The organism is Fictibacillus aquaticus (assembly GCF_002245695.1).
In the GTDB taxonomy this organism is placed as follows: domain Bacteria; phylum Bacillota; class Bacilli; order Bacillales; family Fictibacillaceae; genus Fictibacillus; species Fictibacillus aquaticus.
On record NZ_NOII01000003.1, the window covers coordinates 1 to 115,343 of the forward strand.

Genomic DNA, 115,343 nt, shown 5'->3' on the forward strand with positions numbered 1-115,343 from the left:
AAAGAACTTTTTCGTGCGTCGCTCGTTTTGGCGACTTTATTAGGTTAACATTTTTGAAACTCGATGTCAACACTTTTTATTTTGATGCGACGCTTGCTGACTCGGTGTCTCGAAGCGACAAGAAATAATATACCATGTATATTTCAAGAGCACAACCCTTTTTATAAAAAAACTACTAAATACTTTAATTACTGTTTATTAACCAGAAAGAGCCTTACAAAAAGGGTTTAGCTTTCTCCTTATTACTGCAGAATAAGAGGCTATCTTTCCGCTATTTTTTTAATCTTAAACAGCAGACTATCTATAACATTATTAGAATGGTTATATCCTTCTTCACTCGCATAGCCTTTTTGTGTCCATGTCAATTTAGTCAGGTTACGATTTAATTCACTTAATTCATATGTAACGACTGAATAATTATCAGGCTTATCTTCAACACCAGAAAAGCTGCTCCAATACGTATATCTGATCTTTTCTTCTATAAGATTAGTAAGAACTGTACCCTTATCTTGATATTCCTTTCCTTCATATTCTCCTTCGAATAGAATATCGCTGCCTTCTTTCCAATCCGTTGTAATTTCAGTTCCAAAAAGGTACTCCTTGATCTTCTCAGGTTCGGTCAGTGCTTCCCACACCTTTAATGCTGCTGCGTTAATATCAATAGATCGTGAAACAATCAGGTCACTTCTCATCTTATTATTCCCTCCTCAATGTAGGTTTTCAGTATTTATTTCTTTCATTCTCTTCTATTATCCTTTTAGTTGATTCGTTCTTACTTGTAGAATCGCAGAAAAATCATGAAAACAACATATACAGATATAAGAAAAGCTGCCCCGATAGACCATATATGATCTATTGAAGCAGCTTCTATTTGATATTTATTCTTCAGTTGAACCTTCATCATCAGCTTCAATTTCAGCTGTTGCTTCGTTCTCTGCCACATCTTCAGCAGATTCTAGCGGTTCTACTGCTGGTTCTTCTTCATCTTTTTCTACAACAGCAACCGTTGCGACCTGGCTGCCTTCGTTTACGTTCATAAGCTTCACGCCCTGCGTGTTTCGCCCTGTCTGTGAAATGCTGGCGATATCCATACGGATAATGATGCCATTGGATGTGATGATCATCAAATCAAGCTCAGGCACTACTGTCTTTAATGAGACAACCGCACCATTCTTTTCTGTGATGTTACACGTCTTGATCCCTTTACCGCCGCGTGTCTGCAGACGATAATCCGCCATCGGTGTACGTTTTCCGTACCCCTTCTTCGTGACAATCAAGATATCGTGTGACTCGTCGAGCACTTCCATGCCGACAACGACGTCATCCTCACCTAATGTTACAGCTTTTACGCCAGCCGCAGAACGTCCCATCGAACGGACATCCGTCTCATGGTATCGGATCGCCATACCTTTGCTTGTTCCTACGATGATTTCCTTCGTTCCGTCTGTCAGCCTTACACCCATCAGCTCGTCTTCTTCACGAAGCGTGATAGCGAACAGGCCGCCTTTGCGGATGTTTGAGAACGCAGACAGCGGAGATCGTTTTGTGATTCCGAGTCTCGTCATAAAGTTCAGGAAGATTGTATCATCGTTCAAATCTTCAACTGGGATAACAGCCGAGATTGTCTCACCTTGCTCGATCTGCAGCAGGTTGATGATCGGGATTCCTTTCGCTGTACGTCCGTATTCTGGAATCTCGTATCCTTTCAGACGGTACACCTTTCCTTTGTTCGTGAAGAAAAGGATGTAATTGTGAGAATTCGTTGTGAACAGATGCTCGACGAAATCATCTTCACCTGTTCCCATGCCTTGAATTCCTTTACCGCCTCGTTTTTGAGAACGGTATGTGGAGATAGGCAGGCGCTTGATGTAGCCTTTGTTCGTCAATGTGATGACGATGTTCGTACGCGGAATCAAATCTTCGTCTTCGATAGAGTTGAAACCGACTGAGATAACTGTACGGCGTTCATCTGCGAATTTTTCCTTGATCTCGCCAAGTTCTGTGCGGATGATTTCAAGAATTTTTTCTTCATCAGCCAAAATCGCTTTGAGTTCAGCGATAAGAGCAACAAGTTCGTTGTATTCGTTCTCGATCTTGTCGCGCTCAAGTCCTGTAAGACGCTGCAGGCGCATTTCGAGAATCGCTTGAGACTGCTCGTAGCTCAGTTCGAATTTTTCCATCAATCCATCACGTGCGATGTCTGTTGTGCGTGATGCACGGATGAGGCTGATAACTTCATCCAGATGGTCTAGTGCAATACGCAATCCTTCGAGGATATGCGCGCGTGCCTCAGCTTTTCTTAGATCAAATTCTGTACGGCGGCGGATGATGACTTGCTGATGCTTCAAGTAATGATAAAGCATCTCTTTAATATTCAGTACTTTCGGCTGGCCGTCGACAAGAGCGAGCATGTTAATACCGAAGCTTGTCTGAAGAGCAGTCTGTTTATATAAATTGTTTAAAATAACGTTAGCGTTGGCGTCACGGCGGACTTCCATCACAATGCGCATACCATTGCGGTCTGATTCGTCGCGAAGATCAGTGATACCGTCGATTTTCTTGTCGCGCACAAGCTCAGCGATTTTCTCGATCAAACGCGCTTTGTTTACCTGATACGGAAGTTCTGTCACTAGGATCACAGATTTTCCGTTCGCCATTTCTTCGATCTCCGCTTTTGCACGGATAATGATGGAGCCGCGGCCAGTTGTATAGGCTTTGCGGATTCCTTCACGGCCAAGAATTTCACCGGCTGTCGGGAAGTCAGGTCCAGGAATGTATTCCATGAGTTCAGGAACGGTAATATCAGGGTTGTGGCTGAGCGCCAGCAGTCCGTCAATTGTTTCGCCAAGATGATGAGGCGGAATATTTGTTGCCATCCCTACAGCGATACCTGCCGCACCGTTTACGAGCAGGTTAGGGAACCTTGCTGGCAGCACGACCGGTTCTCTTTCAGAGCCGTCATAGTTATCTTTGTAAGAGATGGTGTCCTTATTGATGTCGCGGACGATCTCCATCGCGATCTTGGACATACGCGCTTCTGTATAACGCATCGCTGCAGCAGCGTCGCCGTCAACAGATCCGAAGTTTCCGTGTCCGTCGATCAGCATGTGGCGATAGTTGAAGTCCTGTGCCATACGAACCATCGTGTCGTAAACAGCAGAGTCACCGTGCGGATGGTACTTACCGATAACTTCACCGACGATACGTGCTGATTTCTTGTACGCCTTGTCCGCTGTCATGCCTAAGTCGTTCATCGCATAAAGAATCCTGCGGTGAACGGGCTTCAGTCCGTCGCGCACATCAGGAAGCGCGCGGCTGACGATAACGCTCATCGCGTAGTCCATGAAGGATGTCTTCATTTCTGCGCTGATATTAATTTCTTTAACCCGTGAACGTTCCATTTCACTCATAGGTCTATAACCTCCATACCCTCTTATAAACAGCTTAAGTGCCGCCGCGCCATTATAATCGCGGTCGAATAATCACCGCGTGAATGGGGATGGGGCACTTGCTGCAAATTTTTTATAAACGAAAACTCTGCGATCGTTTTCGGTAATTAAATGTCTAGGTTCTTAACGTATTGTGCGTTTTCTTGAATGAAATCACGGCGCGGTTCTACTTTATCGCCCATGAGAACATCAAATGTTTCATCCGCTTCCATTGCATCCTTCATCTCAACCTGAAGCAATGTTCTTGTTTCAGGATCCATAGTCGTTTCCCATAGCTGAGAAGGATTCATCTCTCCAAGACCCTTATAGCGCTGCAGCTGAGGCTTCGGATTCTGCGGAAGCTCCCCAAGCATTCTTTCGAGCTCTTTGTCATTGTAAGCGTAGTCGACATGCTTGCCGCTCTGCACTTTATAAAGAGGCGGCTGAGCGATGTAAATATAGCCATGCTCAATGATCGGTCTCATGTAACGGTAGAAGAACGTGAGTAGCAGCGTACGGATATGCGCTCCATCGACGTCGGCATCTGTCATGATGATGATCTTATGATAACGGGCTTTAGAAATATCGAAATCTTCTCCAATCCCTGTACCAAGTGCCGTGATGATGGCACGTACCTCGTTATTGGAAAGAATCTTGTCCAAACGCGCTTTTTCTACGTTGATGATCTTACCGCGCAGCGGCAGGATCGCTTGGAAGTGACGGTCACGGCCTTGTTTCGCCGATCCGCCGGCAGAGTCACCCTCAACCACGTAAAGCTCTGAAATGCTCGCATCTTTCGAAGAGCAGTCCGCCAGCTTTCCTGGAAGAGATGAAACTTCAAGGGCACTTTTACGGCGTGTCAGCTCACGAGCCTTCTTCGCCGCGATACGTGCACGGAGAGCCATGCTTCCTTTATCAACAATCTTTCTCGCCACAACCGGATTTTCGAGCATAAAGCTCGTAAACGTTTCAGCAAAAATAGATTCCGTAATCGTACGGGCTTCGGAGTTTCCAAGCTTCGTTTTCGTCTGTCCTTCAAACTGCGGATCCGGGTGCTTGATGGAAATAATGGCTGTAAGACCTTCACGCACATCATCACCTGTCAGATTCGTGTCGTTGTCTTTGAACAGATTGTTTTTACGGCCATAATCGTTGATCACACGCGTCAAGGCTGTCTTAAAGCCTGATTCGTGCGTGCCGCCTTCATGTGTGTTGATATTATTAGCGAACGAGTAAATGTTGCTCGTATAGCTGTCATTGTACTGAAGGGCGATCTCGATGGAGATGCCGTCCTTTTCACCCTCTACGAAAATAGGCTCTTCATGGATCGGCTCGCGTGAACGGTTGATATGCTCAACGTACGATTTGATCCCGCCTTCATAGTGGTACTCCTTCTCAACCCGCTCCTCGCCGCGAAGGTCTCTTGCAATGATTTTGAGGCCGCGGTTCAAGTACGCGAGCTCACGGATACGGTTGGAAAGCGTAGGGAAGTCATATTCAACTGTTTCAGTAAAAATTTCAGTGTCCGGCACGAAATGCGTCTTCGTTCCCGTCTTTTCCGTTTCGCCGATCACTTCAAGATCCGCCGCAGGCACACCGCGGTGGAACTGCTGATAGTGAATTTTCCCTTCACGTGATACGGTCACTTCTAACATAGAAGATAACGCGTTAACAACTGACGCACCAACACCGTGCAGACCGCCGGAAACCTTGTATCCGCCGCCGCCGAATTTACCTCCGGCGTGGAGGACGGTCATGATGACCTCTAGAGCCGGGCGCCCCATCTTCTCGTGCATCCCGACAGGAATTCCGCGTCCGTTGTCTTCTACAGTGATGCTGTTATCTTTTTCAACTGTGATCGAGATCGTATCGCAGTATCCAGCGAGCGCTTCATCGATGGAGTTATCGACAATCTCCCAAACAAGGTGGTGCAAGCCCTTCACGTTCGTAGAGCCGATGTACATCCCTGGACGTTTTCGTACAGCTTCCAGGCCTTCTAATACCTGTATATTACTTTCATCATACTGCTGTTCTAACTGCTGTTCAGTCGTCATTTTTCCTTCACCTTCATTCCGGTTTAAAAACATTTCTTTATTTTAAAGACCAGCTTTGTCCTAAAAAACCTTTATCCTCCGCTCTTTTTTTCAATGTCGCGGCCGACAGAGGAGAAAGATAGATTTGCCTGTCTGTGATTACCACTGACTTTGGCTGAGCATCGCACAGGCTGGTCAGGCTTTTCTTTTCCTGCTGCAGAGAGAGGAACCCTTTAGCAAGGGCAGATGCGGTAAACGATGCATAATCCATAATTGCGAGAATCTCTTTTGATGGAATCACTTCATCTTCTCCTAAATGAATGAGCACGTTTTGCCTCCTTAATCCAGCCGTTTAATTTCTCCTTGATGCACTTCGAATGACGCTGCTTTTTCAAGTGTCTCATGATGGATTCCTTCAACGCTTGTCGTCGTAACGAACGTTTGCACCTTATCCTGAATCGAGTTCAGCAAGTGAGACTGGCGGTAATCGTCCAGCTCTGAGAGGACATCGTCGAGAAGGAGTACAGGGTACTCACCCACCTCAGAGTAAATAAGTTCAATTTCAGCCAGTTTCAGCGATAAGGCAGTCGTGCGCTGCTGTCCTTGAGAGCCGTAAGTCTGCACGTCTTTTCCGTTCACCTCAAAAAGCAGATCATCCCGGTGCGGACCGAACATGGAAGTCCCCCGGTCAATCTCTCTGTCTTTTATTTTATCAAATTTTCTCATGAATGCTTCTATCATTTTCGTCAAATCTTCGGTCTCGCATACGTCCACAGCGGGTTTATAGAGAATTTTCAAGTCCTCTTTTCCTCGCGATATCCCCTTATGCAGAGGCTCTGCCCATTTTTGCAGCCGATCCATATAAGCGAACCGCTTCAATGTGATCCTTGCTGCTTTTTCGATCATCTGCTCAGTCAGTATATCAAGCATGACCATCTGCTCCGGCTTCTGCCTTCGCTGCATGTCTCGCAGCAGGGAGTTTCGCTGTGCAAGAATTTTCTGGTACTGCGACAAGTCATGCAGATAAACAGCGTTCACCTGGCCAATTTCCATGTCGATGAACCGGCGTCTCACCTGCGGACTTCCTTTTACGAGATTAAGATCTTCTGGCGCAAACATGACCACGTTGAAATTGCCGACATAATCTGTCAGGCGCTGCTGTTCTATGCGGTTCACTCTCGCTTTTTTCCCTTTTTGCGAAATAACGAGACTCAGATCAGTTGTTCTGTTCTTTTTTTGAATGCTACCTTCTATTTTAGCATACTCTTCGTCCCACATAATTAATTCTTTATCACGCGGTGTCCTGTGCGATTTGGCGAACGCCAGAACGTAGATGGACTCCATCACATTTGTCTTGCCCTGGGCGTTCTCTCCAAGAAACACGTTCACCTTGTTTTCGAATGAAAGGGAAAGAGAACGGTAATTACGGTATTGTTTTATCGTTAAGTCCTCAATATGCAAAGGGCTTTCCCCCTGTTACCTGCTTACAGTAAATTTGCCTAGCTTCGGAACGGCAACTGTATCGCCTACATACAGCTTTCTCCCTCTGCGTGTTTCGTGTTCTCCATTTACGAAAACCTCGTGTTCAGCTAAATACCATTTTACCATTCCCCCCGATTCAATCGCATCGGTGATTTTCAAAAGCTGCTGCAGCGTGATGTATTCAGTCTTAATCGGCACATTCGGCATGCTTAATTCCTCCTTTTGTATTCTATCAGCAGTATATCCAAACCTTCTGTATGTTAAGAAAAACCCGTAGTTATCTATCAAAAAGATTGTTGCTTTGAAAGGGCTAGTTTTGTAAAAAGTGAAGTTATCGCTGAGTTGTAAGTTAATCTTCAACGCCTATTCTATGTCAAAATGGTTCGGCTGATTTTACAATCACTTAATCATCTTTGAATACTTCATAGCTACAGTTGATTGTAGTGTAAGGCGCCGACTCCTGCGGGACGAGCGGTCAGGTGAGACCCTTTAAGGCGCAAAGCGGCAAAGGGGCTCACCGCCCGCCCCGCGGAAAGCGTGCGCCTGAAACGCAGATCAACCTCTACTCTGAATTCTATAAAAGTTAGTCTTTAAAAAAGAAAAACCGCCGGAAAACCGGCAGTCTATTAATATGTGCGCACTGGCAGGATCAATTGTTTAATGGACTGCTCACCCATCGGCTTCAACAGGAACGGGCGCATCGCTCCAGTAAACAGCACCTTCACTTCAGCACAATCCATCGCTTTTAGCGCTTCCATCATATATTTCGCGTTGAAAGAAATTTTCAGCTCTTCGCCTTCCATTTCCTCGGCAATGACGTGTTCGAACACCTTTCCGATCTCAGGCGAGTTCGATGATACCTCAACTGTCTGATTCCCGATCGTCGCAAACTTAACGACATTGTTTCTTCCCTCTCTCGCAAGCAAAGACGCACGGTCGATCGCTTGAAGGAAATCCTTCGTTTTAATGACGATCTCTGTTTTTGAATCGGACGGAATCAGCTTAGAAGTGTCCGGATAGTTGCCGTCAAGCAGTCTTGAGAAAAATAGAATGTTTTTTGCTTTAAACAGGACTTGATTGCTCGTTACAACGATCTGCAAGTTCTCATCGTTGTCATCAATGATTTTAGAAAGCTCGTTCAAGCTCTTTCCTGGTATAACCACGTTTGAAAAAGAAATCTCTTCTGATCCCGTTTCAACCGGAATTTGGCGTTCAGCCAGTCTGTGGCTATCTGTTGCAGTACAGGTCAACAGTCCATCTTCAAGTCTCATGTTCACCCCAGTTAATATAGGGCGTGTTTCTGAGGTGGACACCGCAAAGACAGTTTGGCGGATGACGGTTTTGAACAGATCACCCTGCATTTCGAAAACATGATTTTCTTCGACCTGCGGAAGACGCGGATATTCTTCTGGATCGAGACCAAGAAGGCTGAACTCGGAAGATCCAGAGCGCAGCGTGGTTTCGAAACGTTCTCCTATTTCAATCTCTACTGTGTCGTTCGGCAGTTTTTTCACGATTTCAGAAAAGTATCGAGCTGGAAGCACAACACTTCCTTCATTGTCGATCTCGATATGTACTGTTTCGTTCTCTTCAACTGGAATAAGGCGTTCGATGGAGATATCTGAATCGCTTCCTGTAAGCGTCATGCCGTCTGAATCCACTGACATTTTAATACCTGTAAGAATCGGGATTGTTGTTCTTGAAGAAACTGCCTTCATAACATCTTGAACACCTTGAATGAGCTGGTCCAGATTTATCTTAACTTTCATGCGTAAAAACCTCCCTGATATCATAATTAATTTTTTTAAAAAATCGTCGTAGTAGTAATAGGCGCTGTGAATTTGTGGATAAGTCTATTTTAAAAGCAATTACAGCCTATCCACATGTGGACAGACTGTGTATAAGCAATAAGCAGTTATGCACATTATAAACAGCTAAATTCTAATGAGATTTTAGCTGATCATGTATTTCTTGTACTTTTTTCTGCAGCTGATAGTCGGAAATGAGCAAGTTGGAGATTTTTTCATGAGCATGAAGGACCGTTGTATGATCTCTTCCGCCAAATTCCTCTCCAATTTTCGGCAAAGAGTTATCAGTCAGCTCTCTTGCCAGATACATAGCGATCTGACGCGGGAATGCGACGGACTTAGTTCTCTTTTTAGCCGTGAAATCCTCAAGCTTCACATTGTAATGCTTGCCGACTGCTTCCTGTATATGATGAATCGTCAGCATTCGCGGCTTTGCAGAAGGAATGATGTCTTTCAAAGCTTCTGCTGCCAGATCCGCGTTCATGTCCTGGTTGATAAGCGAAGAATACGCCACAACTCGGATAAGCGCACCTTCAAGCTCACGGATGTTCGTGTCGATCTGGTTCGCGATATACAGCATCACTTCATTCGGAATATCAAGACCTTCCGCTTTCGCCTTCTTACGCAGAATGGCAATCCGAGTTTCTAGATCAGGCGGCGTGATGTCAGTGATCAAGCCCCATTCGAAGCGGGAACGCAGACGGTCTTCAAGAGTCGGAATCTCCTTTGGCGGACGGTCACTCGAAATGACGATCTGCTTACTTTCTTCGTGAAGTGCGTTAAATGTATGGAAAAATTCTTCCTGAGTTTGTTCTTTTCCAGCAAGGAACTGAATATCATCAATCAAAAGCACGTCCACGCTGCGAAATTTGTTGCGGAATTCAACGGTTTTGTTGTCCCGGATCGAGTTGATGAACTCATTCGTGAACTTTTCGGATGAAAGATAAACAACCTTCGCGCTCGGGTTGTGGTCGACAACGTAATGGCCGATCGCATGCATCAAGTGAGTCTTTCCGAGTCCGACTCCCCCATAAATAAACAGCGGATTGTACGCTTTTGCCGGAGCTTCTGCTACTGCAAGCGACGCGGCATGAGCAAAACGGTTCCCGGATCCAATGACAAAACGGTCAAATGTATATTTCGGGTTAAGCATGCTCTGTGAAACCTCTTCATGAGGCTCAGGTGTATTTTTTGGAGCTTTTTTTAATGCCAGCTCCAGCGTTAAATCTTCCTCGATCTGGTTCTGAGGAATGATGAATTTAACATCCAGTGCAGCACCGGTAACGTCCTTCAATGTTTCCGAAATCAAATTCGAATAACGGGATTCAAGCCAGTCACGCGCAAAATCATTCGGTGCGGTAACGACCAGCGTATCATTTTGAAGGGCATGTGCTGTTGTTGACTTCAGCCAAGTCTCAAAGCTCGGTTTGCTGACCTTTTTTTCTATGGCAGCGAGCGCCTTGGACCACAAGTCACTGATATTTTCCACTACTTGTCCCTCCCCTATATTCCAAGCACCTTTTTCAGCGGAGTTCACGTCGTATAACACTTGTACAACGGCCTGCATATGCATGAATAAAAATAAAATCCACAGCCTGTGTGAATGAATCAGTTAATATAGTAGAATACCGGTATTTCACAAGTTATTAAGTTCTTGTGGACAAGCATATTAACAGTGATTTAAAACTGTCCACAACCTTATCCACACGCTGTGGATAAAAGGTGATTCCGGATTCGTTATCAACGAGTTAAAACACAACAAGCATAACAAAAAAACATAATGGTGGCAATGGGTTTTTTACGCTTATCCACAACCTCCATACCTTGTGCAAAACACTTGTCCACAACACTAGATTTTGTGTAAAAGTTGTCGACTTAGCGTGTGGATAATGAAAAACGTGTCGAAAAAATATCCACAGGCGAAAAATGACGTTCAAAAAACAAACTGGGGATAAGCTCTGTGCAAAGAGAAAAAGAGGACTTCATCAGCCTGGATAAAATGTTTCTAAAAAAGCAGAGGAAAAACTAAAAGAGGCCTTGATGTGGAAGAAGAACGAACAGAACTTTGCATTTCTTCATGCAAAGTTCCGCTGGCGGAACTTTGATTGTCTTGAGGGATCCACCTTACGCTGAAGTTGAAGCTACTGGAGATAAAAGAATGTCTTCTTTTGACCAGCAGCATCGTTCATATCTTTTAATGACTCTTTAACACATTCGCTTAAATCATCTTGAATCCATCATTGATAAAGTTGATCGCAGTGAAAGGCGCCGACTCCTGCGGGACGAGCGGGAAGGTGAGACACTCAATGACGCGTAGCGGCGAGTGGCTCACCGCCCGCCCCGCGGAAAGCGTGCGCCTGAAACGCAGATCAACTACTTCTCTGAATTCTTAAGGTTGCAGTTGTAAAAAAAAGAGGAACTAAAAAGGGGTCCTTGACAAAACAGGGGTACTGTCTTTATACTTATTTAGACTGTCTTTTAGAGATTTATCCTCAGGGAGGTGTTCTATAAATGAAACCAACATTTCAACCTAACAACCGTAAGCGTAAGAAGGTTCATGGTTTCCGCGCGCGCATGGCTACAAAGAACGGACGTAAAGTTCTAGCTCGCCGCCGTCAAAAAGGAAGAAAAGTTTTATCTGCATAGGCCGCTGATCTCAGTGGTCTTTTTTGCTTTTTAAAAAGATTCCGGCCAAACAGCAGAAAAACGCTGCCAGTGTAACGGTCTGGCGGGTCTTACAAAAAAGCTTGGCATATGCCAAGTTTTACTTTTTTGTATTTTACCCATAATGAAGAGGATGGTAATTCCTTTAAAATAAAGCCGTTGCAAGCAATGGAGTGTTCAATTAATGAAAAAGCAGCAGCGAATTAAGAAAAATGACGAATTTCAGGAAGTCTTTAAAAAAGGAAAATCAACGGCGAACCGCCAATTTGTTATATATGTGCTGAAAAGAGAAGGGCAGAGCGAATTTCGTGTAGGCTTGTCTGTCAGCAAGAAAGTTGGAAACGCCGTCACCCGCAACCGTATTAAGCGGATGATCAAGGAAATGCTTTTGAAACATAAGGATCAGATCCATCAGGGTGCTGATTATGTGATTATCGCCCGGATGCCGGCAGCTGACATGGACTTTCATGAAATTGAAAAGAGCCTGCAGCATGTTATGGGAAGGGCAAGAGTTATCAGACAGTCAAAGGAGAGGAGAAAATGAAAACAGTGATGATCGGATTCATCCGGTTTTATCAGCGTTTCATTTCTCCGTTAACTCCGCCAACATGCCGATTTTACCCGACTTGTTCTCATTACGGACTTGAAGCTTACCGGCGTTTTGGCGCGGTCAAGGGAACTTGGCTGACGTTTCGCCGTATACTTAAGTGCCATCCGTTCCATCCGGGCGGAGTGGACCCTGTCCCGGAGAAGAAGAAACATAGCAACTGATAAGAGATAGGCTTAAGGAGGATAATGGTGTGCGCAAGAAGTTAATTGCTCTATTTGTCATGCTTGCGGCTATTGCCGTCATGACAGGCTGCAGTCCGTCGACTGCTGCAATCGATGAAAACAGTACCGGCTTTTGGAACGAATATTTCGTATATCCGCTATCTTGGCTCATTACAGAAGTAGCTGAGATTACAGGCAATAACTATGGTTTGTCCATCGTGCTTGTCACGATCATGATCCGTCTAGTCCTTCTTCCGCTGATGATTCAGCAGACGAAGAGCTCCAAGGCGATGCAGGCGATTCAGCCTGAACTTAAAGAGCTGCGTGCGAAATACAGCTCAAAAGATGCACAGACTCAACAAAAGCTTCAGCAGGAAACAATGGCACTTTTCCAGAAGAATAAAGTGAACCCGGCTGCCGGCTGTCTGCCGCTTCTTATTCAGATGCCGATCTTGCTCGCGTTTTACAGCGCGATCATGCGTACGAAGGAAATCGCGAACCATAATTTCCTTTGGTTCGACCTTGGTGCTCCGGATCCATTCTACATCCTTCCGCTAGTCGCAGGTTTGACGACATTCCTGCAGCAGAAGATCATGATGGGCGGAATGGAAGACCCGCAGCCGCAGATGAAGATGCTTCTTTACATCATGCCGGTAATGATCGTCGTATTCGCGATCAACTTCCCAGCAGCACTTTCCCTTTATTGGGTAGTGGGTAACATCTTTATGATCGTTCAGACATATTTCATTACAACCCCGGTGAAAAAGAATGAAAAAACGGTGGATGGGGGAACGAAAAAGTGAAGAAGGTACAGGTAACAGGTAAAACGGTAGAAGAAGCAGTTGCAGCAGCACTGACAGAACTTCAGGCTTCTCAAGATCAAGTGGAAATCAACGTTTTGGAGGATTCCAAAAAAGGGTTTCTTGGTTTCGGAGGCAGGCCTGCCTTAGTTGAAGTGATGGTAAAAGCTGATCCTGTTCAAACCGCGTATGACTATCTGCAAGATGTCACCGCCAAAATGGGCGTGCCCGTTACCATCACCAAAAGTGTCAGTGGAGACGACGTGATTTTTGATATGAACGGCGAAAAGATCGCCATTTTAATCGGAAAACGCGGACAAACACTGAACTCTTTACAATTTCTCGTCAACCTCGTTGCCAACCAGGGCACGGAAAAATTCGTCCGCATCATCCTTGATGCTGAGAATTACCGTGCAAGGCGCAAGGAATCACTTCAACGCTTAGCTGCGCACTCAGCGCAAAAGGTAATGGCGACAAAAAGAAGTGTTGCGCTCGAACCGATGCCAGCCAATGAAAGAAAAGTCATTCATATGGCACTGAAAAACGAAAGGATCGTGGAAACCACCTCTGAAGGAACCGAACCGTTCCGAAAAGTGGTTATACGTCCTTCTAAAACAAGATGATTTTAAAACCCCGGACACTCGCGTCCGGGGTTTTTTTGTGCCAGTGCGAGCACCTCGGAAGCAGGCATGCAAATAAATTTTCAAATTCGCAAATAAGGAACCGAGATTTGCAAACAAATTTTCGGATTTGCAAACAAACCCTGCAGATTCGCAAACAAACCCCATTTACCAGCCGCGCAAACTGCACAGGAGTATTAAATGGGGCTCATTATGTGCCGATTGAGCACGTTAATCCATTGCAACGGGGTATTTACTTGAGTTAAACTAGAGGGTATTGTGGACATTTCTGTCTGTTGGGCGGAAACCCTCACTTTTTACGATAAGAGCCTGTGAATAAAGGCTATACTAATAAATAAGAAAAAGAACGCATGTTGAATGAAGAGAGGTGACAAACATGCATTATGATACGATAGCAGCGATTTCTACGCCGCTTGGGGAAGGTGCGATCGCCATCGTCCGGCTTAGCGGGGATGAGGCGGTCAATATCGCCGATAAACTGTTTCGCGGGAAAACACCGCTTCATGAAGCGCAGTCCCACACCATACATTATGGAAAGCTGATCGATCCAAAAACGGGAGAAGCAGTGGAGGAAGTGATGACGAGCGTGCTGCTCGCGCCAAGAACCTTTACACGTGAAGACGTTGTAGAGATCAACTGCCACGGCGGCTTGGTTTCCGTTAACCGCGTATTGCAGCTCGTGCTCAGAGAAGGAGCGAGGCTTGCTGAACCTGGTGAGTTCACGAAAAGGGCATTTTTGAACGGAAGGATCGACCTTTCGCAAGCGGAAGCGGTTATCGACTTGATCCGAGCGAAAACGGATCGAGCGATGAACGTCGCATTGAACCAGATGGAAGGCAGACTGTCACGTTTGATCACAGAACTGCGCCAGACGCTTCTTGAAACGATCGCGCATGTGGAAGTGAACATCGATTATCCGGAATATGATGCAGAAGAGATGACACATCAGCTGCTGAACGAAAAGCTCGGTTTTGTACGAGGCGAAATCGAAAAAATTCTGCAGACCGCCTCACAGGGGAAAATCTTGCGTGAAGGCCTGTCAACAGCTATCATCGGCCGTCCGAACGTTGGAAAATCGTCCTTGCTGAATGCGCTCGTTCATGAAAATAAAGCGATCGTTACCGACATCGCTGGCACAACGCGTGATGTGATCGAGGAATACGTTAATGTCAGGGGAGTGCCGCTGCGTCTTGTAGACACAGCAGGTATCCGAGAGACTGAGGATATCGTTGAAAAGATTGGTGTAGAAAAATCACGCAAGGTACTGCGCGAAGCTGACTTGATTCTGCTCGTCCTGAACGCGAACGAGACGCTTTCATTAGAAGATGAAAATCTGTTCAAGGCCGCTGCAGATATGGACAAGATCGTCATCGTGAACAAGACCGACCTTGAGCCGAACATTGATATGGCTAGAGTAGCAGAGCTTGCGGGCAAATCACCGGTTGTCGCGACATCGCTTTTAAAAGAAGAAGGGGTGGATGAGCTTGAAAAATCCATCGCTGAATTGTTCTTTGAAGCGGGTATCGAGGGACAGGATTTAACATATGTGTCCAACACACGCCACATTGCATTGCTGCATCAGGCGATTCATCATATAGAAGAAGCACTCGGCGGCATCGAGATGTCACTGCCGATTGATATGGTACAGATTGATATAACGAGAGCATGGGAACTGCTAGGAGAGATTATTGGAGACGCGGTGTCTGAAAGTCTGATCGACCAGCTCTTTTCACAATTCTGTTTAGGAAAATAAAGAAAAAGGAGGTAAGCAAAATGGGATATAAAGCCGAAACATTCGATGTTATCGTCGTCGGGGCCGGCCATGCGGGTGTAGAAGCCGCACTGGCTGCGGCAAGGATGGGAGCGAAAACACTCTGTATGACATTGAACCTTGACGCGATTGCTTATATGCCGTGTAACCCGTCTGTTGGCGGTCCGGCAAAAGGGATTGTTGTCCGCGAGCTCGACGCGCTAGGCGGAGAGATGGCGCGAAACATCGATAAAACGCATATCCAAATGAGGATGCTGAACACTGGAAAAGGTCCTGCTGTCCGCGCGCTGCGTGCGCAGGCTGACAAGTATTTGTATCAGCACGAAATGAAAAAAACGATGGAAAACACCGAAAACCTTACCGTCCGCCAAGGGATGGTCGAGCGTCTGATCGTGGAGGACAATGTTTGTAAGGGAGTTATCACACAGACAGGTGCCGAATATGAAGCGAAGGCTGTCGTGCTTACGACTGGTACGTATCTTCGCGGAAAAATCATTATCGGGGACTTAGCGTACGAGAGCGGGCCGAACAATATGGCACCGTCCGTTAACTTGTCGTACCATCTTCAAGAGCTAGGCTTCAACATGGTGCGGTTCAAGACAGGAACGCCGCCGCGTGTTAACTCGAAAACAATCGATTATTCAAAAACAGAAATTCAGCCAGGTGACGATGTTCCGCGTGCGTTCAGCTACGAAACGACTGAATTCATCACAGATCAGCTTCCTTGCTGGCTGACTTACACAGGGGAAGAAACACACGCCCTCATTAATGGAAACCTGCATCGTTCGCCGATGTATTCTGGTATGATCGAAGGTACCGGACCCCGGTATTGTCCTTCTATTGAGGACAAAATCGTCCGCTTTAACGATAAGCCGCGCCACCAGATCTTCTTGGAGCCTGAGGGGCGCAACACCGAGGAAGTTTATGTACAAGGTCTTTCAACAAGTCTTCCGGAAGATATCCAGCTTAAGATTCTTGCAACCATCCCGGGCTTAGAAAAAGCTGAAATGATGCGTGCTGGCTATGCGATCGAATATGATTCAATCGTGCCTACACAATTGTGGCCGTCATTAGAAACAAAAACAGTTTCTGGTCTGTTCACAGCTGGACAGCTGAACGGAACGAGCGGATATGAAGAAGCGGCTGGCCAGGGGCTGATGGCAGGCATCAACGCGGCGAGAAAAGCGCAGGAAAAAGACCCGCTGATCCTTGACCGTTCTGAAGCATACATCGGCGTACTGATCGATGACCTCGTGACAAAAGGGACGAACGAGCCATACCGTCTTCTAACTTCACGCGCGGAATACAGACTGCTTCTCCGTCATGATAACGCGGATCTTAGACTTACTGAAAAAGGTCATGACATCGGCTTGATCTCTGATGAGCGTTTTGCACGTTTCTTAGCGAAAAAAGAAGCGATCGCTCTCGAAAAAGAACGCCTTGAGCATGTTTCCGTAAAACCGACGGAAGAAACATTGAGCATTCTTGCAGAAGAAAGCAGTTCGGCGATCAAAGAGCCGATGAGTGCGGCTTCACTTTTAAGAAGACCGGAAATCACATACCCTGTTATCGCACGCCTTGCTCCTGCAGCTGAACCGCTTGAGGAAAGCATCGCGGAGCAGGTTGAGATTCAGATCAAATATGCTGGTTATATCGATAAACAGCTGGCCCAGGTAGACCGCATGATGAAGATGGAAAACAAAAAGCTGCCTGAAGACCTTGATTACTTTGCGATCAACGGGCTGGCAACAGAAGCGAAACAGAAGCTTCACGAAGTACGTCCGCTGTCAGTCGGTCAAGCTTCGCGAGTTTCTGGCGTAAACCCTGCGGACATTTCGATCCTGCTCGTTTATCTTGAACAAGGAAAACTGGCTAAGCTTGCAAGATAATAGGGGGGACGTATGAACACAGCATTATTTAAAGAAAAACTAGCTGAAAGAGGAATCGGGCTGTCTGACCGCCAGATGGAGCAGTTTCAGATCTATTATGAAACGCTCGTCGAATGGAACGAAAAGATGAACCTGACGGCGATTACAGATAAAGAAGAAGTATATTTGAAACACTTTTTCGACTCGATTTCTGCGGCATTTTATTTTGATTTTACGAAGCCGCTGTCGATCTGCGATGTAGGAGCAGGGGCAGGATTTCCTTCTATCCCTATCAAAATCTGCTTTCCGCACCTAAAGCTGTCGATTGTGGATTCGCTGAACAAAAGAATCTCATTCTTGGAGCATCTGGCTTCCGAGCTGGAGCTCGAAGACAGTCATTTTTATCATGACCGTGCCGAAACGTTTGGCCAAAAAGCGGAGATACGCGAAAGCTTCGACCTCGTGACAGCACGTGCTGTAGCCCGTCTCTCTGTTCTAAGTGAGCTATGCCTGCCGCTTGCACGAAAAGGTGGACACTTTCTGGCTATGAAAGGCTCTGCGCTGCCAGAGGAATTGAAAAACGGTGAAAAAGCGCTGAAGACTCTTGGCGGAAAAGTAGAGGACCTTCATGCCTTTACACTCCCGCTTGAAGAGAGCGAACGGTATATCGTAACGATCAAAAAAGAGAGCACTACACCGAAAAAGTATCCAAGAAAACCGGGAACACCGAACAAGTCGCCGCTAGAGTAATTTTTTCAGGCGTGTTTCACGTGAAACATGCCGTTACATAGGAACCGTCAAACCGGTTTTGTAAAGATTTTCTAGGCTGGCAGGAGTTAAGCCAGACAGCAGCGAAATAGTAATGCAGATCACATAAGGTGGTGTATTCGCATGAAGCATTCTTTTTCTAGGTTATTCGGCATCGGCGAAAAGAACCAGCAGCAGACTCTGGAGACGCCTGAGAAAAACGACAATGAAGAAGTTTTGCAGATTCCAGTCAGAAGCATTGTCCCAAACCGTTTTCAGCCAAGAACGGTTTTTATAGATGAACGAATAGAAGAATTGTCTCAGACGATCAGCGCTCATGGTATGATCCAGCCGATCGTTGTCCGTCCGATCGGTGGAGACCGCTATGAACTGATCGCAGGGGAGCGGCGCTGGAGAGCGTCACAAAAGCTCGGATGGGAAACCGTTCCTGCCATCGTTAAGGATATGGATGATTCTCAGACGGCATCTGTCGCACTGATTGAAAATCTTCAGCGTGAGGAGCTGACGGCGATCGAGGAAGCGATGGCTTATGCCCGCCTTCTGGAAATCCACGGACTCACGCAGGAAGGACTCGCTCAGCAGCTTGGCAAAGGGCAGTCAACGATCGCCAACAAGCTGCGCCTATTAAAGCTGCCGCAGACAATTCAGGACGCTTTGCTTGCAAAAGCAATTTCTGAGCGCCATGCGAGAGCACTGATCATCCTCAAGGATCCGGCAAAGCAGGAGCAGGTTTTAGCGGAAATTCTGGAGAAGAATTTGAACGTTAAGCAGACAGAAGAGCGTATCAAGAAGATGATCGAAGGCGAACTTGAGGCGAAAAAGCCTGTCGCCCGCCGAAAATCATTCAGCAAAGACATGCGTCTGGCTATCAATACGGTCAGACAGTCTGTCGATATGGTGCTGCAGAGCGGACTTTCGATCAATACCGAAGAAGAAGAGCACGAAGACTTTTATCAGTTCACGATAAAAATACCGAAGAAGTAAGCAGACGCCGTCCGTTCTCACGGGCGGTTTTTTGTTCTTTTTTAGACAGTGCTTGAGCGGTTTTATTACGTTTAATGAAACATGACGGGCATTATTCTTTCTTTCTTTTTGAGGGTGTGAAATTCTTTTATTTTTTCATCATTTTAAGTAAGTTATTTTTTTCTCTTTCTGATAGAATAGAGGTAATAGTTTGAAGAAAAGAGGTAGGTGACATCATGGCGAGAATCATAGCGATCGCGAACCAGAAGGGCGGGGTCGGAAAGACAACAACTTCTGTCAATCTGGGTGCATGCCTTGCTTATTTCGGGAAAAAAGTGCTCCTTGTAGACATTGATCCGCAAGGTAACGCAACGAGCGGAGTAGGCGTTGAAAAAGGCGACATCGATCAGTGCATTTACAATATTTTAGTAGAAGATGCTGACATCAATGAAGTAATTGTGGAAACCCTTGTTGAAGGGCTGCATATTCTCCCTTCCACGATCCAGCTCGCTGGAGCAGAAATTGAACTCGTCCCGACGATTTCCCGTGAAGTCAGGCTTAAGAGAGCACTCGACAGCGTCAGCCATCGATATGATTACATCATAATTGATTGTCCTCCTTCTCTCGGCCTGTTGACCATCAATTCATTGACGGCTGCGCACTCAGTGCTTATCCCAGTGCAGTGCGAGTACTATGCGCTTGAAGGGCTGAGCCAGCTTCTCAACACGGTAAGGCTTGTTCAGAAGCATCTGAACACAGAACTGATGATAGACGGCGTACTTCTTACAATGCTCGATGCCCGTACGAACCTTGGCATCCAAGTCATTGAAGAAGTGAAAAAGTATTTTCAGGATAAGGTGTACAAATCGATTATCCCGAGAAATATCCGCCTGTCGGAAGCACCGAGCCACGGCAAGCCTATTATCATTTACGATCCGAAGTCCAGGGGAGCGGAAGTGTATTTAGAATTAGCGAAGGAAGTGATCGGCAGTGGCGAAAGGGTTAGGTAAAGGACTAGGTGTCTTTTTTCCGCCGGCTGATGCACCTGCGGAAGAAGCAGTAAAAGAAATCAAAATGAAAGATATACGCCCCAATCCGTACCAGCCGAGAAAAGTTTTTGATGTGGCAGCTATCGCTGAACTGAAAGAATCGATCGAACAGCACGGCATTCTTCAGCCAATTGTGCTGCGCAAAAGCATAAAAGGCTATGAAATCGTGATGGGAGAGCGTCGTTTCCGCGCTGCCAAGGAAGCTGGCCTTAAAGTAATGCCTGCAATCGTCAGAGACTTAAGCGAACAGGAAATGATGGAGATCGCACTCATTGAAAACCTGCAGCGCGAGGACCTGAACCCGGTAGAAGAGGCACAGGCTTACCAAAAACTGATCGAGCATCTGAAGCTCACACAAGAGGAGTTGGCATTGCGTCTCGGCAAAAGCCGCCCGCATATCACGAATCATTTGAGGCTGCTGCAGCTTCCTGATCCAGTGCTGAAACTGATCAGCGAAGGTACGATCTCTATGGGGCACGGCCGTGCACTGCTCGGTCTGAAAAAGAAAACGAGAATGCAGGACGTCATCGAGAAAACAGTGACGGAGCAGCTGAACGTCCGCCAGCTCGAAAAGCTGATACAGGACATCAACCAGAATGTTTCACGTGGAACAAAGAAGAAAAAACCGGTACTCAGCGTTTATCTTCGAGAAAGAGAATCGAATCTGAGGGACATGCTCGGTACGTCAGTGAGCATCAAGAAAATGAAGCGCAAAGGAAAGATCGAGATCGAGTTTTTCTCAGAAGATGACCTTGAGCGTATTTTAGAGCTTCTCGACAAGCAGTAAACCATCCGCCGGGTGGTTTTTCTTTTTACACAGCGTTTAAAAATGTGGAAAATCGGCGCAGTGGGGCAAAAGATTGGGAGAATTTTATATTAAAATCAAATTACATACAATCAGGAGAGCAGAGCGATGTCATTACTCGGAACGTTAGTGAATGGTTTGGCGATCATAGTTGGAAGTTTTTTAGGTCTTTTTTGGACGAGCATTCCGGAAAAGACGAAAACAACGGTCATGCAAGCAATGGGTCTTGCAGTTGCAGTGCTTGGGATCGGTATGGGGCTTAAAAGTGAACAGTTTCTCATCGTTATCGCGAGTCTGGCGCTTGGCGGAGCAGTAGGGGAGAAGATCGATTTAGAGGACAAGCTCGGCCGTGTCGGAAAATGGCTTGAAGGCCGTCTTGGCGCGAAAGAGCAGGGAACTGTAGCACAGGGCTTTGTGACAGCAACTCTTGTATTTGTGGTCGGTGCGATGTCAATTGTCGGTGCGCTGGACAGCGGTCTTCGGCAGGATCATGCGGTGCTATATACGAAGGCGTTAATCGATGGGTTTTGCGCGATGCTCTTTACGTCTGCACTCGGAATAGGCGTCATGTTTTCAGCGATACCCGTTATGCTGTATCAAGGAATTATTACCCTTTTCGCGACTCAGATTGACCGGTTTGTACCGGAAAAATTGATGGATGCGATGATCGTGGAGATTACAGGGACAGGCGGCATCATGATTCTCGCAATCGGATTAAACGTGCTGGGCCTAACAAAAATCCGAGTAGCGAACCTGCTTCCGGGGCTTCTTTTTACCGTTGCAATTGCAGCAATTGTGTACTATTGGAGTGAGATAACAGCTGCAGTGCCGTTTATTTAATAAGGAAACTGTTGCTTTGGAAGGTTTATTTTACTATAAAATTCAGCGGAGAAATGCTTAATCTTCTTGAATTCATCACTGATAAAGTTGATCGGAGTGTAAGGCGCCGACTCCAGCGGGATCAGTGGGACAGGTGAGACCTCTTAAGGCGCAAAGCGGCAAGAGGGCTCACCGCCCGCCCCGCGGAAAGCGTGCGCCTGAAACGGAGATCAACTTCTTCCCTGTAATCTCACATAGAAACAGAGCTTACGAACAGCCTTCAATAAAAAAAATGCCGCAAGTTTTGCTCGCGGCATTTCTTTATTGGATTTTAAAAATATCGCCGTCTGAAGCAGAGATTGTCGGCGAGATTGCGCGGAGCTGGATTTTTTTCCTCAGACACGCCATATGAAGAGAATCTGAGATAAGGTCAGCCATTCTCATGACAATGCTCAAGCGTGTATTTTGAAGGACAAAGTATTCCATGAATCCGCTGACGTTCACGATGCCTGTAATATGTATATCGCCAACGGGCGGAAGCTGCTTATTTACACCAGCACCAGGCTTAACAGGACCTTCGCCAAGGGAAATCATTCCTACATGGTTGAGTCGTCCAAGGCATGCATCGATTCCGATGACAAAAGCGCCAGGATGTTCTTTTTTTATAAAAGCGAGCTTTTCTTCAAGGTTGACCGCATGTACAGGTTCATCCAATGTCCCGTATACAAAAAACGGGAAAGAGTCTTTTGCTTTTAGTTTAGATCCGATCAGCGGCCCAAGAGCATCTCCAGTGGAACGGTCCGTGCCTATGCACACTACGACGACCGTCTGAGGGATTTCAGGCAGCAGGGAAAGGATTTGTTCCGTAACTGAAAAGGATGCGTCCTTTTCTTCATGATGGGTCTTGTATTGCAGCGGTTTGCTCAGTCCAAGTTTCCGTCTGAGGAACATGATTATCCTCTCCTTTTAGATGGTACTATCAGTATACGGAAGGAAAGTGTTTCCTATACATGCTGATATATATTTTCATAGTACAGTTAAGGTAATATACCCGCTTGCCCTTATTTGTTAACAGAGTGATGTTTACGCAGCAGGCAGAGATGATAAACTGTACAAAAGAAATTCTTTATAGTGGATAATGGAGGTTATTTTTATGGAGGTATTAGGTTTTGCTAAAATGGCCGAAGAAGCCTTTAAATACTTGACCGACAGCGCGGTTTGGATGGCATTCACCGTGAAAGGATTGAAGATTCTTGGCATTATAATAGGTGCTGTGATCGTAAAGCACCTTTTAAAAGCTGCCGTCGCCAATGCGTTTAAGCTGCGTGTTAAAAGTCCGCTGAAGCTTCTTTCGGAGCGGCGTGAAGCAACTCTTATGCGGCTGCTCGATAATGTCATATCTTATGTAATCTATTTTATGGCGCTGCTAACGGTATTGAGCGAATTTGTGGATATAAAAGCATTGCTAGCCGGTGCCGGAGTCGTCGGCCTGGCGATCGGTTTTGGCGCACAAAGTCTTGTGAAAGATATCATCACCGGGTTTTTCATCATCTTTGAGAACCAGTTTTCTGTAGGAGATTTTGTCCGCATCGGAAGTTTTGAAGGGCATGTTGAAGAAATCGGTCTGCGTACGACAAAAGTGAAAAGCTGGACAGGAGAACTGCACATCCTGCCGAACTCTTCTATATTGGAAGTGACGAACTTTTCGGTGCATAACAGCATCGCCGTTGTCGATGTGAGCATCGCGTATGAAGAAAACATTGAGAAGGCACAAAAAATAATCGAGCGAGTAGTCAGAGAAAGAGAAGCAGATTTCCCTGAGATGGTAAAACCGCCGGAGGTTCTTGGCGTCCATATGCTCGGTGCATCCGAGGTTGTGATGAGGGTGACGGCAGAAGTGATGCCGATGACGCATTTTAAAATTGCGAGAGAGCTGAGAAAATCAATCAAAGCAGAGTTTGATAAAGAAGGCATCGAGATTCCATATCCGAGAATGGTTACGATCTCTAAAGATCAAAACCCAGCTGCTGATGCTAAAAAGCCATAGGGGGGAAACACATGCAGCAGAAAGTTTTTGAGCTGAACGATGAAGTCGAAATGAAAAAGGTGCATCCGTGCGGTACGAACCGCTGGAAAATCATCCGCATGGGTGCGGATATCCGGATCAAATGCATGGGCTGCCAGCATAGTGTGATGCTGCCGAGAGCCGAGTTTGCTAAAAAAGTGAAAAAAGTGCTGACAGCTAAAGAGGAGCAATAAAAAGACAGCCCGAAGATGATGCCGGATTTGGTTGGATTTGATGAGGCGGAAGATGCTTGTCCTATATGACGCAGAAAAATTCACCGTTGTTTCACGTGAAACACTTTATATGGCTTGTGAGCAGCTTTTAGAAGAGGATAATGATGAAAAGGACTGTGAGGCTTCGTTGCCGGCAGTCCTTTTTTATGTGCAAGTGAACGAAGCGAGTTCTTGTTTTTTAGGAAAAGAAAACCTATAATTGTGAAGGATGTTTATTGATTTGTATCATCAATGCGTTTTTATATAAATGAGGAGTGAAAAACATGGCTCTAACAACTGGTATTGTCGGACTGCCGAACGTCGGCAAATCGACGCTTTTTAACGCGATCACACAGGCAGGAGCGGAATCTGCCAACTATCCTTTCTGTACGATTGAACCGAACGTGGGAATTGTAGAGGTTCCTGATCACCGTCTGCAGAAGCTGACTGAGCTTGTTCAGCCGAAAAAGACAGTTCCGACAACGTTTGAATTCACAGACATCGCTGGAATCGTAAAAGGAGCGAGCACTGGGGAAGGACTAGGTAACAAATTCTTGTCTCATATCCGCCAGACAGACGCGATCCTTCAGGTTGTACGCTGTTTTGAAGATGAAAACATCACGCACGTTCACGGCCAAGTGAATCCGGTAGAAGATATCGAGGTTATTAACCTTGAGCTGATCTTCGCTGATATGGAAACAGTGGATAAGCGCATCCAGCGTATTGAAAAGCTGGCAAAATCTAAAGACAAAGAAGCAATGGCTGAGCTTCCGGTTCTTCAGCAGATTAAAGAAGCACTCCTGCAGGAGCTTCCAGCGCGCAGCGTGGAGCTCTCGCCTGAAGAGAAGAAAATCGTTTATGGTCTTCACCTTTTGACTATGAAGCCGATCCTTTACGTGGCAAACGTGAGCGAGGACGATTTGCTGGAAGGCACGAACGAACACGTTGAATCAGTGCGTGAGTATGCAGCCAGAGAGAACGCAGAGGTTATCGTGATCTGCGCGCGTGTTGAGGAAGAGATTGCTGAGCTTGACGGCGAAGAGAAGAAAGCTTTCTTGGCTGAGCTTGGAATTGAAGAAGCAGGTCTTGATAAGCTGATCCGCGCTTCTTATTCATTGCTTGGACTTGCGACTTACTTCACTGCAGGCGTTCAGGAAGTCCGCGCATGGACGTTCCGCAAAGGCATGAAGGCTCCTCAGTGTGCTGGAATCATCCACACTGACTTCGAGCGCGGCTTTATCCGTGCTGAAGTCGTTGCGTACGACGACCTTGTCGATGCCGGTACGATGGCGGTAGCGAAGGAACGTGGGAAAGTACGCCTCGAAGGAAAAGAGTATGAGATGAAAGACGGAGATGTCGTACATTTCCGCTTTAACGTATAAGATGATTTGGTTAAGCCGCCGCAGGACATTTACGTGTCTTGGGGCGGTTTTTTCTATTGAGTGAGAGCGGACGGCTGGGTATGCTGTCTCCTCCGTATGGACAGAAAGGGTGATGTGTCCATTTGGGGTACCGTACCCCGACTAGGGATTGACTAATTCTGAAAGCTACCCTTGTCTTTCAGAGGAGACTTTGTTATAATTCTATATTGTGAGTAATTGTCGATATTTGATTTGATGATTTGCTCCTTGCCTGAGCATCGAGCTTGGGCCGCTAAGACCAAAAGGAGGTGAACGGAATGAAAAAGTACGAAATCATGTACATCGTCCGTCCGAATGTTGAAGAGGATACGCTTAAAGCTACGCGCGAGCGTGCAAAGACTATCCTAACAGATAACGGTGCGGAGATCGCGAACGAAAAAGAAATCGGCAAGAAGCGTCTTGCTTATGAAATCAATGACTTCCGCGACGGGTATTACACTCTATTGGAAGTTAATTCTCCAGTTGAAGCGATTAACGAGTTCGACCGTCTTATGAAGATCAACGAAGATGTTCTTCGTTTCATGACGATTGTAGACGAAAGATAATCCTTTAGGAGAGTGGTTCTGATGCTAAATCGTGTAGTACTGGTGGGACGTTTAACGAAAGACCCAGAATTAAAATATACTCCAAACGGCGTGGCTGTAGCCAACTTCACGCTCGCAGTGAATCGTCCTTTTTCTAACCAGCAAGGTGAAAAAGAGGCAGATTTCATTAACTGTGTCGTGTGGCGCAAACCAGCTGAAAACGTGGCTAACTACTTGAAAAAGGGTTCGCTTGCGGGAGTGGATGGACGGATGCAAACCCGTTCATACGACAACAATCAGGGTCAGCGAGTGTATGTTACCGAAGTAATGGCGGAGAGTGTTCAGTTCCTTGAACCTCGAAATGCGAATGCCGGTCAAGGCCAATATCAGCCTCAGACAGCAAACAACTTCGGAGGACCATCGAACAATGATCGCGGATATGGGCAGCAGCCTAATCAGAACCGTAGCTTCGGAAGTGACAACGGATATGGCGGACAGCAGCAACAACAGCAGCAGAATGCCAACCGCAATAACTTCAAAGATGACCCGTTTGCGAATGACGGCACTCCGATCGACATTTCTGATGACGATCTGCCATTTTAATACGTAAACAATTGAGCGATAATAGATAAAAAAACAATAAAGGAGGTATGCACCATGGCTGGACGTCGCGGTGGACGCCAAAAGCGTCGTAAGGTTTGTTTCTTCACTGTAAACAAAATCACTTACATCGACTACAAAGACACTGATCTTTTAAAGCGTTTCGTATCTGAGCGCGGAAAGATTCTTCCTCGTCGTGTGACAGGAACTTCTGCTAAATATCAGCGTCAACTAACACGCGCAATCAAACGCTCTCGTTTCATGGCATTATTGCCATACGTAACGGAATAGACCGTTCAAAAACCACAGTCTTTATGGCTGTGGTTTTTTTGTTGGTGAAAATGCTGGGGGTCCGGTACGCTGAACTGCAGAAGCCTTATATATGAAGGGATTTGCTTCGGGGGTACCGTACCCCCGAAGCTTTACCGAGGCAATCCTCTTGATTTATAGGGAAAGTTGTTTACTATAAGTAAGTAACTAAACTTAGGAGGTATACGATGGAGCTTAAGGGAATTCACCACGTATCTGCCATGACTGCAAATGCTCAAAACAATTATGATTTTTATAGTAAGGTGCTTGGTCTGCGTTTGATCAAAAAGACCGTCAACCAGGACGACACGTCTGTTTATCACCTTTTTTATGGTGATGAAAAAGGAAATCCAGGCACTGAGCTGACATTCTTCGAGATCCCGATGGCCGGCCGCAATCATGACGGCAATAACAGTATTTCTGCGATTTCTCTTCGTGTGCCAAATGATGAAGCGCTCGTTTATTGGACAAAGCGCTTTGAAGAGTTGAATGTTCCACATGAAACCATCACGGAGAAAGCGGGGAGAAAGGTGCTGCCTTTCCGCGATCCAGAAGGGCAGAGGCTGATTCTTGTCTCCGATGAGAACGACAGCGGGGTTGAGTCAGGGAAGCCTTGGGACCGGGGTCCGGTACCTTTACAATACGCGATTACTGGACTAGGACCCGTTCATCTGACTGTTCCTGACCGCCGTCTGACAGAAGAGGTGCTTACCCGTGTTATGGGCTACCGCATGAAAGGGCAATATGCCTCTTCAGCAGCAGGACAGCCAGATGTTCACGTATACGAGACAGGAAAAGGCGGGTCTGGTTCAGAGGTGCACATTGAAGAGCGCAACGATCTGCCGCGTGAACGGCTAGGCCGCGGCGGCGTGCACCACGTTGCTTTTCGTGTAGAGAATGAAGAGGAGATGCGGCAGTGGATCAATAAAGTTCAGCTGGAGCGTATCCCGAACTCCGGCTTTGTGGACCGCTTTTATTTCCGCTCGCTTTATTTCAGGGAGCCGAACGGCATTCTTTTCGAGCTGGCGACAGATGGTCCGGGCTTTGATACAGATGAAGAGTTCCAGCATCTAGGCGAGTCGCTTGCGCTTCCGCCGTTTTTGGAACCGCAGCGCAGCGAGATTGAAGCAAAACTGAAGCCTCTGGATACGAAGCTTTAAGTGTTACGTGCGAAAAGAAGGATAACGGTCTCTGCTGTTCGAATACAGAATGAGATAAGGGGGATGGAAGTATGAGCAAAGTAAAATTGCCGATGCCTGCCGGACTCATTCTTGAACGCGCGGCGGCTAAAGGACTTGCTGGTGCTGTGCTTGCAGATGCAGTCCGGTATAAAAATCGTCCTGCGTTTCAGGAAACGGGTATCAGTGAAGAAAGCATAGATTTCATTTTTGAATATGGCTCAGAAAATATGGAGATTTGCGAGAACGCCATTTTGCAGGGCTACGAGTTTAAGTTTCTTTCCATTCGAGGGCTGCAGAACTTCTTGATTGCGAGGCTTGGACTTGAAGAAGGGAAGGATTTTACCATTTCGGAAACGCATCTGGATCGAGTGGTGATTCCGGCTGAAAAGTATCAAGGAGTGCGGGAAACTATACCTGGAAACTGGGTGTTTGCAGAACTGGAGCAGAGCGGTGATGGCGGTATTTATCGTATTGAGCATGCTTCAGCGGGTTCAGGGCTTATTTCAAAAGGTTAAATGCGGTTTATGAATTAATAAAACAGCGAAATTAGTAACAGAGCAGAAAAGACGCATTGTGCGGGCTTTTTGGCTCTGTTTTTTGGTTGGTTTGGCGGGGGGAAGGGCTTTGATGATAGTTTTGAAAAGCTGCTGAAAGACGTTTTGCGGGCATTTTTTTGGAATTGCGGGCAAAAAGCGGGGATTCTCGGGTGAAAATATAAATTTACGGACGAAAGCAGCAAATTTGCGGTTACAGCCTTCTCGAAATCCCTGCAAATCCATATAAATTAAAGGGGGGTACGGTACCACATCGAAAAAAGCCAACGCCCGCAGCGGCTGCTGCCTCATCGTACCGTACCCCCGATCTTATCCCCGACCTTGTTCGGCTTCCAATGGTTTGAACACTTTGCATAAGGTCAATGATGGGAATAGTGGAATAGTTGAAAATTTGCGGGGGTAGCGTCTACAATGTAATGTAGAATGCGGAAGAGGTGTTGTATGTCCAGGTTGGTTCGTGACGGGTTATTTTTGTTTATTGCTTATTTTGCGATGCTGGCAGTCTCGGTTTTTCTGCCGGGCATGGGCGTTCTTTTATATATGGCTCTGCCTGTACCGTTTGTGGTGATGCAGGCAAAGCACGGATTTAGAGGGGGAGCGGCGTTCAGTGCGGCCGCTGTGATTCTTTCGATAGCCGCAGGAGGATTCCAGGCGGTCTGGTTTGCTTTGCTGCCTGGCTTAGCGGGTATCGTTATGGGTGAGCTTTTCAGGCGTCAGAAGCCAGCTTTTGGTGTATGGCTTGGCGGGGCGCTCGCAAACTTGCTCAACTTCCTGCTGCTGCTTCTTTATACGAAGCTAGTATTGAAGATTAATCCTGTCGCTGAGGCGCAAAAAGGAGTCTCTGAGGTGCTGGAGGAGGCAGGAAAGCTGGAGAGTCAGACAGGCGGCGCCAATCAGCAGGCACAGCTCATACAAGAGCAGGTGGACTTGCTGCCGTCACTGCTGCCTTCGACGATGATCATCGTGGCGATCGTACTTGCTTTTATCACGTTCCTGATCGCACGCGTTGTCCTGAAAAAACAGGGAGTTGAAATGAAAAAACTCCCTCCTTTCCGTGAATGGAATTTTCCACGGGCGTTTATCTGGTATTATCTTGCGGCGATCGTGCTTGTTTTTACGGATCCTGAAAAAGGAACCACGATGCATATGATAACAGTGAACTTATATTCGCTTCTTTCAATCGTGTTCGTTATTCAAGGGCTGACATTCGTGTTTTACTGGGCATGGGTGAAGAAAAAGCCGAAAGCAATCCCTGTTCTTATCACTGCTGTTGTCATTTTATCGTCAGGCATACTGCCGATTCTTATGGAAGTCGTTAAATTCTTGGGTATAATTGATGTAGGATTTAACGCGAAAAACAGGTTGAAACCAAAACAGTAGGAGCTGACATTATGCCAAAGTTTTTATTGAAACGGTGGCATGGTTATCCTGTGATAGCCTTGTTTGTGTTATCGGTGCTGCTTGTCAGCATCCTCACATATTATCAATGGGCGGCAGGACTTGCCGGATTTGCCGCTCTCGGAATCATTTTTTATTTTAATATGAAGGCTGAAGCTGCCTTTCAGGAGGAGCTCGGCGATTATATTTCCACGCTTTCTTACCGCATTAAAAAGGTAGGAGAAGAAGCGCTCATGGAGATGCCGATCGGGATCCTGCTCTATGATGAGAATTACAAGATTGAGTGGGCGAATCCTTATATGGCCGCTTTAATAGAAGAAGAGTCTTATATCGGGCATTCGATCAACCATGCTTCAGAAGAGCTGATTCCTTTAATAAAAGGAGAAGCGAAGGAAGAAATCATCAGCATCAACACGCGTAAGTATCATGTGAGTTTTAAAAAAGATGAGCGGCTGCTTTATTTCTTTGATGTGACGGAACAGCTGGAGATCGAACGTCTTTATGACGAGGAACAGACCGTTATGGGCATCATTTTCCTCGATAACTATGAAGAAGTGACCCAGGGTCTCGACGATCAGTTCAGGTCCAACATCAACTCTAAGGTGACAAAAGTGCTGAACGGCTGGGCGAACCAGCACGGCATCTACTTGAAGCGCACGTCAGCAGAACGTTTTTTAGCTGTTTTTAATCAGAGGACATTGAACGAACTTGAGAAAAATAAATTCAGCGTGCTGGATGAAGTGAGAGAGTCGACGGCAAAGGAAAACGTCGCGCTCACGCTCAGTATCGGGGTCGCGGCAGGAACGAACAACCTGCCAGAGCTCGGACAGCTGTCACAGTCCAGTCTTGACCTTGCGCTCGGCCGCGGCGGCGACCAGGTGGCGATCAAGCAGACGACTGGAAAAGTCCGTTTTTACGGCGGGAAAACGAACCCTGTTGAAAAGCGCACAAGAGTGCGTGCCCGCGTCATCTCGCATGCGTTGAGCGAGCTTGTCGCCGATTCTGATAAGGTGATCATCATGGGTCATAAAAATCCTGACATGGATGCTATAGGCTCGGCGATCGGTATTTTAAAAGTGGCACAGGTGAACGGAAAAGAAGGCTATGTCGTCCTTGACCAGGCAGACCTCGATACAGGGGTGCTGCGTCTGATGGAAGAGATTAAAGAAACAGAATCTGTATGGAAATACTTTATCTCGCCAGAAGAGGCGCTCGAGCTCAGTTCGCCGGAGACGCTGCTTGTGGTGGTTGACACGCACAAGCCGTCGATGGTCATTGAAGAGCGGCTGCTGAACAAATTGGATCATGTGGTTGTTATTGACCATCACCGACGCGGCGAGGAATTTATCGCCGATCCAGTGCTCGTTTATATGGAGCCGTATGCGTCTTCTACAGCCGAGCTTGTTACTGAGCTGCTGGAATACCAGCCGAAGCGCCTGAAAATGCGCATGCTCGAAGCGACAGCGCTTCTGGCAGGGATTATCGTGGATACGAAGAGTTTCACGCTCAGGACCGGCTCCAGGACGTTTGACGCGGCATCCTACTTAAGAGCGCACGGAGCGGATACGATTCTTGTACAGCGTTTTTTAAAAGAAGATCTGGAAACGTACAACCGCCGTTCGAAGCTGATCGAGAGCGCGGAGATGTATAAAAAAGGTATTGTGGTCGCGACAGGGCCGTCTGATGAAGCGTACAACCAGGTGGTAATCGCGCAGGCGGCTGATATTCTGCTGGCGATGAACAACGTCTCAGCTTCGTTTGTAATCTGCAACCGTCTCGACGGCAAGATCGGGATCAGCGCGAGATCGCTCGGCGATATTAACGTACAGATGATCATGGAGAAGCTTGAGGGCGGCGGACATCTAACAAATGCCGCATGCCAGATTGAACATGCTACAATAGAAGAAGCAAAATCCCGCTTACAGGCGGTGATTGACGAGTACTTTGAAGGGGGAGAAGAAGAATGAAAGTAGTTTTTCTTCAGGATGTAAAAGGAAAAGGCAAAAAAGGCGAGATCAAGAACGTATCAGAAGGCTATGCACGCAACTACCTGCTGCCGAACAAGCTCGCGACTGAAGCGAATAAAAGCGCAGTAGCATCCGTAGAAGGCCAGAAAAAGAGCGAAGAGAAAAAAGCTCAGGCGATGAAGGAAGAAGCGGAGCAGCTGAAAGAGAAGCTCGCTGAGATGACAGTTACGGTCAAGACAAAAGCAGGAGAAGGCGGCCGCGTTTTCGGTTCCGTGACAAGCAAACAGATTGCGGAAAGCCTGAAAAAAGCAGGCGTCACGATCGACAAGCGCAAGATCGAACTGAACGATCCAATTAAAGCACTCGGCCACACAAACGTGCCGGTGAAGCTCCACTCAGAAGTGACAGGAACGATCAAGGTTCATGTTGTAGAAGGGTAATAAGATGGGAAAAGACAAACCGGGATTTTTAGCGGTTTGTCTTTTTTGTTGAGAGCGGTCGGGGTCGGGGTTGGGGGTACGGTACCATTTGCGATATTGTGGCTCTATTACAGGATTTATTTTAAATGGTACCGTACCCCCATAGATATCCAGCACTTTCCATTCAAACACCGAGCGAATGTGATCGGGTTATGATAAAATAGATAAGCTAGGGGCAGTATTGCTTCTCGGCTAAAACTTACACTATACACTCAAAAATAGATAGATAGAAAGAGGAGGAGGACAGGGAATTGAGCGATTTGTTTGCAGACCGTATACCGCCGCAGAATATAGAGGCTGAGCAGGCTGTACTCGGGGCTATTTTCCTTGAGCCAGAGTCTCTCATCACCGCATCGGAAATACTGCTTCCTGATGACTTTTACCGTGCGACACACCAGAGTATTTATCGCGTGATGCTCGACTTGGCCGGTAAAGGAGAGCCGGTCGACCTGGTAACTGTAACGGCTGAGCTGTACGACCGTAAGCAGCTCGAAGACATAGGCGGCGTTTCCTATTTAAGCGAATTGGCGAACAGTTCACCGACTGCCGCCAACATAGAATATTACAGCAAGATAGTAGAAGAAAAGTCCTTGCTGCGCCGTCTGATCCGCGCAGCAACTGATATAGCAGCGAACAGCTATGCCCGTGAAGAGGAAGTTGAAGCGATCCTTAATGAGGCGGAGAAGACGATTCTTGAGGTAGCGAACCGCAAGAATACGAGCGCTTTTACCGTTATTAAAGACGTTCTTGTGCAGGCGTATGACAACATCGAAGCTCTCAACAACCGAAAAGGCGACATCACAGGCGTACCGACTGGATTTAACGATCTTGACCGGATGACGGCTGGCTTCCAGCGAAACGACTTGATCATCGTGGCCGCACGTCCTTCCGTTGGTAAGACGGCGTTCGCGCTGAACATCGCGCAGAACGTAGCAACAAAGACGGACGAGAACATCGCGATCTTCTCGCTTGAGATGGGTGCCGAGCAGCTTGTTATGCGTATGCTTTGTGCGGAAGGAAACATTGACGCGCAAAGGCTCCGTACCGGAAGCCTGCTGCCGGAAGACTGGCAGAAGCTGACGATGGCGATGGGAAGTTTGTCTGCCGCCGGCATTTATATCGATGACACGCCGGGTGTCCGTATCAATGATATCCGCGCCAAATGCCGCCGTCTGAAGCAGGAAAAAGGACTTGGCATGATCTTGATTGACTACTTGCAGCTCATTATGGGAAGCGGGAAGTCAGGCGAGAACCGTCAGCAGGAAGTATCCGAGATCTCCCGTTCATTAAAAGCGCTCGCTCGTGAACTCCAAGTTCCAGTTATCGCACTGTCACAGCTTTCCCGTGGCGTAGAACAACGTCAGGACAAGCGTCCGATGATGTCTGATATTCGTGAATCGGGATCGATCGAGCAGGATGCCGATATCGTCGCGTTCTTGTACCGTGACGATTATTATGACAAAGAATCAGAAGCGAAGAACATTATTGAAATTATTATCGCTAAGCAGCGTAACGGCCCGACCGGTACGGTTGAACTGGCGTTCGTAAAAGAATACAACAAGTTCGTTAACTTAGACCGGCATCATGAGGAAAGCTCCATTCCGCCCGGTGCATAGAAAAAGGCAGCCTGATTTCTTATCAGGCTGCCTTTTCAAGTTCTTCAAGGATGTTCATCTCATCTGCCCAGCGGCGGATTCTTTTTAATGCGCGTTCGTTTTCATATTCATACCATTTTTCCAATAAACCAAGCTGTTCGGCTGTTTCTTTAAATTCACGGAAAGGCTTGCGGCTGTTCAGCGCACGCAGCAGCTTACTGTGAGTCTGCTGCATCTCAAACTCGAGCATCCATCCGTAAACTTCGTTGCTAAGTACTTTAGGGATTGGCAGGTAGCGGCGTTCATTAGCTTCATCGTCCCAGTCAATTCCGGATTCGCCAGTCAAAGCCTCATCCATCTCCATATAGATAGATTTCTCGTGCGTATCAAAATAATAAGAATGGTCATAATGATTGTCTAGATACGCTTCTATGATGTCCTGAATTAAACTCATGTTGCCCTCCTTGGTGGTCGGGGGTCCGGTACCTTTCGTCAAAACACCAGGGTTTATGCTGGATGAGGACGAAAGGTACCGGACCCCAAAAAAGATCTTTATACATAAATTCGTTACAACGGATAATATATGTAGGTTGTTTTTCCGAACGAATTATTAAGGTTGTGTTATATTGTTCGGCTTTAGGTTGACTTTTCTTTTTTTACTTGCTACACTTAGCATGGTTTTTTGATACTTAATGCTATTAAAGCAGCAGAGGATACTCATGGAGGTGCTAGGCCATGTCATCAGTAGTTGTAGTAGGAACACAGTGGGGAGACGAAGGTAAAGGAAAGATTACCGATTACCTTTCTGAAAAAGCGGAAGTTGTAGCCCGTTACCAGGGTGGAAACAACGCCGGCCACACGATCGTGTTCGAGGGAAAAAAATATAAGCTTCACTTAATTCCATCAGGGATTTTTTACAGCGATAAAGTTTGCGTGATCGGAAACGGAATGGTCGTTGACCCGAAAGCGCTAGTAGAAGAGCTTGCTTATCTTCACGGAGAAGGTGTAAGCACAGATAACCTGCGCATCTCTAACCGCGCGCACGTTATCCTGCCATACCACTTGCAGCTTGATATTTTAGAAGAAGAGTCAAAGGGTGCGAACAAGATCGGTACGACGAAAAAGGGTATCGGCCCTGCGTACATGGATAAAGCAGCGCGTGTCGGGATCCGAATCGCTGACCTTCTTGACCGCGAAGTGTTTGAGGAAAAATTAGAGCGCAACCTTGCAGAGAAGAACCGTGTGTTCGAGCGCATTTATGAGGCTGAAGGCTTCACAAAAGAGCAGATTCTTGACGAGTACTACGAGTACGGCCAGCAGATCGCCAAGTATGTTGTCGATACTTCAGTTGTACTTAACGACGCTCTTGACGATGGAAGGCGCGTATTGTTTGAAGGCGCACAGGGCGTTATGCTCGATATCGACCAAGGTACGTATCCGTTCGTTACATCTTCCAACCCGATCGCGGGCGGAGTGACGATCGGTTCTGGTGTCGGTCCTTCTAAAATCAACCACGTTGTCGGCGTATCCAAAGCTTATACTACTCGTGTCGGCGATGGACCGTTCCCGACTGAGCTTCACGATGAGATCGGTAACCAGATCCGTGAAATCGGCCGCGAATACGGTACAACAACAGGCCGTCCGCGCCGTGTCGGCTGGTTTGACGCTGTTGTTGTCGGACACGCTCGCCGCGTTTCAGGGATTACAGATCTTTCATTGAACTCAATCGACGTATTGACTGGAATTGAGACGCTGAAGATCTGTGTGGCTTACAAGTACAAAGGTGAGATCATCCGTGAGTTCCCGGCTAGCTTGAAGATGCTTGCTGAGTGTGAGCCGGTGTTTGAAGAGCTTCCAGGCTGGACAGAAGACATCACAGGTGTGAAGGAGCTTTCTGAGCTTCCAGAGAACGCACGCCACTATGTGGAGCGCATCTCTCAAGTAACGGGTATCCCGCTGTCGATTTTCTCAGTAGGTCCAGACCGCGCTCAGACGAACATGGTTCGTGGAGTATTTGCATAAGCATAATTTGAATGAATTGGCCCCCGCGGGAGTGCGGGGGTTTTGTTTTTGTGGTGTTTGGTATGGCGCGCAGGGTGCAAAGAACGAGGCAATGCTGTAAATAAACATGTCGATAAATAAATATAATTTCGTGGTGCAAATAAATTTTGGAATCTGCAAATAAAGGGTGAAGATTCGCAAATAAAAACTCAGAATCTGCAAATAAATGTTCCAGATCCGCAAATAAAATCGTTTGAAACTGTGATAGCTTTACAGTTTTACATGCTGAAAATTAAAATTCTATTACTTTATTTAAAAAATGTTTCAAAACTCTATTGCCAAAGATTTTTTTACATGGTAAAGTAACACTTGTCGTGAAAAACACGGCGCTCACATAGAACAACACATAACTATTTATGAAGCCATTAGCTCAGTCACGAGCGAAACATCGTGATTGAACGGCGAGTTGTCTCGACGGATACACCCGCAGTCAATTCTTGTAGAGGAAGAGACAGGGAACCGACGGACACATTTCACAGCACGAGCCATTAGCTCAGTCGGTAGAGCATCTGACTTTTAATCAGAGGGTCGAAGGTTCGAGTCCTTCATGGCTCACCATTTTTTCTTATAAAAGTGGCCCATTGGTCAAGCGGTTAAGACACCGCCCTTTCACGGCGGTAACACGGGTTCGAATCCCGTATGGGTCACCATTTATATTTTCATAGCGGATCCGTGGTGTAGTGGTTAACATGCCTGCCTGTCACGCAGGAGATCGCCGGTTCGACCCCGGTCGGGTCCGCCATTTATTTTTAATAGGTTGTTAGTAGACTTATTAAAATCAATATTTACAAAATGGCTCGGTAGCTCAGTCGGTAGAGCAGAGGACTGAAAATCCTCGTGTCGGCGGTTCGATTCCGTCCCGAGCCACCATTTTACTTTAACCTTTCATATAACAATCAACAAAGGCTGCCATCATGGCAGTCTTTTTTCTATGTTTTTGAGATTTGCCCGCAAACTTTGATTTTTGACCGAGAATGGATCAAATTTGCCCGTAAAATCTAGATTTTACCCGTGAATTTCAATTTTTGCCTGCAAACCATAAATAGGCATCATTGCTTATAGAGTAAAGGCTGCCGGACTGTGTCCGCCATCTGATCAAAACATAAAGAGGGGGTACGGTACCATTTCCTGCGTAAGCCGCTGCATCGCGGCTGAAGAGAAAATGTACCGTACCCCCATGTTTTCTTACCTTAATTTACTGCTGTCACTTCTGCCTGCTCAAGCTCTCCAGCGGGGCCGAAGAACTCGTAGTGTACGCGGTCTGCTGGAATTCCCCAGCTTTTGAGTGTTTGGTAGATGTTTTTCATGAACGGGACTGGTCCGCAGAAGTAGAAATCGGCATTATCACGGTCTGCAACCACACCGCTCAGCCACTTGCTATCAACAAAGCCGTCTTTATCAAAGTTTCCTGCAGCGCGGTCGCCTTCCGTTGGCTCAGAATACGCGACATATGACTTAAAGCTATCATGCTCGCTCACAATCCTGTTAACATGGTCTCTCATCGCATGGGTGGAGCTGTTTAGTGCGGCATGGATGAATGTGACTTCACGTTCTGGCTGTTTCTCAGCGATTGTGTTTAGCATGCTGATCATCGGTGTCTGGCCAACGCCTCCGCTGATCAAGACGACAGGGCGTTCGCTTTCCATCTCAAGCACAAAGTCTCCAGCAGGTGCAGTTACTGGCAGTACATCCCCTGCCAAAATCCCATTATGCAGGTAGTTCGAAACGACACCATCGACGCCTGACCCGGACTCTTTTTTTACACTGATGCGGTAGTAGTCTTTGCCAGGAGCGTCTGACAGGCTGTACTGGCGCAGGTGAGTGTAGGCATCGCCTTCTGGCTGCAGTTTTACTGTGATGTATTGGCCTGGCTTGAAGGAAGCGAGCGGCTTTCCGTCTTCAGGGCGAAGGTAGAAGGACGTGATCACATCACTTTCCTCTACTTTACGATCGACTACAAAATTGCGATAGCCTTCCCAGCCGCCGTGCTGTTCTTTTGCTTCGGTATACATATCCTGCTCGACGCTGATAAACACGTCTGCGATCACGCCGTACGCTTTGCCCCATGCGCCGATGATTTCATCTGTCGCTGCATCGCCAAGAACGTCTTTAATCGCCTGAAGGAGGTTTTCTCCTACGATCGGATAGTGCTCAGGAAGAACGCCTAGACTGCGGTGCTTGTGGGCGATCTGTTTGACGACAGGAAGGATCGCGCCTAGGTTTTCAATGTTAACAGCGGCTGCATACACAGCGTTTGCCAGTGCCGTCTGCTGGCGGCCTTGCTTTTGGTTAGCGTGGTTGAAGATGTTGAGAAGCTCAGGGTGCTTGCTGAACAATGTTTTGTAAAATTGTGCTGTAATATCTTTGCCGTACTTTTCTAATACAGGAACTGTCGATTTAATGATGTTAATCGTCTGCTGATCAAGCATGATGATCTCTCCTTTTTTATAAAAGCGTTTGTGATGACTTCATTGTATATTGGCGCGTGATGTAAGCGTGTGATTATAATCACATTTTAGGTGGCGGAATGATGAACAATACAAGGATTTAATTTGCGGTTGTGCGAATATAATGAGAGCACCAATGTATTAGGGGAAGGAAGATGGGGATGGCTGTTGAAATAGCAGGTCCGCTTTATTTGGCGGTTTGTTATTTGATCGGAAATGTAATGACAGGATATTTAGTGGCAAAGCTGTTGAAGGGCGTGGATCTGCGGAAAGAAGGAAGCGGAAATATTGGCGCACGGAACGCCGGGCGTGTGCTCGGCAAGGCGGGGTTCGTCCTGACGCTTGGAGGAGATGCGGCTAAGGGGGCTCTCGCTGTCTTGGTGGCGGAATATCTGGACTTAAGCAGCACATTTCAGCTGCTCGGATTTTTAGCAGTGCTCGTCGGTCATTGCTGGCCGGCGGTGCTGAAATTTCATGGAGGTAAAGGGGTCGCGGCGTTTATCGGAGGGATTTTGATCATCGATTATAAAGCGGCACTCGTCATGGCTGCCATTTTTCTGCTATTGTTTGCGATCAAGCGCAGTTTGACTGCGGCAGGACTCGTGTCGTTCGGACTTTATCCGATTATTTTTTACCTGATGGGAGGCGGATTGCTGGAGGTTTTGCTGCTCATTCCGTCTAGTCTGCTCGTTGTTTGGGTGCAAAAAGAGGAATTAAGAGAACGAATGGTTCTGTAACATTTTGAAATATTTCTAACAGCTGAAAACGCTGACAAACGGGAAAAAGCCTTGGTACACAAGGCTTTTTTATATTTTTTCTAAAAAAATATTTCCATATTATTTACATTATCATTACAAATTCCCCTATATTCTGACAAGGTTCCTTTCCATATGTTAGGCTACTCTAGGTGAAATAGTACCTATTTTTACTATGAGACTTAAGAATCATATGTACAGATAGAGCTTTAGGGGGAAATAAAAAGGTATGCTGAAATGGAATAATAAGGCAGTGCTTTCGCTTGCCATCAGTGCTGCAGCAATCCTTGGCTTCAGTGCAAAAGAAGCGTCAGCCCATCATGATGATAACGAATTGATCAAGACGATATATCACGTTTATGTGGACGGAAATGAAATTGGTACGGTCCACCATAAGAGCGTGGTCACTAAAGAGACAGAAAGAGTTCTGGCTGAAGCGGAGAAATCGAGCAGCAGCCAAGATCTTGATTATAAAATCAAGCAGGATATCACGTTTGAAGCAGAAAGAGTGTTCCGTCCGGTTTTTGACGAAGCACAGGTTCGCAATGCGCTGCAAAATGAACTGAGTGTGGCTGTTAAGGCGTACCGCTTGAATGCAGCCGATGAAACGGTCGCTTATTTGTCTTCTGAAAAAGAAGCAAAGGACCTTATTGAAAAATTAAAGCTTCAATATGTATCTAAAGAAGAGTTAGAGCAGATTAATGCGGCTAAAAAGGAAAATGGCGGCAAGCCAAAGCTAAAGGCTGGCGAGAGCGTCATCACAGACGTGACGTTTACAAAGGACCTCACGATCAGTATTCAGGAGGTTCAGCCTGATTTGATCGTGTCAGCAGAAAGTGCGTTTAATACAATAAAAACCGGCAAGATGCAGGTTTCTGACTATAAATTGAAGTCGGGTGACACGCTTGAACGCGTTGCGGCAAAGCATAAGATGTCGGTGAATCAGATTTTGAGCCTCAACCCGAAACTTCTTCTGTCTGACCGCATGAGCGAAGGCAGAAGCATCAAGATTATGAAGCATGTTCCTTTTACAGATGTGATCGTGCACGAGCTGAAGCGAGAGAAGAAAGTCATTCCTTTCGTCGTAAAAGAAGAGAAAGACGGCTCGATGGAGCTTGGCACAACGAAAATCGTGCAAGAGGGACAAGCTGGGGCAGAGGACATCACGTACACGACGCTATCTGTGAACGGCGAAACGAAGTCTGCAGATATGCTGATAAAAGAGGTCGTGAAGCAGCCGGTCGAAAAGATCGTGAAGATCGGAACGAAGGAAATTCCGTCGAAGGGCACAGGTTCGATGGTATGGCCGGCAGTTGGCGGTTATATCTCAAGCCACCAAGGCGAGCGCTGGGGCCGAGCTCATAAAGGGATCGACATCGCGCGCCCGAGTGAGCGCTCAATCTTAGCGGCTGACAACGGCAAGGTCGTGGAAGCCGGCTATGATAACGGCGGCTATGGCAATAAGATTATCATTGATCACAACAACGGCATGCGCACGATGTACGCTCACTTGAGCTCCATCTCGGTGAAGCCTGGTGACGTGGTGAAAAAAGGTTCGAAAATCGGTGTGATGGGGTCGACAGGAAACTCAACTGGCATCCATCTACACTTTGAAGTATATAAAAATGGTGCGCTGCAAAACCCGCTGAAATATGTGAGCGAGTAAGCAAGCGAAAAGCTGCCCCGATACGGTCGGGGCGGCTTTTTTTACACTTCGTACATTTCGGTACGGTTGACTTATAGACGCGGTTTGCCGACAATAGACAAGAGAGGTGAAGGACGATGAAGGAAACCCGTGTTTCGAGCACAAAATGGTTTGGTCTGGCGCTGCAGTCGCTTTTAGTGCTGGCTGACTTTGACGGCATCGCCCCGAGCGGCGCGCTGGCAGATAAGCTTGGTGCGAAGTCTTCGTTTTTGCGAAAGGTGCTGAGCAATCTCGTGAAGGCGGGAATTTTATCAGCGAAAGAAGGTCGTGACGGCGGCTATTATCTGGCGAAGGAAGCGGATGATATCACGCTCGCAGAAGTGTACGAAGCGATGCGGACGGACCCGTACGCGAAAGGCTTTTTGGATGTGAATAAAGAAGAATGCTTTGCGCCGGGAACGCAAAAAGCGCTGGCTGGACTGATCGATGAGATGGAAAACTGGCTGCTGCAAGGACTTTCCGAAAAAACGGTCGGAGATTTGCTGCGCGACCGGTAATATCCCTTTTTCCTGAGATGATGGGTGAAGGGATTTTGTTTGCGAGTAACTGTTCTTGACAAATATACAGTTAACCTCCTATACTGTTCTTGAAATATGAACAGTTAAAGGAGAGATACCATATGTCAACAAAACAATCTTCTTCAGAAGAGTATTTAAATAAAGTAAACGAGATGGACATCCCGAACGTGCAGCCAAAAGATTTGGACAGCACAGATTTTTTCACAGTCGCAAGAGAGCGCCGTTCGGTCCGCTATTATGACCCAACATATCAGCTTGCGGACAGCGATTTGAGAGAGATCTTAGAGACGGCTATATTGGCTCCATCATCCTCAAACTTGCAGCCGTGGCGTTTCCTCGTAATCCGTGAGCAGGAGAAGAAAGAGATTCTGCTGCCGATCGCGAAAAACCAGAAGCAGGTGAGTGACGCTTCAGCGATCATCGCCGTTCTTGGTGATATCGATGCGTACAAGAACGCGGGCCGTATTTACGGTGAGGTTGTGGAACAAGGCAGGATGGAAAAGGAGTTCGCTGATTTTTATGTGAACACGATCAACGAGCATTACGGCAATCTGTCTGAAGAGCATGCGACGAACGTGGCGCTGATCGACGGCGGACTCGTTTCCATGCAGCTGATGCTTGCTGCTAAGGCAAAGGGACTCGACACGGTGCCTATGGGCGGTTATGACCAGAAGCAGTTCATCGAAACGTTCAACGTGCCGGCGAACTTGAAGCCTGTTATGCTGATCGCGCTCGGAAAAGGCGCGAAAGCAGGATTTGAGAAGAATCGCTTGCCGCTGGATGAGCTGATTACGGAAGAGAGCTTCTAGAGTTGTAAATTAGGGGAAGGCAGACTGCGGTCTGCCTTCTTTTTTATGTTTAGTGGGGTACGGTGCGTGTCGAATTTTAGCGAATGGCACAAATCCTGAAAATATGGCACATAACGCTGTGAAATGGCGCATATCACAAAAAAATGGCACATATCACAAAAAAACGGCACATAAACGCCGGCCCGCACCAAAAATCAACTACTCAGCGGCTAAAACCGCGCCGCCGTAACCTGAAATACCCGCTAAATCATCCCCCAGATGCACCGCTCAGCCCCAACAACAGGTAAAATGCTTGAAAACCCTGCTGTAAGTGTAAATTTCCCAGCCAGGAAACGCTGTGCAATAAGTATGGTGTTTGTTTTAAGTGTGATAAAATAGGATATATTCAGTTTCATCGATAACAACAGTTGACACAGTTGATAGACATATAAATTTTCTAGTATCCGTAAAGGGGCGGCCATGATGGAAAAAAAGATTCTCGTAGTGGATGATGAAAGACCGATTGCTGATATTCTTCAGTTTAACCTGGAGAAAGAGGGTTTCACGGTCGTCTGCGCCTATGATGGCGTGACAGCGGTTGAGAAGGTTGAGAAAGAGAAGCCGGACATGATTCTGCTTGATATCATGCTTCCGATGAAGGACGGCATGGAAGTTTGCCGTGAAGTGCGTAAGAAGTATGATACGCCGATCATCATGCTGACGGCGAAGGATTCAGAGATTGATAAGGTTCTGGGATTAGAGCTCGGTGCCGATGATTATGTGACGAAGCCGTTCAGCACACGCGAGCTGATCGCGCGCGTGAAGGCGAACCTGCGCCGCCACCAGAACGAGGCGGAGCGCGAAACAGAAGATAACAATAACGAGATCACGATCGGCACGCTGACGATTCATCCGGATGCGTACCTTGTTACGAAGCGCGGTGAGACGATCGAACTGACGCACCGTGAGTTCGAGCTGCTTCACTATTTGGCGAAGCATATCGGCCAGGTGATGACGCGCGAGCACTTGCTGCAGACCGTGTGGGGCTATGATTATTTCGGCGATGTGCGTACGGTTGACGTGACGGTCCGCCGTTTAAGAGAAAAAGTAGAAGACAATCCGAGCCATCCGCTATGGATCATCACACGACGCGGAGTAGGGTATTATTTACGAAATCCTGATCAGGAGTAAGCATCATGAACAAAGTCGGTTTTTTCAGGTCGATACACGTTAAGTTCGTATTGATCTATGTGCTGCTCATATTGATCGCCATGCAGGTGATCAGTGTGTACTTTATTAACAACCTGGAGGATGACCTGCGCCGCAACTTCACGAAGTCTGTGGTTGAGCGCGTGAACATCCTGGAGTTCAATATTGAGCAGAAAATGCGTGAGTATCAATCGAATAAAACGCCGCGAGACGAACGCCAGACGACACTTGAAGAAAGCATTCAGTCCCTTTTGAACGAAGAGTTCAAGAAGGACAATGAAATTCAAGTGCTCGATAAGGAGGGCGTCGTTTTGGCGTCCCATCCGAACAAGAATCTGGTCGGCCAGATCAGCTTCAACTCGAAAATCCGACTCGCGCTTGAGGGTACGGAGGATCCGGATGAGATGTTCGATCCAACGATCAACAAGAGGCTGTACGTGTATGCGAAGCCGATCAAAATCGACAACAACGGGCAGACGATCGGGGCGATCTACCTTGAGACATCGATCGAGTCTATTTATGACCAGATACAGGATATTAACCAGATCCTCACGACAGGTACGGTTATTGCCCTGGTAATTACGGCGCTGCTGGGGATTTTCCTGGCGCGTACGATCACGAGGCCGATGGCGGATATGAGGAAGCAGGCGCTCGTTATGGCGCGCGGGGACTTTTCGCGAAAAGTTCAAGTGTACGGCGATGACGAGATCGGCCAGCTGGCGATGACGTTCAACGACCTGACACGAAAACTGCAGGAGGCGACCGCTGTTACGGAGAGCGAACGGCGTAAGCTACGGTCGGTCTTGACGTACATGACCGACGGCGTGATCGCGACAGACCGTGACGGGGCGATCATCCTCATGAACGACCGGGCAGAAGAGATGTTGAACATATCGCGGCAGAACGCGCTTGGCACGCCGCTCATGGAGCTGCTCAGGCTTAATACACAGTACACATGGGACGAGCTGTATAGCGAGTACGATACGATGCTGCTCGATTTCAGCAGCGAGGACATGCATTATGTGGTCCGCGCAAATTTTTCCGTGATACAAAAGGAAGATGGCCCGGTGAACGGTCTGATTGCCGTTCTGCATGACGTGACAGAGCAGGAGCAGATCGAGCACGAGCGCCGCGAGTTCGTTTTTAACGTATCGCATGAGCTCCGGACGCCGCTGACGACGATGCGCAGCTATTTAGAGGCGCTCGCGGAAGGCGCTTGGCAGGACGAGAATATCGCGCCGCGCTTTTTAGAGGTCACACAAAATGAAACCGAGCGGATGATCCGGCTCGTGACGGACCTTCTGCAGCTGTCGAAAATGGACAGCAAGGATTTCCGTTTCACGTTCCGCGAGATTAATCTGCCGCAGTATTTGAACGATATTATCGACCGTCATGAGATGCTGGAAAAAGAGAATATCGTTCTGAAGCGTGTTCTGCCTGAAACGCCGATTCTCGTTCAGATGGATACCGATAAGATGACACAGGTGCTCGATAACATCATCTCCAACGCGATGAAATATTCGCCTGAAGGAGGCAACATCACGCTTTCGGCTGGCAAGGTCGGGCGCAAGGTGAAGGTGAGCATCCAGGATGAAGGCGTCGGTATTCCGAAGAACAACGTGTCGAAAATCTTTGATCGGTTCTTCCGCGTGGATAAGGCGCGGTCACGGGATATCGGAGGCACAGGGCTCGGGCTCGCGATCGCCAAGGAAATCGTCCTCGCGCACGGCGGGGAGATCTGGGCGGAGAGCGAGTGGGGCGAAGGAACGACGATCCACTTTACGCTGCCTCTGCAAAAAGCAAGGGGGGCAAGCGTATGAACATTAACTGGACCCGGGTATTAAAAACGATACAGCGGCTGATCGTCCGGATCAGGCGCAATTGGGAAAAAATCAAGTCGGTCACATTGACGGCCCTTATCTGTTTGAGCCTCGTGCTCACATGGAGCTTGTGGACGTTCAAGCCGAACTATGGTGTGCTTGAGAGCACGCGTGTCGTGAAAAAGGAAGTTGTCGTTGACCGCAAGAAGGCGTCAGACGTTATCAGCCCGAGCCAGATCGTGTATCACAACGGCAAGCAGATGTACGGCGTTGTCGGGCACAGCTTGCTCGATGTGGTGAGCAGCCGGCTTGAGGCATCGAAATTTTATTATCAAAAAGAGAAGTTAATAAATTTTACGCCGGAAAAGATGAAGAAGCCGTTTATCGAGATCGTGTTTCCGGTGAATATGCCGTCTGACGTGTACCGTCAGCTGCTGCATCTGGAGGATCCGGGTGTGAACCGTCTGACAGGCGTTGACCGCATCATCTTTTATCAGAACGATTCGTCGGTCTATCTGGCTTCTTACTCTGAGCGGAAGATGATCAAGCTCGGAAGCACGTTTCCGTATAAAGATATTCAGAGCTTGATGGTGCAGGCGATTGAGTCGAAGTCAGCTGTGCCGTTCATGAAATATGATTATATGGTGGCAGCGGATGACATTGAAAATCAGGTGATGCGCCGTTTCTATATGCCGAAAGACAAGGTGAAGGTAAGATCGTATAAATACTTGGCACTGTCGATCACTGACAGCGTGTACGAAAAATATAAAAAGGCGCTCTTCCCTGACCCGCAATCGGTGAAGAGCGGGACGACGCAAAACGGACAGACGTTCACAGACGTCAGCTCGGCGCTCGTTATCAACGAGAACGTGAGCCGCATGAAGTTCACGAACTTCGCCGGTTCCGGAAGCAGCATTCAGAACTTGAACCCGCTCATGAGCTCGATCGACTATATCAACACACATGCAGGATGGGGCAATGAATATTTCCTGTCTGACCTGAACAGCTATCGAGCGGTGTTCTATCCGCAGGTTCGCAGCATGCCGATCCTCAACAGCGACATGGAGATGAGCCTGACGTGGGATGAAAATGAGCTGTACGAGTACCAGCGCTCGCTCATCGAGCTGAACGACAAAGGGCTGCCGTTCAACGAGAATCCGGAAACTCATACGCTGCAGTCAGGCGAGGCGGTAGCGGACGAGCTGAAGACGAACTATGCTCCTGAGTATGTGTACGACGTGCGCATCGGGTTCTCGATGGAGGCGGAGGGTGACAGCCAGGTGTACAAGCTGCAGCCGAAATGGTTTATTTTATACGGCGAGAACAAACGATGGCAGCCGCTGTTTAAGCAGAAGGGAGAATTTTAATGGATTGGTATAAAACAAAGACCATTTTCATTCTCACCTTTCTTGTGCTCAACCTGTTTCTCGCCTACCAGCTGTACATGAAGATGGACCGCAACAACATTAAAACGCTCGGCGAACAGCCGCTGGAAGAGCGGCTGTCGAACAATAACATCAAGTATAAGGGCAAGATTCCGGCTTACCGTGAAGATCAGACACTGATCAGCGGGCAGAGGTATTCGTTTACCCCTGATGAGCGGAAGAACTATGAAACTAAGGCGATTGCGCTTGCCGATTCGAGCACAGACATGACCCTCGCTTTTACGATAAAAAAGCCGATCGTTATGAAAAAAAGCCGTGCTGATGTGATCAGCCAGATGGAAAACTTCCTGACTGACAACGTTATCCGCGGGAAAGATTACGATTTTTATAAGTACGACAAAGAAAAGAAGCAGATCTGGTTCGCGCAGAGATATCAGGAAAAGCCGATTTTCTTTGATCCGGTTAACTATGAAAAGCGCAATGAGCTGACACGCAACTATGAAGGCTCGAACGGCATGATCAAGTTCGAGTTCAACGATAAAAACGAGGTCTTCCGTTTCACGCAGACTTACCTCAGTATTATGAGACAGGGAGATTGGCAGGAAATCATCTCTCCGAAAAAAGCACTCGGCCGGCTGCTCGATATGGGCTATCTCGACAGCGGCGACAAGATCACAACCATCCGCCTTGGCTATTACAGTCTGGCGAGCATCGAGGAGCTGCAGGTGTATGCCCCGACATGGTCGATCGAGACGGAGAAGGAGCACTATATGGTGAACGCTACCGACAGTAAGGTGCTCGTGCTTAAAGGGGAAGAATAGAAAGGAAGTCTGAACATGAGCTTAAAATTCAGCGTGCTTGCCAGCGGAAGCACAGGGAACGCGATATACGTGGAAACCGGACATGCACGCTTGCTCGTTGACGCCGGTTTAAGCGCAAAGCAGATGGGCGTGCTGTTCGATCGAGCCAACATCGGCGAGATCGCCGGCCTTGACGGTATTCTCGTCACGCACGAGCACAGCGACCATATAAGAGGGATCGGCGTTATGGCGCGCAAGTTCAAGCTGCCGATCTACGCGAACGCCAATACGTGGCATGCGATGGAACCGCTGATCGGCGAGGTGCCGCTCGACCAAAAATTCGAGTTCGGCATGGAAACGGTCCGCACGTTCGGCGACCTTGATGTTGAGTCGTTCGGCGTATCGCATGACGCCGCTGAGCCGATGTTCTACGTGTTTCATCACGAAGGACGCAAGCTCACGCTCATGACCGACACAGGTTATGTGAGTGACCGTATGAAGGGCACAATCAAGGAAAGCAACAGCATGATCATCGAGTCCAACCATGACATTAACATGCTCATGATGGGACGTTACCCGTGGAACATTAAGCGCCGAATCCTCGGCGACCACGGCCACATCTCGAACGAAGACTGCGGTCACGCGCTCGCAGACGTGATCGGCGACCATACGAAAAACATCTACCTTGCGCACTTGAGCAAGGATAACAACATGAAGGACATCGCCCGCCTCGCGGTCCAGCAGACGCTCGAATCACGCGGGTTCGCGATCGGCGAAGACATCACACTCTACGATACTGACGCCGTCATCCCAACAAAATTAGCCGTTGTCTAACCAAGCCCTGTTTAAGGGCTTTTCTTTCGGGAAATAACAAGATATGTGTGGGAAAATATGAAAAATTACCCAAAATTAATGGTAAAACCTTCACAGACCGTATAATGAAGGAAAACTGCTGCATACTTGGTAAGAGAATGAAAGGAACGGTGAACACTTTATGGGGTACTATGACGACAACGAATATAACAGCAGGCCGCCTGCGCCTGCAAAAAGACGCGGCGTTTTCCTGCCGGCACTTATTGGCGCGATTCTAGGAGCATTTCTCGTCCTGCTCGCCACACCAGTGTTGCAGGGAGCAGGCATCCTTCCTAACTACGGCGGTGAAGAAGAAAACGGACTCGGCACGAACGACGAGAACGTCCAAAAAGGTGTCGACGTTGACGTGACGACCGACATCACGAAAGCCGTCGATAAAACGTCCGGCGCGGTCGTCGAGGTCGTGAAGATCCAGCAAGGCGACTTCTTCCAACAGGAACAGGCCGGTTCCGGTTCTGGCGTCCTTTATAAAAAAGAAGGCGATAAAGCATACGTCGTCACGAACGACCATGTTGTCGCCGGAGCAAGCAAAATCGAGATCACGCTCGCAAACGGAACGAAGCTTGAAGGCAAGCTCCGCGGCACCGACCCGCTCATGGATCTGGCGGTCGTAGAGGTGGATGGAGCCAAGGTAGATGATATCGCCCAGTTCGGTTCATCCGACGACCTGAAGCGCGGTGAGCCAGCCATCGCGATCGGCAACCCGCTCGGTACGTTCCCAGGGTCCGTCACACAAGGTATCGTCTCAAGCGCAGACCGTACGATCCCTGTCGACATCGACGGAGACGGCAGCCCCGACTGGCAGGCTGAAGTCATCCAGACCGACGCTGCGATTAACCCAGGAAACAGCGGTGGCGCGCTATTGAACATCAGCGGCCAGGTGATCGGCATCAACTCATCAAAAATCGCACAGCAGGAAGTAGAAGGCATCGGGTTTGCCATTCCGGTCGACATCGCCCGCCCGATCATCAATGATTTAGAGAAATATGGCGAGGTTAGACGCCCGAAGCTCGGCGTTGACGTTATCTCACTCGAGCAGGTGAACAGCTATCACCGCCAGACAACATTAAAGCTGCCGAACGATGTGAAAAGCGGAATCGTCGTCATGGAAGCCGTTCCGTTATCAGCTGCCGAACGCGCAGGACTGAAGGAGCTCGATGTGATCGTCGAGATGGACGGCCAACCGATTAAAGACGTCGTCCAGCTCCGTAAATTCCTATACACAAAAACCAAAATCGGCGAAGAAGTCGAAGTGGTGTACTACCGTGAAGGAAAGAAGAAGACTGCGAAGGTGAAGCTGGAGAAGCAGACTTAAATAATGAGTTATTGGAAGAAAGCATTCGGAATTATGTCCGACTGCTTTCTTTTTTTGCGTTGAGCGGGTGTGTTTTGGGGTTTTGGCGGGATGGTGGGGCGATTTGTTGGTGGGAAACAGGCTGATGGCGGCTGGAAAGACAGCCCGCGGGCGCGAAACGATGTGGCGCGGGCGGGAGAGGGCAATTTGCGGGCGCAGACGAGCTTCGCGCGGGCGTAAAATCCTAATCTGCGGGCGCAAATCAAGCATCCACGGGCGAAGTGACGTAATTTACCAAATTAGCTTATTTCACCACCCCTGCCATCCCCCAAAAACAGTTCCGTCTTACTACAAATTCTGCACATAAACACCCCATTTGGCTGTTTATCAAGCAAACTGCAGGGTATATACTACAATGGTAATTTTTAACTGATTGTCGGAGAACAGATGAAAGGGCAGCGGTGAAGGCATGGCGAACAAAATTTACGAAGCACCTACGCTTAAAACGGCGATGGATCAGCGAACAACAGAATATGAGAACTTGCGGGAACAGCTTGTGATTTTAAAAAAAGAGTTTGGTAAGATTGTAAATGACAGTGAGTTTCAGGGTATGGGTGCCGAAGCGATTAAAGGCTTTTACCAGGCACAGCGTGATTTGACGGACGCCTGGCTGCGGCTGATCGACATGACGGTCGAATTTTTTAAAGGAATCCCTGGCTACTTGGAAGACGCGAAGCTTAGCGGCCATTCGACTGTTCACGTCGCCTTTTTGGAAGAGAACGTGGAGCGGGGAATCAAGGCTGCCAAAGACCAAGTCACCAACCAGCAGGAAGCCCTGCAATCCATCTTTAACAACATCAATGACCTTGTGCCATTATCCGTTTTCTCGAGTGACGATTTAGATCTCAAGATGAGCAGTGCGGAAAAGAAACGGAAAAAGACCGTCGAAAAAGTCCATGAACTTGACCAGAAGCTGACCGAGGAATACATTGCAATTCAGGTACAGGCGGACCAGGTCAGCCTGCTGTTCAACGAAATGATGAATGCCACACGACAGGGCGAACACATCTCCCCGCTCTTTTTCAATGCTGAAGCGTACCACTCAAGCGAGGTGTACAAGCTGCAGAGTGAGCTCACCACACTTGCCGCGGATTATGTGGAGCAGAAGAAAAACGAGCGGAAGGCGCGGGAAGTGAAAGGCACCAAGGAGTCTGATGTGAAATCAGTCGTGAAGGAAAAAGGGCTGTTCGAATCCATCGGTGACGGTGTGTGGGACGGCGCAGGAAACGCGATCAGCGACACAGTTGACGGCGTAGTGAACATGGTGAAGAATCCAGGAGATGTAGTGGATGGCGTCGTATATACCGCTAAGCATCCAATAAAAACAGGAAAAGCGATTGCCGATCAAGTGTCAGATTCATGGGATGAAAAAGTAATCAACGGTAACGCTGAAACCCGCTCAGAATTCTTCTCCTACATGGGAACCAATATCGCCGTCGGTGTTCTAGGCAGCAAAGGAATCGACAAAGTCGCCAAAACGTCAAAACTCTCAAAAGCTGACGTTCTAGCAAAAGCGAATAACATCAAATACGTCGTCAAGAAAAACTCCGCTTCTTATTTAGATAAGATTAATCAGCTGGGCAGGGCATTTACCCCGCAGCAGCAGGTTGCTACAGCTGGCGGGATGTATTTTAGGGTATATGATGTAGGAGATGTTGATAAACAAGAGGCGATTTATCAGGCGTCTAAAGTGGATGACATAGTTATGAAAGATGGTACCCACTTTTTAGACGAATTTAAATTAAAACCGAATATTAAATATAAAGCAGGCGAGTTCGAGTATCATTATCAGACTGATGAAAACAGCAGAATTAAGGAATTTAAAACTGATAGTTTAAAGATAACAAAACGTGAGAGTCGACTGCCTCATAAGTCAAATACACCAGGTAAAAAACCAGGCGATCATGCTGGCCATTTGGCAGGGGATAGATTTGGTGGCTCACCGGACTATGATAACCTTGTATCTCAGTCAAGCAGTGTTAATTTGAGTAAATATAAAAAGTTAGAAAATATATGGGCTAAAGCTATAGAAGAAGGTAAACATGTTGCGGTTAGAGTTAAAATAAATTATGAAGGGGATGGTTTAAGGCCAAGTAGCTTTGATATAGAATATGAAATAGATGGCCGTATGAGATTTGCAAGTATTGAGAATTAGATAAGGTGGGATGGTTAAATGAAAGTCTTTGAAGATTATTTTTCTGAATTACAAGCGGACATGGTAGCTATCTGTTTAGAATATGTTGAAGAAAAGGCAGACGATATTTTTATTTATTGTTCATATGAGCCTACCATTTATGTCTTTGATTTTTTTTATAAAATAAATGGATCAGTTATTCATAAACACCAACTAAATGAAATTTCAAACTTACAGTATGACGTCTCAAGTGAACGTCAGAAAGCAGCTTTGAAAATTGGCAATGAAAACTTGAAGCTTATTCACAAAAAATGTAAAGAGTTTAATAGGGATATGCCAACAGAAATAAAATTACACTATGATGTTAAGAAAAACAGTTTAAGAGCTAATTATAAATATGAATTGATTTATACAAATGAAGAAGAACTTATGCCGGATGATATTTTTGATAATTGGTTTGAAGAAGTAAAAGAAGGTAATTTAAATAATTGAATTAAATAACTCTCAAATGGCAGCTGACAACTCCGTTTTGAGGGTTTTTTAATTTAAAAGAAGTATTGATGATTAGATTCAGGGGTAAAGAATTATTAATTTTAATAAAAGTACACCTTGATTTGTATAAATAGCAGGGTCTTTTATTGCGAGGGGTAATATATGAATACAAACAACTTGGAAAGCATTTATAAAAAAGCGGCTATACAGATAAATACTATAATTCCAGAACCATGGGAAAAAGTAATGGTATATTCAGAAGTTGATGAACACAGTGATTCAACAGTGTTTTTCTACTATCCAAAAAACAAGAAGGAACCAATCTACAGCTTAGATATTGGAGACATGGAAGGCGTAGATGAAGAAGAGATTGACCAGCAATTAAATGAGCTAGACAGTATATATAGAGAGTTATGGGAAGAATTTAAAAGTAATAATCAGGAGCCTTGGACAAATTTAACCTTTGAGTTGTACTCTACTGGGAAGTTTGATATTGAATTTGATTATACTATTTTCGATGAAAATAAACTTAATCATTATGAGAGACTAATTATATGGAAGTATAGGAAATTGGGAATCTCCCCTAACGGAAACAGAGAAAGCGATATGAAGTTAATTAACCAAAATTAATCTAATAGCTGTTTATAGAAAGTTAAGTTAGCGCTTATTTCCATTAGTTGATAAGTGCTTTTTCAATAGTCAGGAGGCTGACATTAATGAGTTTTGAGTCGGAATTAAACAAACTGTATAAGGAAATTGCTCAACAGGTTAATGATATGATTCCAACTGAATGGGATAATTTCTATTTTAATGGTGAAGTGAAGAAGGGAGAAGGCGGTGTATTCTTCTTTTTTACTCCTAGGGGTGAGAGGCAACACGTTTTTTCGCATTATATACCAAAGTTATATAATGTTGATAAAAGGGCTTATAATAAGGAACTTCATAAACTGTTTCAACTCACTAATGAACTCCAAGAAATTTTTATTAATAACGATCAAGAACCTTGGTTTTCAGTGACATTAATATTAGATGATACAGAGAAATTAAATGTCCATTTTGATTATACCAATTGGCATAAAAGTGAATTTGGTCCAACAGCTAGAATAAAGTATTTTGAACATAAATATTTAAGCACTAAAAAAGAAGAACTAGATATAGATTTAATAAAGAGTATGAGCAAATATGAAGAAGAAGCAAAATAAAGCCTTAGTTAAACACCACTTGATAGTCTTATAGGCAACAGGTCTAAACATTAAGGAATTGTCTTTAAAACCGTTGATGTAGATTTCTAAAGGCAGGAGGTTCGTTTGGAGTAGTGGATAGTACTGATATGCTTTTGAAAAATTTACTTTATAGTACAGATATACACGATATAAAGAGTCAGTTGTACCAAAAGTTATTATAGAAAATGAAGCTTGTGATTTTGGTACAGGTTTACTTATGTTTCATTATGCTGATGGGTATCGTATGCTAGAAAATCCTGAAGAAGTCTCAAGTTCTACCTTAAGTGAATGGAAAGATTTTTTAAATGTATTGTATAACAAACTAATAAATCTAGACTTTAAATCTCAAGAAATTTCCTTTGATCCTGAATTAACCAAAACCCAAAAATACAAATTAAAAAAGAGTAATTTTGAAATTCCTAATCCCCTTATTAGTAAATCGCCAGGCGAAGTAGTAAATCCACCTAAAATATAATCTATATCAATTGAAACCTTGAATAGTATGAGCTGCTACCCGATAAAGGACATGATTAAAAAAACTTTTTCGGGTATCTTTGTATGCTGCTAGGAAATTTTTGAAAGATTAAATACACACCAGAATATCAGGGTGATAATCAATGAATAGTACAATTGTAAACATGATAAATGAGTATTTTGAAGAAGGAGATTTTTCAGGAGCAATATCAGATGAAGATATAGAAAAAGCAGAAAGAGCGTTGGCCGTTCATTTTCCTCTAGAGTATAAAGCATTTTTGAAAAGCTACGGTTCTGGAGGAATTTGCGGAGTTGAAATTCTCGGTGTTGAAGGATCGGAGTACGCATCTGTTGTGGAAGGAACAGAGCGTTATCGAAAATTAGGCTTACCTAACAAATATATAGTTATTGAAAATGTTGATGAATTTGTTTATTGCCTTAACACCGTTGAAGGTTATCAAGTTGTACGCTGGGATGATACAAGCAAAAAAGAAGTCATTAGATACTCATCGTTTGATGAATACCTGCAAGATAGCTTTCAAGAGGCCATTGATAATTGGGATTAATAAAATAGAAGGTAAAACATAATGAATAGAAAAGAATTAACAAATTTTATTAATCAATATCAAGAACCAGACGACTTTACGGGCGGTGTGGATGAAAACCAAGTTTGCCTTGTTGAGCGTGAACTGGGTTTAGTGCTGCCGGATAGTTTTAAGTGGTTCCTAAAAACGTATGGCTCCGGCGGTTTATTCGGAGTGGATATATTAGGCGTCGCAAAGTCAGATACAGCTCCAGTTATTGATACCACAAAGAGATATAGGGAACTTTGGTTGGAAAATAATCTGGTTGCTATAGAGGATGCTGGTGAATACGTTTATTGCTTAAATACAAGCAAAATGGTAAATGAAGAATGTCCGGTTATAGCATGGAATAGACCTGATGGATGATTACGACACAGCAAATAAATTTTATGAGTTTTTAGAACAAAGATTGTCAGATGCAAAAGAAGCATGGGAAGAAGATATTTAGGGTTAAATACAGGAGATAAGTATGGAACAATCCTATCAACAAATTGCTAATACTTTAGTCGATACTATTCCTGAAGATTGGCAAAAGATCTTGTTATATGCTGAATATAGAGAAGGGTATAAGAAAATCTTTTTTTACTACTACCCGAAAAACGGAACAAAACCAGTATACAGCTTAGATATCCCAGATTTATTTAATGTGAACGAAAATATGTATGAAGAGTTTGAGGACGAGCTGTATCAGTGCTTTACAAGGTTATGGGCAGAATTTAAAGAACAAGATCAAGAACAGTGGACACATTTAACGTTTATACTTAATAACACGGGTAAGATGAAAATTGATTATGGATATGACAATATTGCTGAAATCAGCCCAGTTGAAAAGCAAGAAAAATGGGAAGCGAAATATTTAAAGTAATGGATGACCGATTTGAAACTTTATTGATTAGGATGAGTTATTATGTTGTCTTCTAACAATCAAGAAAATCCTGTTTTTCAATTCTTGGCTGGGACTTTTCATCAAGATATTGATTCACCAGAGGAAGCATTACTGGAATTATTACAAGATGAAAGTAATGAATATCTTGAAGAAGCGATTGTATTTTTAACTGATTTCATTAATAGTGAGTATACTATTGTTGAAAAAAATAAGTTTATTGAGGAATGTGCGGAGGGGATATACTTTCCTGCACTTGGGTTAGAACCGCTTCAGTGGCTCAAGAATGTAGTCCAAGAAATAAAACAGGAAATAGATTAGGGCTTCTCTCATATTAAATTGTCCAGTGATCCGGGTACTAAGATTTAGATCGGTTCATCCAGCTGCTGTTAATATGGAGAGGATAAATACAAGAATTATTTAAAGGCTAATTAAAAAAACTTAAGTTGGAGCATCTAATTGTCATTTTAGACGATAGGTGCTTTTTATATTTCAAGCGGTACGCTAGGGATTTAACTCACAGGTCTTGGAATTAGATTTGTGGTATTGTGGATAATGGATATAAAGAGAAAAAGTTCGTTATTCCACATGTGGACAAGACTTTGATTTACAAAGTCAATATAATTCAGCTGTTTTAAAGCAGAAATTTTAAGGTGTTGTGGATAAGTAAGGAGGCTGTAATCATGGACATAAAATGCTGCAAAGAGCACGTGGAGCTTGCGATTGACGTCATCGTGGATGAGTATGAAGTGCCGCCTGTTGTTGAGTTATTAACAGGAAAAGACGAGTTATCAACAATCTGTGAATACTGTAATATAACTGCAACATATAAAGTGGCGAACGCATGATCGCCCACTACATATGGGCTATTTTGTGCATATGTGGATAACTTCTGTGGATAACATGTTGCTAAGGAAGGTGTACACCTGTGAATATATCAATTGTGAGTGTAGGAAAACTGAAAGAAAAGTACTTGAAGATGGGGATAGACGAATATTTAAAACGATTGGGGCCATACGCTAAAATTGATGTAATTGAAGTTCCAGACGAAAAAGCGCCGGAAAACTTAAGCGAAAATGAGATGGAAATGGTCAAAAATGCAGAAGGCGAGCGGATCTTGAGCAAAATCGGAGCCGATGTGCATGTGGTGGCTATGGCAATTGAGGGGAAGGCGGTTTCCAGTGAGGATCTTGCTGCAAACCTCGATCGGTTAGCAACGTACGGTAAAAGCAAGGTCGCGTTTGTGATTGGGGGATCTTTGGGATTAAGTGCAGCCGTCATGAAGCGGGCGGATGAGAAGATTTCGTTTGGGAAAATTACTTATCCGCATCAGTTGATGAAACTTGTGTTAGTGGAGCAGATTTATCGGGCGTTTAGGATTAATCGAGGGGAGCCGTATCATAAGTAATTATATATAAAAATCAAAAATAACTTATTAACATATAAGAGAATGTGACATATTAAATGTGGACCAACAACTAACGAATCATAAAATTTCACCAATATTTAGTATGAATTTATATTATACTAAAAATAAGGGTTAAATTACCAAATAGTGAGTGTTTACTGTATAAGGAGGGATGCTAATTATGTATTGGATTGAGGTAAAGCACGAAGGTTTACATAAGTATCGTTTAATTAAGGGAAATGATAAATTCGTCGTTAAGCAAAAAGCTTACTTACAAGAGAGACAATGGAATGAAATGTGGGAAAAGAAAAAGGAAGCAGAGCAAAAAAAGCTAAACCGCGAAAACTCTGCAATTGAAAAAGCTCAAAAAAAATCACTTGCGGAATTACAAACTATAGAAGCTTTGAGTCAGCTTGATATGATTGATAAAACGTTGTTATATACCTTAGATGTTGACGATAAGATTGATTGGGATGCGTTGAAGGATAACTCTAAATTTAAAGCACCCCAACCAATAAGTCCTCAATTACCAACATATCCTCCAGAGCCGGAAAAGATAAATTTTGAGCCGAAATTTGGTATTTTAGATAAAATAATTTCTTCAAGTAAACAGAAAAAAATTGATACTGCTAATAAGTTGTTTGAAGATGCAATCAACAACTGGATAAAAACAACTGAGGGGAAAAAGGAACAATATAATAAAGAATTAGCAAATTATGAAAAGCTACTTGAGAATTGGAAAGAGAAGAAAAAATCTTTCGAACTTGAAAAGAAAGACAAAAATGATGCAATAGAAAAGAAAAAGGAACAGTACCTAGCTGGTGAAAGTCAAGCAATTACTGAGTACTGTGATATGGTGTTATCTAATTCCGTTTATCCTGAATATTTCCCACAAGAATTTGAGATTGAATATAATCCAATTAATCAAACTTTAATTGTAGAATATAACCTTCCAGATATTTCAGATATGCCAACATTAAAAGAAGTAAAATATGTAGCTGCTAAAGATGACTACAAAGAGTCATTTATTACTGAGGCTTCTTTAAGAAAAATGTATGATAAATTACTTTATGACATTACTCTACGTACTTTGCATGAACTTTTTGAAGCGGATGAAGTAAAAGCTATAGAATCAATAGTGTTTAATGGTTGGGTAAATTCAGTAAACAAGGCAACGGGTAAGAATGAAGATATTTGTATTTTATCTGTTCAAACTAACAAGGAAGAATTTATGGAAATCAACCTAAGAATGGTGGACTCAAAAACTTGTTTTAAAAACCTTAAAGGTATAGGTAGCAGTAAATTATTCAGTCTTACTCCAATAGCACCAATACTCAAAATAAATAGAGAAGATAGTCGTTTTGTTGATTCATATAGTGTTACAGAAAATGTTGATGATCAGACCAACTTGGCTGCAATGGATTGGCAAGATTTTGAACATCTAATTAGGGAACTCTTTGAGAAAGAATTTAATAATTCAGGAGGGGAAGTAAGAATTACAAGAGCTAGTAGGGATGGAGGCGTGGATGCAATTGCATTCGATCCTGATCCGATTAGAGGAGGAAAAATAGTTATTCAGGCTAAAAGATATACAAATGTAGTTGGCGTCTCAGCAGTTAGAGATTTATATGGAACTGTGATGAACGAAGGTGCAACAAAAGGAATTTTAGTGTCAACTGCAGATTTTGGTCCCGATGCTTATAATTTTTCCAAGGATAAACCTCTTACACTTTTAAATGGAAGCAATCTTTTACATTTGCTACATAAGCATGGACATAGAGCTAAAATTGATTTAAAAGAGGCAAAATTGTTAATGAAGGATAAATAAATATAAAAAAACAGAACGCACAATCTATTAGAGTGAGTTCTGTTTTTATTTCTGCTCCTTGTAAAAAGAAATAAAATACAAAATCATCCCTGATTTCTACCATTCGTATCAGATATAGGATACTTCAACCCATTCTTCTCAATTTTATCTTTAATAATTGTCTCAACATCCAAATCTAACTCGCTGCAGAGCATAAGTCCGTAAATGAAAACATCCGCGATTTCTTCTTTGATATTTTCCATGTTTTGTTCTACAGCTTCTTCACTGCTTTTCCATTGGAAGTCTTCCAGGAGTTCAGCAGCCTCAATTGAGAGGGAGATGGCAAGGTCTTTTGGATTATGATGAGGTTTCCATCCTCTTGCATCTCGGAACTCAATGATTGAGTTAATTAGCTGCTTAATTTCATTCATGTTTCTCATCCTTTGTAAGTTGTCTTTTTTTGTGTTGAAATTGCACCTGAAAAACCAAGTATCTTTTTAATACTTTCTCCGATTCTCTGCAGCCACCCCTATATGACTAGGTGATAAATCCTCATAAACAACAGATTTGTTTAGCCGTTCTCTAAAATACTCATTTAATTCTGGATCCGTACAGAAGATAAAGCATCCCTTCTGTCCTCTAGTCATAAGTGTTCGGTATGTATTCCTAATAATTTGGTCTGCCAGAGCATGAGCTTTTTCCGGATTATCTTTTGCCATTGTTTTAATCCCTTTAAGGGATTGATCAGTTTTAGCACGCTTTGTGTAGTCTGTAATCACCTGACCATCCTGATAGGCAAGGTCAGGTCCAATGATAACACCGACGTAATCAAATTCAAGTCCTTGAGATGTGTGAATGCAGCCTGCTTCAGAGACTGAATCCTGTTCGATTGCCCAGATGCTGTCGGAGAGATTCCAGCTAATATTAAAATTGTGCTCTAGAATCTGGATGTCTTTATGGAAGCTATTCATCCGGCCATTTTTTGGCCATTCCCAGCAGTAACCGGCAAGCATACGTGATTTGTTGTTTTTCTTATTCAGTTCTTCAATTTCCTTCAGCATATCATTCGGATCATCGTATACCCTAAAGTCATAATCAACGCCACGGTCATTGGCATTAGCAGTTTCTCTGATTTGCAGCACGTCATCCAGCCAGGCAATATACGCATCAGATCCGTCACAGCGAAATTGTGAAACTAGTTTTCCCTGAATAAGTTCGGCATCTAACTCTTTAGCAAACTTTTTAATTGAATCAATGCTTCCGATGTCCTTTAATGTGACCTTCTGATTTTCATCTATAAAGAAAATCGTGAATTTAGATGAATGGATGACTTCTTTTATCTGATTTTCGCCTAAATTGCTGAATAGTCCTGACTTTTCATTTAAACGGTGTGCTTCATCAATAATGAGCACATCAAATTCATTTTTTTCCGACTCAAAAAAGCTGCCAGATCCTTTAAACAGGTTATCAATCTGTGTTTTCTTAATCGTTCCTTTAAGTTTAGAAGCATAAACATTACGCGGTGCTGAATTCTTTGATACATAAAGTGCAGTTAAACCTTGATTAATAAGATTCACAAGAAGGTTTACAGCCATCACAGATTTTCCAGTTCCCGGTCCACCCTCGATTACCATTACACTCTTCTGGTTATTTTTAATACTCTCGAGCGCTAAAAGATAGGCATCTTCGTAAAACACTTTTTGTTCATCAATTAGTACAAACTCTTGATTCCCTTTGAGCAAACTAGCAAGTGAATCTTGTAATGACTTGGAAGGTCGAATTTTTCCGTGCTCAATCTGATAAATTAATTGGTTTCGGTCACCGTAACATACGTATTTTTTAATAAAATCTCTTAATTTTTGTATTTCACCTTTTGCAAAAACAGGTGCTTTAGCCAAATGGTCCGCATAGTGAGAATCCATTAAAGGGTCATTTTCTGATTTCCTGTAATTATGTAAATAGGCACATGGATTAAGCACAATATGCTGATCCTGTACATTTTGATTAAAATCATGAATTAATGCTGCGTAAGACCATGCTTGATAAGAAGGATGCGTCACGGTTCGCTTACTTCCCCCTAGATAGGTAGACACAAGCGCATCTTTTGAAGTGACCTTCTCAACCTCCGACCACTGTTTTAATTCAACAATTACAACGTGATCTTGAATACCGTCGTGACCAGCCACTAAGAAATCCACACGTTTGGATGTATTCGGAATCTTAAATTCTATTGCAACCGATGTATCATCAGGAATCTCTTCATCCTGCATAACATTCGACATGCGGTAGAGTGAATTTTCCCAGGAGTTAATTTCACTTTTAGACGTCCGTCCGATTTTCTTTTGGTATGACTCATAAAGGCGTTCTACCAGAAGTTCATTGGTGACATCAGATATAAATTCGGTTTTTGTTGCCACCTCTTTTAAGAGCCTAGTAAATATATTTTATCATTTGTATTAAGAGAAAATTGCGTATGTTGAAAAATATGTAAATTAAAATGTGGTGAAAGTATATTTAAATAACAATATAGCATCTTAATTTGCTGTTGATTAGGTTGTTGACACATACATAACATATGTATTTTCAGGAGGAATCCCAATGATGATTCTTTAAATAAGATATTTTTCGTAAAACAAAGAAAATACTGAATATTAATACTTTTTTATTGTATAAAAAATTACCATTAAGTACTATATAAGGAAGGGAGGGATTAACATGGATGACAATAAAGTAACTAAAAAAGTACTTATTGCCAGTTTGATAGGAAGCTCGATTGAGTGGTTTGATTATTTTTTGTATGGGACGGTTGCTGCACTTGTATTTAATCAGCTTATTTTTCATAGTGAGGATCCGACTGTCGGTTTAATGCTTGCTTATGCTTCTTTTGCATTGGCATTTTTTATTCGTCCGTTTGGGGGAATTCTTTTTGCTCATATCGGGGACCGGATTGGGCGTAAGAAAACACTTGTTTTAACTCTTACGCTAATGGGGGGATCTACTGTCTTAATGGGGTTTCTTCCTACATATGCGGCAATTGGTGTAGCCGCACCTATACTTCTTATCTTGCTACGTTTAATTCAAGGTATTGGACTCGGTGGAGAGTGGGGCGGGGCACTCTTGCTGGCGGTGGAATATGCACCTAAGGACAAGCGTGGACTTTTCGGAAGCATACCGCAAATGGGTGTAACGATTGGAATGCTGCTTGGCACACTCGCATTGTCAATCATGACTCTGTTGCCTGAAGAGGCGTTCATGTCATGGGGATGGCGTGTTCCATTTATCTTAAGTGCCGTACTTGTCCTATTCGGTTTATGGATTCGTAAAGGAATTGATGAGACACCATCATTCAAGAAGGCTCAAGAAAAAGGCGAAATTGCAAAAATTCCTTTTGTGGAAACGATGCGTACACACTGGAAAGAAGTGTTGATCGCGATTGGAGCAAAGGTTGTAGAAACAGCACCGTTCTACATCTTTTCAACATTCATCGTATCCTATGCGACAACGCAGCTTGGTTTCTCACGTACGGTTACGTTAGGTGCTGTTACGATCGCAACCATCGTCACAACGATCTTAATTCCGATCATGGGGAATCTATCTGATAAAATTGGCCGGAAGAAGCTTTATGTGGGAGGCACCATCCTCATGATGCTATATGCTTTCCCATACTTCTGGTTAATCCATCAAGGATCTTCCGTTCTCTTAATTGTTGCGACAGTCTTAGGACTCGGAATCATTTGGGCACCTATTACTGCCGTACTGGGCACCATGTTTTCGGAAATATTCAAATCCAATGTCCGGTATACAGGAATTTCACTAGGCTATCAAATTGGAGCAGCGGTTGCAGGAGGAACAGCTCCGCTCGTCGCTACCGCACTTCTTAAAGCCTACGATAACTTGTATGTGCCAGTGGCATTGTATATCATGTTAGCCTCTCTCGTCTCACTCATTGCCGTTTCAGCGGTAAAAGATCGTAAAAACGAGGAGCTAGATACAGAAGAAGCTAGCGACATAGAAGTAAAAGAGAGAAAATTGATATAACAGATACAAAACTAAAAAGGAATCGCTAAATGCGATTCTTTTTGCGTAGAAAGAAGGAATACATATGCTTATCTTATCAGAAGCACAAATTCGATCTTTATATTCAATGACAGATGCTATCTCTGACTTAGAAGCTTCCCTAAAGCATTATAGTGAAGGGAAAGTGTTAAATCCTCACCGCACCGTTCTTGATTTTCCTGATAAACAAGCTTCCGCATTGTACATGCCATGTGCGATGGAGACAGCCGGAAAATCAGCCGTAAAGGTTGTCACCATCTTTCCCAATAACCCTTCCCAAGGCAAGAAAACGACACAAGGTGTGATTTTATTAAGTGATACGGAAACCGGAGAACATTTAGCATGCATGAACGCTTCCTACTTAACAAGACTGCGGACAGGTGCGGTCAGTGGGATTGCAACAAAACATCTAGCGAAAGAAAAGGCAGCATCAGTGGCTGTTATAGGCTGCGGTGCAATGGCAGAAGAGCAGCTTCAAGCCGTACTGGAGGTTCGTGAAATAGAGGAAGTCATGCTCTATAACCGAACAAGAAGTAAGGCTGAATCATTTGCTGAAAGAATGGCTGGCTTTGATGGTGTAATCACTGTTATGGATGATGTGAATGAAGCGGCTTCCAAAGCGGATATCGTCATCTGCAGCACCCGTTCAGAAACACCCGTTTTTTCAGGGGGAGTTCTCCGGTCTGGAACGCATATCAATGGTGTGGGCTCTTATCTTCCTCACATGCAGGAAGTAGATGAAGAAACGATATTAAAGTGTTCGAAAATCGTTGTAGATACAGTGGATGGCGCAAAGGACGAAGCCGGCGACCTTATTATTCCTGCAAATACCGGGGTTTGGAGCCTTTCGGATCTGCATGGGGAACTAAGCGAACTGTCATCAGGTCACATCACTGGAAGGGAAAATGATGAGGAGATCACGTTCTTTAAATCAGTAGGAATTGCTTACTTTGATATTGCGGTGGCTGCAGCGGTTTATGACAAGGCGATTAAAGAAGGTGTGGGGACTAGAGTTGAGATATAAGTGTTCTATCCATCGTAATTACAACAAGCGACATTAGACAGTTTTTAAAAGCACCTAACCTTGATAGCTCTGAAGCAAAAACGGATTCAGGCATCGTGATTAGGTGCTTTTAATTTATCTAGTGCTCCCGATTTTCCAGCTTAACATCAAATCGATCAGCATTCGTCACTTTTTCCAAACAATAGAGGTGAAATAAATGAATCAAACTGTAGGAAATGTTGTCCTATTGCTAAATTTAATAACCATTATTATAGTTTATAAGAGAGTAAAAGATGGTAAAGCTAAATTCACTATTAAAAATTTTTTGATAGGCCTCTTTTTAACTATATTGTTTATAAATTTAATGATAGTTATTATTCTTTAAGTAACAATGATAAAGTTAAAGTATGTGTTTAGGAATGTGCTAAAACATGGGGGCGGTTCTCACGCTTCTAGTTAGGGATTGGAGAACAGTACCCTTGCTCTTGTAAAGTTAAGAAAAGTAGGTGAAAAAAGTGGGGAAATATCAATTGGATCACAAAGCTCAGGTAGCTGTGACAAAGTTTCATGAAAAACAGGCGCCTGCCAAATTTGATAAACAGACGCATCTAGAAAAATTACGTGCGGAGTATTTGCAAAAGAAACAAAAACAAACAGATAAATAGTATGAATAAAAACATAGGAAGACTTAAATCTCCCTATGTTTTTTTTATTCCCATGAATTTTAGGGCGTGGAGTTCTAAAACGCGAGGACGGGTGGCTATTTAAATGAAGCGGTGACTAAAGCGGATATCCTCATCTGCAACACCCCTTTAGAAACACCTATCTACCTCACGTGTAAGAAGTGGACGACCTGCAAATAGGTGCGTATAGATCTTTTTGAATCTGCATGGGGAGCTTAGTGAGCTATCATCAGGCAAGATTACAGGAAGAGAAAACGATGAGGACATTACGTTCTTTAAATCAGTAGGGATTCCTTACTTTAAGATGGGGGTGGCAGCTTCGGTTTATTAAAAAGCACATAGATTCTTTTTAGAGAGTTATACGTCTATTTATTTTTTTCTCTGGCAAAAATAGTAATTACAAAAGGAATACTTACTTGAATTACCAAATAAACTCTAACGAGGAGGTGTACTTTTGGATATAGACGAATTAGAGCTCTATATTAATAAGGCAAGAGAAATACTGTATGGTAATCCGAAGCCTAGTTTAATTGTCCCTCCCTGGGACCCTCGAAAAGTCAAGCGTGCTTCAGAAATTTACGGAAACAATGATAAAATTCAGAGAATAATTGCCGGATACTATAAAATAGACAAATAAAAAAGGTTAAAATCCATTCGTGATTTTAACCTTTTTGGTTTAAACTTTTATAAGTTTTTTTACAACTAAACTATCATTAGTTATTTTTATGTTAGGAGTTTTTAAGTTTGATGTATTATAATTACCATCTAAAATAGCTCCAGCTTTTAAAGAATAATTAATTAATTCCTTAATTAATTCCGGACTCAAATTCTCTATTTCTTTCAATTTGGTTTCTGTAATTTTCTTTTGATGGCGATCACTTTTTCCTTTTTTCATTTTAATCACCTCTTACTATTAGTTTAATCCTAAGCAACAATACATTCAAGTTTTAATTACCAATTACGTTTTGTATTCTTTTAAATATCTCCCCAACCGAATCTATTATTTTTAATTGTTTTGTTCTTTCAAAGTAATGGTTAGCAAGAGAGATTAAACCTGTAAACAACACACTGTCATATTCATCAAACTCTGCTTCAAAGCTTTTCACAACAATAACGTATTCTTTTTTATCAAACTCTACCACAGTTAACAGGTAATTTCTTAAATACAAATGATTTTTATTTTCTTTATTGATAGGGATAGTTGCTGCCCTAGCCTTTGCAGAATCATAATTTTTTTTAACGATATAAGGAATAGTTAAATCCCTTTTAAACTCGGTAGTATTGTAAACTTTGTGTTCTAAATTTAAATTCAAGTTTTCTAGGTAATCTTTTGATACTTCTCCAAGCACATATTCAATACTTTCTACAATAGTATTTAAATTTTGTTTTGCAAAATCATTAGCGTACTTATCTGTAGTCCACTTGGAAAGTATATTAATTTTTTGTGCAGTAGTATTTAATACCTCAATTACCGATTCCCCGCTCTTTTCTACTTCAAACTCAAAATTAAAGAACTTAAATCTTTTTAGCCTTGTAAAAGCGATAGGAAACAACAAAAATACAAAAATATATACTATGAGGAAAAAAGCGTGTTTTAGTATACTTCCTATAATAGGATTTTCAGTAATTGGCTTTACAACAAGTGTGACTAGAGTTTCAGTGTTGTTTACCTTCGTTCCTGGCCCTAAATTATTTGCTGGTGGAGAACTGCTTAAAGGTGTTTGACCTGATGTCGTATTAGCAGGGGGTTCTGCTAATTTGTCCGGTAAATTAACTGATTCGTAAAAAAAGTGACCAATAATAGAAATAAAGCCTATAACATAAACAGTCATTATGAAAATTCTAAACCAATCTTTTCTAACTGGATGAACAAATTTCTCTTTACTTTGATTTTCCAAATCTGTTAAGTCTTCTTTCTCTTTCAAATCCAACTTCTCCAATTTTTAACCATCCTTCCATCTTTCTTAAAACACCAATTGTAAGTAATTATACATAATTAATAACATCTGGAAAATATATCTGTTATAAACTATGGAGAACGGGAAGGTTTCCAGAATATGAAAAAGTAGTGTTAAAAATTACTTGCAATACTCTATATTAAAGATGACTACAAAGCCGTAAAGAGATAGGACTAGTGTTTTAAATAGACGGATTGACTGTCCAAAATAAATGGGAAGCAGTTCATGCTTCCAAATATCTTCAGAAATCAACAAGGTACGTCTCATTTTTATTGAGTAGAACTTTATCTCATTCATCATTAAATTCTGTAATGAACGGCAGCGACAAATTTCATATATGCAGTATATTTTTTATAATATTGGTTTACTTTATTTCTTGGGAAGTAGTAAGCAAAACGGGAAGCCTGGGCTTCCCGTTAATTTTAACCTTACTGCCATTTACCGATTTGTCATACTTACATCAAACCGATCCCCATCCATAACCTTCACCCAAGCTGCAACAAAGTCCCTAACAAACTTCTCTTTGTTATCATCCTGCGCATACACTTCCGCAAGTGCCCGCAGTTCTGAATTTGATCCAAAAACAAGATCAAAGCGTGTTGCAGTACGCTTCACTTCTCCTGTTTTACGGTCGCGGCCTTCGAATTGATTGAAGCCGGCTGCTTTCCACTCTACACCCATGTCCAGCAGGTTCACGAAGAAGTCGTTTGTCAGTGTGCCGACACGGTCCGTGAATACGCCGTGATTCGTGCCTTCAAAATTCGTCCCTAAAACGCGCATGCCGCCGAGAAGGACGGTCATTTCAGGAGCGGTCAGACCGAGCAGCTGTGCTTTGTCTACGAGCATCTCTTCAGGGCTCGTGGAGTATTCTTTCTTTTGATAGTTGCGGAACCCATCCGATACGGGCTCTAACACATCAAAGGTTTCGGCATCGGTTTGCTCTTGTGTGGCATCTCCGCGTCCAGGTGTAAAAGGAACCGTTACATCAAAACCGGCATCTTTTGCCGCTTTTTCAACAGCGGCACTTCCGCCGAGAACAATTAAATCGGCTAAGCTGACTTTCGTGTTGAGATCGTTTTGGAGATTTTGGTAGACTCCAAGTACTTTTTCCAGCTGAGCCGGCTCGTTCGCCTCCCAGTTTCGTTGAGGCTCCAAGCGGATGCGTGCACCGTTCGCGCCTCCGCGCATATCGGACTGGCGATATGTGCTTGCAGAAGCCCAGGCGGTTTTCACGAGCTCGCTTACCGAGAGTCCTGTGTTCAGGATTTTTTCTTTTAGTTGTGCGATGTCACTGTCTGATAAGTCATAATCAACCGTTGGAACAGGATCCTGCCAGATGAGCTCTTCTTGCGGAACCTCTGGACCTAGGTAACGAACTTTTGGACCCATGTCACGGTGAAGCAGCTTGAACCATGCGCGTGCGAAGGCATCGGCAAACTCTTCAGGGTTCTCGTAATAGCGGCGGGAAATTTTTTCATAGTCTGGATCCATACGTAATGCCATATCCGCCGTTGTCATCATCGTCTTTACACGTATTGATGGATCTTCGGCATCAGGAGCCAGATGTTCCTCCGTCACATCCACCGGTGTCCATTGATATGCGCCTGCTGGACTTTTCGTCAGCTCCCACTCGTAGCCGAAGAGCAGGCCGAAGTAGCCGTTGTCCCATGTCGTCGGGTTCGACGTCCACGCTCCTTCTACACCGCTTGAGATCGTATCGCGTCCTTTACCGCTGCCGTGTTTGCTCAGCCAGCCAAAGCCCTGCGTTTCAAGGACTGCCGCTTCTGGATCGTCACCGACAAGAGAAGGATCGCCGGCACCGTGCGCTTTTCCAAACGTATGACCACCCGCTATAAGGGCAACCGTTTCTTCGTCATTCATCGCCATACGGCCGAATGTGTCGCGAATATCGCGGGCACTTGCGAGAGGATCGGGCTTTCCGTTCGGCCCTTCCGGATTCACGTAAATAAGACCCATCTGAACGGCTGCGAGCGGCTTTTCAAGCTCACGGTCACCGGAATAGCGGTTGTCCGCCAGCCATTCCTTTTCCGTCCCCCAGTACACGTCTTCCTCTGCATGCCAAATGTCTTCACGACCGCCGGCAAACCCAAACGTCTTTAATCCCATCGATTCAAGTGCCACGTTACCCGTTAAAACGAGCAAGTCCGCCCAGGAAATCTTGTTTCCATACTTTTGCTTGATCGGCCATAACAGACGGCGTGCTTTATCAAGATTCACGTTATCCGGCCAGCTGTTAAGCGGGGCAAAACGCTGTGATCCGGATGAGCTGCCGCCGCGTCCGTCAGCTGTACGGTATGTACCAGCAGCATGCCACGACATACGGATAAAGAAAGGACCATAGTGACCATAATCAGCCGGCCACCACTCCTGGCTGTCAGACATAAGCATATGAAGATCCTTTTTCAGCGCATCGTAATCCAGCTTCGAGAACTCTTCGCGATAATTAAAATCGTCTCCCATCGGATTCGATTTTCTGTCATGCTGACGAAGAACATTTAAGTTTAGCTGGTTCGGCCACCAATCTTTATTCGTCGTACGGCCGGGAGCTCGCGACGTCGTGATCGCACTATCCTTGTGATGGGTGACAGGACATTGGCCAGCAGACGTATGTTCCTTTTGATCGGGCTTATTGTGGTTATCCATTGCTATTCTCCTTCCGTTTTTTAAACATCAAGTGCAGATATTATCAAACCATAATGTAAAAGTCAGATTATTATGATAATTACTATTATAATGGAGAAAAATGGAGATTCAAAGTTTAAAGCATCTTGAATATATAAATTCTCATGTAGTAATGAATACAAAAAAGAATGACCAGCCCTGTTGAGCTGGTAAATCTTTTTAACTAACTATTGTTTAAAGCTCTTTCTTGCATTTGTTTAACATTATCTGAGTGGTAAGGGGAACTCTCAACTTCATTTACCACACTAAATGGGTTGCCATCTAAGTCGTAAAAACTAAAAAATTTCATCCCGCCAAAATCATCGATTTCAGTCGTAACGACGCCATTGTCTTTAAAGTGCTTATGGGCGGATTCAATATCTTCAACTACAAAATTGTAATAGGCATTTTTCTGGCTGCCATTTACGGCAAACTCAGTGGACTGCTGGGAATCTACTTTTACTAAGGCTAATTGTGTTGTGCCTATCGGTAAAAAAAATCCAGCACCGCCTTCCCAGCAGTCAATTTTTTTCACACCAAGAAATCGTTCATACCAATGTGTAGATTTTTCAATGTCTGTTACTGGAATAAATATACTTCCTACTTTAAACATGATATTCCTCCATTCTTAAATAAGTGGGGATCACGGTTTAGTAAATATAGTTTATCACTCTATTTTATGATAGCAGAGATTATATTCAAAAATATGTAAAAAAGTATTCTGCGCGGCTTCTACTTAAACCTCGCTAATAGTCATTTAAAGCCCCTCCAATATCTCATCCAGCCACTGCTTATTCTCGCCTTCATTACTAGAAGAAAAGCTCGTCATCGAATGCTGGTGATCACCTACCCACTCAGGCACCGGGGAAGCAGACATGTTTTTCCGGAATGGCCGGACATTTCCTTTATTGCGTGACTGCTCAATCCTTTTTTTGTACTCTTCACGGGCGCTGATTGCTTCCTTAACGGTATGTATTCTTTTTACGGACAAACGGTTTAGCATCGTCCGGAAATATTCAAAATGCTTGCCGCGCTGTCCGGTATCGTTCATCGCCCAGATGACGAGCTCTTCATCCATGCCGTCCTGATCGATGTAGCTAGACAACAGTTGAATCTGATTAGTGCTTGGCTGGTAATGAAAGTTGGCTGCGAACGATTGAACGAGATTTGGAAGTGGTGGAAGTGCTGCTGACGCTGGGGGCTGCGGTTTTGCCGCAGCATTCTCTCCGGCACGAGCTGCGATACTTTTTTCTGCAGGAAAGAAGGATGTGATGGTATAGACCGGAGCACGACCGCCTTTTCTGGAGCAGAAATCGATCCGGTTCTTTTCCTTTAGCTCGGCTCTGGCTTTTCTGATCGTCCGGTCGGATAAACCGGTTTTTACATGCAGTACAGATTCTGCTACACAAAAGCTATGGCACCAGCCGGCTTTATTGTTGATATGCAGCAGTGCATACCATAAATTAATCGCCGATGGAGAGAGTTCATTCGTTTCAAGCCAGTCATAGAACGCGTTCAGTTCTTTTATATAGTTCATTTTCAAATCTCCTTTTTAGTGCATTTCTTCATGCAGTAAATAGGAGTGTTCTTGTAAAAAGTAGCTGCAATTGAAAAAAATTTCGGCATTCTTCTTCATTTTTTTATTTTCATTTCTTTTCGTTTCTTTTTAATAAAGCGGAACGAGCTCCGGAACGATCTGCGGCATGAGTTCAGGTACAAAAATAGAAAGCTGATTCTCCATTAAAGGAAAATCAGCTTGTTTTTATCTTGAAGTTGTTAGCCTAGCTTAATCTTCCTCCACCAAATTTTTAAGCATGGACAGTTTGTTGCTCCAGAACTTCTCATAGTAGGAGAGCCACTGCTTCACTTCATTCAATGGTTCAGGGTGGAGCTGGTAGATCTTTTCCCGGCCTTCTTTTCGCCCGGAAATCAGGTCAGCCTCCGCCAAAATCTGAAGGTGCTTTGTCACCGCTGTCCGGCTCATGGAAAAGTGAGAGGTGATCTCTGAGATGGGCCGCTCATTTTCTGAAAGCAGCCTCAGCACTTCACGCCTGGTAGGGTCCGCGATCGCTTTAAAGACATCATGTTTCTCAGCTGGTGCAGCCACTTAGCGCTCAACTGCCTTTTTAAGTCTCTCATTGACGATGCCAACCCATCCGCCGTTCATGCGGTCGTGAATCACTGAACTCTTTTCGTTCGCTTTTCCGATGACCGCATCTTCGTCCTTCCAGCCACTATGAATCAGCGTGAACTCGGTTTGAACTCCCTTTTCCTCGAGTAAGAACGTGATGACCCAGCCATCCGTATCCCATGCAAAGGAAAGCTTGTGTGGTTCATCGATCGAGAGCACCTTGCAAGGAGAAGGGCCAAAAGGGGATTGAATGTGAAATTCGTGTCCTTCCTCGGCTTTAAAATCGTTTGGCATGAACCAGGCGGACATGCCTTCTGCGGTTGAAACCGTATCCCACACCTTTTGAATCGGTGCATTAAAAACAACTGTTTGTTTAATATCTGGCAAGGTTGTCATGTAAATCATCTCCTATGTAAAAAGTATAACCATTTGGTTGCGCGTTTATAATATAACACCTTTTGGTTTTACGTCAAGCATGGTAAACAGGAATAAAACGAAATAATGAGTGGGAATAACGTAAAGATGAAAATATGCTTCATGCTTCCTCTTGCATCCAACATGATAGGAATGGGGAACGCGGGCTGTACAGGATTGTGAAAGAAGGTATTAATGTCTAAGATTGAGAATTAACTTAAGGTAAGTAGGATTTTACGTCAAAAAATGTGAGGACATATGCAGATATTTGAAAAATTTAATTTTGACGTTATTCTTCGTGAACAAAATGATGTAACGCCATTAGTTGTGATGATGTGTGGTGTGGCTGGATCTGGAAAAACAACTTTTTCACAGCTTTTGGAAAAGCGTGGTTTTGTACGGCTTTCAATTGATGAAGAAATATGGGCTGTCAATGGCCGTTGGGGGATAGATTTCCCAATGGATAAATTTGAGGAATACAGGAAAGCTGCAGAAGAAAAATTACGCGGCCGTTTAATAAAATTAATTCACGATAAACAGCAGGTGGTCATTGACTTCAGTTTTTGGGATCGTGCAAGACGGGATCAATATAAAAAACTGATTAAGGATTCTGGCGGTAAATGGAGACTTATCTATTTAAATGTTCATCCAAATGATCTACGTGAACGACTTAAGCTACGCAACCAACGCTTTGATGCAAACTCGTTCCCTATTTCAGAGGAATTGCTAACCTCTTACCTTAATGGATTTGAAATCCCACAAGGTGAAGGGGAAATTGTGATTAATAATTAGAACAGTTCGTTTCATAGTGTGGTTTTAAAGAAAGATTCGTATTTTTTATTTGAGGAAAGCACAGGGGATTAAGAAAAGGGTGGGAGAATGACTACCATAGGACTGATTCGGCACGGTATAACTGAATGGAACTCCTTAGGCAAGGCTCAAGGTGTAAGTGATATTCCTTTAAATGAGATTGGCAGAAAACAAGCCAAAAGCATTGGAGATAGGCTATCTCTTGAAGAACATTGGGATATGATTTTTACGAGTGACTTATCTAGGGCATTTGAAACTGCAAAAATTATTGGAAATAAAATAGGCTTGCCTGATTGTCATATTGATGAAAGGTTAAGAGAAATACATTGCGGAAAAATTGAAGGCACTACGGAAGAACAAAGAGTCAGAAAATGGGGTAGTGAGTGGCGTAATTTAAATCTTGGAATGGAAGACTTTGAAGAAGTATCTAACAGAGGAGTAGACTTTTTAAAAGATATAGTTCGTACATACAAAGGTAAACGAATATTGGTAGTCGGCCACGGTGCTTTAATCGGATTAACCTTACAAAAGTTGCTTCCTCAAAAATTCCAACAGACTTATATAGATAATACTTCAATTACTATTTTGAATCATATTGAAGACAAATGGAATTGTTCCTTATATAACTGTACTCATCACTTAAATTTATCCAAGGTGCGTTAATCTAGCTTTTTCTTATGATATTAAACAATTGCAGCAGGATTGTGGAAGACAGGGAAATACGTTTAAGGCGCCAGGTAGGAAGCAGGATAATCGTCCCTTTGTCTAATAACAGGTAGACGGAAATTTCAGGTTGGAGAGGTATATAGGAAGAGAAAGCGGTAATAAACAGAAAAAGCATCGGGGGTCTTTTTATGGTGGATCAGATAATCATCAGTATGGATTGGAATGAAGAGGGTGTTAAAGAGGTAAGGCGAAATCTAATCGAATACAACATGAGCCAAGTCTTAGAACATACGAGACAGGCCATTTCTGAAAATGTCAGCATTTTGCTGAAAGGAGACAATGACACGATTCTTGGCGGAATTGTTGGCCAAATCTATTATCATTGTTTAAGCATTGATCTCTTTTGGATAGATGAAAAGCTGCGTGGCAAGGGATATGGCAAGGAATTAATGACCGCTGCAGAGGAACTGGCATTGAACAAAGGGTGCAAGCTCATAAAGTTAGACACACTCAGTTTTCAGGCACCTGAATTTTATGAGAAATTAGGCTATCTGGAGTATGGGAAGCTAGATAATTTTCCGGAAGGGTTTAGTCATCATTTCTTTTATAAGAGGATGGACTAACTTCTGAAGATAAAGTATTATCACGAGAGGTTAAGGGTTAAATACGCAAATTTTTAATTAAGAAACATAGCAGAATTGTGTGTAAGATAATTAAGCAGAGGCCAGTCGAGCCTTCTAATAAAAAAGAGAATTAACTATAAAAACGGATGCATTTCTCCAACAAGGAGAAGGGCATCTTTTTATTGAAGTTTAGCTATAGTGTCGTTTAAATAGTAACTGCAAATGTTGGAGGTCTGTTCATGATAAAAGGTACAAATATTTATATAAATCCGGTGGACCGGAGTGAGGTAGAGGCTTTACTAGAGCTTGAAACAAGGAACATGGATTTTTTTAATCAATATGCCCCGGATCGTGATGCTGATTATTATACGCTGGAAGGCCATGTGAAAAGACTGGAAAGATTGAAGGAGAACAGAGAAAAGGACTTAGGATACTCTTTTGGTATATACCTGAATATAACGAATGAACTCATTGGTACAATTGGTCTTTTTAAGCTGGAAAGAGGTCCTGCGCAAAAGGCGATGGTAGGGTACTCTCTTGATAAAGCGCATAACGGAAAGGGCTATATGACAGAGGCTCTTCAATTGATCGTTGACTTTGGATTCAGTCAAATTAAACTGCACCGAATCGAAGCTGAAGTCATGCCTCAAAATATCGGATCAATCAGAATATTAGAGAAGGCGGGCTTTCATAAAGAGGGGATTTCCAAGAAAAATGTGAAGATAAACGGAAAATGGGAAGATCATCAGGTGCTCGCCATCATTAATGATAAAGATGAATAATTTGTCTATACCAGAGATCAAAATAGTCGACGGCTGGAAAGATGTCGTGATAGAAAAAAGTGATGAAAAGTTAGTACCGCTAAGTCAAAACAGCCGTTTTATCGTAAAGCCTATGTATTATTTAAGTGGAATACATGGCGCTGTAAACGAATGCTATGTTCGCGAATCGCTTGCTCATAAGCTAGAGCAAGCATCATTAAAGCTTCCCAGCGGTTATAAATTTATAATCTGGGATGCGTGGAGACCAGTGGAAGTTCAGCAGTCATTATTTAATAATTATAGAAAGAAATTATCTGTGAAGCATCCAACTGCCAGTGAAGAAGAGTTAATAGCTTTAACACAGAAATATGTAGCATTACCGTCTACTGATGTATTAAAACCTTCACCGCATTTAACAGGCGGTTCCGTGGATTTATCACTTGCAGATGAAAAAGGAAAGCTGCTTAATATGGGAACAGATGTTGATGACTTATCCAATAAAGCTGCAACAAGATACTATGAAATCAGGCAAAACACCAATAAATTAAATGATAATGAGAAAGAGTGTTTACATAATAGAAGATTGCTATATTACACACTTACGTCCGTAGGTTTTACGAATTATCACGAAGAATGGTGGCATTATGATTTTGGAAATCAGCTCTGGGGAAAGGTTTCGGATAACAAGGCTATATACTCTTCCATATACATTTAATGAAGCATTTGAGAGAGGGGCTGTGTTTAAATGGAATTTAATGCGTCTCAATTAATGGAAGCCAAACGTCAGATTGATTCAACCTTACACAAGCTAAGAGAAACCGTGAAAACCCTTGAAGCTAAAGAAAATCCTAATAGATATAAATCTCAAATCACTTTAGCCAAAAGACGGATAGAAGCTTTCGAAATTTCTGCAGCTCTTATTGAAAGAGAGGTAAATAAACCAAGCATCCATTAAATCCCAGGCTTGAACAATTGACATACTAGCAGCGACGTACTAGTATTGAACATTATCAGAACGGCCTACGTTCATATATCGCAAGCTATGATTGCTGTGGATCACACTACAGCAGGAGCAGCTTCTGGAGAGACCGCACGATTTGCGGCGCCGAAGGGTTCACAATCTCAGGCAAAAGGACAGAAGAGTATTGAATTTGTATTTGTTTTGCATGTGTTTTTCGTGCAGTACATGCTTTTTTAATATTCTTATGTACTAGAGATTGGAGATCCCTCCAGTCTCTTTTTTTCGTGCTTTTTTACATCTTAGAAGGAGGAATCATCCATGTCACAGCAAGAGTTAAAGAGGGATTTAGCCAACCGCCATGTGCAGCTGATCGCGATTGGCGGCACGATTGGCACCGGGTTGTTTTTAGGTTCAGGTAAAGCGATTCAGCTTGCGGGACCGTCTGTCATTTTCGCTTATCTGATCGTTGGGATCGCGTTGTTTTTTATGATGAGAGCGCTGGGTGAACTGCTGCTCTCAAAAGAGGGATATCAGTCGTTTACGGATATTGCGGAGGACTATCTTGGACCGCGGGCTGCGTTCGTGACAGGGTGGACGTATTGGTTCTGCTGGATCATGACCGCTATGGCCGATGTAATCGCGGTAGGCGTCTATGTGCAATATTGGTTTAACATTCCGCAGTGGGTACCGGCGATTGTCTGTTTGCTTCTTTTACTGTGGCTCAATCTTTTAACGGTAAAGCTATTTGGGGAATTGGAGTTTTGGTTTGCTTTGATCAAGGTGGTGACGATTCTCGCGTTAATCGTGATTGGGGCTTTTTTGCTCGTGATTGGGTATCAAACCGATGCGGGGGGAGTTTCGGTGACTAACCTGTGGAATCATGGCGGTCTGTTTCCAAATGGAATGACCGGATTTTTATTATCATTCCAGATGGTTGTGTTTGCGTTCGTGGGAGTAGAATTGGTCGGTGTAGCTGCAGCGGAAACGTCTGATCCGAGAAAAAATATCCCGTCTGCCATCAATAAAATCCCGCTTAGAATTCTGTTTTTCTACGTCGGCGCTTTGATTGTCCTGCTTTGCATCAATCCGTGGACACAATTAAGCGCAGCGGAAAGTCCTTTCGTTAAAACGTTCAGTTTAATCGGGATACCGCTTGCTGCTGGAATCATAAATTTCGTCGTCCTAACATCCGCAGCATCTGCCTGCAACAGCGGACTGTTTTCAACAAGCCGGATTCTGTTTACGTTAAGCAGAAGTGAACAGGCGCCTAAAGCGTTTAAAAAATTGACGAAAAATCATGTGCCTGGAAACGCGCTTTGGGTTTCTGCGGTTGTCGTTTCAGTGGGAGCACTGCTGAGCAAACTGATTCCAGAGCAGGCTTTCGGCATTGTAACGACAATCAGTGCAATCTGCTTTATCTGGGTGTGGAGTGTCATCCTGATCAGCCATATAAAATATCGAAAAAACCGTTCAGACCTGCACGAAAAGTCAGCGTTTAAAGCACCACTTGCTCCATTCATTAACTATGCAGTGCTGACGCTGTTTGGCCTGATTCTGATCGTGCTGGGATTTGCGGAGGCTACCCGCCCGGCGTTATTGCTTACACCACTGTGGTTTATTTTATTATTTATACTGTCTTCTTCTAAAAGAAAAGCCTTGCCGTGAATCCAGTTATACGCAAGTTGGCATAATGCTTTCAAAGAAGAGAGACTCTAAGCTGGATACAGTTCAGCAATTCGTTTTGCTTCCCCTGCAGTATAAAAATTGATACTATGGCACTTAAAAGTACGTACTTTTTATTATTTAGTAACAACTTTATAATAAGTTTTCTGGTGGAGATAAATGAGGGAGAGAGATACATGAATAAAGAAGCAAAGAAACAAGAAATTCTAGAAGCGTTTCAGTTCAGATCGGCCACAAAGGAGTTTGATCCGAGCAAAAAGATATCGGATGACGACTTCGAGTTCATTCTTGAAACGGGCCGGATGTCTCCAAGCTCATTCGGATTTGAGCCTTGGCGTTTTGTGGTCATTCAGAATAAAGAGCTGCGAGAACAGCTGAAGCCTGTTTCGTGGGGAGCGCAAGGGCAGTTGCCGACAGCGAGTCATTTCGTCGTGATGCTATCCCGTTCGGCAGAGGATATGATCTACAGCTCGGATTACATTGAACATATAAAGAAAGATGTACACCAGCTGCCTTCAGAGGCATATGAGGCGATCAGCAAGTTTTATAAAACATTCCAAGAATCGGATTTCAAGCTGCTTGAAAACGAGCGTTATATGAATGACTGGGCTGCCAAACAAGTGTATATCGCGCTCGGTAACATGATGACCGCAGCCGCGCAGATCGGGATCGATTCTTGTCCGATTGAAGGGTTCGACCAGGAGAAGGTTCATGACATTCTTGAGAAAGCGGGAGTTTTAGAAGGCGGGAACTTCCAAGTCGCCGTGATGGCTGCGTTTGGGTACCGAGTCCGCGACCCGCGTCCAAAGAGCCGTCAAGACATGAAGGATATTGTGAAATGGGTAAAATGACTTCGTAAAAAAGTTTATGAAAACGCGAGATTGAACTGCACCCCGATTGTTAGACACAACTAACAATTGAAGGTGCAGTTTTTTATGTGTAAAAAGCAATGTATAAGCAATACTAAGAAAAAGTATTTTATAAGGGAGGAATTGTGATGACCAATCGCAATGGCAGTGAAGGAAGCAAAAATCAAGGTTCGCCTAAAGCACAACATGATCAAGAGTTCAGCAGTGAGTTAATGAGCGGCAATAATAACAAAGGAAATGAATATCGTTCAAAATTAGGAAGTAAATCAAAGAGTAAACCGAAGTAAAGTAAATAATAAAAAAATCGTGAGAGAGTTGCATCTCACGATTTTTTTGGGGGTAAAAGTTTTAATTCCGAATCAGGTAATCAAATGCCCCTAAAGCGGCAGTGGCGCCGGATCCCATGGAGATGATGATTTGCTTGTATGCGCTGTCTGTGCAGTCGCCAGCGGCAAATACACCAGGGATGTTCGTGGCACCGTGCTTGTCGGTCACGATCTCACCGAAGCGGGTACGTTCGATCGACTCGCCGAGCCAGTCAGTGTTTGGCACGAGACCGATCTGAATGAAAACACCCTGCAGCTCGATATGATGCACTTCTTGCGTATCGCGGTCGATATACGAGATACCGTTGACCTTATCCGTACCGGTAATCTCTTTCGTCTGAACGTTCTTTAAAACCGTGACGTTCGGCAGGCTGTAAAGGCGGTCCTGCAGAACTTGGTCGGCCTTCAACTCAGGCATGTACTCAAGAACCGTAACATGCTTCACGATACCTGCGAGGTCGATGGCCGCCTCAATGCCGGAATTTCCGCCGCCGATCACGGCAACATCTTTTCCTTCAAACAACGGACCGTCACAGTGTGGGCAGTAGGCCACGCCTTTGTTCTTGAACTCGGCTTCACCTGGCACGCCGACGTTGCGCCAGCGGGCACCTGTGGAAAGGATGACGGATTTACTTTTTAACACCGCGCCGTTCTCGAGCTCAAGCTCGATCAGGTCTTTCTTTTCTAAACGCTGAGCACGCTGCAGGTTCATCACGTCAATGCCGTACTCTTTCACATGCTCTTCAAGGCTTGCGACTAGCTTAGGTCCTTCTGTCTGCTTCACACTGATAAAGTTCTCGATACCCATCGTATCCATCACTTGTCCGCCAAAGCGCTCCGCCACGATACCTGTACGGATTCCTTTGCGTGCCGCATAGATAGCGGCACTTGCGCCGGCAGGTCCGCCGCCGACAACAAGCACATCGTACGGATCTTTATCAGAAAGCTCAGACGCATCAGGGCCGTTCCCCATCTTCGCCAAAATTTCTTCAAGCGTCATCCGGCCGCTGCCAAACGGCTCGCCGTTAAGCATAACCGTCGGAACAGCCATCACTTTTTTGCTTTCTACTTCTTCTTTAAAAGCAGCGCCGTCAATCATGGTGTGAGTGATGCCAGGATTCAGGATACTCATCAGGTTCAATGCCTGTACCACATCAGGGCAGTTATGGCAGCTTAAGCTGATATACGACTCGAAATGATAATCGCCGCTTATGCTTTTCACCTGATCGATGACACTTTGATCAACCTTTGGAGCTCTTCCGCTGACTTGCAGGAGAGCGAGTACGAGAGAAGTGAATTCGTGTCCGAGCGGAATACCAGCGAATGTGACGCCAGTATCTTCACCAACGCGGTTCACGCTGAAGCTCGGTGTTCGTTCTAGTTCTGTTTTTTCAATAGATATGCGGGAAGACATGGCTGCCAGCTCATTGACTAACGCCAGCATGTCGCGCGATACGTCATCGGACCCTGGGCTGACTTTTAGCAGCACATCGCCTTCCATCAGCTGAAGATACTGATCTAACTGTGCTTTTACTTCTGCATCTAATAGCATAGGTAACGCTCCTTAAATTTTGCCTACAAGATCAAGGCTTGGCTTCAGTGTCGCAGAACCTTCTTCCCATTTCGCCGGGCAAACCTCGCCTGGATTCGTACGGACATATTGCGCAGCTCTCAGCTTGCTGACAACTGTGCTCGCATCACGGCCGATTCCGCCAGCGTTTACTTCTACCGTTTGAATGATTCCGTCTGGATCGATAATGAACGTTCCGCGGTCGGCAAGACCTTCTTCTTCGTTCAATACGTCAAAGTTGCGGGAAAGCTTTTGTGAAGGATCGCCAATCATGACATATTCGATCTTGCTGATTGCTTCAGAGTGATCGTGCCAAGCTTTATGAGTAAAGTGAGTATCTGTTGAAACGGAGTAAACTTCAGCTCCAAGTTCTTTTAACGTCGCATATTCGTTCTGAAGGTCTTCTAGCTCAGTAGGGCAAACAAATGTGAAATCCGCTGGGTAAAAGCAGACAACGCTCCATTTTCCTTTAAAGTTTTCTTCTGTAACATCGATGAAATCACCGTTATGATAGGCTTTTGCAGCAAATGGTTTTACTTCTGATCCGATTAATGACATGAGTAAATTCCTCCTAGATGTGTAATTTAGTTTACTGCTCGAAAACAGTAAACGATAATAATTCTAATTCAATAAGGATTATCATATAGTAGTTATTGTTTGTCAAGAGATACAATCAGATTGAACTTATATCAAAAAAGAACTGAACAGAAATGAAGCAAAAAAAGAGACCGTACACAAGGACGGTCTCTTCATTACTTTGTACTGCAAGAAATAAACATGGAAGCATCTTGATTTATAAAGATCTGTTTTCCCTCATAAAAGGTCTTCATTTCAGTTGCCGTAAATCCAGCTTGTGATAATAGTTTTTTGAGTTCTTCATGCGCAAATCCGTTATGAACTTTCGGATGACTGATACTATTATTTTTATCAAAATCAACAATAATGAGCTTGCCGCCATCGTTTAAAATGCTGTACAGTTTCTGCAGAATTTTTTTCGTATCCGGAATGTGAAGAAGGACGAGCGAAAGTAACACAATGTCTGACTTAAGTTCAGGTGTTTGCTGTGTGAAATCGGAATGTAGGACATTTGCGTTGAGGATTTCTTTGTGTAAGATTTTAGCTTCCGCAACGTCCAGCATTTGTTTTGACGAATCGACCAGCAATATAGAATCTACTAGATCAGAGAGCTCTAAACTAACGAGACCCGTACCGCTGCCATAATCGATCAATGATTTTGATTGGCTGTTTTTCAGCTGCGGCCGTATTTCCTTCACAATAACCGTTGCTAATGCCTTTCTTTCCTCTGTATCATATCGATTTGCCATCTGTTCAAATACGTTATTGTCCATGTTTCACCCCTATCCATAATTGTTTCGTAATGATGTGAGAAATAACTTCCTTGTTGTTTATTTTTATTTATACAGTCTCAAAGGATGGGAGAGGGTCAGGCAAACGTGACCAATTGCTGATCATCTCTTCATCTGTCAGAAGGCAGGAATGCAGAGACGTTTCGATTTCCTCTTGATTCATGTCGATGCCGATCATCACGATTTCGTTCATCCGGTCACCGTATGTTTCGTCCCATTTTTCAAGAAGCTCGGGTTCTTCTTTTAACAGTTCCTCTTGTTCAGCAGCGGGGTAGGATGCGACCCAATCTCCAGCTCCCTGAATCATAATCGATGTACCTGCCTGTGAAATAAGCCCGACAGTGTTGTTTCGTGTAGCGAGCCAAAAGAATCCTTTCGCTCTTACAACATCCACAGGCCAATTCTCAAGCCAGTTCATAAACCGTTCAGGGTGCAGAGGTCTTCTTGAACGGTAAACGAACGATGAAATCCCATATTCCTCCGTCTCCGGAACATGCTCAGTGTTAAGCTCTTTGATCCACCCCGCTCCCTGGCTTGCTTTTTCAAAGTCAAACCGTCCGGTGTTCAAAACATCTTGCAGCGGAACACGTGAAAAGCTTGTTCTGATCACATTTGCATGGGAATTCAGTTTACTTAAGACTTCTTCTAGTTCCTGTATGTCTTCCTCATGGAGAAGATCAATTTTGTTTAATAAAATAACATCGGCAAACTCGATCTGTTCGATAATCAGATCAACAACCTCTCGTGTATCGCCTTCTTCAGTTGCCTGCTTTCGGTCAAGCAGACTTTCTCCAGATGAAAAATCCTCCCAGAACCGGTTCCCATCGACAACAGTGACCATGGTGTCTAATCTTGCGACTTCTGTGAGATCAATGCCAACTTCTTCGTCAACATATGTAAAAGTCTGCGCGACAGGTATAGGCTCGCTGATTCCTGTCGATTCAATCACGATATAGTCAATATCTCCCGAAGCTGCAAGCTTTTCAACTTCTTTAATCAAATCCTCTCTTAACGTACAGCAAATACACCCATTCTGCATTTCTACTAATGTTTCTTCTGTTTGAGAAATAACACCGCTTTTAATCAAGGACCCGTCAATGTTGATCTCGCTCATATCATTGACAATAACCGCTACACGCATTTCCTCCGTGTTTTCTAGAATGTGCTTCAATAATGTCGTTTTCCCAGCGCCTAAATAACCGCTTAAAACTGTTACAGGTATTTTTTTATTCATGCTTATCCTCATTTCTTAACAAATCGTAATCATTTCGTTTTACAAAGCAAGTTTATATCCTTCTTTTAAAAAATGCAAACCAAATCTTTTGAATGAACATGTGTTAAAATTTAACAAAATATTAAAGAAGGTGATCTCATGAACCAAGCTCCAGTTATTCAAGGAAAATCAGTCATACTCAGACAGCCGATTGAAAGCGATATTCTAGACCGTTTTGCTTGCGGCAGAAGTATCGAAGCTGTGCGCATGTACGGCGGGGATACTCGGAATGTGAAGCCTCTGACGATGGAGGGAGCGAGAGGATTTTTCGAACGAATTAAGGCAAACAAGCTGGAGTGGTGCGTGGAATACGAGGGACGCTGTATCGGACAGGCTCGATTGACGGTAAATGAAGACGACTGCCGTGCGAGGTATGCAATCGGGCTGTTCGATACATCGGTCTGGGGCAAGGGATTGGGGACAGAAATCACCCAATTGGTCCTGGAATATGCGTTTGAGGGACTAAAGCTGCACCGAGTGGATCTTCGCGTCCTGGAATATAATCACCGCGCGATCGCCTGCTATGAAAAGTGCGGGTTCGTGAAGGAAGGCGTGGAGCGGGAAGGCGCACTCATTGAGGGCAAGTACGAGACAGATGTTTTTATGAGTATTTTGGATCGAGAATATGTGGCGATAAAGTCGAAAGCACACTGACATTCGTTTGTGTGCTTTTTACATGTTAGAATAATGAAGTAAATAATGGAAAAGATATAGGAAGAAAACGCTGTCATCGTGCTAGTTTTTATAAATTACAGAGCATTTTGGGCGGAATTCTCATTTTTTTTCATATTTAAATAGTTTATAATTATTAGATAATAGAAATCTTTAATTAATCTGAATAGATATATTGTCGTGCCACGAGAGAGATAAGGCGAGTTTGCCAATATCGTATGGATAGGAAGGTTATGATGAGAGACTTACAGAAAAAGACAGACGTCATCTTAATTGGTGCTGGAGTCATGAGTGCGACTCTTGGTACTATGCTCAAAGAGTTAGCTCCGGAGTGGGAGATTAAAGTATTCGAGAAGCTAGAGAAAGCAGGCGAAGAGAGCTCGAACGAATGGAACAATGCAGGTACGGGCCATGCTGCGCTTTGCGAGCTGAACTATACAACTGAAAAGCCGGACGGATCGGTCGATGTGAGCAAAGCGATCAAGATCAATGAGCAGTTCCAAGTGTCGATGCAGTTCTGGTCGTATCTCGTGAACAGTCAGCTCATCCGCAATCCGCAGGAATTTATTATGCCAATCCCGCACATGAGTATGGTGCAAGGACAAAAAAATATCGAGTTTTTGAAAAAACGATTTAAAGCGCTTTCAACTAACCCGCTGTTTCAAGGAATGGAATTCTCTGAGGATCATCAGAAGCTGCTCGAATGGATTCCGCTTATTATGGAAGGCCGCAACGTGAATGAACCGATCGCGGCAACGAAGATCGACAGTGGTACAGATGTGAATTTTGGCGCGCTGACACGCATGCTGATGGATCATCTTCAGAAACAAAACGTTGAGGTTCATTACAAGCATAGTGTGAAAAATATGAAACGCACGAGTGACGGTTCTTGGGAAGTGAAGGTGCAGAACCTCGACAGCGGCGCCATCGAAAGCCATACGGCTAAATTCGTCTTTATCGGTGCTGGTGGTGCGAGTTTGCCAATCTTACAGAAGACTGGCATTCCGGAGTCTAAGAATATTGGCGGATTTCCGGTAAGCGGACTTTTCCTTGTATGTAAAAATCAAGAGATCGTCGAGCAGCATCATGCAAAAGTTTACGGCAAAGCGAAGGTCGGCGCACCGCCAATGTCGGTGCCGCACTTGGATACACGCTATATCGACAACAAAAAGTCACTGCTGTTCGGACCGTTTGCCGGCTTCACGCCAAAGTTTTTAAAAACAGGATCTTACATGGATCTGCTTGGTTCCGTCAAGCCGTATAATGTCATGACGATGCTTTCTGCAGGCGTCAAAGAGATGGGTTTGACGAAATACTTGATCGAACAAGTGCTGTTATCGCATGAAAAGCGCGTTGAAGAGCTGCGCGAGTTTATCCCGAACGCGAAAGCGAGTGACTGGGATACGGTCGTAGCTGGCCAGCGTGTGCAGGTTATTAAAGACACGGCAGAAGGCGGAAAAGGTACGCTGCAATTCGGTACAGAGGTTGTCAGCGCGTCTGACGGCTCGATCGCTGCATTGCTCGGTGCTTCACCAGGCGCATCTACGGCCGTGCACGTTATGATCGAAGTGTTCAAAAAGTGCTTCCCGCAGCACATGAACGAGTGGGAGCCGAAATTAAAAGAAATGATCCCTTCTTACGGTGTGTCATTATCTGAAAACCCAGGGCTGTTCAAAGAAATTCAGACAACAACTGGAGAAACGCTGGGACTTATGAAAAAAAAAGACGTGATGTATAGTTAATATGAAATATTGAAGACAGCTAAACATTTCCTGATGTTTAGCTGTCTTTTTTTGCGGCTGTCATCTAAGGAATAAGGTAAAATGGCTGTAGAAGCGTTACTTTATTTTTTCTACTTTTAGGAGACAAATTGCTATGAATAAATCACAGTATTTTTATCAATTTCTTGAGCCGATTTCCAAAGAGCTGGCGCTGCTGGCGAGGGAATTGGAGTATAGTATTTTTTCCAGTCCGCGGACGATGCTGACGCATTCGAGGGTGTTTGTGGAGAATATCCTGAAACATGTGATGGTGATTGAAAAGGTGCAAGAGTCGCCGCAGATGACACTGATCGAGAGAATAACCATTTTGAATGAAAAAGGTTTTCTTGTTCAAAGAGTCAATGACAGTCTTCATAATGTCCGCAAGGTAGGAAACGAAGCGTCACACGATTCAAGAATGTTCCGCTATTCCGAGTCTTTGCTGTCATGGGAAGCTCTTTATACGATTGTAAAGTGGTATATCGAGTGCTATGGTCCGCTTCAATTAACTGTGCCTGACTATCAGGAACCGTCTCTGCCGAAAGATGGACAGCTCGATATCGGGGAGCTGATCGCGCGGTTAAAGGCGCTGGAGGACTTGCTTTCCACTCCTGTCGGCCAGCCGGCAGAGGATGAAGTTGCGGCTGCTGTTGAGGAAGCTACAGAGTCTGCGAGCTTCACGCCTGTCCGGGAGCTGTCGTATAAAGAAAGCACATTAAGCATCCCATATTTTCTGCGTGATGCGTTTCTGCTGCCGCAGCGTTTTCCGAAGTCTGAAACGTTTTTGATCCGGTTAGGAGAGGTGCAGCAGGCGCGGTTCATGAGCGAGCTGCCGAGCAGTCTGATCGATCTTCATAAACAGGTGAAACGCTATAACGAAAAGAATGACCAGACATTATTTGAAGAGCTGAATGTATTTGTTCAAGAGGAAGTAAAGCGGAATGAGATCAGTGATGCTCGTCGCGGTGAACTGCTATTCTTCTACAAAGATGATTATATTGTCGTGACGGAAGAGCTATCTGATATTCCGCTGTCTGGAGAGGAGTTTATTGGAATTCCGAGCTTGATCAGGCAGCTTAACGAGAACGGCATCATGACAGTCGGACAGCTGCCTAAAGAGCTGGTGATCCTCGCGAAATATAATAATGTCGGGATTGGAACTGTTGAGAAGTTGTTTGAGCAGCTGAAGAGCAAGCAGAAAAGCAGATAATGAGAGAACGCGGAGCCCGGTTGCCGGTCTCTGCGTTTTTTTGCAGTATAAAAGTCATTCAGAATTCATTTTTAGCAAATATTAGGCATATGTAACTGTTTTTACGTGCTATTTATATCCTCCCTTTGCCGCTAGTTTTATACATTTACAACTCTGTAAAATGTAGTTAACAAAGTAGTTGTAAAATAAAACTGTTTCACCAGTATTTAGAAAATAAAGCAGTAAGGGTTAAAAATCAGGGGAGGCGTTTTATGATGAAAAGGCACGGAAACAAGAAGTTCCTTTCTTTTTTCTCGGTAGTCATGGCAATTGTGGTCAGTACGTTAGCATTTATCCCTACTCTTCAGGCTGCCGGCGATGGTTCGTGGACGAGCCCATTTTCGGTTTCTCAGAGTATCTCTAATCAGAACAATTCATTAAAGACGGTACAAGGCTATGTTGTGGGACAGCCAACTGCCACGACGACCGTTGTTACGAGCAATTATCCGAACGACTATGCGCTCGCCTTAGCGGACAGTGCGTCTGAAACGAACACATCGAACATGGTTTATGTTCAGATTCCTTCTTCTTTCCGTTCACAGTTTGGATTGAAAACCAACCCTAGCTTAAAAGGGCAGTCGATTAAAGTAACAGGCTACTTAACGGCATACTTTTCACATGCTGGTGTGAAGGATGCGACGGCGATGGAAAAAGCGTCAGGCTCTACACCGACAGATCCTCCTACTGATCCGACCGATCCGCCGGCATACGATGAGTCATATTATGATCCTGCACAAGGGAAAACAGGTGCGGCACTTAAGACCGCTCTTCACAACATCATCGACGATCATACGGAGTTATCTTATGACGCGGTGTGGAATGCGCTGCGAGTAACTGATCAAGATCCGAATAACAGCAATAACGTTATCCTTCTGTATACTGGCCGTTCGCAAAGTAAAACAGCAAACGGAAGCAACGTGAACGACTGGAACCGCGAGCACGTTTGGGCTAAGTCTCATGGTGATTTTGGGACGGCGATGGGACCAGGTACGGATATCCACCACCTTCGTCCGACAGATGTGAGTGTTAACAGCTCCCGCGGAAACCTTGATTTTGATAACGGCGGAACACAGCACTCAGAGGCGCTTGGCAACTATTATGACAGTGATTCCTGGGAACCGAGAAACGCCGTAAAGGGCGATGTGGCGCGCATGCTGTTCTACATGGCTGTCCGCTATGAAGGAGACAGCGGCGAGCCGCAGCTTGAGCTGAACAATAACGTGAATAACGGAACCGCTCCTTACCACGGAAAAATGTCGGTGCTGCTGCAATGGCACCAGCAGGATCCAGTCGATAACTGGGAACGCAACCGCAACAACATCATCTACGACCAATTCCAGCATAACCGCAACCCATTCATCGACCATCCGGAGTGGGCTGAGGAGATTTGGTAGAAATAAAAACAGATTGATTTACCCTCTTCAAGAGATTGAAGGGGGTTTTTTATGTGCATAAGAAAAAGGGAATACTGTCCTTGTTGAGACTACAAGCGAGGTTAGGAGGGGAGCATTTGTTTGATTTGAGAAGCTGACCATACCTGATACAGCAACGACGTGTATTATGGGACCTAGCGGGAGCGGGAAATCAACGCTGCTTAAACTGCTCAACCATTTGATAAGCCCGGACAGCGGACAATTGCTGTATAAAGAGCAATCCATTTTCGAGATGGATCCTATTCAGTTAAGGCGCAGAATCATGATGACGCCACAAACTCCCGTTATTTTTGAAGGCTCGATTAAAGATAATTTAATTGTCGGCTATGCGTTTTCTAAAGAAGAGGCGCCTAGTGAACAGGAAATGAACGAAGTGATGCAGACCTGTTTATTGAAAAAAGATTTAGCTGAAAAGGCAGACAATCTTTCAGGCGGTGAAAAGCAGCGGCTGGCTCTGGCAAGAGCAATGCTGATGAAGCCCGACGTACTTTTACTGGATGAACCATCATCTGCTCTAGATGAAGACACAGCTGATATCGTGATGAAAAATGTTGTGGATCATACGAAGCATCACAGGCAAACGTTGATTATGGTCACACATGACAAGAAAATTGCCAACCAATTCTGTGAAAACGACATCAACATGAAGGATTACAGTCTGAAATAAGGAGGAGCCGATGCAATGAAAGATGCAGTGGACCTAGCATTCTGGCAGATTCTCGCTGCTTATCTGTTTGTACTCATTCTCATCATCATCGTGCGTTTGAAAAGGATTCCGAGAGAAAAAGAAATCGTGTTAGCCACAACTCGAATGACGCTGCAGTTGATTTTAGTGGGGTATTTATTAGTTTATCTCTTTGAGAATCCTAACCCGTTCTATACGTTACTTGCCATTATCATCATGCAGGTATTTGCTATCTACAACATATACAAACGAACAAAGTCAGCATTAGGTATCGAAATGAAGAAGATTATTGCTGCTTCAATGACCATCGGCATATTCTGCAGCTTATTATTTTTCATTTTTGTCGTACTGCAGTTATCTCCTTGGTATGAACCTCGTTATTTTATTCCCATAGCCGGAATGATTATTGGGAACTCGATGACAGGGATCTCTTTGGGAGTAAGCAATCTAATCAATGGGATGAAGGCGCAAAAGGCTGAAATTGAGGGTGCTTTAATGCTGGGTGCAACGCCAAAGATGGCATCAAGTAAAATCGTTAATCAAGCATTTGACGCCGCCATGCTGCCTACGATCAATTCGATGGTTGGAATGGGAATTGTCTTTCTCCCTGGCATGATGACCGGACAAATCTTATCAGGGACATCACCCATTGTGGCAATCGAGTACCAAATAGCCGTGATGCTTGGAATCGTGGGAAGCGTCTCCCTTTCCGTAATTATATATTTGCAATGGGGCTGCAAAACATTCTTTAATTCACGAAGTCAGTTGAAAAACAGTAATGATTGAAAGCACACTAAACGGTGTGCTTTTTTTGTCGACAATAAGGATAGAGCAATTAGTGGAAAGAGGTATTAATACATAATGATGAAAAAGTTGATGATGTTTTGTGTGATGCTTCTGGCTGTTTTTGCAGCAGGCTGTGCAGCCAATGAAAGCGGAACGAAGGAACAGGGAGAGAGCTCTTCAATTGTAGAGAAGGCAATCGACCAGGGGAAGCTGGCGCTGGCGGATGCGAACCTTGAAAAAGCAAAGAGCAATTTTAACCTGGCACTGAAGGAAGACAGAGATAATATAGAGGCGAAGCAATGGCTGGCATCGCTTGAATTGTATGATCAGTTTATGAAGGAAATGAACAACAAGGAATTCGACCTGGCGCAAAAGACGTTAAGTGAGCTTCACGCTAGTGACCAGTATGATATTATGAAGGGCTTAACAGGCGAATATGAGCAGGAGCTGGAATCCATCACTGCTGAAATAAAGGAAATTGATCAAAAGGTCGCGGATTTGCTGAAGATGTATGATCCTAGCATCCCTGATTCCCTGCCGGATGAGACATACCTGACAAAGGCTGATGATGTGCTGGCTTATCCTAATATTACAGAGAAACAGAAAAAAGCGGTAGAAACGTTTAAAAAAGAAGTGGCTGAGCGTGCGGAGAAAATTTTTGCCGCAGAAGCAGTGAAAATAGAAGCAGTTAACCAAGCGGATGATCCTTATGCATGGGCTCCGGGTGTGAAGGACCAGTTTGAGAACGAGATGGTAGAGAGCGGGTATGCGGATTCGATTGACACCATCAGGTATGAAAAAGGTGATGTTTACAATGGGCAGGGCTACTATACCGTTTACGCTGAATTGGATGGAGAAGAGTTTTATATTGTGAGTGTTAATGTGAAAACTGGGGATTATCATGGGTAAAAGCAAACAGGGAGCTGGGGCTCCCTGTTTTGTTTACCATACAGATAATCTCGTTCTTTCATCATTTTCATCGGTTATGTACTGAATATCTTCAAACTGATTGTCTTGTGCGTTTAGATACAATAATCTTAGCTTTTCTTGATTCTTACAATAAATGGTTGTGTAAACACAATCCACAATTAAAAGGACAAGCTGACACTCGCTGTCTAAAAATTCTTTGTAAGTATCAATATTATGGACCCTCACCCCTTGAGGAAAGGCTTTTAGATCTGCAAATATAACATAATACTTATTGTTTGTTATTCTATTTTGAAGAGCACTTCCATCCATTATATTTGTTGTTTCGGGAAACAGTTCTTTATCTAATTGACGCTTGATTACTATGTGAGCTTCTTCGTTTGTATTGTGCCAATTAAACTTAGTAATATCAATTGGCTTTAATATATCTGCAAGAAGACTGCCGTATTGGTTTGGTATGTTGAAGCTGATACCTCTAATCACAAAATCCCTCCGGTAGCTTCATCTAAACAGATTTATTCAAGAATTGCTGCATTTCTTCCTCGCTCAGTTCCTCCGGCGTAATGCCCTTCTTATCGCAGTACTCGTACATGGCTTTAACCTTTAATTTAGGATCGCTAGGCTGAGGTTCTGTATAGATACCATCTGGAAACCCTTCCTCAAATGCATTTATTTTTAGCTGCGCTAACTCAGAAAGAAAGTATTCTTTATCCGCATCTTTCGCGATGTTTTCAGCCGCGTCTTCTGCCAGTTTTAAAAATGAATTTGCAAGATTAACCTCTTTGCCTATGAGATAGGCACGTGCGTTGGCTTCATAAGCAAACGCCAGGTCGAAGTCGCCAATATTGTGGCTTTGGCAGAGTTCAAGATTATTTTTTGCATGATACAAAGCACTCTCAAATCTTCCTAACAGCGCATAAACACGTGAAATCTGCCACTCGCCGCGAGCGAATTGCAGTGCTGTGCCGATTTCTCCCCAATGATACCTTGAGGCGTGCGCCAAGTGGATCATCTTCATATCGTCCTCAGCCGTCCTGTCTTTCTTTTCAATGTAATCCCAGCAGCTGTTAAAGCATTCAACCGCTTGCTTTCTATGCCATTCTGCAATCGTTAGTTTGTTATCGTCCATATGCTTCTCCTTTATGGTATCTGAAATTATATATTCGCATGATTAGATTTAAAACCTTTAAACTTGTTCAAAAAGCACCGGCAATTGCTACTGGGATTTCTTTTACATGCTAAAATGAGTGGTATAAAAACGTAATGAATGAAAGCGGGGGAGCGCAATGAAAGAAAGAATCGCCATTTCCTGGAGCGGGGGAAAGGACAGTGCTCTTGCTCTTTATAAATTGCTGCAGGAAGACAAATACATAGTAGATTCTCTTTTTACTACGGTAACGGAAGGGTATAACCGGATCAGCATGCACGGTGTGCCAGAATCATTGCTCGAGAAGCAGGCGGAAAGCCTTGGGTTTCCGCTGCGAAAGGTGTACATACCGCAGGCGTGCATTAACGAGGTCTATCAGGAACGAATGCGCGAAAAGGTGACAGAAATGAAAGCAGAGGGCATTCAGACATTCATGTTCGGCGATATTTTTCTGGAGGATGTGCGAAAATATCGTGAGGAATCGCTTCAGCAAGCGGGCATGAAGGCGGTCTTCCCGTTATGGGGGCGCAAAACGGATGAGCTGGTGCACGAATTCTTCTCGTTAGGGTTTAGAACCATCACAACATGCGTGGATACAGAAGTCATATCGGACACTTTCCTTGGAAGAGTGATGGACGAGGCGTTCATAGAGGAACTGCCAGAACACGCCGATCCTTGTGGAGAGAATGGCGAGTTTCATACCTTTGCATTTGACGGACCGATCTTTAAAAAGCAAGTGGAGTTTGTTAAAGGGGAGAACGTGGATAGAGGAAGGTTTCATTTTTGTGAACTGCTGGAGAGAGAGTAATCGTAATAATTAGTAGCGGCTGCCTTTATGTAAGGCGGCCGCTTTAACTCAACAATACTAGTCGTATTTATTACTATTCAATTATTTCAATTAACTTATTGGTCATTTTTTCTGACACAGTATAGATCGAATGAGTATCATCAGTTTTCATCAAGGTGCTTTGTTGTCCTTTTTCACCTAACCACAAATGATAACTTTGCTTATTGTCATCCGTGTAAATAACATCGAAATAAAATTCAGGATTAGCCATATTAACTATACCGTTTTCTTTTACAGCACTTGAAATGACACTTTGAAATGTTTGAATATCTTTATCTTCTTTAAAAATAGTTGGACTGGCTCCTTTTGACTTAGAAATAATAATCTTTGTAATTTCTTTTGGTGGCTGTAATTCACCGCCATGAGCTTTAACCACTCCCGCAGCAGTGCTGTCTTCCGATTGGCAGCCAAAAAGAAAAGCGGAAAATAAAGATAAAGATAAAAGCAGGATGAATTTTCTCATATTCTATATACTCCAATCGTCTTGTTCTACTATTCAAATTAGACGAAGGTAACCCTCTTAAAGTTTCTCCTTATTATTTTTTGCATTTCCAAAAAAATCCACAAAATTTATGAAAACAGCCTTAAAAATAGATATCAAATAAAGGGTATTTTAATCCGATAAAGAATTAAAATATGTTAGGAAAATAAATCCATGATAATGCTAAAGGAGCATAAATGAATACTTTAACACACAACGTGAGCACACAAGTTTTGGAGCCGATTTCCGTTTTATCTGCGCTTGAAAGCAACCTGGCGATGATCGAGTTTAATCTTAATCGTGAGGTTATCTGGGTCAATGAAAATTTCGCCGGCGCGATGGGGTACCGTCCTGCCGAAATGATCGGCATGAACCACCAGCTGTTCTGTACGCCCGAGTTTGGGAACAGCCGTGAGTATGAAGAACTGTGGAAAAATCTTCGAAACGGGAAAAAGTTTCAGGAGAAAATAGAGCGGCTAAACAAACATGGAGAGACGCTTTGGCTGGAAGCAACCTATGTTCCGATTCTTAACGAAGACGGAAACGTGCAAGCTGTTTTAAAAATTGCCACAGACATTACGGAACGTGAAACCATAGCAATAGAAGTAATTGAACGCTTAAAGGCGATGCCAACTGAACTGGTGAATCTAGTAATTGAGAACTCTCAGGAGAAGCTCGAAGCTGTTCAATCACTAGAAATGCAGATTAAGTTAATTGAAAAAACATCGAAAATCATAAAAAACGTTGCCTCGCAAACCAATCTACTAGCCTTAAACGCTGCCATTGAAGCAGCACGGGCGGGAGAGTATGGCAGAGGGTTTAACGTGGTCGCTGAGGAAGTCCGCAAACTATCAGGAAATGCAGACGAAGCGATTAAAGAAATCAACAACAATATTGAAAAGGTAAATGAAGAACTTCTAAAAGTAAACAAAATTACAAAAGAACTTCAAGAAATCGTCGATGATACAAAAGTAAAATTTGAAAAAGCCATTACCGAATTTGAGAACATGATGTAAAAAGGAAAGAACACAGGCGGCTGCTCTGTGTTCTTTTTATTGAAGTATAGATTAGAAGTAGGCATCAGGTTCGGCGCAGGCTGTTGGGGAAGTGGCGCATATAAGGACTTGAACGGCGCAAATTTAGAATAAAATGGCGCAGGAAGAACTGAACGGCTCAAGTTAGGTGAGTTGTGGCGCAGTCTGCAATCTAAGCAGCGCAGGATCATCTTGTAGTGGAGCAAGCTGATTGCTGAATGGCGCAGCCTAAAACAATCAAGTGGGTTTAACTCGCTAAAATTGCGTTTCGTCATATTTTTGGCGCAGGTACGAAGAGAAGCCGCGCAGGTTTTTGCTCTAACGGCGCGGGTGAACTTAAAAAAGCCTCTTTTCGGCGCAGGTCCTTATCCAGAACAGTTTACATCTAAAAAAGCTCAGGGCTGTCACCCTGAGCTTTTTCTAATTACTCTATTAAACAAACAAACTAAGCAGCAGCACAAACCCTAATCCAGACACCGAAATGATTGTTTCTAGCAAGGTCCATGTGGCGAATGTTTCTTTCATGCTGAGTCCGAAGTATTCTTTGAACATCCAGAAGCCAGCATCGTTCACATGTGAAGCGATCAAGCTGCCTGCTCCAGTTGCGAGCACGACGAGCGCGAGATTCACGTCTGTTGTGCCGAGCAATGGAATAACAAGACCGGCTGTTGTAAGAGCCGCGACAGTCGCTGAGCCAAGAGAGATTCTTAAGATCGCCGCGATGATCCATGCGAGTAAAATTGGCGAGAGGGAAGTGTCTTTGAAAAGCTCAGCTACATAATCGCCGACACCGCCGTCGATCAGTACTTGCTTGAACGCTCCGCCGCCCCCGATGATAAGAAGCATCATGCCGATGTGTGTGATAGCGGTTACACAAGAGTCCATCACTTGCTGAATTGGAATCTTGCGGGCGATTCCCATCGTATACACGGCAAACAGAAGGGACAGCAGCATAGAAGTTGAAGCGTCTCCGATGAAACGGATTGCTGCGAGCATGCTGTTATCATCAACACCCATTGTTTCCTGCAGCAGTTTGATGACTGTTGCAATAGACATAAGAATGACCGGAAGCAAAGCGGTAAATACACTGATGCCAAATCCAGGCGTGTCTTCGAGCTTGAACGTTTTTTGCTCGCCTAATGAAGCGATATTTCCTTGTTTGTTGAATGAATCGGGTACAAGCTTTTTTGCCAGCTTCGTAAATACTGGGCCTGCTAAAATGACGGTCGGGATGGCAATGATGAAGCCGTAAAGCAATACTTCACCGATGTCAGCGCCGTACTCGCCAGCGATAACTGTCGGTCCTGGGTGCGGCGGCAAGAAACCGTGTGTGACGGAAAGAGCCGCAGCCATCGGAATTCCAAGGTACAGGATGGAAACTCTTAGTTCTCTTGAGATCGCGAATACGATCGGGATAAGCAGTACTAAACCTACTTCAAAGAACAGCGCGACACCAATAATGAAGGAAGCGGCGACGACGGCCCATTGAATGTTTTTTTCGCCAAATTTATTGACGAGTGTCATGGCGATACGCTGCGCACCGCCTGAATCAGCGATCAGCTTTCCGAGCATCGCGCCAAGTCCGAAGATTAACGCTAAGTGACCGAGAGTTCCTCCAAGTCCGGCTTCAATCGTTTTAACAATGTTCTCTAACGGCATGCCGAGTGCCAGCGCCACTCCGAATGAAACGATGATCAATGAAATAAACGTGTTCAATTTCAAGCCCATGATCAGGACAAGCAAAGCGATGATTCCTAGGGCTACAATGAATAATGGCATGATAATTCCTCCTTGTGACTAGTTTTATGTGTGTAAAAGATTTCTTTGATAGTCAGCTATTTTTGTATAATCTTCTTTCAAAACTCTTGATAAAGAGATAAAGATTGGCATTAGCTGTCTGTATTCTTTTGCCGCATCTTCCTCCGGCTTATGGCTGTGTGTGCTGCCAATCATGTCCGAAATAACATCGAATGAGTCGATCTTGCCTGTCGCATAAAGTCCTAGGATACATGCGCCGAGACACGAGCTTTCATAACTTTCTGGCACGACAACCTCTGACTCGAAAATATCGGCCATCATCTGGCGCCAGACAGCCGATCGCGCGAACCCTCCTGTTGCCTGAATGCGGGTAACAGGTCCGTCCATACACTCGGTCAGCGCAAGAAAAACGGTGTACAGGTTGTAGATGACCCCTTCAAGAGCTGCACGGATCATGTGTTCTTTCTTGTGAGCCATCGTTAAGCCGAAAAAGGATCCGCGCACGTCTGGGTTCCATAATGGAGCACGTTCACCGGCAAGGTATGGGTGGAACAAGAGTCCGTCTGACCCTGGCCGTACTCGTTCGGCGATTTTCGTTAACACTTCATATGGATCAATTCCAAGGCGTTTTGCTGTTTCGATTTCAGAAGAGGCGAACTCATCCCGAATCCAGCGCAGTACCATTCCACCGTTATTCACTGGGCCGCCGATCACCCAGTGGTTTTCGGTTAACGCATAACAGAAAATCCGTCCTTTTTCGTCAGTTTGCGGCTTGTCGATGATCGTCCGGATCGCTCCGCTCGTCCCGATCGTCACCGCTATCTCACCTTTTTTGATCGCGTTCACACCGAGATTCGAGAGCACGCCGTCACTGGCACCAATCACAAACGGAGTGGCAGGATTAATGTTCATCAGTGTGGCGAGATCCTGGTTGCAGCCGCGGAAAATCGTTGTAGTCGGAACAAGCTCAGACAGCTGCTCGCGTGTAATGCCTGCGACCTGCAGTGCTTCCGCGTCCCAATCCAGTTTTTTAAGATTCATCATGCCAGTCGCTGAAGCGATTGAATGATCGACTGCGTAACGATTGAAAAGCTTTTTGAATACATATTCTTTAATTCCGATGTACTTTTTCGCTTTGGCCGCAATATCAGGACGTTCCTTCACGATCCACGTGATTTTGCTGAGCGGCGACATCGGATGAATCGGTGTTCCAGTCCGCTTATAGATCTCGTGACCGTTCAGATCGCTTTTAATACGATGTGCAAAAGCTTCACTGCGGTTATCTGCCCATGTGATGCAAGGCGTCAGCGGGATGTCGTTCTCATCCATCGCTATCACGCTATGCATGGCGCTGCTGAATGAAACGAACTCAATCGTTTTTTCGCGATGCTTTTTCGTGATCTGAGAGACCGAAAGCAAGACCGCCTGAAAAATTTGCTCAGGATCTTGTTCAGCCGTCGAGATATCCGGTGTATGAAGCGGGTAACCGACATTTTCCTTTGCAATAACGGTTCCGTGGCCGTCAAACAGGATCGCTTTCGTACTCGTCGTTCCGATATCGACTCCAAGCATATAGCTAGTCATCGTTTTGAACTCCTTTCGATAGCATCTGCTGTGACATCCACAGATCATCTACCTTTTCTTGAACATCATCAAAGTTTTGATGCAGCGCCTGAATCATAAGATCGCGATTCTTCGTCTTGATAGCCTCGATATACAGCTGGTGATTATCGATAACCCGCTGAAAGTCCTCGTACCGTTCTTCAAGCCGCACACGCATCGATAAAAGGATGAGCGCCTCCATGACCGGCTTGGCATTGTTCCAGATCATCATGATGTAAGAGTGGTTGATCGACCGGATGATCGTTTCGTGGAAGAGGACATCCTGATAGGAAAACTCGTCCGCGTCTTTGTATTTAATGGCGATGCTCATCATTTCTAAAATCTTGCTCAGCTCCTGAACGAGCTTTGTTGAATCCATTTTGGCAAGACGTTCAAACACAAAGGTTTCGATCAGCAAACGAACGTCATAAATTTCTTGAATTTCTTTCTCTGTTAAGCCGAGCACCACGGCACCCATCCGTTCGAGGCGGATGATATTTTCGGAAGCGAGAATCTTCAGCGCCTCACGTACGGGTGAACGGCTAACAGAAAAATCTGCTGCTATTTTGTTTTCCGAAATGATGGTACCGCTTTCAATTAGCCCTGCAATAATACGCATTCTGAGCTCGCTCGCCACTCTGTTGCCAGAAGAAGCTTTTGACAGCCATTTTGCAGGATATAGAAATTCTGTATGTTCGGACATATATTCACCTTCTTATGTTCAGTAAGTATACTTGTATACAAGTATTATAAACAGAATATTTTATTTTGCAAGCGCTTTAATTTTGGTGTTTTTTCCGCTAAGCAAAAAACTGTTCAATTTTTGACCGATGCTGTAAATAAAATGTACACATTTAAAATAGCGGGGTCCGGTACTGCAGTACCGGACCCCGCTATTTTAATCTGGCACAGAACTTGCAAAAGTGTAAGGCGGGAGGGATTTTAATGAACATACAAGAATGTAAGGCAGTCGTAACGGGTGGAGCTTCTGGTCTTGGGGAAGCTACGGTTAGGAGAATTGTAGAGAACGGCGGACAGGCGGTAATTCTTGATCTTTCCGAGGAACGAGGACAGAAGCTTATAGATGAGCTTGGCTCTGCTGTTGGGTTTGTGAAAACGGATGTGACGAGTGAAGAAGAAGTGAGGGCAGCGATTGGGGAAGCTGTGAGCCGGATGGGTTCGGTAAATACCGTAGCGAACTGCGCTGGCATCGGCATCGCCGAAAAGGTACTCGGCAAAAAAGGGACACATAGTCTCGATCTTTTCTCTAAAGTTATCTCTGTTAATTTGATCGGCACGTTCAATGTGTGCCGCCTTGCTGCCGAAAATATGGTCGGTAACGAGGAGAACGAGTTCGGTGAAAGAGGGGTAATCATCAATACAGCATCTGTTGCGGCGTTTGAAGGACAGATCGGTCAGGCGGCGTACAGCGCGTCGAAGGGCGGAGTTGTCGGCCTGACATTGCCGCTGGCACGGGAGTTTGCGAGATCTGGCATAAGGGTGATGACGATCGCACCGGGCCTTTTCCATACCCCGATGTTCGAGATGCTGCCGGAAGAAGCGCGCGTATCGCTTGGAAAGATGGTTCCGTTCCCGTCGCGGCTCGGGTTTCCAGAAGAATACGCTCATCTCGTACAGAGCATCGTAGAGAATCCGATGCTCAACGGGGAGACGATCCGACTTGATGGTGCAATTCGCATGCAGCCTAAATAAACACACAAAAGAAGAATATAATACAACAAATTTAGTATTCAGGAGATCGTTCATCAGGAAGTTTTTACAAAAGATAAGTATGCATACGTTTTATTTCTAACCGAAAACAAAAACACAAAGGATTCTTTAGTGTTTGCTGAGTTTACAAAAACTTCGATGGGGTGGGAATTGGATGGAATGGTTTTACATTCTCTGAAGGACGAGTTACAGTCGGCTGGCGGGGGTGGAAATCGGACAATGTATGGTCTAACCCCATCTAATGTCGAGACCGTAAAGCTTGGAAAACGAAAGGCTCAAGTTTATTCCTTAGGAGTAAAAAAAGTATGGCTCATCCACAAACCTTCAAAAAAAGAACGGAATTTGGAGCCAGCTTTTTATAATAAAGAGGAACAGAAAGTTTCTTAATCTTATATATAGAATTTTTCATATCTCAATCAATAGAGACCTGTTTCCGAACGCCGGAGCAGGTTTTATTTTATATGTTGGAAAATTCTAAAAATATAGCAGACTTTGATACAATAGAAGAAGAGACTAAGGGGGTGGGTGCACTGGACTTAAGAGAGATGATGACGGAAGTTGATTTTATGATTACGGCAGAGACAACATTTCAGGAGGCGCTGGAACTGATGTATCGGGAGAAGTGGAGCTTGCTTCCGGTGATGGATGAAAAACGGCTGCCTGCGGGTGTTTTGACGAGAAGCTGTCTGTATCGGATGATATCCGATGGCTGTGCGTTAACTGAGCCGATCGGGCGATACATCAAGCGACACACTGAAACCATCTCAGTCACCACACCTCCACAACAGATTGAAGACATCGTAAAATCAAGCAAGGTCGGGACCGGGGTCGTCACGAACGAGGATGGGACGGTCGCGGGCATTTTAACAAAAACCGATATGGTTATGTCGCTGCTCGGATCGGTCAGCTCACTGAAAAATCAGCTTGAAACGATATTAGAGCATTCCAATTTAGGTGTATTACTGACGGACCTTAATAGAAAGATTGTATTTGTGAATCCAAAATTAATAGAGATGACCGGAATGGCAGAACAAAATCTTCTACATAAAGCAGCGGACACCGTTTTTCCAGAGTTAAGATCGGTGTTTTCTGGTGAGGATCATTTGGCGTCGTGCACGGCTGGATCTGTGAAAACCGTCGCTACCGTTTCTTCTTTTAAAACAAACGGCTATATCGTTCTTTTCCGGGATACTTCAGAAATTGAGAAACTGGCGTCTGAGCTGCAAACCGTCAAAGCTCTGAAAAAATCATTAGAGACAGCTCTTGAATATGCGTATGACGGCATCCTCATGGCGGATGAAGATGGGCGGATTAAGATGGTAAGTCCGCCTTTTCTGGATCTGTTTAACCTGCAGGAGGACGAGGTGCTGCATAAGTCTGTGCATAAAGTGCAGCCGCAGCTTGAGCTTGGAAAGGTGTACAAAACACAGACAGCTGAGGTCAGTGACATGATGGAGCTGAACGGCATTAAATACATCGTTCAGCGCATCCCGATCGTAGAGGGAGACAAGGTTATCGGCGCGATCGGAAAAGTCATGTTTCGGCAGCTGAATGAAGTGAGCGAGATGTTTAAAAGGCTGCAGCGTGCCGAAAGTAAGGCGAGCTTTTACCATCAGCAGTACAATCAGGCGGAATCGGCACGTTTCACATGGAACCATATATGGAGCAGAAACGAATATATGGAGAAACTGAAGAAAAGTGCAGCTAAAGCCGCGAAAGGGCGCTCAACCGTGCTTGTTAGGGGAGAAAGCGGAACTGGAAAGGAGCTTTTCGCGCATGCAATCCACAACAGCAGTGCGAGAAGCAGCGGGAAATTTGTGATCGTCAATTGCGCCGCTATACCGGAGGATCTGTTAGAATCAGAGTTTTTTGGCTATGAGGAAGGTGCGTTTACAGGCGCGCGGCAAAAGGGGAAAATCGGAAAGTTTGACCTGGCAAATGGCGGCACACTGTTTCTCGATGAGATCGGCGATATGTCTGTATCGCTTCAGGCGAAGCTGCTGAGAGTATTGCAGGAGCGCGAGTTTTATAGAGTTGGAGGAACGAAGAAAGTTCAGGTCGATGTGAGGATTATTGCGGCGACGAACCGCCATTTAGAAGAGATGGTGCGTGAAGGGACGTTTCGGGAGGATTTGTATTACCGCTTGAACGTGATCTCGCTGAACGTGCCGCCGCTTAGGGATCGCCGTGAGGATATTCCGCACTTGATGCAAAAGCTGATGGAAGAGCTGAACAAAGTGCTCGGCACGACCATTACAGGACTTGCGGATGACGCCAAAGAGGCGATGCTTCATTACAGCTGGCCGGGAAATGTGCGCGAACTGAAAAATGTGCTCGAACGCGGGATGACGTTTGCGGAGCATGGAAAGATCCAGCTCGAGGATCTGCCGGATTATTTGCTGAACACATTGCCTGAAAAGAAGATGGCACTTTCCATTTCTCTTGTTGAAAACGCGGAGCTTGAGGCGATTAAAAAGGCGCTGGATCAGATGAAAGGCAACAAAGCAAAGGCGGCACGCATGCTTGGAATCAGCCGGTCCGGTTTATATGAAAAGATTAGAAAATATCAGCTGCAATAAGTGTGTGTGAAAGTGTCCAAAATGAGGACACTTTTTTTCTTTTTCTGTCAGACAAAAGAACAATTCAGCAGAGCAATGGGGCAATTGTGGTTTTCTTCGTGTTGGCACGAATATTGCAATCATAAGAGGTGAAGTGAAAATGTAGTTGAGGGGGATGGGCAAATGCATATCGGCGGTTTTCTGACTCAAAACGCACGTAATTTTCCGGAAAGGTTTGCGGTGGAATGTGAAGGGCGGTCCTACACATATGGTGAATTAAACACAGCTGTGAACCGACTGGCTCACGGACTAATCAGCCTAGGCGTCAAAAAAGGCGATAAGGTCGCAATTGTCATGAAAAACTCGGACCACTTTATGATTTCTTTTTTTGCTGCAGCCAAGATCGGTGCGGTCGTCGTGCCGGTTAATTTCAGGCTGACGGCGAATGAAATTCAATATATTTTTAGCCAGTCAGATACGGTCCTCGTTCTGTGCGACAGTGAGTTTGAAGAAACGGTCAACAGTGCGAGAGAAACGACAGGCGTTTCGAGCGTAATTGTTGTCGGTGATGTGGCAGGAGAAGGAAATTTGCTGTATGACAACATCCTTTCTCATAACGAAGAAGAGCCGAATGTCGAGATTTCAGAACACGATGACCTGGAGATTCTCTATACCTCTGGGACAACTGGACGTCCAAAAGGCGCGCTGTTCGACCATGACCGGATCTTTAAAGTAAGTTTAACGATGCTCGTAAACATGGAGTTGAGAAAGGATGAGCGGTTCCTTCACTTAGCGCCTCTTTTCCACTCGGCACAACTAAACCTGTTCATGATTGCAGGTGTCATCCTTGGCGGCAGGCATTATATCCACCGTGATTTTCATCCGGTAAAAGCGTTGCAGGCCATTCAAGACCATGAAATCACCCACCTTTTTGCGGTGCCGGCGATGTACAACTTTATGCTGCAGGTTCCAAACGTGACCGACTATGATCTGTCGTCAATCAGGCGCTGCGGTTACGGTGCGGCTCCAATGCCGCCTGAACTTGTACGCAAAAGCATTGCTGCATTTAAAACTGACCGCTTTTTCAATCTATGCGGCCTGACAGAAGCAGGACCAGGCGGAATTCTCTTAGATCCGGAAGGGCATGAGCAGCATCTCGGCAAAAGCGGCAAAGCTGGATTCCTAACTGAGGCGCGTGTTGTTCATGAAAACGGGGAAGACGTGAAACCGGGTGTGGTCGGGGAATTTATCCTCCGCAGTGAAACGGTCATGAAGGAATATTATAAAAAGCCGGAAGAGACGAAATCAGCTCTTAAAAACGGCTGGCTGTACACAGGCGATCTGGCGACGGTTGATGAGGAAGGGTACATCTCGCTTGTCGACCGGAAAAAAGACATGATCATCTCGGGCGGTGAAAATGTGTATTCGGCCGAGGTGGAAGCTGTTCTTTATGAGCATCCAGCGATTCTTGATGCTGCAATTATCGGACTGCCGGATGAAGTGTGGGGTGAAGCGGTCACGGCGATCATTGTGTTAAGAGAAGGTGCTGAGATCGATGAGCAGGAACTGAAAAGCTTCTGCCGTCAAAAGCTTGCAGGCTATAAAGTTCCGCGCCGCATTTTCATAGAACCGCAGCTGCCGCGAAATGCATCCGGAAAGATCTTAAAATATCAGCTGCGTCAGAAAATGAATGAGCTCACACAAAGTGCGAACTGACAACTATAGAAAGAGGTGACAGAAATGAAGCGTTCGTTTTTAACTGACGATCACGAGATGTTTCGCAAATCATTGCGAAAATTTTTAGAGAAAGAGGCTTATCCGTTTTACAATCAGTGGGAAGAAGACAGGATGATTCCGCGTTCGTTCTGGACGAAGATGGGGAAGCAAGGGTTTCTTTGTCCGGATTTGGATGAAAAGTACGGCGGGAGCGGCGTGGACTGGGGCTTTTCTGCAGTCATTAACGAGGAACTTGAGCGCGTCGGCTCAGGGCTTGTCGGCGTCGGTCTGCACAACGATATTGTCGTGCCTTATATAACGGGGTACGGTACCGAGGAGCAAAAACAGCACTGGCTGCCGAAATGCGTGACGGGTGAGATCATCACCGCGATTGCTATGACAGAGCCAGGAACAGGATCCGATCTGGCAAACATTAAGACGACGGCGGTGCTGGATGGCGATCATTATATTGTAAACGGGCAAAAGACGTTTATCACGAATGGCATTCAATCTGATCTTGTGATTATTGCAGCTAAAACGGATTTAAACGCGGTGCCGAAGCATAAAGGCGTTTCATTGTTTGTCGTGGAACGAGGCGCGCCAGGGTTTTCACGCGGACGGAAGCTCGATAAAGTCGGACTGCACTGTCAGGATACAGCTGAACTTATTTTTGAGGATTGCCGTATTCCACGTGAAAATCTGCTTGGTGAGGAAGGTAAAGGTTTTATCTACCTGATGGAAAAACTGCAGCAGGAACGTCTCGTGGTGGCGATCGCAGCACAGGCTGCAGCAGAGGAAATGTTCCGTGTGACGCTCGATTATGTGAAAAGCAGGGAAGCGTTCGGCCGGCCAGTGAGTCAGTTTCAGAACACTCAGTTCAAGATGGCTGAGATAGCGACGGAAATTGAGATGGGCAGGGTGTTCCTCGACTCGCTCATTACCGACCATATGGCAGGCGAGAATATTGTGACCAAGGTATCGATGGCGAAATGGAAGCTAACCGACATGGCGAAGAAGATTGCGGCAGAGTGCATGCAGCTGCACGGCGGCTACGGTTATATGGAAGAATACGAGATTGCGAGAAGGTACCGAGACATTCCGGTCGCGAGCATTTATGCCGGGACGAACGAGATAATGAAGGTGATTATCGCGAAAAATTTGGGACTGTAGCAGCCAGAAGAGAGGGAGAGAATTATGAGAGAAGCAGTAATTGTAGATGGCATTAGAACAGCAGTCGGCAGAAGGAACGGGGCGCTGAAGGATATCCGTCCGGATGATCTGGCGGCAGTTGTGCTGAAGGAGCTGGTTGAGCGGGCGGGAATTAATCCTCAGCTAGTGGAGGACGTAATTCTTGGATGTGTCACGCAGTCAGGCGAACAGGCGGGCGATATTGCAAGAGTAGCTGCGTTGATCGCCGGTCTGCCGATCGAGGTGCCGGGCACGACGATTGACCGACAGTGCGGATCGAGTCAGCAGGCGGTTCATTTTGCGGCCCAGGCAATTCTTGCTGGAGATATGGATGTTGTTATCGCAGGCGGAGTTGAAAGCATGTCACGCGTGCCGATGGGATCTAACTATCAGGGAGCGGGATTCAGTCCTGCGCTCAAGGAGCGGTATGAAGTGATTCATCAAGGATTGTCAGCCGAGCGGATTTCGGAAAAATACGGCCTATCGCGGGAAGACCTTGATCGCTATTCGTTGGAAAGCCACAAGAGAGCTTTACGTGCGCAGGGTGAGGGGTATTTTGAGCGTGAGATCGTTCCGGTTCAGCTTGCCGATGGGACGGTGTTTGATAAGGATTCTGGTCCTCGCGCTGAAACGTCATTGGAAGCTCTCGGCAGTCTAAAGCCTGCTTTTACAGAGGACGGTGTGATTCATGCTGGTAATGCAAGCCAGATCAGCGATGGAGCGGCTGCAATGCTGCTGATGAGCCGGGAAAAGGCGGAAGAGCTTGGTTTGAAGCCGCGTTTTAAAGTTCATACACGTGTTGTCGTTGGTTCGGATCCGACACTCATGCTGACAGGACCGATTCCAGCGACACAAAAGGCTCTTGATAAATCGGGGCTATCACTTGATGACATTGATGTTTTTGAAGTTAATGAGGCGTTTGCGTCGGTTACACTTGCCTGGCTGAAAGAGACAGGCGCTGATCCGAAGAAATTGAACCCGAACGGCGGTGCGATCGCGCTCGGTCACCCGCTTGGCGGAAGCGGTGCTCGTCTCATGGTGACACTTATGCACGAGCTTGAGCGCACGGGCGGACGGTACGGACTGCAGACGATGTGCGAGGGCCATGGGATGGCGAACGCGACGATTATTGAACGTCTCGATTAAAGGGCTGAGTAGATAATGGAGGAAAAAACAAAGCAGAAGCAGGCTAGATTGCTAGAAGGAGTCACTGTGCTCGATTTCAGCCATTACTTGCCGGGTCCCTTCGCCACACTCCGGCTGGCGGAGTTGGGAGCAGAGGTTATAAAGGTTGAGCCGCCGGCCGGCGATCCAGCAAGATTTGCCGGCGGTGGGCTCGTCTTTCAGGCGAACAACCGCGATAAAAAGAGCATCACGCTGAACCTGAAACATGAGTCTGCTAGAGAAATTGCGCTTCGCCTCGTGCGGAAAGCGGATGTGCTGATCGAAAGCTTTCGGCCTGGAGTGTTAGCGAAGCTTGGCCTCGGATTTGATGAAGCTGCTGAGGTGAATCCAAAGCTTGTGTATTGTTCGATTTCTGGCTATGGACAGGATAGCATGATGAGCAGCCTTGGAAGCCATGACATCAACTATATGGCGCTCAGCGGGGCGCTCGCGCAAATGAAGGACGAGCATGGCCGGCCGGTTCATCCATCAAGTACCTTTGCTGATTTTATTGGTGGAATGGCGGCAACTGAGCGGATTCTTGCAGGGCTGGTGTCCCGCGGTCTGACCGGCCGGGGCAGCTATCATTCTATTTCTATAACCGAAGCGGTAGCTGCGTTTATGGTCAATCATGTGATGGCGGCAAAGAAACATGGTACAGACCGAGGGATTGAAGTGCTGAACGGAAGTGTTGTTTGTTACGCCTTGTATGAGACGAGTGACAATCGGTTCGTCAGTCTCGGAGCACTGGAGCCAAAGTTTTGGCGCAGCTTTTGTGAAGCAGTTCGGCGGCCGGACTGGATTTCATTACAATATTCGAGCACAGACTCTTCTGCTGGCGAAGCAATAACGGAACTTTTTAAAAGCCAAACTCTTCAGCATTGGACGAAGTTTGGCATGAAAACGGATTGCTGCATGGCGCCTGTCCTTGAGGCGGGAGAGCTTGCTTCACATCCGTATTTTATGGAAAAAGGTACAGTTTTTGGCGACGGACAGGTGAGGATGCATAGCGGGATTGAAGCAGCGGATGCTGCAGCGCCGCCGGAGAAGGGCGAGCATACGGACATTGTGCTGAAAGAGTGGCTGGGTGTAAGTAATCAAGAGCTGTTGACTTGGAGAAGTGCTGGAATGATATAAAAAGGGGGTATTTGTTTCATGATGAATGGTTCATTGACTGTCGGTTCTATGCTGGAGCGGGCTGAGAGGTTCTTTCCAAAGAAAGAGGTTGTTTCTAGAACACTATCAGGTATTCACCGTTTAACGTACAAGGAAATTGGCAGCCGTACGCGCCGGCTTGCAAGCGCACTTGAGAAACTAGGTGTAGGCCGAGGGGACAGGGTAGGAACGTTTGCCTGGAATCATCACCGCCATCTTGAGGTTTATTTTGCAGCTCCGGGCATGGGAGCGGTGCTTCATACGATCAACATCCGTCTGTCGGCAGAGCATATTGCTTACATTATTAATCATGCTGAGGACAAGGTTCTGCTTGTTGATGAAGATCTGCTGCCTTTAATTGAGCGTGTAAGGGATCAAATTCCGACAGTTGAGGCATTTATTGTGATGACAGACCGTGATGAGCTGCCAGAAACGACTCTTGAACCTGTTTACTCATACGAAAAATTGCTTGCAGAAGGCGAACCGCAGTTTGAATTCGTAAAGGATCTGGACGAAAACGAGCCGGCTGGGATGTGCTATACGTCGGCTACGACCGGCAATCCTAAGGGAGTCGTTTATTCCCACCGCGGTATTGTATTGCACAGCTTTGCCTTCGGTCTCGCTGATACCGCGGCGCTGTCCGAATATGATGTGTGTATGCCTGTCGTGCCGATGTTCCATGCAAATGCCTGGGGACTTCCTTTTACCGCTACGTGGTTTGGATCGACGCAGGTTCTGCCGGGTCCTCAATTTACGCCAAAGCTTTTAGCTGAACTGATTGAGACTGAAAAGGTTACACTGACGGCAGGTGTCCCGACCATCTGGCTGGCGATGTTGAACGAGCTCGAAAGCGGTTCGTATGATACGTCGTCTTTAAGAGCTGTGATTTGCGGCGGTTCAGCTGCTCCGCGGGGGATGATCAAGTCATTTGAAACGAAATTCGGCATACCGTTCCTGCACGCATACGGAATGACCGAGACCGCTCCGTTAGCCACGATTTCACGTCTAAAAAGCTATCAAAGAGATCTGGACGTAGAAGATATGCTTGATATCCGCTCGAAACAGGGCATCCTCGCTCCGGGGCTGGAAATGAGGGTGATCGGAGCAAACGGTGAAGTAGCTTGGGACGGTGTAGAGATGGGTGAGCTGCTGCTGCGCGGACCGTGGATCGCCGATGAGTATTATAAGGACGAGCGTTCATCTGAGGCGTTCAAGGATGGCTGGCTTTATACCGGCGATGTTGCGACGGTAGATGAAGAGGGAACGATCAAGCTTGTGGACCGGACAAAGGACTTGATCAAGAGCGGCGGAGAGTGGATTTCATCTGTTGATTTGGAGAATGCTCTGATGTCGCATGAATCCGTGTTTGAGGCGAGCGTTATCGCCGTTCCGCATTCTGAATGGCAGGAGCGCCCGGTTGCGTGCGTCGTGCTAGCACCGGCTTACCAAGATAAAGTGAGCAAAGAGGACTTGATGGAGTTCTTGAAACCGCAGTTCGCTAAGTGGTGGCTGCCGGATGACATCATCTTCATGGAAGAGATCCCGAAAACGTCTGTCGGAAAGTTTTTGAAGAGGGCTTTGCGAGATCAGTTGAAGGATCATTTGGTGAGCAGCTGAGATTAGAGGTTAATGGCTAATAAACAGAGCTTGATAGCCATTTAAGGAATTGTACTTGATGGCCAATAGAATTTTCGTTATAGCCAATAGAAATTAAAATATGGCCATAAGATTTTGATTTTTGGCCAATAATTACTTAATGATAAAGCGCAAAATAACCTCCCGCACTTAGCGAGGATCATTTTGCGCTTTTTTTCGTTTTATGCTCTAACACCTGAAGGCTGAAGAACATAATCGACATATGCTTTTGCGCTTGCTGCCAGTTCCTCATCAGACACGTGCATAACACCGTTCAATACGAACAATGGCATAAACTTCGTGCCGATCAAGTTGCTCGTTTGCTGCAATGGGCTTGTTAATGTCTCCATCGTGAAATGGTTGTAGCCAGCAGGCTGGTAGGAATCTTTCGGGCCGAACGTTGAGATAGCAAGACCAAGTTCTTTACCGTGAAGCTTATCTCCGCCTTCACCATATGCCCAGCCGTACGAAAGCACTTCATCCTGCCATTGCTTCAACAATGGAGGCGTGCTGTACCAGTAGAACGGGAATTGAAGAATGATTCGGTCATGCGACGACAGCAAGCTTTGCTCCTTCTCGACGTCGATTTTTCCGTCAGGATAAGACTCATAAAGAGCGTGAACAGTGATCTCCTCGTGCTTTTTCAATTCTTCCATCCAAGTGCGGTTAACGCGGGACTGCTCGAGGGTAGGGTGAGTGACTATAACAAGAGTTTTCATTTAAAATAAGCATCTCCTTTGGTTGTATGTACACACAACTTTTAAACTATAATTTTTATTTGTTTGTACATACAACATAATGCAAATCATTTTCTTTGTCAATAAAAGATACTTAAACCTTATTACTCATATAAAAACACCTGAAGTTTGTCTTTTGAATCGAGAGTGCCAAGCAGGACGTTTTTAACCTCTGTCTGATAAAGGCGGTCCAGCTGAGAAATGATCCATCCTTCATCTCTTTGTGTCTGAGTCAGTTCGTTCTTGTCTATTTTCCCTTCTTTTATGATTGTTTTTGGCAGCTCAAATAAAGCTGTTTTGATTTGGAGCGAAGAGGGTGTGAGCGGCTCGTATTGCGGGTCTAGGAAAACAGAGATTTTCCCGTCTGCTTCCCATATGGCGAGCGCGACTTTCTTCACATCTTCTGCCTTTGCTTCGCGCAGTTCTTCTAACAGTACATCGATAGATATCCGGGCTTTTTTTAACCCTTTTACAAGTATTTCTCCATTTTGAACGATAGTGATGGGCTTTGGTGTCACCAGTTTTCTGGCTGCAGGCCATTTCAATATGACATAAATGCTGCCAACATAAAGGGATACGAGAACCAGTGTGGAAATCATGGACCCTTTCATGCCGAGGTGTTCGTCTGAAAGGGGGTGGGCAATGATGTTTCCGATCACTAAGGCGATGGCGAAATCGAGTGTTCTTAGCTGGGAGATCGCGCGCTGCCCGAGTGCTTTCGTTACAATAAGCATAAAAAAGAAGGCTATAATTGCCCGCAAACTCCATTCGAAAGCTGTAAGCGATTCTTGCGTTTTTAAAAACTCAAAATCCATTTTAGACACACCCTCTCGTTCCATTTCGCTGTTAGTCAGTTTGTCTCGGAACTTCATATCATAATCGTAAAACGAAAAATTCCTCATAATGGACGCCGGAAATTTCATAGTAATTAAGGTGAAGCGATGAAAAGGAGGAGACAAAATGGGGGTTGAGGAAAAGGCAAAGTACGTTCTTGATTTGTTATATAATCCGTCAAAAGATGAGCTAAGGATGGCTTTAATAAACATGAATATTAATGTTGAGGATCTTGAGCACATTTTAGGTTCTTCTGAGGGCAAGCCATATTACCGGAAGCTGCTGTATAAAAATGATGACATAGAGATGCTCGTTATGAACTGGTCACAGCTGGAATGCGCGCCGCACGATCACGGAGAATCGCACGGCTTTATCCAAGTGCTTTCTGGCTCATCGATCAATACTGTGTATGAGCTGGATGAAAAAGGATTGCCTTCAGAGCTGTTTGACCAGATTCAGGAGAGCGGGAAGATTTTTTACGCACCGAAAAAGGGTGTCCATAAAATGCAGGCGGCAGGAGGAAGCGATCTTGTAACGCTTCATCTGTATTCACCTCCAATCACCGGAATGAAGGTCTATGATTTGGAGGCATGTGCTGTGTGTGTCGTGTCCGACGACTGCGGAGCCTGGTGGCCGGAGGAGCAGCGGCAGAAGCTGAAGGAGATCCAGCTAAGGGATGGGGGGTACGGTACCATTCACTTGAAACAGAGCAATAACAGCACTGGGAGGTGAATGGTACCGTACCCCAAAAGCCAAACTTAGAATCAAGATATTTGAAAAGCGCATGTGCTTCACGTATCGTAAAAGAATCTTTTGTTAGAGAAAGGTTGAGTGCACTTGAACTTACAGCTTGAAAATAAATTAGTGGTCGTAACAGGATCGACGTCTGGTATTGGAAAAGGCATCGCGAAGTCTTTTTTACAGGAAGGCGCAAAGGTAATCGTGAACGGACGCTCTCAGGACCGTGTGGATGAAGCGGTTCAGGAGCTTTCTGCGTTTGGACAGGTTTACGGTATTGCGGCGGATGTGTCTGATGCGTCTGGCACCGCGGAGTTTGTCCGCCAGGTTAAGGATCATGGCGACGTGGATGTGCTCGTGAATAATATGGGTGTCTTTGAAGTGAAGGACTTTGTTGATGTCACCGATGAGGAATGGATGAACTATTTTAACGTTAACGTACTGAGTACTGTGCGTTTGTCTCGTGCTTTCTTGCCAGATATGCTCAAGCGAAACACCGGCCGCATCATTAACATTGCGAGTGAAGCTGGGGTCAAGCCGCTGCCCCAGATGATCCCGTATTCAGTGACAAAGACGTCACTGATCAGCCTGGCGCGCGGATTAGCGGAGCTTACAAAGGGTACAAAGGTAACGGTGAACAGCGTGCTGCCGGGGCCGACTTGGACAGAAGGTGTGGAAAGCTACATGGTCGGTGCTGCAGAAGCAGAAAACGAGGAGCTGGAGCAATTCACAGCCAACTACTTCAAAAAGAACGAACCAACATCCTTGATCCAGCGATTTGCCACAGTTGAAGAAGTGGCAGACACAGTTGTATTCATCGCATCGGAAAAAGCGTCCGCTATAAACGGAGCGGCACAAAGGGTAGAAGGCGGGATCATCCGATCTTTATAAAAATCACATACAAAAAGCTCAGAGACTTTTGAAAAGTTCTGAGCTTTTTTTCTTGCTCTAAAAAATCGTTTCCGATTTTTTAAGGAAGTTTTTTAAACGAACTAAATTCTCTTCAAGGAATGCAGCATTTTTTTCAAGTCCACGGCGTTTACACCAGCCAATACTATTAAACGCATCTGTAAATTGATAGAAAGGCAATACAATCTCTAGATCAATTAATGGTCTGATACTTTTATAGCCTTCTTTATACGCCTCATACAATGTTTGATCGAAGCTTAAAAAATCTCGATGCAATTTCGTGAAGTCAACTTCTGTTGAACCAAATCGTACACTTTCAAAATCTATGATTCCCGAAACTTCATTGTCATTAATTATGATGTTGGCTGGACGAAAATCCATATGTACAAAGCTTGGTCCGTCTGGTGACGGGAGCTGCTGTTTCATTCTCTCGTATCTTTCAAGTGCTTGTGTGTATAATCCCTCATCCAAAACATCTTTTACATCCTGTGCAAAGCTGTAAAATTGCTGTTCAATAAATGCAGACCAGCTTGCAAATTCATTTTGTATGCCGGTTAACTCCATCAAAGCAGGCGGCTGAACGGTATGCATCGAGGCATGAATAACCCCGACTTGAAATGCTGCCTTTGGTGAAACATCCATTGTTAGAGGCTGTCCTTTCATTTCAGACAATAAAAAAACACCGTGACATTCCTCGTCACCCGTCCAATAATCCAGCAAATCAGGAATAGCAACAGTATTTTTTAAGATTTCATACGCTTCTAACTCCCGCTGAAATTTCATTTTTGTATAGGGGATCTTCAGAAAAACATTTTCGCCATTAAGCAAGGTACATTTATAGACAATTGAACTAAAGGAATCTTCAACCTCATCCATTGATAGTACCTGCAGTTTAAATTGCTTTATGATATGGTCTAGCATCAAGTCACACCCCTTTTTGCAATTAACATACATCCATTTGATTTTAACTTATTTATCCAATAATACTACATAGTAATTTCAACGGATTTCAGGAGGCGATACAGCTCAATAATTAGAAGCTTTACCCAGCTTGTTTTGTGCAAGGAAGGAAGGGGAATCACTTAACCACTATGCGTCAACGTTGGCGGTGGAGGTGTCAGTATGGGAAAAGGCAAGACAGCAGCACGCTCCAGAAGAAGTTTGTATGATCGGGAAACGGCGGTTGGAAAGCACGGGATGGTCGTGAGTGCGCATCCTGTTGCGACAGATGCGGGAGAGAAAATACTGCGGGCGGGAGGCAATGCTATCGATGCGGCGATCGCCGTACAATTTGCACTGAATGTCGGAGAACCGATGATGACAGGAATCGGCGGCAGCGGATTTTTCATGGTCTATCATAAGGAAAGCGGAAAGGTGAAAATATATGACGGCCATTCGCAGGCACCTAAGGCGGCCTATCCGTCTATGTTCCTTGATGAAAAAGACGAGGTCATCCCGTTCAGAAAGCGTTCGATTCAAGGTACGGCAGTTGGGATACCGGGAATTTTAAAGGCAATGGATGCGGCATTGAACGAATACGGGTCCAAGCCGCTTGCCGATCTGATCGAACCCGCTGCACAGGCTGCGGAACAGGGTGTTGAGATTAACTGGATTTTAAAAGATATTTTAACAAAATATGAGTACAGGTTAGGCGATCACGCACGTGAATTGTTTTTCCCGAACGGAAAAGCGGTGGAGGAAGGATCGTTCGTGAATCATAAAGACCTCGCTAAAACATATCGCATTTTGCAGAAGCAGGGGATTAAAGCTTTTTATGAAGGAGAGATCGCCGAGGCTATCATCTCTACCATCAAAGAGCACGGCGGTTTTATGGAGATGAGCGATTTAAAGGATTATAAAATAACGGTTGATGAGCCGGTTTGGGGCACGTACAGAGGCTATAAGATTGCGTCATCTAACATGCCGAGCGCAGGCGGGACGACGGTTCTGCAGATTTTAAAGATACTTGAAGGCTTTGATTTGGCTAAGTATGGTCCGCGTTCTTGGGAAAAATATTATTTGTTTGCTGAAGCGATGCGCATTGCTTTTTCAGATAAAATTGCGTTTGCCGGGGATCCGCGGTTTGATGAAGTGCCTGTGAAAGGGCTGCTGAATGAAGAATATTTGATCGGCAGGAGAGATTTCATTAACTGGGAGAACCGTAACAGTGAGGTTGATTTCGGCAACCCTTGGGCATATGATTCAGCGAAAAAGAAAGAAGTCGTCCGTCAGCCATATGAGCCTGAACGTGACTTGAGCGAAACCACCCATTTTACTGTAATCGACCGCTGGGGCAATATTGCGGCATGCACGTCAACCGTTGAGCACCCGTTCGGCACCGGTATCATGGTAAAGGATCACGGTTTCCTTCTCAATAATGAGCTGACCGACTTTGATGCGGTCCCTGGCGGATTAAATGAGGTGCAGCCAGACAAACGGCCAGTCAGCTGCAAAAGTCCTTCTATAATATTTAAAGATAATAAGCCGATCTTTACACTTGGTTCGCCAGGCGGGCCGACCATTGTCGGCTCGGTGTTTCAGACGATCGCGAATATCATTGATTTTGGCATGGATATGAAGGAAGCAATCGAGGAACCTAGAATCTTCGGAAGTACGAGTCCGCTTATCGGCTGGGAAGCGGGCATCGACATGAACAGCAAAGGAACACTTGAAGCGATGGGATTTGAGTTCGGCGATGCACCGTTTCCGATCGGCAACGTGCAGGGAATTCAGATCAATGAGGACGGCACCCTGTTCGGCGCGGCAGATTCAAGCCGTGAGGGGAAGGCTGTAGGGATAGATTAAGTGATATATATCAGAGTAAGAACTCCTTGAAAAAGGGAGTTCTTTTTTTATGAAGTTTCGGGGGTACGGTACCATTTAGAAAAAAAACGTCAGTAGCGCCTTTTCTTCAGGAATGGTACCGTACCCCCATCTTTAACCCATCTTTATTTCCTTGAATCAATCAGCACAAGTAATTTATAACTGTTTATGGGTAAAAATGTAAATAATAATGATTGGCAGGTGAAAAGAGTGAAGGTTGTTCAATTAGAATCCGCTGAGATTTCATACAGGATATTCGGAGAGGCAGAGGTCAAGGTAGTAATCGTGCCAGCTTTAGGTTCTTGCAGTGCTGAATGGTGGCATCTTGCTGAACGATTCTCCAAGAACAAGAACTATTCTGTGCTTGTATATGATCGGGCTGGGTATGGAATGAGCTCGCCGTCTTCGATAAAAAGAACACCGCGTCATGTTGCTGAAGAGCTGGCGCAGCTGCTTTCTAAACTGAACGTGACTCATAAAGTTGTATTGGTCGGGCATTCACAAGGAGGATTGTACATTCAGCAGTTCGCAAGAGCATATCCTCATTTAGTAAAAGGACTAGTCCTGGTTGATCCTTTGTCAGCCAATGACAACATCTTTAAAATAAAGCTAACCGAAGAACTATATAAAAAAAGCGGTGTAAACAAATTGAAGGCCTTGAGAATAGGCTATTGGCTGACTTCTTTTAAACTGGGAACCTTTTTTGTGCCAGTCTTGAAAAAAGCACCGCCGTTTTATTATTACAATCATTTTTCTAAAGAAGCGGAAACTTACATTCTAAAAGCTTTTACAAAGCCAATGCAATACAAAACGGCAATTGAAGAATATCACTTCTCGCATGATGAAGAAGAGATCGCTCATCTAAAAGAAAAAGGAAACTTTCCGGATATAGCTCTTAAACTAATTACGCACACTCCAAGAAAAGCAATGGAAGAAATTATTTACTACGGCGGGACAACAGAAGAGGAAGCACAGCTGATAGACGAGATTTCGCAGAAGTTAATGAAAGAATACTTAACCTTTTCTAGCAAGTCTGAGCTGATACTGGCAAAAAACAGCAGTCATTATATTCATCTGACAGAACCGGAACTGATTAAGAAAGCGATTGAAGATATAATCTGAAGAGCAGAATTAATATAAAAATAAGAACTTCCCGAGCAAGGAAGTTCTTGTTTTTTATTGTTGTTTTATTCGTTTTCTTTTAAGAAGTTAACGAGTATTCTGTTAAACTCCTCCGCATGTG

General features: G+C 44.7%; 116 protein-coding genes, 4 tRNA genes, 2 pseudogenes and 1 riboswitch (1 of these 123 running past the window's edge). Of the genes and pseudogenes, 87 read left to right on the forward strand and 35 right to left on the reverse strand.

Annotated features, from left to right (window positions below; all coding sequences use genetic code 11):
* Positions 1-260 precede the first annotated feature (260 nt).
* From CGZ90_RS10495 to dnaA, 8 genes are all read right to left on the reverse strand, one after another.
* Entirely contained in the window at positions 261-692 is a 432-nt protein-coding gene (locus CGZ90_RS10495; protein WP_094252467.1) for an SRPBCC family protein, read from the reverse strand.
* 186 nt (positions 693-878) lie between these two features.
* Positions 879-3,410 (reverse strand): DNA gyrase subunit A, encoded by a 2,532-nt coding sequence (gene gyrA, locus CGZ90_RS10500; RefSeq protein WP_094252468.1) that lies wholly within the window; start codon positions 3,408-3,410, stop codon positions 879-881.
* Positions 3,411-3,556: 146 nt separating this feature from the next.
* On the reverse strand, positions 3,557-5,482 hold the full coding sequence (gene gyrB, locus CGZ90_RS10505; protein WP_094253107.1) for a DNA topoisomerase (ATP-hydrolyzing) subunit B: 1,926 nt from the start codon (positions 5,480-5,482) through the stop codon (positions 3,557-3,559).
* Between the two features lie 37 nt (positions 5,483-5,519).
* Positions 5,520-5,789, reverse strand: coding sequence for an extracellular matrix regulator RemB (gene remB / locus CGZ90_RS10510; RefSeq protein WP_094252469.1), 270 nt, complete (start codon positions 5,787-5,789; stop codon positions 5,520-5,522).
* An 11-nt stretch (positions 5,790-5,800) separates the two neighbouring features.
* Positions 5,801-6,922: a DNA replication/repair protein RecF gene (gene recF / locus CGZ90_RS10515; RefSeq protein ID WP_094252470.1), complete on the reverse strand. Its 1,122-nt coding sequence runs from the start codon at positions 6,920-6,922 to the stop codon at positions 5,801-5,803.
* Between the two features lie 15 nt (positions 6,923-6,937).
* On the reverse strand, positions 6,938-7,150 hold the full coding sequence (yaaA, locus tag CGZ90_RS10520; protein ID WP_094252471.1) for a S4 domain-containing protein YaaA: 213 nt from the start codon (positions 7,148-7,150) through the stop codon (positions 6,938-6,940).
* 419 nt (positions 7,151-7,569) lie between these two features.
* Positions 7,570-8,712 (reverse strand): DNA polymerase III subunit beta, encoded by a 1,143-nt coding sequence (gene dnaN / locus CGZ90_RS10525; protein WP_094252472.1) that lies wholly within the window; start codon positions 8,710-8,712, stop codon positions 7,570-7,572.
* Between the two features lie 172 nt (positions 8,713-8,884).
* On the reverse strand, positions 8,885-10,240 hold the full coding sequence (dnaA, locus tag CGZ90_RS10530; RefSeq protein ID WP_094252473.1) for a chromosomal replication initiator protein DnaA: 1,356 nt from the start codon (positions 10,238-10,240) through the stop codon (positions 8,885-8,887).
* A gap of 1,022 nt (positions 10,241-11,262) precedes the next feature.
* Between dnaA and rpmH the strand changes: the two genes are divergently transcribed.
* The 12 genes from rpmH (at position 11,263) to CGZ90_RS10590 (ending at position 21,691) form a co-directional block, all read left to right on the forward strand.
* Positions 11,263-11,397 (forward strand): 50S ribosomal protein L34, encoded by a 135-nt coding sequence (gene rpmH, locus CGZ90_RS10535; RefSeq protein WP_007201576.1) that lies wholly within the window; start codon positions 11,263-11,265, stop codon positions 11,395-11,397.
* 202 nt (positions 11,398-11,599) lie between these two features.
* On the forward strand, positions 11,600-11,959 hold the full coding sequence (gene rnpA, locus CGZ90_RS10540) for a ribonuclease P protein component (protein ID WP_094252474.1): 360 nt from the start codon (positions 11,600-11,602) through the stop codon (positions 11,957-11,959).
* A complete protein-coding gene (yidD, locus tag CGZ90_RS10545) occupies positions 11,956-12,186 on the forward strand; it encodes a membrane protein insertion efficiency factor YidD (RefSeq protein WP_094252475.1) in 231 nt (76 codons plus the stop codon). The genes rnpA and yidD overlap by 4 nt, the downstream gene beginning before the upstream one ends.
* A 29-nt stretch (positions 12,187-12,215) precedes the next feature.
* Positions 12,216-12,989, forward strand: a complete 774-nt coding sequence (gene spoIIIJ / locus CGZ90_RS10550) for a YidC family membrane integrase SpoIIIJ (protein WP_094252476.1) — start codon at positions 12,216-12,218, stop codon at positions 12,987-12,989.
* A complete protein-coding gene (gene jag, locus CGZ90_RS10555) occupies positions 12,986-13,609 on the forward strand; it encodes an RNA-binding cell elongation regulator Jag/EloR (protein WP_094252477.1) in 624 nt (207 codons plus the stop codon). The genes spoIIIJ and jag overlap by 4 nt, the downstream gene beginning before the upstream one ends.
* A gap of 394 nt (positions 13,610-14,003) precedes the next feature.
* Positions 14,004-15,380, forward strand: coding sequence for a tRNA uridine-5-carboxymethylaminomethyl(34) synthesis GTPase MnmE (mnmE, locus tag CGZ90_RS10560; RefSeq protein ID WP_094252478.1), 1,377 nt, complete (start codon positions 14,004-14,006; stop codon positions 15,378-15,380).
* A gap of 20 nt (positions 15,381-15,400) precedes the next feature.
* Complete coding sequence (gene mnmG / locus CGZ90_RS10565; RefSeq protein ID WP_094252479.1) at positions 15,401-17,287, forward strand: tRNA uridine-5-carboxymethylaminomethyl(34) synthesis enzyme MnmG; 1,887 nt, start codon at positions 15,401-15,403, stop codon at positions 17,285-17,287.
* Between the two features lie 12 nt (positions 17,288-17,299).
* Positions 17,300-18,016: a 16S rRNA (guanine(527)-N(7))-methyltransferase RsmG gene (gene rsmG / locus CGZ90_RS10570; RefSeq protein ID WP_094252480.1), complete on the forward strand. Its 717-nt coding sequence runs from the start codon at positions 17,300-17,302 to the stop codon at positions 18,014-18,016.
* A gap of 141 nt (positions 18,017-18,157) precedes the next feature.
* On the forward strand, positions 18,158-19,018 hold the full coding sequence (gene noc, locus CGZ90_RS10575; protein ID WP_094252481.1) for a nucleoid occlusion protein: 861 nt from the start codon (positions 18,158-18,160) through the stop codon (positions 19,016-19,018).
* Between the two features lie 215 nt (positions 19,019-19,233).
* Positions 19,234-20,007 (forward strand): ParA family protein, encoded by a 774-nt coding sequence (locus CGZ90_RS10580; RefSeq protein ID WP_094252482.1) that lies wholly within the window; start codon positions 19,234-19,236, stop codon positions 20,005-20,007.
* Positions 19,988-20,833: a ParB/RepB/Spo0J family partition protein gene (locus CGZ90_RS10585; protein WP_094252483.1), complete on the forward strand. Its 846-nt coding sequence runs from the start codon at positions 19,988-19,990 to the stop codon at positions 20,831-20,833. The genes CGZ90_RS10580 and CGZ90_RS10585 overlap by 20 nt, the downstream gene beginning before the upstream one ends.
* Positions 20,834-20,959: 126 nt before the next feature.
* On the forward strand, positions 20,960-21,691 hold the full coding sequence (locus CGZ90_RS10590) for a DUF554 domain-containing protein (RefSeq protein WP_094252484.1): 732 nt from the start codon (positions 20,960-20,962) through the stop codon (positions 21,689-21,691).
* A 300-nt stretch (positions 21,692-21,991) separates the two neighbouring features.
* Here the strand turns inward: CGZ90_RS10590 and yyaC are convergent, their stop codons facing one another.
* Complete coding sequence (yyaC, locus tag CGZ90_RS10595; RefSeq protein WP_094252485.1) at positions 21,992-22,621, reverse strand: spore protease YyaC; 630 nt, start codon at positions 22,619-22,621, stop codon at positions 21,992-21,994.
* Between the two features lie 202 nt (positions 22,622-22,823).
* Between yyaC and CGZ90_RS10600 the strand changes: the two genes are divergently transcribed.
* The 9 genes from CGZ90_RS10600 to CGZ90_RS10640 all read left to right on the forward strand — a co-directional run bounded on the left by CGZ90_RS10600 (position 22,824) and on the right by CGZ90_RS10640 (position 28,497).
* A complete protein-coding gene (locus tag CGZ90_RS10600; protein ID WP_094252486.1) occupies positions 22,824-23,717 on the forward strand; it encodes a mechanosensitive ion channel family protein in 894 nt (297 codons plus the stop codon).
* An 11-nt stretch (positions 23,718-23,728) separates the two neighbouring features.
* The gene (locus tag CGZ90_RS10605; protein ID WP_094252487.1) at positions 23,729-23,929 is read left to right on the forward strand and encodes a DUF951 domain-containing protein; all 201 of its coding nucleotides are present in this window, start codon (positions 23,729-23,731) and stop codon (positions 23,927-23,929) included.
* A gap of 52 nt (positions 23,930-23,981) precedes the next feature.
* A complete protein-coding gene (locus CGZ90_RS10610; protein ID WP_094252488.1) occupies positions 23,982-24,167 on the forward strand; it encodes a hypothetical protein in 186 nt (61 codons plus the stop codon).
* Positions 24,168-24,231: 64 nt separating this feature from the next.
* Positions 24,232-25,329, forward strand: coding sequence for a redox-regulated ATPase YchF (gene ychF, locus CGZ90_RS10615; protein ID WP_094252489.1), 1,098 nt, complete (start codon positions 24,232-24,234; stop codon positions 25,327-25,329).
* 296 nt (positions 25,330-25,625) lie between these two features.
* On the forward strand, positions 25,626-25,913 hold the full coding sequence (gene rpsF / locus CGZ90_RS10620) for a 30S ribosomal protein S6 (protein WP_094252490.1): 288 nt from the start codon (positions 25,626-25,628) through the stop codon (positions 25,911-25,913).
* Positions 25,914-25,934: 21 nt separating this feature from the next.
* Positions 25,935-26,495 carry a single-stranded DNA-binding protein gene (gene ssb / locus CGZ90_RS10625; RefSeq protein WP_094252491.1) on the forward strand — a complete coding sequence of 187 codons (561 nt, stop codon included), beginning with the start codon at positions 25,935-25,937 and terminating at the stop codon, positions 26,493-26,495.
* A 54-nt stretch (positions 26,496-26,549) separates the two neighbouring features.
* Complete coding sequence (gene rpsR, locus CGZ90_RS10630) at positions 26,550-26,783, forward strand: 30S ribosomal protein S18 (RefSeq protein WP_094252492.1); 234 nt, start codon at positions 26,550-26,552, stop codon at positions 26,781-26,783.
* 206 nt (positions 26,784-26,989) lie between these two features.
* Positions 26,990-27,961, forward strand: coding sequence for a ring-cleaving dioxygenase (locus CGZ90_RS10635; RefSeq protein ID WP_094252493.1), 972 nt, complete (start codon positions 26,990-26,992; stop codon positions 27,959-27,961).
* Positions 27,962-28,032: 71 nt separating this feature from the next.
* Positions 28,033-28,497, forward strand: a complete 465-nt coding sequence (locus CGZ90_RS10640) for a hypothetical protein (RefSeq protein ID WP_094252494.1) — start codon at positions 28,033-28,035, stop codon at positions 28,495-28,497.
* Here the strand turns inward: CGZ90_RS10640 and CGZ90_RS10645 are convergent.
* Positions 28,486-28,827: a hypothetical protein gene (locus CGZ90_RS10645; RefSeq protein WP_094252495.1), complete on the reverse strand. Its 342-nt coding sequence runs from the start codon at positions 28,825-28,827 to the stop codon at positions 28,486-28,488. The two genes, CGZ90_RS10640 and CGZ90_RS10645, sit on opposite strands and share 12 nt — an antisense overlap.
* 150 nt (positions 28,828-28,977) lie before the next feature.
* Between CGZ90_RS10645 and CGZ90_RS10650 the strand changes: the two genes are divergently transcribed.
* The 4 genes from CGZ90_RS10650 to dnaB all read left to right on the forward strand — a co-directional run bounded on the left by CGZ90_RS10650 (position 28,978) and on the right by dnaB (position 33,996).
* Positions 28,978-29,916, forward strand: coding sequence for a YybS family protein (locus tag CGZ90_RS10650; RefSeq protein WP_165766832.1), 939 nt, complete (start codon positions 28,978-28,980; stop codon positions 29,914-29,916).
* A gap of 11 nt (positions 29,917-29,927) precedes the next feature.
* A complete protein-coding gene (locus tag CGZ90_RS10655; protein WP_094252497.1) occupies positions 29,928-31,901 on the forward strand; it encodes a DHH family phosphoesterase in 1,974 nt (657 codons plus the stop codon).
* The gene (gene rplI, locus CGZ90_RS10660; protein ID WP_094252498.1) at positions 31,898-32,341 is read left to right on the forward strand and encodes a 50S ribosomal protein L9; all 444 of its coding nucleotides are present in this window, start codon (positions 31,898-31,900) and stop codon (positions 32,339-32,341) included. Before CGZ90_RS10655 ends, rplI begins: the two co-directional genes overlap by 4 nt.
* A 290-nt stretch (positions 32,342-32,631) precedes the next feature.
* Complete coding sequence (dnaB, locus tag CGZ90_RS10665) at positions 32,632-33,996, forward strand: replicative DNA helicase (protein ID WP_094252499.1); 1,365 nt, start codon at positions 32,632-32,634, stop codon at positions 33,994-33,996.
* Between the two features lie 22 nt (positions 33,997-34,018).
* Here dnaB and CGZ90_RS10670 read toward each other — a convergent pair whose 3' ends face one another.
* On the reverse strand, positions 34,019-34,429 hold the full coding sequence (locus tag CGZ90_RS10670; protein ID WP_094252500.1) for a UPF0158 family protein: 411 nt from the start codon (positions 34,427-34,429) through the stop codon (positions 34,019-34,021).
* A gap of 281 nt (positions 34,430-34,710) precedes the next feature.
* Here CGZ90_RS10670 and CGZ90_RS10675 point away from each other — a divergent pair, with 281 nt between their 5' ends.
* The 5 genes from CGZ90_RS10675 to CGZ90_RS10695 all read left to right on the forward strand — a co-directional run bounded on the left by CGZ90_RS10675 (position 34,711) and on the right by CGZ90_RS10695 (position 36,906).
* Entirely contained in the window at positions 34,711-35,997 is a 1,287-nt protein-coding gene (locus CGZ90_RS10675) for an adenylosuccinate synthase (protein ID WP_094252501.1), read from the forward strand.
* Positions 35,998-36,518: 521 nt separating this feature from the next.
* A tRNA-Lys gene (locus CGZ90_RS10680) sits at positions 36,519-36,594 on the forward strand.
* A 17-nt stretch (positions 36,595-36,611) separates the two neighbouring features.
* Positions 36,612-36,686: transfer RNA gene (locus CGZ90_RS10685), tRNA-Glu, on the forward strand.
* A 16-nt stretch (positions 36,687-36,702) separates the two neighbouring features.
* A tRNA-Asp gene (locus CGZ90_RS10690) sits at positions 36,703-36,778 on the forward strand.
* Positions 36,779-36,830: 52 nt separating this feature from the next.
* A tRNA-Phe gene (locus CGZ90_RS10695) sits at positions 36,831-36,906 on the forward strand.
* Between the two features lie 320 nt (positions 36,907-37,226).
* Here the strand turns inward: CGZ90_RS10695 and hmpA are convergent.
* Positions 37,227-38,465: an NO-inducible flavohemoprotein gene (hmpA, locus tag CGZ90_RS10700; RefSeq protein WP_094252502.1), complete on the reverse strand. Its 1,239-nt coding sequence runs from the start codon at positions 38,463-38,465 to the stop codon at positions 37,227-37,229.
* A gap of 179 nt (positions 38,466-38,644) precedes the next feature.
* Here hmpA and CGZ90_RS10705 point away from each other — a divergent pair, with 179 nt between their 5' ends.
* The 22 genes and pseudogenes from CGZ90_RS10705 to CGZ90_RS10810 all read left to right on the forward strand — a co-directional run bounded on the left by CGZ90_RS10705 (position 38,645) and on the right by CGZ90_RS10810 (position 58,716).
* Positions 38,645-39,220, forward strand: a complete 576-nt coding sequence (locus CGZ90_RS10705) for a glycerol-3-phosphate acyltransferase (RefSeq protein WP_165766833.1) — start codon at positions 38,645-38,647, stop codon at positions 39,218-39,220.
* 247 nt (positions 39,221-39,467) lie between these two features.
* Complete coding sequence (locus CGZ90_RS21215; RefSeq protein ID WP_094252504.1) at positions 39,468-40,904, forward strand: peptidoglycan DD-metalloendopeptidase family protein; 1,437 nt, start codon at positions 39,468-39,470, stop codon at positions 40,902-40,904.
* Between the two features lie 116 nt (positions 40,905-41,020).
* Positions 41,021-41,440, forward strand: coding sequence for an RrF2 family transcriptional regulator (locus tag CGZ90_RS10715; RefSeq protein WP_094252505.1), 420 nt, complete (start codon positions 41,021-41,023; stop codon positions 41,438-41,440).
* Between the two features lie 122 nt (positions 41,441-41,562).
* A complete protein-coding gene (locus CGZ90_RS10720; RefSeq protein WP_094252506.1) occupies positions 41,563-42,270 on the forward strand; it encodes a nitroreductase family protein in 708 nt (235 codons plus the stop codon).
* 462 nt (positions 42,271-42,732) lie between these two features.
* Positions 42,733-43,440, forward strand: coding sequence for a response regulator YycF (yycF, locus tag CGZ90_RS10725; protein WP_094252507.1), 708 nt, complete (start codon positions 42,733-42,735; stop codon positions 43,438-43,440).
* A 5-nt stretch (positions 43,441-43,445) separates the two neighbouring features.
* Positions 43,446-45,278, forward strand: coding sequence for a cell wall metabolism sensor histidine kinase WalK (walK, locus tag CGZ90_RS10730; RefSeq protein ID WP_094252508.1), 1,833 nt, complete (start codon positions 43,446-43,448; stop codon positions 45,276-45,278).
* Complete coding sequence (locus CGZ90_RS10735) at positions 45,275-46,645, forward strand: YycH family regulatory protein (protein ID WP_094252509.1); 1,371 nt, start codon at positions 45,275-45,277, stop codon at positions 46,643-46,645. The genes walK and CGZ90_RS10735 overlap by 4 nt, the downstream gene beginning before the upstream one ends.
* Complete coding sequence (locus tag CGZ90_RS10740) at positions 46,645-47,484, forward strand: two-component system regulatory protein YycI (RefSeq protein ID WP_094252510.1); 840 nt, start codon at positions 46,645-46,647, stop codon at positions 47,482-47,484. The genes CGZ90_RS10735 and CGZ90_RS10740 overlap by 1 nt, the downstream gene beginning before the upstream one ends.
* A 15-nt stretch (positions 47,485-47,499) precedes the next feature.
* Entirely contained in the window at positions 47,500-48,297 is a 798-nt protein-coding gene (locus CGZ90_RS10745; RefSeq protein WP_094252511.1) for an MBL fold metallo-hydrolase, read from the forward strand.
* A gap of 160 nt (positions 48,298-48,457) precedes the next feature.
* Entirely contained in the window at positions 48,458-49,651 is a 1,194-nt protein-coding gene (locus CGZ90_RS10750) for a S1C family serine protease (protein WP_094252512.1), read from the forward strand.
* A 448-nt stretch (positions 49,652-50,099) separates the two neighbouring features.
* Positions 50,100-51,845, forward strand: a complete 1,746-nt coding sequence (locus CGZ90_RS10755; RefSeq protein ID WP_094252513.1) for a T7SS effector LXG polymorphic toxin — start codon at positions 50,100-50,102, stop codon at positions 51,843-51,845.
* Positions 51,846-51,863: 18 nt separating this feature from the next.
* A complete protein-coding gene (locus CGZ90_RS10760; protein WP_094252514.1) occupies positions 51,864-52,316 on the forward strand; it encodes a DUF600 domain-containing protein in 453 nt (150 codons plus the stop codon).
* A gap of 162 nt (positions 52,317-52,478) precedes the next feature.
* Positions 52,479-52,946 carry an immunity protein YezG family protein gene (locus CGZ90_RS10765; RefSeq protein ID WP_094252515.1) on the forward strand — a complete coding sequence of 156 codons (468 nt, stop codon included), beginning with the start codon at positions 52,479-52,481 and terminating at the stop codon, positions 52,944-52,946.
* 86 nt (positions 52,947-53,032) lie between these two features.
* Positions 53,033-53,518 (forward strand): immunity protein YezG family protein, encoded by a 486-nt coding sequence (locus tag CGZ90_RS10770; protein WP_094252516.1) that lies wholly within the window; start codon positions 53,033-53,035, stop codon positions 53,516-53,518.
* Between the two features lie 184 nt (positions 53,519-53,702).
* Positions 53,703-54,014 (forward strand): annotated as a pseudogene (locus CGZ90_RS10775) (DUF4274 domain-containing protein); the annotation flags it as partial.
* A gap of 142 nt (positions 54,015-54,156) precedes the next feature.
* Complete coding sequence (locus CGZ90_RS10780) at positions 54,157-54,579, forward strand: SMI1/KNR4 family protein (protein ID WP_094252518.1); 423 nt, start codon at positions 54,157-54,159, stop codon at positions 54,577-54,579.
* Positions 54,580-54,600: 21 nt separating this feature from the next.
* Complete coding sequence (locus CGZ90_RS10785) at positions 54,601-54,963, forward strand: SMI1/KNR4 family protein (RefSeq protein WP_240515412.1); 363 nt, start codon at positions 54,601-54,603, stop codon at positions 54,961-54,963.
* A 103-nt stretch (positions 54,964-55,066) separates the two neighbouring features.
* On the forward strand, positions 55,067-55,462 hold the full coding sequence (locus tag CGZ90_RS10790) for an immunity protein YezG family protein (RefSeq protein ID WP_094252519.1): 396 nt from the start codon (positions 55,067-55,069) through the stop codon (positions 55,460-55,462).
* Between the two features lie 42 nt (positions 55,463-55,504).
* On the forward strand, positions 55,505-55,801 hold the full coding sequence (locus CGZ90_RS10795; RefSeq protein WP_094252520.1) for a contact-dependent growth inhibition system immunity protein: 297 nt from the start codon (positions 55,505-55,507) through the stop codon (positions 55,799-55,801).
* Between the two features lie 362 nt (positions 55,802-56,163).
* Positions 56,164-56,328, forward strand: coding sequence for a CxxH/CxxC protein (locus CGZ90_RS10800; RefSeq protein ID WP_094252521.1), 165 nt, complete (start codon positions 56,164-56,166; stop codon positions 56,326-56,328).
* Between the two features lie 80 nt (positions 56,329-56,408).
* Complete coding sequence (rlmH, locus tag CGZ90_RS10805; protein ID WP_094252522.1) at positions 56,409-56,888, forward strand: 23S rRNA (pseudouridine(1915)-N(3))-methyltransferase RlmH; 480 nt, start codon at positions 56,409-56,411, stop codon at positions 56,886-56,888.
* Positions 56,889-57,069: 181 nt separating this feature from the next.
* Complete coding sequence (locus CGZ90_RS10810) at positions 57,070-58,716, forward strand: restriction endonuclease (RefSeq protein ID WP_205727391.1); 1,647 nt, start codon at positions 57,070-57,072, stop codon at positions 58,714-58,716.
* Positions 58,717-58,799: 83 nt separating this feature from the next.
* On the opposite strand, the gene CGZ90_RS10815 is transcribed toward CGZ90_RS10810, so the two are convergent.
* On the reverse strand, positions 58,800-59,126 hold the full coding sequence (locus CGZ90_RS10815; RefSeq protein ID WP_094252524.1) for a nucleotide pyrophosphohydrolase: 327 nt from the start codon (positions 59,124-59,126) through the stop codon (positions 58,800-58,802).
* Between the two features lie 66 nt (positions 59,127-59,192).
* Positions 59,193-61,112, reverse strand: a complete 1,920-nt coding sequence (locus CGZ90_RS10820; RefSeq protein ID WP_240515413.1) for a DUF2075 domain-containing protein — start codon at positions 61,110-61,112, stop codon at positions 59,193-59,195.
* 298 nt (positions 61,113-61,410) lie between these two features.
* On the opposite strand from CGZ90_RS10820, the gene CGZ90_RS10825 reads away from it, so the two are divergent.
* From CGZ90_RS10825 to CGZ90_RS10840, 5 genes are all read left to right on the forward strand, one after another.
* Complete coding sequence (locus CGZ90_RS10825; protein ID WP_094252526.1) at positions 61,411-62,733, forward strand: MFS transporter; 1,323 nt, start codon at positions 61,411-61,413, stop codon at positions 62,731-62,733.
* 64 nt (positions 62,734-62,797) lie between these two features.
* Positions 62,798-63,775 carry an ornithine cyclodeaminase family protein gene (locus CGZ90_RS10830; RefSeq protein ID WP_094252527.1) on the forward strand — a complete coding sequence of 326 codons (978 nt, stop codon included), beginning with the start codon at positions 62,798-62,800 and terminating at the stop codon, positions 63,773-63,775.
* A 494-nt stretch (positions 63,776-64,269) separates the two neighbouring features.
* A complete protein-coding gene (locus tag CGZ90_RS20745) occupies positions 64,270-64,419 on the forward strand; it encodes a hypothetical protein (RefSeq protein WP_094252528.1) in 150 nt (49 codons plus the stop codon).
* Between the two features lie 214 nt (positions 64,420-64,633).
* Positions 64,634-64,768 carry a hypothetical protein gene (locus CGZ90_RS20495; RefSeq protein WP_205727392.1) on the forward strand — a complete coding sequence of 45 codons (135 nt, stop codon included), beginning with the start codon at positions 64,634-64,636 and terminating at the stop codon, positions 64,766-64,768.
* A 123-nt stretch (positions 64,769-64,891) separates the two neighbouring features.
* Complete coding sequence (locus CGZ90_RS10840; RefSeq protein WP_094252529.1) at positions 64,892-65,074, forward strand: hypothetical protein; 183 nt, start codon at positions 64,892-64,894, stop codon at positions 65,072-65,074.
* Positions 65,075-65,113: 39 nt separating this feature from the next.
* Here the strand turns inward: CGZ90_RS10840 and CGZ90_RS10845 are convergent, their stop codons facing one another.
* From CGZ90_RS10845 to CGZ90_RS10875, 7 genes are all read right to left on the reverse strand, one after another.
* Entirely contained in the window at positions 65,114-65,332 is a 219-nt protein-coding gene (locus CGZ90_RS10845) for a hypothetical protein (protein ID WP_094252530.1), read from the reverse strand.
* Positions 65,333-65,384: 52 nt separating this feature from the next.
* Entirely contained in the window at positions 65,385-66,377 is a 993-nt protein-coding gene (locus CGZ90_RS10850) for a hypothetical protein (protein WP_094252531.1), read from the reverse strand.
* Between the two features lie 456 nt (positions 66,378-66,833).
* Positions 66,834-69,059 (reverse strand): catalase/peroxidase HPI, encoded by a 2,226-nt coding sequence (gene katG, locus CGZ90_RS10855; RefSeq protein WP_094252532.1) that lies wholly within the window; start codon positions 69,057-69,059, stop codon positions 66,834-66,836.
* 202 nt (positions 69,060-69,261) lie between these two features.
* A complete protein-coding gene (locus tag CGZ90_RS10860; RefSeq protein ID WP_094252533.1) occupies positions 69,262-69,690 on the reverse strand; it encodes a VOC family protein in 429 nt (142 codons plus the stop codon).
* Positions 69,691-69,834: 144 nt separating this feature from the next.
* Positions 69,835-70,614, reverse strand: a complete 780-nt coding sequence (locus CGZ90_RS10865; RefSeq protein WP_094252534.1) for a DnaD domain protein — start codon at positions 70,612-70,614, stop codon at positions 69,835-69,837.
* Between the two features lie 249 nt (positions 70,615-70,863).
* The gene (locus CGZ90_RS10870) at positions 70,864-71,184 is read right to left on the reverse strand and encodes an ArsR/SmtB family transcription factor (RefSeq protein ID WP_094252535.1); all 321 of its coding nucleotides are present in this window, start codon (positions 71,182-71,184) and stop codon (positions 70,864-70,866) included.
* The gene (locus tag CGZ90_RS10875) at positions 71,185-71,613 is read right to left on the reverse strand and encodes an SRPBCC family protein (protein ID WP_379675033.1); all 429 of its coding nucleotides are present in this window, start codon (positions 71,611-71,613) and stop codon (positions 71,185-71,187) included.
* A gap of 273 nt (positions 71,614-71,886) precedes the next feature.
* Here CGZ90_RS10875 and CGZ90_RS10880 point away from each other — a divergent pair, with 273 nt between their 5' ends.
* From CGZ90_RS10880 to CGZ90_RS10920, 9 genes are all read left to right on the forward strand, one after another.
* Positions 71,887-72,414 carry a P-loop nucleotide/nucleoside kinase family protein gene (locus tag CGZ90_RS10880; RefSeq protein WP_094253108.1) on the forward strand — a complete coding sequence of 176 codons (528 nt, stop codon included), beginning with the start codon at positions 71,887-71,889 and terminating at the stop codon, positions 72,412-72,414.
* A gap of 87 nt (positions 72,415-72,501) precedes the next feature.
* Positions 72,502-73,095 (forward strand): histidine phosphatase family protein, encoded by a 594-nt coding sequence (locus CGZ90_RS10885; protein ID WP_094252537.1) that lies wholly within the window; start codon positions 72,502-72,504, stop codon positions 73,093-73,095.
* Positions 73,096-73,286: 191 nt separating this feature from the next.
* Positions 73,287-73,721, forward strand: a complete 435-nt coding sequence (locus CGZ90_RS10890; protein WP_094252538.1) for a GNAT family N-acetyltransferase — start codon at positions 73,287-73,289, stop codon at positions 73,719-73,721.
* Between the two features lie 239 nt (positions 73,722-73,960).
* On the forward strand, positions 73,961-74,503 hold the full coding sequence (locus CGZ90_RS10895; protein WP_094252539.1) for a GNAT family N-acetyltransferase: 543 nt from the start codon (positions 73,961-73,963) through the stop codon (positions 74,501-74,503).
* Positions 74,487-75,197 (forward strand): M15 family metallopeptidase, encoded by a 711-nt coding sequence (locus tag CGZ90_RS10900; RefSeq protein ID WP_094252540.1) that lies wholly within the window; start codon positions 74,487-74,489, stop codon positions 75,195-75,197. The genes CGZ90_RS10895 and CGZ90_RS10900 overlap by 17 nt, the downstream gene beginning before the upstream one ends.
* 30 nt (positions 75,198-75,227) lie before the next feature.
* A complete protein-coding gene (locus CGZ90_RS10905; protein ID WP_094252541.1) occupies positions 75,228-75,437 on the forward strand; it encodes a hypothetical protein in 210 nt (69 codons plus the stop codon).
* A 114-nt stretch (positions 75,438-75,551) separates the two neighbouring features.
* Positions 75,552-75,630, forward strand: a riboswitch (glycine riboswitch).
* A gap of 131 nt (positions 75,631-75,761) precedes the next feature.
* Positions 75,762-77,108 (forward strand): amino acid permease, encoded by a 1,347-nt coding sequence (locus tag CGZ90_RS10910; RefSeq protein WP_094252542.1) that lies wholly within the window; start codon positions 75,762-75,764, stop codon positions 77,106-77,108.
* 194 nt (positions 77,109-77,302) lie between these two features.
* Complete coding sequence (locus tag CGZ90_RS10915) at positions 77,303-77,977, forward strand: NAD(P)H-dependent oxidoreductase (protein WP_094252543.1); 675 nt, start codon at positions 77,303-77,305, stop codon at positions 77,975-77,977.
* A 146-nt stretch (positions 77,978-78,123) separates the two neighbouring features.
* Complete coding sequence (locus tag CGZ90_RS10920; RefSeq protein ID WP_094252544.1) at positions 78,124-78,282, forward strand: imidazoleglycerol-phosphate dehydratase; 159 nt, start codon at positions 78,124-78,126, stop codon at positions 78,280-78,282.
* Positions 78,283-78,343: 61 nt separating this feature from the next.
* On the opposite strand, the gene ahpF is transcribed toward CGZ90_RS10920, so the two are convergent.
* From ahpF to CGZ90_RS10940, 4 genes are all read right to left on the reverse strand, one after another.
* Positions 78,344-79,873 (reverse strand): alkyl hydroperoxide reductase subunit F, encoded by a 1,530-nt coding sequence (gene ahpF, locus CGZ90_RS10925; RefSeq protein WP_094252545.1) that lies wholly within the window; start codon positions 79,871-79,873, stop codon positions 78,344-78,346.
* A 12-nt stretch (positions 79,874-79,885) separates the two neighbouring features.
* A complete protein-coding gene (ahpC, locus tag CGZ90_RS10930; protein WP_094252546.1) occupies positions 79,886-80,449 on the reverse strand; it encodes an alkyl hydroperoxide reductase subunit C in 564 nt (187 codons plus the stop codon).
* A gap of 194 nt (positions 80,450-80,643) precedes the next feature.
* The gene (locus CGZ90_RS10935; protein ID WP_094252547.1) at positions 80,644-81,240 is read right to left on the reverse strand and encodes a class I SAM-dependent methyltransferase; all 597 of its coding nucleotides are present in this window, start codon (positions 81,238-81,240) and stop codon (positions 80,644-80,646) included.
* A 67-nt stretch (positions 81,241-81,307) separates the two neighbouring features.
* Positions 81,308-82,492, reverse strand: coding sequence for a GTP-binding protein (locus CGZ90_RS10940; RefSeq protein WP_094252548.1), 1,185 nt, complete (start codon positions 82,490-82,492; stop codon positions 81,308-81,310).
* A 138-nt stretch (positions 82,493-82,630) separates the two neighbouring features.
* Here CGZ90_RS10940 and CGZ90_RS10945 point away from each other — a divergent pair, with 138 nt between their 5' ends.
* The 7 genes from CGZ90_RS10945 to CGZ90_RS10975 all read left to right on the forward strand — a co-directional run bounded on the left by CGZ90_RS10945 (position 82,631) and on the right by CGZ90_RS10975 (position 90,025).
* Complete coding sequence (locus CGZ90_RS10945) at positions 82,631-83,185, forward strand: GNAT family N-acetyltransferase (RefSeq protein ID WP_094252549.1); 555 nt, start codon at positions 82,631-82,633, stop codon at positions 83,183-83,185.
* 236 nt (positions 83,186-83,421) lie between these two features.
* Positions 83,422-84,945, forward strand: coding sequence for a malate:quinone oxidoreductase (locus CGZ90_RS10950; protein WP_276206764.1), 1,524 nt, complete (start codon positions 83,422-83,424; stop codon positions 84,943-84,945).
* A gap of 133 nt (positions 84,946-85,078) precedes the next feature.
* The gene (locus CGZ90_RS10955) at positions 85,079-86,173 is read left to right on the forward strand and encodes a DUF4145 domain-containing protein (RefSeq protein ID WP_094252551.1); all 1,095 of its coding nucleotides are present in this window, start codon (positions 85,079-85,081) and stop codon (positions 86,171-86,173) included.
* Positions 86,174-86,475: 302 nt separating this feature from the next.
* Positions 86,476-87,606 carry an endonuclease gene (locus tag CGZ90_RS10960; RefSeq protein WP_379675164.1) on the forward strand — a complete coding sequence of 377 codons (1,131 nt, stop codon included), beginning with the start codon at positions 86,476-86,478 and terminating at the stop codon, positions 87,604-87,606.
* Between the two features lie 139 nt (positions 87,607-87,745).
* Complete coding sequence (locus tag CGZ90_RS10965) at positions 87,746-88,312, forward strand: ABC transporter ATP-binding protein (protein WP_276206769.1); 567 nt, start codon at positions 87,746-87,748, stop codon at positions 88,310-88,312.
* 15 nt (positions 88,313-88,327) lie between these two features.
* A complete protein-coding gene (locus tag CGZ90_RS10970; protein WP_094252553.1) occupies positions 88,328-89,116 on the forward strand; it encodes an ABC transporter permease in 789 nt (262 codons plus the stop codon).
* Between the two features lie 75 nt (positions 89,117-89,191).
* Entirely contained in the window at positions 89,192-90,025 is an 834-nt protein-coding gene (locus tag CGZ90_RS10975; protein ID WP_094252554.1) for a cell division site-positioning protein MapZ family protein, read from the forward strand.
* A 33-nt stretch (positions 90,026-90,058) separates the two neighbouring features.
* Here the strand turns inward: CGZ90_RS10975 and CGZ90_RS10980 are convergent, their stop codons facing one another.
* Positions 90,059-90,526, reverse strand: a complete 468-nt coding sequence (locus tag CGZ90_RS10980) for a DUF2691 family protein (protein WP_094252555.1) — start codon at positions 90,524-90,526, stop codon at positions 90,059-90,061.
* Positions 90,527-90,548: 22 nt separating this feature from the next.
* The gene (locus CGZ90_RS10985) at positions 90,549-91,172 is read right to left on the reverse strand and encodes a hypothetical protein (RefSeq protein WP_205727408.1); all 624 of its coding nucleotides are present in this window, start codon (positions 91,170-91,172) and stop codon (positions 90,549-90,551) included.
* 157 nt (positions 91,173-91,329) lie between these two features.
* On the opposite strand from CGZ90_RS10985, the gene CGZ90_RS10990 reads away from it, so the two are divergent.
* Positions 91,330-91,998 carry a Dph6-related ATP pyrophosphatase gene (locus CGZ90_RS10990; RefSeq protein ID WP_094252556.1) on the forward strand — a complete coding sequence of 223 codons (669 nt, stop codon included), beginning with the start codon at positions 91,330-91,332 and terminating at the stop codon, positions 91,996-91,998.
* A gap of 73 nt (positions 91,999-92,071) precedes the next feature.
* Here CGZ90_RS10990 and CGZ90_RS10995 read toward each other — a convergent pair whose 3' ends face one another.
* Entirely contained in the window at positions 92,072-92,500 is a 429-nt protein-coding gene (locus CGZ90_RS10995) for a YhfM domain-containing protein (RefSeq protein WP_094252557.1), read from the reverse strand.
* A gap of 215 nt (positions 92,501-92,715) precedes the next feature.
* On the opposite strand from CGZ90_RS10995, the pseudogene CGZ90_RS21305 reads away from it, so the two are divergent.
* Together CGZ90_RS21305 and CGZ90_RS21310 are read left to right on the forward strand one after the other, a co-directional pair.
* Positions 92,716-93,102, forward strand: a pseudogene (locus CGZ90_RS21305) (PAS domain-containing protein); the annotation flags it as partial.
* A gap of 42 nt (positions 93,103-93,144) precedes the next feature.
* The gene (locus tag CGZ90_RS21310; RefSeq protein WP_379675165.1) at positions 93,145-93,534 is read left to right on the forward strand and encodes a methyl-accepting chemotaxis protein; all 390 of its coding nucleotides are present in this window, start codon (positions 93,145-93,147) and stop codon (positions 93,532-93,534) included.
* 450 nt (positions 93,535-93,984) lie between these two features.
* Here CGZ90_RS21310 and CGZ90_RS11005 read toward each other — a convergent pair whose 3' ends face one another.
* From CGZ90_RS11005 to CGZ90_RS11015, 3 genes are read right to left on the reverse strand one after another with little or no spacing between them, the layout of a single operon-like run.
* Complete coding sequence (locus CGZ90_RS11005) at positions 93,985-95,331, reverse strand: GntP family permease (protein ID WP_094252559.1); 1,347 nt, start codon at positions 95,329-95,331, stop codon at positions 93,985-93,987.
* 24 nt (positions 95,332-95,355) lie between these two features.
* Complete coding sequence (gntK, locus tag CGZ90_RS11010; protein WP_094252560.1) at positions 95,356-96,894, reverse strand: gluconokinase; 1,539 nt, start codon at positions 96,892-96,894, stop codon at positions 95,356-95,358.
* Positions 96,887-97,615, reverse strand: coding sequence for a GntR family transcriptional regulator (locus CGZ90_RS11015; RefSeq protein WP_094252561.1), 729 nt, complete (start codon positions 97,613-97,615; stop codon positions 96,887-96,889). Before CGZ90_RS11015 ends, gntK begins: the two co-directional genes overlap by 8 nt.
* A 242-nt stretch (positions 97,616-97,857) precedes the next feature.
* On the opposite strand from CGZ90_RS11015, the gene CGZ90_RS11020 reads away from it, so the two are divergent.
* The 7 genes from CGZ90_RS11020 to CGZ90_RS11055 all read left to right on the forward strand — a co-directional run bounded on the left by CGZ90_RS11020 (position 97,858) and on the right by CGZ90_RS11055 (position 108,041).
* On the forward strand, positions 97,858-98,625 hold the full coding sequence (locus tag CGZ90_RS11020) for a 3-hydroxyacyl-CoA dehydrogenase (RefSeq protein WP_094252562.1): 768 nt from the start codon (positions 97,858-97,860) through the stop codon (positions 98,623-98,625).
* 479 nt (positions 98,626-99,104) lie between these two features.
* Positions 99,105-101,222 carry a sigma-54-dependent Fis family transcriptional regulator gene (locus CGZ90_RS11030; protein ID WP_240515414.1) on the forward strand — a complete coding sequence of 706 codons (2,118 nt, stop codon included), beginning with the start codon at positions 99,105-99,107 and terminating at the stop codon, positions 101,220-101,222.
* A 162-nt stretch (positions 101,223-101,384) separates the two neighbouring features.
* A complete protein-coding gene (locus tag CGZ90_RS11035; RefSeq protein WP_094252564.1) occupies positions 101,385-102,917 on the forward strand; it encodes an acyl-CoA synthetase in 1,533 nt (510 codons plus the stop codon).
* Positions 102,918-102,941: 24 nt separating this feature from the next.
* Positions 102,942-104,087 carry an acyl-CoA dehydrogenase family protein gene (locus CGZ90_RS11040; RefSeq protein ID WP_094252565.1) on the forward strand — a complete coding sequence of 382 codons (1,146 nt, stop codon included), beginning with the start codon at positions 102,942-102,944 and terminating at the stop codon, positions 104,085-104,087.
* Between the two features lie 24 nt (positions 104,088-104,111).
* Positions 104,112-105,251 (forward strand): thiolase family protein, encoded by a 1,140-nt coding sequence (locus CGZ90_RS11045; protein WP_094252566.1) that lies wholly within the window; start codon positions 104,112-104,114, stop codon positions 105,249-105,251.
* Positions 105,252-105,266: 15 nt separating this feature from the next.
* A complete protein-coding gene (locus tag CGZ90_RS11050; RefSeq protein ID WP_338032242.1) occupies positions 105,267-106,406 on the forward strand; it encodes a CaiB/BaiF CoA transferase family protein in 1,140 nt (379 codons plus the stop codon).
* A gap of 18 nt (positions 106,407-106,424) precedes the next feature.
* Entirely contained in the window at positions 106,425-108,041 is a 1,617-nt protein-coding gene (locus tag CGZ90_RS11055; protein ID WP_094252567.1) for a long-chain fatty acid--CoA ligase, read from the forward strand.
* Positions 108,042-108,241: 200 nt separating this feature from the next.
* Here CGZ90_RS11055 and CGZ90_RS11060 read toward each other — a convergent pair whose 3' ends face one another.
* Both CGZ90_RS11060 and CGZ90_RS11065 read right to left on the reverse strand, forming a co-directional pair.
* Complete coding sequence (locus tag CGZ90_RS11060) at positions 108,242-108,778, reverse strand: NAD(P)H-dependent oxidoreductase (protein ID WP_094252568.1); 537 nt, start codon at positions 108,776-108,778, stop codon at positions 108,242-108,244.
* Positions 108,779-108,900: 122 nt separating this feature from the next.
* The gene (locus CGZ90_RS11065) at positions 108,901-109,611 is read right to left on the reverse strand and encodes a DUF421 domain-containing protein (protein WP_094252569.1); all 711 of its coding nucleotides are present in this window, start codon (positions 109,609-109,611) and stop codon (positions 108,901-108,903) included.
* A 145-nt stretch (positions 109,612-109,756) separates the two neighbouring features.
* On the opposite strand from CGZ90_RS11065, the gene CGZ90_RS11070 reads away from it, so the two are divergent.
* A complete protein-coding gene (locus tag CGZ90_RS11070; RefSeq protein ID WP_094252570.1) occupies positions 109,757-110,362 on the forward strand; it encodes a cysteine dioxygenase in 606 nt (201 codons plus the stop codon).
* A gap of 105 nt (positions 110,363-110,467) precedes the next feature.
* Positions 110,468-111,259 carry an SDR family NAD(P)-dependent oxidoreductase gene (locus CGZ90_RS11075; protein WP_094252571.1) on the forward strand — a complete coding sequence of 264 codons (792 nt, stop codon included), beginning with the start codon at positions 110,468-110,470 and terminating at the stop codon, positions 111,257-111,259.
* A gap of 57 nt (positions 111,260-111,316) precedes the next feature.
* Here the strand turns inward: CGZ90_RS11075 and CGZ90_RS11080 are convergent, their stop codons facing one another.
* Entirely contained in the window at positions 111,317-112,153 is an 837-nt protein-coding gene (locus CGZ90_RS11080; RefSeq protein ID WP_240515415.1) for an aminoglycoside phosphotransferase family protein, read from the reverse strand.
* A gap of 246 nt (positions 112,154-112,399) precedes the next feature.
* Between CGZ90_RS11080 and ggt the strand changes: the two genes are divergently transcribed.
* Together ggt and CGZ90_RS11090 are read left to right on the forward strand one after the other, a co-directional pair.
* On the forward strand, positions 112,400-114,082 hold the full coding sequence (gene ggt, locus CGZ90_RS11085) for a gamma-glutamyltransferase (protein WP_094252573.1): 1,683 nt from the start codon (positions 112,400-112,402) through the stop codon (positions 114,080-114,082).
* Between the two features lie 228 nt (positions 114,083-114,310).
* A complete protein-coding gene (locus tag CGZ90_RS11090; protein ID WP_165766834.1) occupies positions 114,311-115,222 on the forward strand; it encodes an alpha/beta fold hydrolase in 912 nt (303 codons plus the stop codon).
* Between the two features lie 65 nt (positions 115,223-115,287).
* Here the strand turns inward: CGZ90_RS11090 and CGZ90_RS11095 are convergent, their stop codons facing one another.
* Positions 115,288-115,343 carry the end of an alpha/beta fold hydrolase gene (locus tag CGZ90_RS11095; protein WP_094252575.1) on the reverse strand. The gene runs 787 nt beyond the window's last position, so only the last 56 of its 843 coding nucleotides appear in the window; the start codon falls outside the window, past its right edge — the gene reads right to left on this strand; the stop codon is at positions 115,288-115,290.

Coding starts and splice junctions, on each gene's coding strand:
- CGZ90_RS10495 (WP_094252467.1), bottom strand. CDS start 692: ATGAGAAGTGACCTGATTGTTTCACGATCTATTGATATTAACGCAGCA.
- gyrA (WP_094252468.1), bottom strand. CDS start 3,410: ATGAGTGAAATGGAACGTTCACGGGTTAAAGAAATTAATATCAGCGCA.
- gyrB (WP_094253107.1), bottom strand. CDS start 5,482: ATGACGACTGAACAGCAGTTAGAACAGCAGTATGATGAAAGTAATATA.
- yaaA (WP_094252471.1), bottom strand. CDS start 7,150: ATGCCGAATGTGCCGATTAAGACTGAATACATCACGCTGCAGCAGCTT.
- dnaN (WP_094252472.1), bottom strand. CDS start 8,712: ATGAAAGTTAAGATAAATCTGGACCAGCTCATTCAAGGTGTTCAAGAT.
- rpmH (WP_007201576.1), top strand. CDS start 11,263: ATGAAACCAACATTTCAACCTAACAACCGTAAGCGTAAGAAGGTTCAT.
- rnpA (WP_094252474.1), top strand. CDS start 11,600: ATGAAAAAGCAGCAGCGAATTAAGAAAAATGACGAATTTCAGGAAGTC.
- yidD (WP_094252475.1), top strand. CDS start 11,956: ATGAAAACAGTGATGATCGGATTCATCCGGTTTTATCAGCGTTTCATT.
- mnmE (WP_094252478.1), top strand. CDS start 14,004: ATGCATTATGATACGATAGCAGCGATTTCTACGCCGCTTGGGGAAGGT.
- mnmG (WP_094252479.1), top strand. CDS start 15,401: ATGGGATATAAAGCCGAAACATTCGATGTTATCGTCGTCGGGGCCGGC.
- rsmG (WP_094252480.1), top strand. CDS start 17,300: ATGAACACAGCATTATTTAAAGAAAAACTAGCTGAAAGAGGAATCGGG.
- noc (WP_094252481.1), top strand. CDS start 18,158: ATGAAGCATTCTTTTTCTAGGTTATTCGGCATCGGCGAAAAGAACCAG.
- CGZ90_RS10580 (WP_094252482.1), top strand. CDS start 19,234: ATGGCGAGAATCATAGCGATCGCGAACCAGAAGGGCGGGGTCGGAAAG.
- CGZ90_RS10590 (WP_094252484.1), top strand. CDS start 20,960: ATGTCATTACTCGGAACGTTAGTGAATGGTTTGGCGATCATAGTTGGA.
- yyaC (WP_094252485.1), bottom strand. CDS start 22,621: ATGTTCCTCAGACGGAAACTTGGACTGAGCAAACCGCTGCAATACAAG.
- CGZ90_RS10600 (WP_094252486.1), top strand. CDS start 22,824: ATGGAGGTATTAGGTTTTGCTAAAATGGCCGAAGAAGCCTTTAAATAC.
- CGZ90_RS10605 (WP_094252487.1), top strand. CDS start 23,729: ATGCAGCAGAAAGTTTTTGAGCTGAACGATGAAGTCGAAATGAAAAAG.
- CGZ90_RS10610 (WP_094252488.1), top strand. CDS start 23,982: ATGCTTGTCCTATATGACGCAGAAAAATTCACCGTTGTTTCACGTGAA.
- ychF (WP_094252489.1), top strand. CDS start 24,232: ATGGCTCTAACAACTGGTATTGTCGGACTGCCGAACGTCGGCAAATCG.
- rpsF (WP_094252490.1), top strand. CDS start 25,626: ATGAAAAAGTACGAAATCATGTACATCGTCCGTCCGAATGTTGAAGAG.
- ssb (WP_094252491.1), top strand. CDS start 25,935: ATGCTAAATCGTGTAGTACTGGTGGGACGTTTAACGAAAGACCCAGAA.
- rpsR (WP_094252492.1), top strand. CDS start 26,550: ATGGCTGGACGTCGCGGTGGACGCCAAAAGCGTCGTAAGGTTTGTTTC.
- CGZ90_RS10635 (WP_094252493.1), top strand. CDS start 26,990: ATGGAGCTTAAGGGAATTCACCACGTATCTGCCATGACTGCAAATGCT.
- CGZ90_RS10640 (WP_094252494.1), top strand. CDS start 28,033: ATGAGCAAAGTAAAATTGCCGATGCCTGCCGGACTCATTCTTGAACGC.
- CGZ90_RS10645 (WP_094252495.1), bottom strand. CDS start 28,827: ATGAGGCAGCAGCCGCTGCGGGCGTTGGCTTTTTTCGATGTGGTACCG.
- CGZ90_RS10650 (WP_165766832.1), top strand. CDS start 28,978: ATGTCCAGGTTGGTTCGTGACGGGTTATTTTTGTTTATTGCTTATTTT.
- CGZ90_RS10655 (WP_094252497.1), top strand. CDS start 29,928: ATGCCAAAGTTTTTATTGAAACGGTGGCATGGTTATCCTGTGATAGCC.
- rplI (WP_094252498.1), top strand. CDS start 31,898: ATGAAAGTAGTTTTTCTTCAGGATGTAAAAGGAAAAGGCAAAAAAGGC.
- CGZ90_RS10670 (WP_094252500.1), bottom strand. CDS start 34,429: ATGAGTTTAATTCAGGACATCATAGAAGCGTATCTAGACAATCATTAT.
- CGZ90_RS10675 (WP_094252501.1), top strand. CDS start 34,711: ATGTCATCAGTAGTTGTAGTAGGAACACAGTGGGGAGACGAAGGTAAA.
- hmpA (WP_094252502.1), bottom strand. CDS start 38,465: ATGCTTGATCAGCAGACGATTAACATCATTAAATCGACAGTTCCTGTA.
- CGZ90_RS10705 (WP_165766833.1), top strand. CDS start 38,645: ATGGCTGTTGAAATAGCAGGTCCGCTTTATTTGGCGGTTTGTTATTTG.
- CGZ90_RS21215 (WP_094252504.1), top strand. CDS start 39,468: ATGCTGAAATGGAATAATAAGGCAGTGCTTTCGCTTGCCATCAGTGCT.
- CGZ90_RS10715 (WP_094252505.1), top strand. CDS start 41,021: ATGAAGGAAACCCGTGTTTCGAGCACAAAATGGTTTGGTCTGGCGCTG.
- CGZ90_RS10720 (WP_094252506.1), top strand. CDS start 41,563: ATGTCAACAAAACAATCTTCTTCAGAAGAGTATTTAAATAAAGTAAAC.
- yycF (WP_094252507.1), top strand. CDS start 42,733: ATGGAAAAAAAGATTCTCGTAGTGGATGATGAAAGACCGATTGCTGAT.
- walK (WP_094252508.1), top strand. CDS start 43,446: ATGAACAAAGTCGGTTTTTTCAGGTCGATACACGTTAAGTTCGTATTG.
- CGZ90_RS10735 (WP_094252509.1), top strand. CDS start 45,275: ATGAACATTAACTGGACCCGGGTATTAAAAACGATACAGCGGCTGATC.
- CGZ90_RS10740 (WP_094252510.1), top strand. CDS start 46,645: ATGGATTGGTATAAAACAAAGACCATTTTCATTCTCACCTTTCTTGTG.
- CGZ90_RS10745 (WP_094252511.1), top strand. CDS start 47,500: ATGAGCTTAAAATTCAGCGTGCTTGCCAGCGGAAGCACAGGGAACGCG.
- CGZ90_RS10750 (WP_094252512.1), top strand. CDS start 48,458: ATGGGGTACTATGACGACAACGAATATAACAGCAGGCCGCCTGCGCCT.
- CGZ90_RS10755 (WP_094252513.1), top strand. CDS start 50,100: ATGGCGAACAAAATTTACGAAGCACCTACGCTTAAAACGGCGATGGAT.
- CGZ90_RS10760 (WP_094252514.1), top strand. CDS start 51,864: ATGAAAGTCTTTGAAGATTATTTTTCTGAATTACAAGCGGACATGGTA.
- CGZ90_RS10765 (WP_094252515.1), top strand. CDS start 52,479: ATGAATACAAACAACTTGGAAAGCATTTATAAAAAAGCGGCTATACAG.
- CGZ90_RS10770 (WP_094252516.1), top strand. CDS start 53,033: ATGAGTTTTGAGTCGGAATTAAACAAACTGTATAAGGAAATTGCTCAA.
- CGZ90_RS10780 (WP_094252518.1), top strand. CDS start 54,157: ATGAATAGTACAATTGTAAACATGATAAATGAGTATTTTGAAGAAGGA.
- CGZ90_RS10785 (WP_240515412.1), top strand. CDS start 54,601: ATGAATAGAAAAGAATTAACAAATTTTATTAATCAATATCAAGAACCA.
- CGZ90_RS10790 (WP_094252519.1), top strand. CDS start 55,067: ATGGAACAATCCTATCAACAAATTGCTAATACTTTAGTCGATACTATT.
- CGZ90_RS10795 (WP_094252520.1), top strand. CDS start 55,505: ATGTTGTCTTCTAACAATCAAGAAAATCCTGTTTTTCAATTCTTGGCT.
- CGZ90_RS10800 (WP_094252521.1), top strand. CDS start 56,164: ATGGACATAAAATGCTGCAAAGAGCACGTGGAGCTTGCGATTGACGTC.
- CGZ90_RS10810 (WP_205727391.1), top strand. CDS start 57,070: ATGTATTGGATTGAGGTAAAGCACGAAGGTTTACATAAGTATCGTTTA.
- CGZ90_RS10815 (WP_094252524.1), bottom strand. CDS start 59,126: ATGAATGAAATTAAGCAGCTAATTAACTCAATCATTGAGTTCCGAGAT.
- CGZ90_RS10825 (WP_094252526.1), top strand. CDS start 61,411: ATGGATGACAATAAAGTAACTAAAAAAGTACTTATTGCCAGTTTGATA.
- CGZ90_RS10830 (WP_094252527.1), top strand. CDS start 62,798: ATGCTTATCTTATCAGAAGCACAAATTCGATCTTTATATTCAATGACA.
- CGZ90_RS10845 (WP_094252530.1), bottom strand. CDS start 65,332: ATGAAAAAAGGAAAAAGTGATCGCCATCAAAAGAAAATTACAGAAACC.
- katG (WP_094252532.1), bottom strand. CDS start 69,059: ATGGATAACCACAATAAGCCCGATCAAAAGGAACATACGTCTGCTGGC.
- CGZ90_RS10860 (WP_094252533.1), bottom strand. CDS start 69,690: ATGTTTAAAGTAGGAAGTATATTTATTCCAGTAACAGACATTGAAAAA.
- CGZ90_RS10865 (WP_094252534.1), bottom strand. CDS start 70,614: ATGAACTATATAAAAGAACTGAACGCGTTCTATGACTGGCTTGAAACG.
- CGZ90_RS10875 (WP_379675033.1), bottom strand. CDS start 71,613: ATGATTTACATGACAACCTTGCCAGATATTAAACAAACAGTTGTTTTT.
- CGZ90_RS10885 (WP_094252537.1), top strand. CDS start 72,502: ATGACTACCATAGGACTGATTCGGCACGGTATAACTGAATGGAACTCC.
- CGZ90_RS10890 (WP_094252538.1), top strand. CDS start 73,287: ATGGTGGATCAGATAATCATCAGTATGGATTGGAATGAAGAGGGTGTT.
- CGZ90_RS10895 (WP_094252539.1), top strand. CDS start 73,961: ATGATAAAAGGTACAAATATTTATATAAATCCGGTGGACCGGAGTGAG.
- CGZ90_RS10900 (WP_094252540.1), top strand. CDS start 74,487: ATGATAAAGATGAATAATTTGTCTATACCAGAGATCAAAATAGTCGAC.
- CGZ90_RS10905 (WP_094252541.1), top strand. CDS start 75,228: ATGGAATTTAATGCGTCTCAATTAATGGAAGCCAAACGTCAGATTGAT.
- CGZ90_RS10910 (WP_094252542.1), top strand. CDS start 75,762: ATGTCACAGCAAGAGTTAAAGAGGGATTTAGCCAACCGCCATGTGCAG.
- CGZ90_RS10915 (WP_094252543.1), top strand. CDS start 77,303: ATGAATAAAGAAGCAAAGAAACAAGAAATTCTAGAAGCGTTTCAGTTC.
- CGZ90_RS10920 (WP_094252544.1), top strand. CDS start 78,124: ATGACCAATCGCAATGGCAGTGAAGGAAGCAAAAATCAAGGTTCGCCT.
- ahpF (WP_094252545.1), bottom strand. CDS start 79,873: ATGCTATTAGATGCAGAAGTAAAAGCACAGTTAGATCAGTATCTTCAG.
- ahpC (WP_094252546.1), bottom strand. CDS start 80,449: ATGTCATTAATCGGATCAGAAGTAAAACCATTTGCTGCAAAAGCCTAT.
- CGZ90_RS10935 (WP_094252547.1), bottom strand. CDS start 81,240: ATGGACAATAACGTATTTGAACAGATGGCAAATCGATATGATACAGAG.
- CGZ90_RS10940 (WP_094252548.1), bottom strand. CDS start 82,492: ATGAATAAAAAAATACCTGTAACAGTTTTAAGCGGTTATTTAGGCGCT.
- CGZ90_RS10945 (WP_094252549.1), top strand. CDS start 82,631: ATGAACCAAGCTCCAGTTATTCAAGGAAAATCAGTCATACTCAGACAG.
- CGZ90_RS10950 (WP_276206764.1), top strand. CDS start 83,422: ATGGATAGGAAGGTTATGATGAGAGACTTACAGAAAAAGACAGACGTC.
- CGZ90_RS10955 (WP_094252551.1), top strand. CDS start 85,079: ATGAATAAATCACAGTATTTTTATCAATTTCTTGAGCCGATTTCCAAA.
- CGZ90_RS10960 (WP_379675164.1), top strand. CDS start 86,476: ATGGCAATTGTGGTCAGTACGTTAGCATTTATCCCTACTCTTCAGGCT.
- CGZ90_RS10970 (WP_094252553.1), top strand. CDS start 88,328: ATGAAAGATGCAGTGGACCTAGCATTCTGGCAGATTCTCGCTGCTTAT.
- CGZ90_RS10975 (WP_094252554.1), top strand. CDS start 89,192: ATGATGAAAAAGTTGATGATGTTTTGTGTGATGCTTCTGGCTGTTTTT.
- CGZ90_RS10985 (WP_205727408.1), bottom strand. CDS start 91,172: ATGGACGATAACAAACTAACGATTGCAGAATGGCATAGAAAGCAAGCG.
- CGZ90_RS10990 (WP_094252556.1), top strand. CDS start 91,330: ATGAAAGAAAGAATCGCCATTTCCTGGAGCGGGGGAAAGGACAGTGCT.
- CGZ90_RS10995 (WP_094252557.1), bottom strand. CDS start 92,500: ATGAGAAAATTCATCCTGCTTTTATCTTTATCTTTATTTTCCGCTTTT.
- CGZ90_RS21310 (WP_379675165.1), top strand. CDS start 93,145: ATGCCAACTGAACTGGTGAATCTAGTAATTGAGAACTCTCAGGAGAAG.
- CGZ90_RS11005 (WP_094252559.1), bottom strand. CDS start 95,331: ATGCCATTATTCATTGTAGCCCTAGGAATCATCGCTTTGCTTGTCCTG.
- gntK (WP_094252560.1), bottom strand. CDS start 96,894: ATGACTAGCTATATGCTTGGAGTCGATATCGGAACGACGAGTACGAAA.
- CGZ90_RS11015 (WP_094252561.1), bottom strand. CDS start 97,615: ATGTCCGAACATACAGAATTTCTATATCCTGCAAAATGGCTGTCAAAA.
- CGZ90_RS11020 (WP_094252562.1), top strand. CDS start 97,858: ATGAACATACAAGAATGTAAGGCAGTCGTAACGGGTGGAGCTTCTGGT.
- CGZ90_RS11030 (WP_240515414.1), top strand. CDS start 99,105: ATGTTGGAAAATTCTAAAAATATAGCAGACTTTGATACAATAGAAGAA.
- CGZ90_RS11035 (WP_094252564.1), top strand. CDS start 101,385: ATGCATATCGGCGGTTTTCTGACTCAAAACGCACGTAATTTTCCGGAA.
- CGZ90_RS11040 (WP_094252565.1), top strand. CDS start 102,942: ATGAAGCGTTCGTTTTTAACTGACGATCACGAGATGTTTCGCAAATCA.
- CGZ90_RS11045 (WP_094252566.1), top strand. CDS start 104,112: ATGAGAGAAGCAGTAATTGTAGATGGCATTAGAACAGCAGTCGGCAGA.
- CGZ90_RS11050 (WP_338032242.1), top strand. CDS start 105,267: ATGGAGGAAAAAACAAAGCAGAAGCAGGCTAGATTGCTAGAAGGAGTC.
- CGZ90_RS11055 (WP_094252567.1), top strand. CDS start 106,425: ATGATGAATGGTTCATTGACTGTCGGTTCTATGCTGGAGCGGGCTGAG.
- CGZ90_RS11060 (WP_094252568.1), bottom strand. CDS start 108,778: ATGAAAACTCTTGTTATAGTCACTCACCCTACCCTCGAGCAGTCCCGC.
- CGZ90_RS11065 (WP_094252569.1), bottom strand. CDS start 109,611: ATGGATTTTGAGTTTTTAAAAACGCAAGAATCGCTTACAGCTTTCGAA.
- CGZ90_RS11070 (WP_094252570.1), top strand. CDS start 109,757: ATGGGGGTTGAGGAAAAGGCAAAGTACGTTCTTGATTTGTTATATAAT.
- CGZ90_RS11080 (WP_240515415.1), bottom strand. CDS start 112,153: ATGGATGAGGTTGAAGATTCCTTTAGTTCAATTGTCTATAAATGTACC.
- ggt (WP_094252573.1), top strand. CDS start 112,400: ATGGGAAAAGGCAAGACAGCAGCACGCTCCAGAAGAAGTTTGTATGAT.